We start from the raw sequence: 91,515 nt of genomic DNA, 5'->3' as shown, positions 1-91,515 counted from the left end.
GAGCCGGGCGCTGTGACCGGAGCGGGCGCGGCTGAGGGCGCAGTTTGCGGCGCGGTAACAGGGGCGGATACCGGTGCGGCAACCGGGGCCGGAGCCGGGGTGTCGCTTTCGATCACGCCGCTGTTCAGCGTCGTTGGCGCGCCTAAAAACCCGCTGCTGCGCACCGGCGCACCGGTGGTGTCTTCGCTTTGTAGGGTATCATTACTGATGGCGCGCACATCACCGGCAGGTTCAGCCTGCGGCACTGACGACGCGCTGCCCATCCCGGAATTCAGGTCGGGACGCGCCGGCAGGGCATAGGTCTGTTTCGCAACGGTGGTACACGCCATGCCCGGCCCGGACAGGGAGCCATCCGGGGCAACGATAATCGGGTCGACGCGGACTTTGGTGTTGTTCGAGGTGTTCAGGCGGTCGGCAGAGGCGCGGGACAGCGAGATTATCCGGTCATTGCCATACGGGCCACGATCGTTAATCCGCACCACAATCATCCGGCCGTTCGCCAGGTTGGTAACGCGCGCATAGCTCGGGATTGGCAGCGTCGGATGCGCGGCGGTCAGTTGATTCGGATCGAAGGCTTCGCCCGACACCGTCAGGTTGCTACCCGGCTCGGCGTCATAAATAGCGGCAAGCCCGGCCTGGCTGAAACGCGAAGCGTCCTGAACGATTTTGTAGCTTTTGCCGTCGCGCTCATAATCCTGGTTTACTGAAGGGTTCAGCGACTCATAACGCGGTTCCGCACCGCTGATTTCCACCACCGGACCATTACACACAGCAGGCTGTGGAGCCACTGTGGTTGGTGCCTGGCCGTCATCATTTGAACTACAGGCCGCCAGCAATCCTGCTGCGACACAGACTCCAAGCCACTGCTTACGCATTGCGTTCCCCTTATACGCTTTTAGACAGCATTTTTCGGTGGGTATGTATCGACATCACGATACCAAACCCGGCCATCAGTACGATCAACGCCGAGCCCCCATAACTTACCAGCGGCAGCGGCACCCCAACCACGGGCAAAATACCACTTACCATACCAATATTCACAAACACATAAACGAATAAAATCAACATCAAACCGCCCGCCATGACCCGGCCAAAGGTGGTTTGCGCCCGAGCCGCTATCCACAGCCCGCGCATGATCAGCAAAATATACAGCGCCAGCAGGATCAGCACGCCCACCAGCCCCAGCTCTTCCGCCAGCACGGCGAAGATAAAGTCGGTATGGCGCTCGGGCAAAAACTCCAGCTGCGACTGGGTGCCGTGCAGCCAGCCTTTGCCGCGTAAACCGCCTGACCCAATAGCAATTTTAGACTGAATAATATGATAGCCCGCGCCGAGAGGATCGGATTCCGGGTCGAGCAGCATCATGACGCGCTGACGCTGGTAATCATGCATCAGGAAAAACCACAAAATCGGGATAAATGCCGCCACCAGCAGGACGGCGATCAAAATCAGCCGCCAGCTCAGGCCGGATAAAAACAGCACGAACAGGCCGGAAAGCGCCACCAGAATCGACGTGCCGAGGTCCGGCTGCGCCGCCACCAGCAGCGTCGGCATAAAGATCAGCACCAGCGCAATGCCGGTATTCTTCAGGCTGGGCGGGCAGACGTCGCGGTTGATAAAGCGCGCCACCATCAGCGGCACCGCGATTTTAGCGATTTCCGACGGCTGGAAACGCACCACGCCTAAATCCAGCCAGCGCTGCGCCCCTTTGGAGATGGCGCCGAAGGCATCCACCGCCACCAGCAAAATGATACACACAATGTACAGATAGGGCGCCCAGCCCTCGTACACACGTGGGGGGATTTGTGCCATCACCACCATCACCACCAGGCCCATCAGGATCTGGCCGATTTTACGTTCGGTCATGTCCAGGTCCTGGCCGCTGGCGCTCCAGATAACCAGGGCGCTGTAAGTCAACAGCGCCAGAATGATCAGCATAAAAGTGGGATCGAGATGGATTTTATCCCAGATGGTTTTTTTATTCGGATTATCGGTCATTAGTCCTCCGCCGCGGCCACGGCCGGATTTTCAGCGGGCAGTTCGGTGTTGTTATCCCCAAGCATGATATGGTCGAGGATCTGGCGCATGATGGTCCCTACCGCCGGGCCAGCGCCGCCGTTCTCAAGGATCATGGCGACCGCGACCTGCGGCTTATCGTAAGGGGCGAACGCGGTCATCAATTTGTGATCGCGCAGGCGCTCAGCGATGCGGTGGGCGTTATAGGTTTCGTTGGCTTTCAGGCCGAAAACCTGTGCAGTACCCGATTTCGCGGCGATTTTATACGGCGCGCTGGCAAAGTATTTATGGCCCGTGCCGTTGGCCCGGTTCGCCACGCCGTACATCCCGTCTTTGGCGATTTCCCAGTAACCCGAGTGGATATCGCCCACCGGCGGCTGCTCCGGTTGCACCCAGGGCTGCTGTTTACCGTCGATGGTGGTGCTCATCAACAGATGAGGCACTTTGACGATGCCGTCGTTAATCAGGATCATCATTGCTTTGTTCATTTGCAGCGGCGTAGAAGTCCAGTAGCCCTGGCCGATGCCTACCGGGATCGTGTCGCCCTGATACCAGGGCTTCTTAAAGCGCTTCAGCTTCCATTCACGGGTTGGCATGTTCCCGGAGCGCTCTTCAGACAGGTCGATGCCGGTGTAATGGCCGTAGCCGAATTTGCTCATCCATTCGGAGAGCCGGTCGATGCCCATATCATAGGCGACCTGATAGAAGAAAGTATCCGCCGATTCTTCCAGCGACTTGGTGATGTTCAGGCGGCCGTGGCCCCATTTTTTCCAGTCGCGGTAGCGTTTTTCCGAGCCGGGCAGTTGCCACCAGCCGGGGTCGAACAGCGTGGTATTGCGGGTGATAACGCCGGAACTCAGCGCCGATACGGCGACATAAGGTTTTACCGTGGACGCCGGCGGGTAAATCCCCTGGGTCGCGCGGTTAACCAGCGGGGTATTCGGGTCGTTGAGCAGCGCCGAATAATCCTTGCTGGAGATGCCGTCGACGAACAGGTTAGGGTTATAGCTGGGGGTGGATACCATCGCCAGCACGCCGCCGGTGCGCGGATCGGTCACCACTACCGCCGCGCGGCTGCCCTGCAACAGGGTTTCGATATAGGCCTGCAACTGTAAATCGATAGTCAGATGGATGTCATGCCCGGCCTGCGGCGGCACTTCTTTCAACTGGCGGATCACCCGGCCACGGTTGTTAACTTCAACCTCTTCATAACCGGTCTGCCCGTGCAGCACATCTTCGTAAAAACGTTCAATGCCGAGCTTGCCGATATCATGGGTCGCGGCGTAGTTTGCCAGCTTACTGTCTTTATCGAGCCGTTCTACGTCTTTGTCGTTGATTTTTGACACATAGCCAATGACGTGGGTCAGGGCGGAGCCATAAGGGTAATAGCGGCGTTTATAGCCCTTCACTTCTACGCCGGGAAAACGGTACTGGTTCACGGCGAAACGCGCCACCTGCACTTCTGTCAGGTTGGTTTTCACCGGGATGGAGGTAAAGCGATGGGAGCGGGAGCGCTCTTTTTTAAACGCCGCGATATCGTCGTCCGTCAGGTCGACCACGCCACGCAGCGCGTCCAGCGTCTGCTGCACGTTATCGACTTTTTCCGGCATCATCTCGATTTGATAGATGGTGCGGTTAAGAGCCAGCGGGATGCCGTTGCGATCGTAAATAATGCCGCGACTCGGCGGGATCGGGACCAGCTTGATACGGTTTTCGTTGGAGCGCGTCTGGTAATCGGTGAAGCGCAGGATCTGCAAATTATAGAGATTCGCGATCAGTATGCCGGTAAGCAGTAAAATCCCTAAAAAGGCGACCAGAGCCCGACGCACAAAAAGCGCGGACTCAGCCGAATAGTCGCGAAAAGAATTCTGTAATTTCATCCGCTGCTTAATCTACCTGGTAGCGTTTACTCACGATGGTAAGGGTGGTTGGTAGTAATACTCCACGCCCGATAAAGGCTTTCTGCGACCAGAACACGCACCAGCGGGTGCGGCAGCGTCAGCGCAGAGAGCGACCAGCTCTGTTCGGCAGCGGCTTTACAGGCTGGGGATAACCCTTCCGGGCCACCAATAAGCAGACTCACGTCTCGACCATCCAGCTTCCAGCGTTCCAGTTCATTGGCAAGCTGCGGGGTATCCCACGGACGGCCTGGAATATCGAGCGTGACAATGCGATTTTTGCCTGCTGCGGCCAACATCAGTTCGCCCTCTTTATCGAGGATGCGTTTGATGTCGGCGTTTTTGCCCCGCTTTCCGGCCGGAATTTCGATGAGTTCGAACGGCATATCTTTAGGAAAGCGGCGCAGGTATTCAATAAACCCGGTTTGCACCCAGTCGGGCATTTTGGTGCCAACGGCGACCAGTTGCAGCTTCACGCCCTAGCTCCAGAGCTTTTCGAGTTCGTACAGACGACGGCTCTCTTCCTGCATGACATGCACAATCACATCACCCAGGTCGACAACGATCCAGTCTGCCGCGCTCTGGCCTTCAACGCCGAGCGGCATTAAGCCTGCATGGCGGGACTCGCTCAACACGTGGTCGGCGATGGACATCACGTGACGCGTAGAGGTACCGGTACAGATGATCATGCAATCCGTGATGCTGGATTTACCCTGAACGTCGATAGCAACGATATCCTGACCTTTCAGGTCGTCGATTTTATCAATAACAAAATCCTGGAGTGCTTTACCCTGCAAGTGTTCCCCCTGGGAATATGAACGCTGATGATGCCGCCGGGAGCGCATCAAACTCAATGAGATAACAGCGGCGAAGCGCCTGCTGTATGAAGTGGGCTATCATCCCACCGCTGACATGAGTTTGCATCGCCATTTTTGTAAAACAATTTAGAAAATGGCCATCGGCGGGAGAAAGTCTGGCAGCGGAGGATATCAGCCTTATATATCGTGTCAATATGCAACGGCTCGCCAAAAGAAATTCAACCGCCGTCAGCCCGTTAGATAACCGCCGCCGCCCGGTTGTTCAGGGTGCGCAACGTGACAAAATCCTGCTGGATTTCCACCATGCTCCAGCTACCTTGCTCGATCATGAAGTGCCACAGCGATGGCGGCGGCATGCTCATCAGCGTGGCGATAAGCAGGCTTAGTACGCCCTGATGGCTGACCACCAGAATGTTTTCCTGCGGCATAGCGCGTAAGTCGCGGGAAAGCGCCATTATCCGCTGTGAAAAATTATGAAATCCTTCGCCATTGGTGGGAACGGTGTTTTGCCAGTCCCGGCACCAGGCGGCATAAGTGACAGAATCTTCGCGCTGTAAATCGAGGTGATGACGCATTTCCCAATCACCAAAATGCATTTCGTTGAGCAGCGGATTGGTTTCAATAGCGCGGTCGCGGCCTTCCAGCACCAGATGGGCGGTATGCTGCGCCCGGCCCAGCGCGCTGCTCACAACCCGATCAAAGGGCACGGCCTGAAGCATTTGCCCGACTTCTGTCGCCTGACGAATGCCCTGCTCAGTGAGTGCGGTTTCACTACGTCCGCTGTACAACCCGGCGACGTTCGCCTCGGTTTGTCCATGTCTTACCAGCCACAGTTTCATGCATTGCTCCTTGAGTCACCGTTATTGAGTCTACCATCAGTCGCAGCCAGACGCCGGCTTTGGGGTAAGATGGCGTTTTACGTTGACGGAGGCGACATGTTTACCAGCAATCACGGCGGCAATATTCGCGAAGCGGCAGCGCTGGCGGGGGTGAATCCCGAGACGTTGATTGATTTCAGCGCCAATATCAATCCGCTTGGGATGCCTGCCACCCTTAAGCGCGCTCTTAGGGAAAATCTTGAATTAGCGCAGCGCTATCCAGACCCGGACTATGTGGCGCTGCACCAGGCGCTGGCGAAACATCATCAGGTCCCGCAGCGCTGGCTAATGGCAGGCAATGGCGAAACGGAGTTGATATTCCAGCTGCTGGCCCATCTCGCGCCTCGCCACGCACTGCTGCTGACGCCGGGTTTCGCCGAGTATCGCCGGGCGTTAAGCCGGGTAGGGTGCCGGATCAGCGATTATCCGTTAACCGAAGCCGATGGCTGGCAGCCGGATGACCGCCTGGTGGCGGCGCTCACAGCCGATCTTGATTGCCTGATCCTCTGCACGCCGAACAATCCCACCGGATTAATGCCGGATCGCCGCTTAATGCAGGCGATCGTTTCCCGCTGTGCAGAACTCGGCATAACGCTGGTGGTCGATGAGGCGTTTATCGACTTTATGCCAAACGCCGCTGGCTGCACCGGCTGGCTTGCTGAGAATCCGCATCTGTGGGTTTTGCGCTCCCTGACGAAGTTTTATGCTATTCCCGGCCTGCGGCTTGGCTACGTAATTAACAGCGACGAACAACGTGTTGCGGCGTTACGCGCCGGTCGCGAGCCCTGGACCATTAACGCCTTCGCGGCGCTGGCGGGAGAAATCGTGCTTAATGACGAAGCGTACCAGCAGGCGACGTTCCAGTGGCTGGAAACGGAGCGGCCCTTTTTATTGCAGGCGCTAAATGCGCTGCCGGAGATAACCGTGTGGCAAGGGGAGGCGAACTATCTGTTTTTCAGGTACGACGGCGATAAGGATTTACAACGTGGTTTGCTGGCGCAGCGAATTTTGATCCGCAGTTGCGCCAACTATCCGGGGTTGGATAAGCGTTATTTTCGGGTGGCAGTGAAAAGCCGTGCAGACAACGAGGCGCTGATTACTGCATTCACCGATATCAGTCGCGATACAAACCGTGGCGCGTAATGTAATCCATCACCGGAGCGGGGACCAGATCGTCACAGGGCTGACCGTTTTCCAGACGCTGGCGGATTTCGGTGGCCGAAATCGCTAACAGCGGCGTGTCGGCGAAGAAAATTTTCCCGGCCGGTTGAGCGTGAAGTTCGGCGGGATCGGTGGCCAGATGCTGTTCCAGCCAGCGCTGTTGTTCGGCATCGGGCATGGCGAGGGGATAACCTGGTCGGCGGCACACCAGCAGATGGCAGCAGGCGAGGATATCGGCATAGCGATGCCAGGTTTGAAACGCCAGCAATGAGTCCTGGCCGATGATAAACCCCAGCGGCTGCGCGGCGCCCTGTTCAGCACGTAAGGCTTCCATGGTATCAGCCGTCCAGGAAGGCATAGCGCGTTGCAATTCCCGGTCATCCAGTTCAAACAGCGCGTTGCCCTGGATCGCTGCATCAATCATCGCTTTGCGTTGGGCGCTGCTGGCCTCGGGCTGAGGCCGATGGGGCGGCACGTTGTTTGGAATGATCACCACGTTTTGCAAACCCACCTGTCGGGCGAGCGCCTCCACCGGTTTGATATGCCCAAAGTGAATGGGATCGAACGTCCCGCCGTAATACGCCAGCAGCGGCTTAGCCATGGATAAACACATCCGGCAAGGCTTTATGGCACACCAGCAGCGACAAACCTTCCAACTCCTGCCATACCGACTGGCCATAATCCTGTTTCAGCGTTAACTCAATCTGCGCTAACAGGCTGACCGCCTGGCGCAGTTGATCTTCACTCAGCCGGTTTAGCGCATCGGTCAACAGCGTGCGGCGGTTTTGCCAGACCCGGTGTTGATCGAACAAATTGCGCAGCGGCGTACTGTGAGACTGGCGTTTAAGGGTGACCATCAGCAGCAGTTCGCGCTGGACGGTACGCAGCAGGATCACCGGCTCACTGCCTTCCAGCCGCAACTGTTGCAGGATGTGCAGCGCGCGTTTGCTTTTCCCGGCCAGCAGGGCATCGACCCAGTGGAACGGGGTGAAATGCGCCGCGTCGTTAACCGCCTGTTCTACGCGGGGCAGGGTGAGCTTGCCGTCGGGCCACAGCAGTGCCAGCCGATCCAGCGCCTGGGCCAGCGCCAGCAGGTTCCCTTCGTAGCAGTAACACAGTAACTGGCTGGCCGCGTCATCAAGCGATAACTGACGGCTTTTTGCCCGGTTAGCCACCCAGCGGGGCAATTGTGCCTGTTCCGGGGTCTGGCAGTTAACCATTACGCCCCGGCTGGACAACGCGGTACACCAGGCAGCGTTTTCCTGGGCTTTAGTAAGTTTCACCGCCCGCACCACCAGCAGCAGATCGTCGTGCAGCAGGTTGACCAGCTCGGCTAACTTATCGTTAATCGCCGCGTTGGGGCCGTTTTCGGGAAGGATCAGCAGTAGCGTCTGGCGGCTGGCGAACAGGCTTAACGCGCGGGTGATCGAGAAAATTTCATCCCAGTCGGTTTGCGCGTCAATCTGGCGGGTGTGGTGCTCGTCGAACCCGTGCTCCTGCGCTGTCTGACGGATCGCGTCCTGGCTTTCCTGGAGCAACAGCGGATCGTTTCCGGTCAGCAGATACGCCGCGCGCAGCCCTTCTTTGAGCTGCGCGCGGAGTTGTTCAGGCCAAACTCTGACCATTACTGAGCGGAAAGCGTGGTGGAAACGCGGCCTGACGAGGTCGTCGGGCTACTTTGCTGGGTAGTCGGCGGTTCAGATTGGGTGGCTTCCAGATCTTTCACCTGCACCGACATCAGCTTACGGATTAACTGTTCCGCCGCGCGGTCGTACATTTCCTGGATAATGATGTCCTGTTCGGCATCTTTCGCCAGCGCGGTCAGCGGGTTGTCGAAGAACGAGCGGAACACTTTGGTGCTGATAGGGTAAATATCGTGGCCTGGGATCAGCACGGTAGCATTGACCGTCATCACCATCTGATACTCCGCCGTACGGCCATCCTGGAATACCGACGCGGTATCCTGAGATATCAACGCACCGCCAAGACGCAGAGACGGAATGTCTTTACGCACTTTACTTGGCTCAACGATTTCAACGCCGTTCAGACGCAATTGCTTACGCACCGCGCGGCTTAATGGGCCATACGGGTCACCTGAATCCAGGATCAGCGTATGCATTTGCTTGGGTACCTGGGTGGTACTGCGCAAGTGCCAGCCACATCCGGCGGTCACCAGCACCGCCAGGCTCACTATCAGAGTGATGAGATATCGCACGCTTCCTCCTGTGCTTAGCCAACAACCAGGTTAAGCAGTTTACCCGGTACATAAATCACTTTACGTACAGTTACGCCTTCAAGGTACTTAGCGACCAGATGTTCCTGACCCGCGCGCTCACGCACCAGCTCTTCAGTCGCGTCCGCCGGAACGGTAATTTTACCGCGTACTTTACCGTTCACCTGCACCACCACCAGACGAGAATCTTCCACCATGGCGCTTTCATCCGCCTGCGGCCACGGGGCATTATCGATGTCGCCTTCGCCGTTCAGTTCCTGCCACAGCGTAAAGCAGACGTGCGGCGTGAACGGATACAGCATACGCACCACGGCCAGCAGGGCTTCACGCATTAATGCGCGGTCCTGCTCGGTTTCCTGCGCCGCTTTCACCAGCTTGTTCATCAGTTCCATGATAGCGGCAATTGCGGTGTTGAAGGTCTGGCGACGGCCGATATCATCGGTGACTTTCGCGATGGTTTTGTGAATATCGCGACGCAGCGCTTTTTGATCTTCAGTCAGCGCAGCAACGTCCAGCGCGGCGACAGCGCCCTGCGCGGTATGCTCAAAGACCAGTCTCCAGACGCGCTTCAGGAAGCGGTTTGCCCCTTCAACGCCGGATTCCTGCCACTCCAGCGTCATGTCAGCCGGTGAGGCGAACATCATAAACAGACGCACGGTATCCGCACCGTAACGCTCTACCATCACCTGCGGGTCGATGCCGTTGTTTTTCGACTTCGACATTTTGCTCATGCCAGCATAGACCAGTTCGTGGCCCGCTGCGTCGGTGGCTTTAACAATACGGCCTTTATCGTCACGCTCAACGATGGCGTCTACCGGAGATACCCAGTTGCGCTCGCCGCTGGTGCCCACGTAATAGAACGCGTCCGCCAGCACCATGCCCTGGCAAAGCAGCTGTTTAGCCGGTTCGTTGGAGTTCACCATGCCCGCATCGCGCATCAGTTTGTGGAAGAAGCGGAAGTACAGCAGGTGCATGATGGCGTGTTCGATACCGCCGATATAAATATCCACCGGCAGCCAGTAGTTGGCGGCGTCAGAATCGAGCATGCCTTTGTCGTACTGCGGGCAGGTGTAGCGCGCGTAGTACCAGGAAGATTCCATAAAGGTGTCGAAAGTGTCGGTTTCACGCAGCGCAGGCTGACCGTTAACCGTGGTTTTCGCCCACTCAGGGTCGGCTTTGATCGGGCTGGTGATGCCGTCCATTACCACATCTTCCGGCAGAATAACCGGCAGTTGATCTTCCGGGGTGGGCATCACGGTGCCGTCTTCCAGGGTCACCATCGGGATGGGCGCGCCCCAGTAACGCTGACGGGAAACGCCCCAGTCGCGCAGACGGTAGTTGATTTTACGCTCGCCGACGCCTGTGGTGGCCAGCTTGTCGGCAATGGCGTTAAAGGCGGCTTCAAACGGCAGGCCGTCGAACTCGCCGGAGTTAAACAGCACGCCTTTTTCAGTTAATGCCTGCTGTGACAGATCCGGCTCGGAGCCGTCCTGCGCCAGGATAACCGGTTTGATCGCCAGGCCGTATTTGGTGGCGAATTCCCAGTCGCGCTGGTCATGGCCCGGAACAGCCATCACGGCGCCGGTGCCGTATTCCATCAGCACGAAGTTTGCGACCCATACCGGCACGGCTTCGCCAGTCAGCGGATGAACGGCGTTAAAGCCGGTCGCCATGCCTTTTTTCTCCATCGTCGCCATGTCGGCTTCAGCAACTTTGGTGTTACGGCATTCTGCGATGAAATCGCCCAGCGCCGGGTTGGTGGCTGCGGCAGCCTGCGCCAGCGGATGGCCTGCGGCGACGGCCAGATAGGTGACGCCCATAAAGGTGTCCGGGCGGGTAGTGTATACCGTCAGTTTGTCGGCGCGGTTTTCCACGTCGAAGGTGATTTCCACGCCTTCGGAGCGGCCAATCCAGTTGCGCTGCATGGTCTTAACGGTATCCGGCCACTGGTCCAGTTTATCCAGATCGCTCAGCAGCTCGTCAGCGTAGGCGGTGATTTTGATAAACCACTGCGGGATTTCTTTACGCTCAACTTTGGTGTCGCAGCGCCAGCAGCAGCCGTCGATAACCTGCTCATTCGCCAGTACGGTCTGGTCGTTCGGGCACCAGTTCACCGCAGAGGTTTTCTTGTACACCAGGCCTTTTTTATACAGCTCGGTAAAGAACTTCTGCTCCCAGCGGTAGTATTCCGGGGTGCAGGTCGCCAGCTCGCGGCTCCAGTCGTAACCAAAGCCCAGCATTTTGAGCTGGTTCTTCATGTAATTGATGTTGTCGTAGGTCCACGGCGCAGGTGCGGTGTTGTTTTTTACCGCCGCCCCTTCAGCAGGCAGACCGAACGCATCCCAGCCGATCGGCTGAAGCACGTTTTTGCCCAGCATGCGCTGGTAGCGGGCAATCACATCGCCGATGGTGTAGTTACGGACGTGACCCATGTGTAGTCGACCAGAAGGATAGGGAAGCATCGACAGGCAGTAATACTTCTCTTTGCTCTCGTCTTCAGTCACTTCGAATGTGCGCTTCTCTTCCCAGTGATGCTGTACGTGGGATTCAATCTCTTCCGGGCGATATTGCTCTTGCATGGCAGCCAGTGGTCCTGTTTTCATTGCCGCTACGTCTGTAGCATGTATGAGTGTGATTAAGATCGGCATAGCATAGCCGATTCGACTGCGGCAAAACAGCCTTTGATTGGTTTCCCTGTCGCCCCCAACCTTTGCATTCCTTTACCCGCGATGTGCGTCGGCTAACATAGCCAGCCGGGATTAACGTCTATTATTAGAAGACGTTACCCGACCAGGAGAAGTGCTGAGATGAACAAGGTTGCTCAATTTTATCGTGAACTGGTGGCGACATTAACCGAACGTTTACGCAACGGTGAGCGGGATATCGATGCGCTGGTCGCCAGCGCGCGCCAGCAAATGGCGCAAACCGGCGAGCTCACCCGCACAGAAGCTGAAGAGGTAACGCGCGCGGTACGGCGCGATCTGGAGGAGTTTGCCCGCAGTTACGGCGAAAGCCAGGAAGAGTTCACCGACAGCGTGTTTATGCGGGTGATTAAAGAGAGTATCTGGCAGGAGCTGGCGGACATTACCGACAAGACCCAGTTGGAATGGCGCGAAGTGTTCCAGGATTTAAACCATCACGGCGTTTATCACAGCGGGGAAGTGGTGGGGCTTGGCAATCTGGTCTGCGAGAAATGCCATCACCATCTGGCGTTTTACACCCCGGAAGCGCTGCCGCTGTGCCCGAAGTGCGGTCACGATCAGTTCCAGCGCAGGCCGTTTGAGCCGTAATCAAGAATAAAAAGGAGCAGCCGGGCTGCTCCTTTATCGTTTTCTGAACGCTTAGTGCAGGATTTTCGCCAGGAAGTCTTTGGCGCGTTCCGACTGTGGATTGGCGAAGAAATCTTCCTTCGGCGAATCCTCAACGATTTTCCCTTCATCCATAAAGATCACCCGGTTAGCCACTTTACGGGCAAAGCCCATTTCGTGGGTCACCACCATCATGGTCATGCCTTCGTTGGCGAGTTCCACCATTACGTCGAGCACTTCGTTGATCATTTCCGGGTCAAGCGCGGAGGTCGGTTCGTCAAACAGCATTGCCACCGGGTCCATGCACAGTGCACGGGCAATCGCCACACGCTGCTGCTGGCCGCCGGAAAGCTGCGCCGGGTATTTCTCGGCATGGGCAGAAAGCCCTACGCGCTCCAGCAGTTTTACCGCTTTCTGGCGCGCCGCCGCTTTGTCGCGCTTCAGCACTTTCACCTGCGCCAGGGTCAGGTTTTCGATAATTGACAGATGCGGGAACAGCTCAAAGTGCTGGAACACCATCCCGACATGGGAGCGCAACTCCGCCAGGTTGGTCTTCCTGTCGTTGACTTTTGTGCCGTTAACAACGATTTCGCCTTTTTGCACCGGCTCCAGGCCGTTCACCGTTTTAATCAGCGTGGATTTCCCGGAACCGGACGGTCCGCAAACCACCACCACTTCGCCTTTGGTCACTTCCGTTGAGCAGTCGGTCAACACCTGAAACTGACCATACCATTTAGAAACATTTTTCAGGGAAATCATTATACCGTCCTTTTCTTCAGCCAACTGACCAGCAGCGACGCACTTAAACTAATGATGAAATATACGCCACCGGCAAACAGGATCATTTCGACCTGAGTCCCGTCGCGCTCGCCAATGGTGGAGGCGGTACGGAAGAAGTCTGCGAGGCTTAATACGTAAACCAGCGAGGTGTCCTGGAACAGCACGATGCCCTGGGTCAACAGCAGCGGCACCATGGCGCGGAACGCCTGCGGCAGAATAATCAGCTTCATGGATTGCCATTGGGTCATACCCAGCGCCAGCGCGGCGTTGGATTGCCCACGGGAGATGCTCTGAATACCGGCGCGGATGATTTCCGAATAGTAGGCGGCTTCAAACATCGAAAACGCCACCATGGCGGAGATCAGCCGGATATCGGTTTTCGGTGACAGTCCCAGCACGTTTTGCAGAAAGCCCGGCACGATCAGGTAAAACCACAGCAACACCATCACCAGCGGAATCGAACGGAACACATTCACATAGCTGGTGGCGAACCAGGCAACGGGCTTAAAGGAGGACAGGCGCATCACTGCCAGCAGGGTGCCCCAGACAATACCGATAATCACCGCCGTGATGGTGATTTTCAGGGTGATGACCAGGCCATCCAGCAAATAGGGGAAGGAGGGAACAATCGAGCTCCAGTCAAATTCGTACATTATTTGCTCCCCAGATTACCGGGCAGGCGGATTTTGCGCTCTACCACATTCATCACCAGCATAATCAGGGTGTTGATAAACACATATGCTAACGTAATCGCCGTGAAGGATTCCCAGGCATGGGCCGAGTAATCCAGCAGCTTGCCGGCCTGTGCCGCCATATCCACCAGCCCGATGGTCGAAGCGATGGCGGAGTTTTTCACCAGGTTCATCATTTCTGAGGTCATTGGCGGGACGATAACGCGGTAGGCGTTGGGCAGCAGGACATAGCGGTAGGCCTGCGGCAGCGTCAGGCCCATCGCCAGGGCGGCGTTTTTCTGGCCGCGCGGCAGAGACTGGATTGCGGCGCGCACCTGCTCGCATACGCGTGCGGCGGTGAACAGGCCGAGGCAGATCATCGACGACAGGAAAAACTGTATGTTGGGATCGAGCTCGGCTTTGAACCACATCCCCAGATCTTCAGGCAGCAGCTCCGGTACCACCAGATACCAGGTAAAGAACTGAACGATCAGCGGGACGTTACGGAAAAGCTCTACGTAGCAGGTCCCGATCCCGGAGAGGAAACGGTTAGGAACGGTACGCAGGATGCCAAACAGGGAGCCGACGAGGAAGGCGATAATCCAGGCCGTGATCGACAGCGCGACGGTAACCTGAAAACCACTCCACAGCCAGCCCAGATAGGTGGTGTTGCCGAACGGGGCGGGCTGTAAAAAAATACCCCAGTTCCAGTCTATAGACATACGTTACTCCAAAAAAATAAGGGTAGCCTGGCTACCCTCGAAGATTGCTACGAAGCCTTCTCCGCTGTTTCCTTATTTGACTCGCTGGAAACGAGGGGAGTATTCACGACGGATGGGGAACGGCCATCCAACGCAGAGTCTGTCCGGGCAGTCGAAACAATCGAGAGGGCAGGATGTCCCGCCCCTTAATGGTTGTAATTAGTTCAGTGCTTTATCGTTAGGTTCTTTGAACAGCGCTTTCATCTCATCGGAGAGTTCAAAGTTCAGGTTCAGATTTTTTGGTGGGATCGGGTTCTTAAACCACTTGTCGAACCATTTTTCCGCGTCGCCAGAAGTCTGGGCCTGGGCGATGGTGTCATCCAGCAGTTTTTTGAATTCCGGATCGTCTTTACGCAGCATACAGCCGTACGCTTCCTGAGACTGCGGAGTGCCGACGATTTCCCACTGATCCGGTTTCTTCGCTTTTGCGCGCTCGCCAGCCAGCAGGGCGTCATCCATCATAAACGCCACCGCGCGGCCGCTTTCCAGGGTGCGGAACGAATCACCGTGGTCTTTGGCGCTGATGATGCGCATATCCATTTTCTTCTCGTCATTCAGCTTGTGCAGCAGAACTTCAGAGGTGGTACCGGAGGTGACGACAACCGCTTTGCCTTTCAGATCCGGGAAGTCTTTAATATCGCCGCCTTTCTTAGCCAGCAGACGGGTGCCTACTACGAAGATAGTGTCGGTGAAAGCCGCTTGTTTCTGGCGCTCCAGGTTGTTGGTGGTGGAGCCGCATTCAAAGTCGAAGGTGCCGTTTTGCAGCAGCGGGATACGGTTCTGGGAAGTAATTGGAATCAACTTAACTTGCAGATCCGGCTTGTTCAGTTTCTTCTTCACTGCTTCAACGATGGCGTTGGAGTAATCCTGAGAATAACCGACAACTTTTTGCTGATTATCGTAATAAGAAAACGGTACGGAAGATTCGCGATGACCCACGACGATAACGCCATTCTTCGCGACTTTTGCCAGCGTACCTTGCTGTGCGGCAGCGTCAGCGGGTTTTGCCTCTTCGGCGTGGGCTAAACTTGCGCCCAACCCCATGACTAACATTGCTGCGGCCAGTTTACGTAATTGCATATCCAACTCCTTATCGTAGCGCCATTAGCGCCAGTGATAACCCATTGTGAGTGTTTGTGTTGTTTTTATTGTTGCGCTACTGCGCAACATTGTGTCTGCTTGTTAACATTTAGCCTGGCTTAATGTAAAGGTTTTGCTATTTATTTGTTTATTTTTGCGAAGTGCGCCGCACCATTTAAAGGCAAATCTCGCGGCTTGCACCGATATGGTGCTCTGGTTGATCCGTCATGGTGCAACCCGATTTTATGCGCTTCGTCCGAAAGGGAAATTCGCAAAGTACCTGATTACATTAAGCAATCACCGTGCCAGAAATAAAAAAGGCCAGCGAAGCTGGCCTTAAAAACGTGTAGGGTAAATCAGAGGTTTCTGCGGCGTAGCGCCACGATCAGCGCCATAAAACTCATCACGCCCGTCAGCAGCCACAGCGGCCAGTGGCCGAAGCGGGCATACGGCGTGATACCGCGGGTTGGCGTTACCTCAGCGGTTAACACGTCGCGGGTGAACTGCGGGATCATCTTCTGCACGTCGCCGGTCGGGCTAATCACGGCGGTCACACCGTTATTGGTGCTACGCAGCAGCGGGCGCGCCAGCTCCAGCGCGCGCATCCGCGCCATCTGGAAGTGCTGCCACGGACCGATAGAGCGACCAAACCAGGCGTCGTTGGAGATGGTCAGTAGGAAATCGGTATCCGGACGGAAGTTATCACGCACCTGCTCGCCGAGGATTATCTCGTAGCAAATCGCCGCCGTCATTTTAAAGCCGTGGGCCAGAAGCTGCGGTTGCTGGTAAGGGCCACGGCTGAATGAGGACATCGGCAGATCGAAGAACGGTGCCAGCGGGCGCAAAATCGATTCCAGCGGCACAAACTCACCGAACGGTACCAGGTGGTTCTTGTTGTAGCGGTTGGTGGAGTTGTAGCTGTACGGATTATCCGCGCCCAGCGTGATAATAGTGTTGTAGGTGTTGTAGCGGTTCTGCTTGTTGAGGCGGGCGTCCACCAGGCCGGTAATCAGGCTGGTGTTATGCTCACGCAGCATGCCGTCGAGTTCAGTCAAAAAGCGCTGCTGGTTGATTTCCAGATCGGGGATTGCCGATTCCGGCCAGATAATCAGCTGCGACTGGCCCATTTTCGGTTCTGAGGCGTTGAGATAGATGCGCAGCGTGTTCAGCAGTTCGCCTTCATCCCACTTCAGCGACTGGGGAATATTCCCCTGTACCAGCGAGACATTGAGCTGGCGTTCCGGCAGCAGTTGATACCACTGGATATAACGCAGCGGGAAGGGCAGCGCGAACAGCACCACGGCGACAACCGCTGGCATAACATGCCGACGCGCCAGCGCCAGCACAATCAAACCGCTGACTATCATCAGCAGGAAGTTAATGCCTTCAACGCCGGTTACCGGTGCCAGGCCTTTGAGCGGGCCATCCACCTGGCTGTAGCCGAACTGTAGCCACGGGAAACCGGTCAGTACCCAACCGCGTAGAAACTCGGTGACCTGCCAAACCGCCGGTGCGGCAATCGCCACGCGCCAGACGTTGGCTTTAGGCCACAGCTTGCCGAGTACGCCAGCGAACAGACCGGTGTACAGCGATAAATACGCAGCGAGCAGCACCACGAGGAAAACGTTAATCGGTCCAGGCATACCGCCGAACTGCGCGATACTGACGTAAACCCAGTTAATGCCGGTGCCAAACAGGCCCAGCCCCCAGAAGAAACCAATCCAGGCGCTTTGCAGCGGGCGGCGGTTGAGCGTCAAACCCTGCAAGCCGATCAGCGAGATCAGCGCGGCGGGCCAGAAGTCATAAGGAGAAAAAGCCAGCGTTCCGCTGGCTCCTGTTAATAGCGCCAGCAGCAAGCGCACGCGCTGGCGTTCAAACAATGCAGAAAAGTGCATTCCATTACTCTTCAGATTTTGGTGTTGGCGAGTCGTCCGGGATTTTTACGTGAACCTGGATAATGCGTCGGCTGTCCGACATGGCGACTTTGAATTGATAGCCGTCAATTTCAACGGTTTCGCCGCGCGCCGGTAAATGACCGAACGCCTGCATCACCAGGCCGCCAATAGTATCGACCTCTTCATCGCTGAACTGGGTACCAAAGGTTTCGTTGAAATCTTCGATAGGTGCCAGTGCGCGAACGGTCCAGGTGTGGCGACTCAATTGACGAAAATCGAGATCCTCTTCTTCGTCATATTCGTCTTCAATTTCACCCACAATGAGTTCCAGAATGTCTTCGATGGTGACCAGGCCCGAGACCCCGCCAAATTCATCAATGACAATCGCCATGTGGTAACGCTGAGAACGGAACTCTTTAAGCATGCGATCAACTCGCTTGCTTTCCGGCACAACCACCGCCGGGCGTAACACTTTTTCCATACTGAACGGCTCGGCATCGCTGCGCATAAACGGCAGCAGATCTTTCGCCATCAGAATCCCTTCAATGTGATCTTTGTCTTCGCTGATGACCGGGAAACGCGAGTGGGCGGATTCGATGATCACATCGAGACATTCGTCCAGGCTCTGGTTGCGTTTAACGGTGACCATCTGTGAACGCGGGATCATGATGTCGCGGACCCGTTGGTCGGCGATATCCATTACCCCTTCAAGCATATCGCGGGTATCCAGGTCGATAAGCTCGTTCTGTTCAGAATCACGGATCAGTGCCAGTAACTCTTCACGGTTTTTCGGTTCGCCGTGGAAAAGCTGGCTCAGTAAAAGGGAGAAGAATCCCTTCTTGCTGTTAAGCGTGTCACTACTGTGTGAATTATCGTCGCTCATGGCGTCTGGTACAGGACCTCATGTTGGTTAAATTGCGCCGTCACCGGAAAACTCACGGCGGCGGCCTGGTGGCAGGGGCAATATTGCCCCACTGCTTACTCTTTCTCGGAAATGTACGGATCGCTAAAGCCCAGAGCAAGCATTATCTCTGTTTCCAGCCCTTCCATTTCTTCGGCTTCGTCGTCTTCAATATGGTCATAGCCCAGCAGATGCAGGCTGCCGTGGATAACCATATGCGCCCAGTGCGCGTCCAGCGGCTTTACTTGCTCAATCGCTTCGCGCTCTACGACCTGGCGGCAAATGATCAAATCGCCTAACAGCGGCAGCTCGATTCCCGGCGGGGCTTCAAAGGGAAACGAGAGCACATTGGTGGGCTTGTCTTTGCCGCGATAAGTCAGATTCAGGTTATGGCTTTCCGCTTCGTCCACCAGACGAATGGTCACTTCTGCTTCTTCCTGAAACTGGGGAAGCACCGCTTCAAGCCACGCCTGAAACTGTGCTTCATCCGGTAAACCGGTGGTGTCTTCACAGGCCAGCTGTAAATCCAGAATCACCTGGCTCATGGTTGCTCCTGCTGACCGGCAGCCTGCGCCAGCGCTTCGCGCTTGCGTTCGGCGGCCTGTTCCGCTTTACGCTTCTGATCCGCTTCTTCCCAGGCTTCATAGGCATTAACGATGCGCGCGACCACCGGATGGCGCACCACGTCTTCGCTGTGGAAGAAGTTAAAGCTGATCTCTTCCACTTCGTTCAGCACTTCGATGGCATGGCGCAAGCCGGATTTCATATTGCGCGGCAAGTCGATTTGCGTCACGTCGCCGGTAATCACCGCTTTCGAGTTGAAGCCAATACGCGTCAGAAACATCTTCATCTGTTCGATGGTGGTGTTCTGGCTCTCATCAAGGATGATAAACGCGTCGTTCAGGGTGCGGCCGCGCATATAGGCCAGCGGCGCGACTTCAATCACGTTGCGTTCCATCAGTTTCTCGACGCGCTCGAAGCCAAGCATTTCGAACAGCGCATCGTAGAGCGGGCGCAGGTACGGGTCGACTTTCTGGCTAAGATCGCCTGGCAGGAAGCCGAGTTTTTCACCCGCTTCAACCGCCGGACGCGTCAGCAGAATGCGGCGAATTTCCTGGCGCTCCAGCGCATCCACTGCCGCCGCAACCGCCAGGTAGGTTTTACCGGTCCCCGCCGGGCCGACGCCGAAGGTGATGTCGTGGTCGAGAATATTAGCGATGTACTGCGCCTGGTTAGGTGTGCGCGGTTTAATTACGCCGCGCTTGGTCTGTATGTTGACCGCCTTGCCATAGTCCGGCACGCTTTCCGCGTTCTGCTCCAGGACGCGGAACTCTTTAATCGCCAGGTGGATTTGTTCCGGTTCAATATCTTTGATCTTGCCGCGCATCGGCGCCGTATCCACATACAAATGGCGAAGAATATCCGCCGCAGCGCTGACGCTCAGGCTACGTCCGGTGAGTTTGAAGTGGTTGTCACGACGATTAATTTCGATGCCGAGGCGCCGTTCGAGCTGTTTGATGTTGTCGTCAAACGGGCCGCAAAGGCTAAGCAGACGTTCGTTATCTGCGGGTTCCAGGGTGAATTCACGTGTTTCGATATTCAAACTTATCCTCTTGGTCACACAGGGCCAGTTAGGTGAACAATAATGCGTGCTGATTTTCTCAGGCTTAAGGAAATTATTCACGGCGTGGGAAAAAGGCGCAAGCTTCAGGCCTGATATTTGGGTAACGGCGAGTAATTACAAGGGCAGGAGAGTGCAAAAGCAACGATATGCTGCGATAGCCGCAGCATATCGTAGAGGAATATTACGGCTGGTAGATACCGACGCCGATCTCGTTTTCTTTACGGGTACGGGCAATGACCGATTCCGGGGATTCGACGATGCGTAAGCCCATCTCTTCTTCGGTACGTACCACGGTGCCGCGCAGCGAGTTCGGGAACACATCGGTGATTTCCACATCAACGAATTTACCCACCATCTCCGGCGTGCCTTCAAAGTTCACCACGCGGTTATTTTCGGTACGCCCGGAGAGTTCCATAATGCTTTTACGGGATGTGCCTTCCACCAGGATGCGCTGAACGGTGCCCAGCATCCGGCGGCTCCAGGCCATCGCCTGCTGGTTAATGCGCTCCTGAAGGATATACAGGCGCTGCTTTTTCTCCTCTTCCGGTACATCGTCCACCATATCGGCGGCAGGCGTACCTGGACGGGCAGAGAAAATAAAGCTGTAGCTCATGTCGAAGTTCACATCGGCAATCAGCTTCATGGTCTGCTCAAAATCTTGTTGGCTTTCACCCGGGAAGCCGACGATAAAGTCAGAGCTAATCTGGATATCCGGGCGCGCAGCGCGCAGCTTACGGATAATCGCTTTGTATTCCAGCGCGGTGTGGGTGCGGCCCATCAGGTTCAGTACGCGGTCTGAACCGCTCTGCACGGGCAGGTGCAGGAAGCTCACCAGTTCCGGCGTATCGCGGTAAACTTCTACGATATCATCGGTAAACTCAATCGGATGGCTGGTGGTGAAACGAATACGGTCGATGCCGTCAATGGCCGCCACCAGACGCAACAGATCGGCAAAGCTGCCCTGAGTGCCGTCGTAGTTTTCCCCGCGCCAGGCGTTAACGTTCTGGCCCAGCAGGTTAACTTCACGCACGCCCTGCGCCGCCAGTTGGGCGATTTCAAACAGAATATCGTCGCACGGACGGCTGACTTCTTCGCCACGGGTATAAGGCACTACGCAATAGGTGCAGTACTTGTTGCAGCCTTCCATGATCGACACAAACGCCGTTGGGCCATCGGCGCGCGGTTCAGGAAGACGGTCGAATTTTTCGATTTCCGGGAAGCTGATATCCACGACCGGGCTGCGATCGCCACGCACGCGGTTGATCATCTCCGGTAAACGGTGCAGGGTCTGCGGCCCAAAAATAATGTCTACGTAGTGGGCGCGCTGGCGAATGTGATCGCCTTCCTGAGACGCCACGCAGCCGCCGACGCCGATAATCAGATCCGGGTTCTTTTCCTTAAGCGCTCTCCAGCGGCCCAACTGATGGAAGACTTTTTCCTGAGCCTTTTCACGGATTGAGCAGGTGTTGAGCAACAACACATCCGCTTCTTCCGCCACCTCGGTCAGTTGATAGCCGTGAGTGGCATCCAGCAGATCGGCCATCTTCGATGAATCGTATTCGTTCATCTGACAGCCCCAGGTTTTGATATGGAGTTTTTTTGTCATCGACATGCTCATTGCTTAAGTTAACCGCCGTAATGCAGGGCGCGTATTGTAATGCTTTGACGCTGCCGTGACCAGTGGCGAGGATTGCGACGCCAGGAAGTGAAAAATCCGGTAAACTTATATCACTGCGTTTAAGGATAAATGACCATGGCAAATCAACCAACTGAAGTCGCCGTTATCGGCGCGGGCATGGTGGGCGCCGCGATTGCACTGGGGCTCGCGCAAAACGGTTTTCAGGTCAGCGTGATCGAACATGCGCCGCCAACAGAATTCGACCCGGCATCGCCGCCTGACGTGCGTATTTCGGCGATAAGCGCCGCCTCCGTGGCGCTGTTGAAGCAGCTCGGCGTGTGGGATGCGATCCTGGGCATGCGCGCCCACGCCTGGCGGCGGCTGGAAACCTGGGAATGGGAAGCCTCCCACGTGGCGTTTGATGCCTCGGAGCTTAAGCTGCCTGAACTGGGTTTTATGGTGGAAAACCAGGTGCTGCAACGCGCGCTGTGGCAGGCGCTGGAGCAGCATCCTTCGATTACGCTACACTGCCCGGCGGCGCTTGCTCAGATGCACCGGCGTAATGATATCCATGAGCTGACCTTTGAAGACGGCAGCGTACTGGAGGCGAAGCTGGTAATCGGTGCCGATGGGGCGAATTCCCGGGTTCGCGAGTGGGCCGGTATCGGCATTCATGCCTGGAACTACCAGCAGTCCTGCCTGTTAATTTCGGTGCGCTGCGCCAACGATCCTGGCGACAGCACCTGGCAACAGTTTACCCCGGACGGTCCGCGCGCCTTCCTGCCGCTGTTCGATAACTGGGCATCGCTGGTGTGGTACGACAAACCGGCGCGCATCCGCCAGTTGCAAAGCATGTCGATGGAACAACTGGGGCGGGAGATCGGTTTGCATTTCCCACGGCGCGTCGGCAACGTCATCCCACAAGGCTGCGGCGCGTTTCAATTGACCCGTCGCCACGCGCTGCGTTATGCCCAGCCGGGCCTGGCGCTGGTGGGCGATGCGGCGCATACCATCCATCCGCTGGCAGGGCAGGGCGTCAACCTGGGTTATCGTGATGTAGACGCGTTGCTCGACGTGCTGGTACGCGCCCGCAGTCACGGCGAACCCTGGGCGAGCTATGAGGTATTGCGCCGTTACCAGATGCGCCGCCAGGGGGATAACTTCCTGATGCAAAGCGGTATGGATCTGTTTTACGCCGGGTTCAGCAATGATCTGCCGCCGGTGAAGCTGCTGCGCAACCTGGGCCTGATGGCGGCTGAACGCGCGGGCGTACTGAAACGCCAGGCGCTGAAATATGCGTTAGGTTTATAACGGCGATAGATTTACAGCAGCTTGCTCAACGCGGGCGTATGCCCGTCGTTGAGCGGTAAGAAGCTTTGAAACCACAGAGTGCCTGTTTGCGTTTCCAGGGGTTCGCAGCGCATTTCACCCTGCCAAATTTGATATAAGGCCACTGCGGTTTTCACGCATCCATATCCCAGACCCGTCAAGACCAACAGCGAAATGATGAGAATTCCATCGTTTTGAGACGATATTGCCTCACTCACTAAAATAACGACACAGGCAATTTGAAGACACAGTTTGGCTAAGAAGCTGCGATAAAAAAACTGCCGGGTGCGTTCGGATGAAAAGAAGCAAGGGTTCTTAAGCGCGGCGCGTTTTTCTATGGCAGGTAAGCCATGAATATAGGTTATCCATTGTGACTCCTCAGTTAGCGTCAGGGCCAGACCCTGTTCCTGAAGACGATGAATTCTCATTGAAATAGCGATCGGGAAAAAGAATTTGATAAACAGGAAATAGACCAAAAAAGCGGAGATGCCTATAAAGTTTAACATGACGCTGACCACGATAAGCAGGAGAGTCAGTGGCATAGCGAAGGCGGAAGTGCTGAACTGATAATTCACGGTAAGTTCCTTTTGCATGAATACGGCAAGGAAGTTAACAGCAGATGCAGCGAGATAGAAAGCGTCTGAAAGGAATTTAAGAAAACAAAAAGCTCGCCGAAGCGAGCTTTTTGTAAGAGTGGCTGGGGTACGAGGATTCGAACCTCGGGATGGTGGAATCAGAATCCACTGCCTTACCGCTTGGCGATACCCCAACAGGATGCGGCTGCTGATGCAATCCGTCTTTTTTAAATTGGCTGGGGTACGAGGATTCGAACCTCGGAATGGTGGAATCAGAATCCACTGCCTTACCGCTTGGCGATACCCCAAAAGGTGGTGGCTACGACGGGAATCGAACCTGTGACCCCAGCATTATGAGTGCTGTGCTCTAACCAGCTGAGCTACGTAGCCAAATTGTATTTCTACCAGCCAAAACTGACTGGCTGGGGTACCTGGATTCGAACCAGGGAATGCCGGTATCAAAAACCGGTGCCTTACCGCTTGGCGATACCCCAATGACACTGTGTGTAAACACAATCGTCAGAAAAGGTGGCTGGGGTACCTGGATTCGAACCAGGGAATGCCGGTATCAAAAACCGGTGCCTTACCGCTTGGCGATACCCCATCCGTGCAACGTGAAGATAATGGTGCGGGAGGCGAGACTTGAACTCGCACACCTTGCGGCGCCAGAACCTAAATCTGGTGCGTCTACCAATTTCGCCACTCCCGCAAAAAGATGGTGGCTACGACGGGAATCGAACCTGTGACCCCATCATTATGAGTGATGTGCTCTAACCAGCTGAGCTACGTAGCCATCTTTTTTTTGCGTTACCTTATCGGCGTTGCGGGGCGCATTATGCGTATTGGGCCTTGCAGCGTCAACACATTTTTTCCCGAAAAGCGCCTGATAATCGCCGTTTGACTAGCTTGCGAACAGCTTGACGAAATATTCAACAGTTATTGGTTAATTCTCGCTTTGATTGCTGAAAATTAACGTTTTCAACGCCGATAAAATGCAATAAAAAAGGAGCTCGCTGGCTCCTTTTTACGTCATGCTACCGGTTATTTGTAGGCAGACTGGTGCACGCCCACTGCGCGGCCAGACGGATCGTTCATGGTTTTGAACGCTTCGTCCCATTCAATCGCTTTGGCGGAAGAGCAGGCGACAGATGGGCCGCCGGGCACGCATTCCGCCGCGCTTGGCACCGGGAACAGCTCTTCAAAGATTTCACGGTAAAGATACGCTTCTTTAGAAGACGGCGTGTTGTACGGGAAACGGAAGCTCGCGGTTTCAAGCTGCTGGTCACTGACCTGCTGAGCCGCCACCTCTTTTAAGGTGTCGATCCAGCTGTAGCCGACGCCGTCGGAGAATTGCTCTTTCTGACGCCATGCCACGCTTGCCGGCAGGTAAGATTCAAAACATTCGCGCAGCACGTGTTTTTCCATCTTGCCGTTGCCGCACATTTTATCCTGCGGGTTGATGCGCATCGCTACGTCGAGAAATTTCTTATCCAGGAACGGGACGCGGGCTTCCACGCCCCAGGCGGACATCGCTTTGTTGGCGCGGGCGCAGTCAAACATATGCAGCGCCTGTAGCTTACGCACGGTTTCTTCGTGCAGCTCTTTGGCATCCGGCGCTTTATGGAAGTAGAGATAGCCACCGAACACTTCGTCGGAGCCTTCGCCAGACAACACCATTTTAATGCCCATGGCTTTGATTTTACGCGACATCAAATACATCGGCGTAGAGGCGCGAATGGTGGTCACGTCATAGGTTTCAATGTGATAAATCACATCGCGGATGGCATCCAGGCCTTCCTGCACGGTGAAGTGAATTTCATGGTGTACGGTGCCCAGGTGGTTTGCCACTTCCTGCGCGGCCTTCAGATCCGGCGCGCCTTTCAGGCCCACGGCAAAGGAATGCAGTTGCGGCCACCAGGCTTCGCTACGCTCTTCATCTTCCACGCGGCGGGCGGCGAATTTTTTGGTGATTGCCGAGATCACGGAAGAATCCAGGCCGCCGGAAAGCAGCACGCCATACGGCACGTCAGACATCAGATGGCTTTTAACGGCATCTTCCAGCGCCTGGCGCAGGGCGTTTTTGTCGGTCACGTTGTCTTTAACCGCATCGTACTCAAACCAGTCGCGCTGATAGTAAGAACGAATTTCGCCGTCCTGGCTCCACAGGTAGCTGCCCGCCGGGAACTCTTTAATGGTGCGGCACACCGGCACCAGCGCTTTCATTTCAGACGCTACATACAGGTTGCCGTGTTCGTCGTGGCCCATGTACAGCGGGATAATACCGATATGGTCGCGGCCAATCAGGTAGGCGTCTTTTTCGCTATCATACAGCACGAAGGCAAACATGCCTTGCAGATCGTCGAGGAATTCCGGACCTTTTTCCTGATACAGCGCCAGGATCACTTCACAGTCGGAACCGGTCTGGAACGGGTAGCGGTCGCCGTATTCGGCGCGCAGTGCCTGATGGTTGTAGATCTCACCGTTTACCGCCAGCGCATGGGTTTTGGCTTCGTTGTACAGCGGCTGTGCTCCGGCGTTGACATCAACAATCGACAGACGCTCATGGGCGAGGATGGCTTTATCGCTGGCGTAAACACCAGACCAGTCCGGGCCGCGGTGGCGCATCAGGCGAGACAGTTCCAGCGCTTTTTTACGCAGCTCGCCTGCGTCAGTTTTAATATCCAGTACACCAAAAATCGAACACATAGACTTCTCCATTAACCTGGCGGTGATGTTATTTGTCGGCACACGGCGCGCTTTACGGGGCCGAGTGCCTTGCTATGTCTAAGAAAATGCCGCAAACCAGACCGTTGTGGCAAGGCTTTTCCACCCGCGTAAGTGAAAAGTTCAATGGTCATTGCGGATTGATAAAAAAAGGGCAGGTTTTAATCTCATTTATTGACGAATATTCAATAAAACGGCTTTCTTATTAGATGTGTGCTTTTGAACAGAGGATGAAAATAACGAAGCCACGACAAACGTGGCTTCAAATCAAATAACGTCGATTTCCGCGACGGAGGGGTAAATCCACGAAGGCCGGAACGGCATCGCGTCGATATCGTTTAAGGTCGAAACGCCGGAAAGTACCAGAATGGTTTCCAGACCTGCCTGGAAGCCTGCCAGAATATCGGTACGCAGGTTATCGCCAACAATCACGGTCTGTTCGGAATGGGCCTGCATCTTGTTGAGCGCGGCGCGGATGATCCACGGGCTCGGTTTGCCGACGTAAAACGGCTTGCGTCCGGAGATTTTCTCAATACCGGCGCACAGCGCACCGCAGGCTGGATAGAAGCCGCGACCGTGGGTATCCGGGTTGGTGGCGATAAAACGCGCACCGTTGGCAACAAAAAACGCGGCTTTGTGCATCATTTCCCAGTTATAGGAGCGGGTTTCGCCCACGATCACAAAGTCCGGGTTGATATCGGTAATGGTGAAGCCCGCTTTATACAGTTCGTGAATTAACGCGCCTTCGCCTACCACATAGGCTTTCTTGCCTTCCTGACGGCGCAGAAAATCTGCGGTCGCCATCGCGGAGGTGTAAAACACGCTGTCCGGCACGTTAATGCCCGCAGAGGCGAAACGGTTGGCGAGATCCTGCCCGGTTTGTGAGGGGTAGTTGGTCAGCAACACCAGCGGCAAACCTTTTTCCAGGATGCGGGTCAGAAATTCGCTCGCACCGGGTACGGCTACGTTGTCGTGCATCAGCACGCCGTCAATATCACAAATTACGTTCTGAATGGTCATGGACTACTCTGGTCTGCCTGAAAGATAAGAATTAACTATAACGGAAATGCACTGACGATTTTAACTTTCCAGCAATCGTTGCAGTAGCATCCCGTTCAGCATCGCGCGCTTAACCAGGGCGAAGGCGCCAATGGCAGAACGATCGTTCAGGGAAGAGCGCACTACCGGCAAGTTTTTGCGAAACGCCTTCAGCACCTGCGTGTTGATGCAGCCTTCAATGGCGGGCAGCAGCACTTTTTCGGCACTGATAATTTCACCAGCGATGACCACTTTTTGCGGGTTGAACAGGTTAATAGCGATAGCGATGGCTTTACCCAGATGGCGCCCGACATGCTCTATCACCTCGCTGGCCAGCGGATCGCCTTTGTTGGCGGCTTTGCAAATCGCGTCGATATTGCAATCGTCAACGGTCAAGCGGCTCTGATAACCCCGTTCCAACAGATGGCGCACGCGCGCTTCAATGGCGGCATTCGCGGCGATGGTTTCCAGGCAGCCAAAATTACCGCAGTGGCAGCGTTCGCCCAGCGGGTCAACCTGAATATGACCGATCTCCCCCACGTTGCCGTTACGGCCAATAAAAATCCGGCCATTGGAAATGATGCCCGCACCGGTGCCGCGGTGTACGCGCACCAGAATAGAATCATCGCAATCGCGAGTTGCACCGAAATAGTGCTCGGCCAGCGCCAGGCTGCGAATGTCGTGACCCACAAAGCAGGGTAAGTTAAAGCGTTTTTCGAGTTTCTCAACCAGCGGCCAGTTTTCCACGTCGATATGCGGCATATAGCGCACCACGCCGGTGTCGGGATCGACCAGGCCAGGCAGAATAACGGAGATAGCGATCAGCTCGCGGATTTTACGCAGGTTGTTTTCGCTGAACTGCGCAATAGCATTGAGCAGCGCGTCTTCCAGCGTCTCCTGGGTACGCTCCGGCAGGGCGAAATGCTCTTCCGCCAGGGCTTTGCTGCTAAGATCGAACAGCGTCAGCGTGGCATCGTGGCGGCCCAGCCGCACGCCGATAGCCTGAAAACCGCGGGTTTCGGTAATAATGGAGATAGCGCGGCGGCCCCCGGTAGAGGCCTGTTGATCGACTTCTTTAATCAACCCGCGTTCAATCAGCTGGCGAGTAATTTTGGTGACGCTGGCGGGGGCGAGCTGGCTCTGTTCGGCAATTTGAATGCGCGAAATTGGTCCATGTTGATCGATGAGGCGATAAACCGCCGCGCTGTTCAGTTGTTTTACCAGATCAACATTACCAATTTGAGCCTGTCCGCCAGTTGTCATGCCTTTTCTTACTCAGTGACGACCTCGTTGCCATTAACGATGGTCTTGATAATTTTGTAATCGCGGGTAAAGGCGGTCAGATTGGCCACTTTCCCGGCTTCGATTGTGCCGAGATCTTTATCCACGCCCATTGCGCGAGCCGGGTAGAGCGATGCCATGCGCAGCGCTTCGTCCAGCGCGATACCGACATGCTCGACGAGATTATGTACGCCTTCAATCATGGTCAATGCAGAACCACTGAGGGTACCGTTCTCATCCACACACAGCCCGTTGCGGAAGTATATTGTTTTACCGGCAAAAATGAACTGATCGATATCAGCGCCGGCCGGTGCTGTCGCATCGGTAACAAGGCAAAGTTTATCGCCCTTGATCTGCTTGGCAATACGGACATTGGCGTAGTCGACATGCAGCCCGTCACCAATAATGCCGCAATAGAGCTCCGGTTCATCAAAAATCGCGCCCACCAGGCCTGGTTCTCGGCCTGTAATATACGGCATCGCATTAAACAAGTGGGTAGCAAAACCAATGCCCGCGCGAAAGCCGATTTTTGCTTCTTTATAGGTGGCGTTGGAGTGCCCGGCAGAAACGATAATGCCTGCCTCTACCAACTGGCGTATATATTGTGGATCGACCTGCTCAGGCGCCAGCGTCACTTTGGTGATGACGTCGGCGTTTTCACACAGGAAATCAACCAGTTCAGCATCCGGCTTGCGGACATAATCCGGATTGTGGGTGCCTTTTTTCACCAGATTCAGCCACGGGCCTTCAAGGTGGAGACCCAGCGCCTGATTTGGGTGCTTCGCCAGGTATTCGCGCATTACGCGAATACCCTGCTTCATTAATTCATCGCTGCTGGTGATAAGCGTGGGAAGATAACTGGTGCAGCCGGATTTTTCATTGGCGGCCTGCATAATTTCCAGCGTCTTCACCGTAACGGCGTCGGCGGTGTCGTTAAACTGCACGCCGCCGCAGCCGTTGAGCTGCACATCAATAAAACCGGGGGCAATAATGGCGCCGCCGACGTCGCGCTGTTCAATGCCGGATGGTAAATCGGCAATCGGACAAACGCGTTCAATCAGGCCATTCGCGATAACAATCGCGTGGTCGTCCAGAACTTCATGGCCGGTATAAATCCGGCCGTGGATTAGTGCGTACATAGTGACCCCCGGTAAATACTGACTTAAAGACCTTTAATATTTTCTGCTTCGAGTTCGGTGAAGTATCTCAGCGTCTTCACTTTGAGCTCCATGGTAGACGGCTCATCGCAAACAATCACAGCTTTCGGATGCAACTGTAGGCAGCTAATGGTCCACATATGGTTCACGTTGCCTTCAACTGCCGCCTGTAGCGCCTGCGCTTTCACATGGCCGAGCACCAGAATCATTACTTCTTCAGCATCCAGCAGGGTGCCAACGCCCACGGTCAGGGCATATTTCGGCACCTGGTTCACGTCGCCGTCAAAGAAACGGGAGTTCGCCACGCGGGTGTCATGGGTCAGGGTTTTAATACGGGTGCGGGAAGCCAGCGACGATGCGGGTTCGTTAAACGCGATGTGTCCGTCATTGCCTACGCCGCCCATAAACAGGTGAATTTTACCGTAGGCGCGAATTTTCTCTTCATACTGGCGGCATTCTGCGTCAATATCCGGCGCGTTGCCATCCAGTAAATTGATGTTTTCTGCTGGGATATCAACGTGATCGAAGAAATTGCGGTGCATGAAGCTGTGATAGCTTTCTGGATGTTCTTTCGGCAGGCCGACGTATTCATCCATGTTAAAGGTGACTACGTGTTTGAAGCTAACCTGGCCCGCTTTATGCATCTCAACCAGCGCTTTGTACGCTTCCAGCGGGGTACCACCGGTCGGCAGACCCAGCACGAAAGGGCGATCCGCAGTCGGTTTGAACGCATTAATGCGGTTCACAATATGGCGTGCTGCCCATTTACCGACCTGCTGAGCCGTTGCCAGGGGAATCAGTCTCATCATTCACCTCAGTTAGTTAATTTAAAACAGACGGGCGGAACATACATTTAGTTTAAAACGGATCCATTTATACTGCTCGCTGGAAGCATTCCGCCTTGATTTTTTGAATCATAAAATAAGTTTTGGGAGTTAGCCAGTGAAATGGGGAGGGTATAGCGATATTTGGTGATAAAACTCACAAAAAATGCGCGTTTAATTTGCGATACGAATTAATTTTTCACACACTTCCGGTGTGATGCGCAACGTCACCGCATTTTTCAAGGTTGGTTACACAATAAAAAAACGGCTTTGAAAGAGCCTTATCAGGTCTCATAGGGGGATAAAGTGAGTATTCTAGGTTATTTGCAACGAGTAGGCCGGGCGCTGATGGTGCCGGTTGCTACCCTGCCTGCAGCAGCAATTCTGATGGGGGTAGGTTACTGGATTGACCCGGTTGGCTGGGGTGGAGATAACGCGCTTGCGGCATTCTTCATAAAGTCCGGTGCTGCCATTATTGATAACATGTCCGTCCTGTTCGCTATCGGTGTGGCGTACGGGATGTCTAAAGACAAAGACGGTGCGGCGGCGCTCACTGGTTTTGTCGGCTTCTTAGTGTTAACGACCCTCTGCTCGCCGGCAGCGGTGTCGATGATTCAAAAAATCCCTGCCGACCAGGTTCCGGCGGCGTTCGGTAAAATCAACAACCAGTTCGTCGGTATTCTGGTCGGTATTATCTCTGCGGAATTGTACAACCGCTTCAGCGGCGTTGAGTTGCCGAAAGCGCTGTCGTTCTTCAGCGGTCGTCGTCTGGTACCGATCCTCACCTCTTTCGTGATGATTGTAGTGGCGTTCATCCTGATGTACATCTGGCCAATGATTTTCGACGGTCTGGTGACTTTCGGCGAACACATCCAGAAACTGGGCTCCGTAGGCGCGGGCGTTTACGCCTTCTTCAACCGTCTGCTGATTCCGGTCGGCCTGCACCACGCGCTGAACTCCGTGTTCTGGTTCGACGTGGCGGGCATCAACGATATTCCTAACTTCCTGGGCGGCGCACAGTCTATCGAATCCGGTAAAGGCATTGTGGGCATCACGGGTCGTTATCAGGCGGGCTTCTTCCCCATCATGATGTTTGGTCTGCCTGGCGCGGCGCTGGCGATTTACCACTGCGCACGTCCGGAAAACAAAGCCAAAGTACTGGGTATCATGATGGCAGGCGCGTTTGCCGCCTTCTTCACCGGTATCACCGAACCGCTGGAATTCTCCTTCATGTTCGTTGCGCCGGTGCTGTATGTGATCCACGCCATTTTGACCGGTATTTCTGTCTTCATCGCGGCCAGCATGCACTGGATTGCCGGTTTCGGCTTCAGCGCCGGTCTGGTGGATATGGTGTTGTCTACCCGTAACCCGCTGGCGACGCAATGGTACATGCTGATCGCTCAGGGCCTGGTCTTCTTCGTTATCTACTATGTGGTGTTCCGTCTGGTTATCACCAAATTCAATCTGATGACCCCGGGTCGTGAACTGGCTGTTGCCGGTAGCGAAGCGGATGGTCAGGATATGAACGTAAGCGGTACCAAAGAGCAGGATGTTACCGGCCTGGCGCGTCAGTACGTGGCGGCAGTCGGCGGTTCAGACAACCTGACCGGGATTGACGCCTGTATCACCCGTCTGCGTCTGTCGGTGAAAGATTCCTCCCGCGTTAACGAAGCCCTGGCGAAACGCCTTGGCGCAACGGGCGTTATCCGTCTCAATAAAACCGGTGTGCAGATTATCGTTGGCTTTATGGCGGAAAAAATCGCCGATGCGATGAAAACTGTTGGCAACGTACCTGCCGCCACACCGGCTACGGGCGAAACCGCGCCGGTTGCCGCACCGGTTCAAACGGCGAAGCCGCAGGCCACCCCGAATACCACCTCCACTATCGCAACGCTGGTTGCGCCGGTGACCGGTGATGTGGTTGCGCTCGACGATGTGCCGGACGAAGCCTTCGCCAGCAAAGCGGTGGGTGATGGCGTGGCGATTAAACCGACGGCAAAAACCGTGGTTGCGCCAGCTGCGGGCACCATCGTTAAGATCTTCAACACCAACCACGCGTTCTGCCTGGAAACCGAAAACGGCGCTGAAATCGTTGTCCATATGGGTATCGATACGGTGGCGTTGAACGGCCAGGGCTTTAGCCGCCTGGTGGAAGAGGGTGCTGAAGTGACGGCGGGCCAACCGGTGCTGGAAATGGATCTGGATTTCCTGAACGCCAATGCGCGCTCCATGATTAGCCCGGTGGTTTGCAGCAACATCGACGACTTCAGCGGCCTGGTCATTAAGGCGCAAGGTCAGGTCATTGCCGGTCAAACCCCACTGTATGAGATTAAAGGCAAATAATCGCTCCTGAGTAAGAGGTTGCCTTAAGCGGCGGAAGAGAATTCCGCCGCTTTTTTTATGGAAAATCGCCAGAACGCAGCGGTTATTGTGTTTTTGTGCAACTAATGGTTGTGTCCCGTCTTAGGTTATAAGATCATTCACCGTTATCTATTTTGCGAAGCTTTGAGGAATGCGCGATGAGTGAGGCTGAAGCCCGCCCGACTAATTTTATTCGCCAAATCATTGATGAAGATTTGGCCAGTGGAAAACACTCGACTGTTTATACCCGTTTCCCGCCTGAGCCGAACGGTTATTTGCATATCGGCCATGCAAAATCGATCTGCCTGAACTTTGGCATCGCCAAAGATTATCAGGGCCAGTGCAATCTGCGTTTCGATGACACTAACCCGGTAAAAGAAGATATCGAATACGTTGATTCCATCAAAAACGACGTCCAGTGGTTAGGTTTCCAGTGGTCAGGAGACGTGCGTTATTCTTCTGACTACTTCGATGCGCTGCATCAATATGCCGTTGAGCTGATCAACAAAGGCCTGGCCTATGTTGACGAACTTTCGCCGGAGCAAATTCGCGAATACCGTGGCACCCTGACTCAACCGGGTAAAAACAGCCCATACCGCGATCGCAGTGTAGAAGAAAACCTCGCGCTGTTCGAAAAAATGCGTACCGGCGGTTTCGAAGAAGGCAAAGCCTGCCTGCGTGCGAAAATCGACATGGCGTCGCCGTTTATCGTGATGCGCGACCCGGTGATTTACCGCATTAAATTCGCCGATCATCACCAGACCGGCAGCAAGTGGTGCATCTATCCGATGTACGACTTTACCCATTGCATCTCCGATGCGCTGGAAGGCATTACCCATTCACTCTGTACCCTGGAATTCCAGGATAACCGCCGTCTGTATGACTGGGTGCTGGATAACATCACCATTCCGGTTCATCCACGTCAGTATGAATTCTCTCGTCTGAATCTTGAGTATGCGATTATGTCAAAACGCAAACTCAACCTGCTGGTGACGGAAAAGATCGTTGAAGGCTGGGACGACCCGCGTATGCCGACCATTTCAGGTCTGCGTCGTCGCGGTTATACCGCTGCCTCTATCCGTGAGTTCTGCAAACGCATCGGCGTGACTAAGCAAGACAACACGGTAGAAATGGCTGCGCTGGAAGCCTGCATCCGTGAAGATCTCAACGAGAACGCGCCGCGTGCCATGGCGGTTATCGACCCGGTGAAACTGGTGATCGAGAACTATCCGCAGGGCCAGAGCGAAAGGGTCACGATGCCAAACCACCCGAACAAACCGGAGATGGGGAGCCGTGAAGTGCCGTTCAGCGGCGAAGTGTGGATCGACCGCGCCGACTTCCGCGAAGAGGCTAACAAGCAATACAAGCGCCTGGTGCTGGGTAAAGAAGTCCGCCTGCGTAATGCCTATGTGATTAAAGCTGAGCGTGTAGAAAAAGACGCGGAAGGCAACATCACCACTATCTTCTGTAGCTACGACGCAGAAACCCTGAGCAAAGACCCGGCGGACGGCCGCAAAGTGAAAGGCGTGATCCACTGGGTGAGTGCCAGCCATGCGTTACCGATTGAAATCCGCCTGTACGATCGTCTGTTTAGCGTGGCAAATCCCGGCGCGGCAGAAGATTTCCTGTCGACTATCAATCCAGAGTCGCTGGTGATCAAGCAGGGTTTTGGCGAGCCGAGCCTCCAGGATGCGGAAATGGGCAACGCGCTGCAATTCGAGCGTGAAGGTTATTTCTGCCTCGACAGCAAATATTCCAAACCTGGACATCTGGTGTTCAACCGTACGGTAGGGTTACGCGATACCTGGGCGAAAATCGGGGAATAAGATTTCATTGCTAAAACGCCGCGTAATGCGGCGTTTTTTTGCGCGAAGCTTCTTAAATGAAAAGAGAAAGGCCCGGAGAACGTCTTAGGTTGCGATGAATGGCCTCTCGCATCAACTGAGTTTTTCAGGCAGTTGATTGATCGTCAGCAATTTGCCTCTTTTAACATCAATATGATTTTTAGCGCGCATCGCGGACAAAACTTTCATGACGATGCTGCGGGATAAATTGGTTCGTTTGACGATGAAATCCGCAACATTGATTTTTGACCGCATAAACTCATCTAATTGATTAAGATGGAGGAGATTCCCCTTTATCATTTGATAACTATTTCGCCCCATCATCATCTCATCCCGATAAAGTAAGCTTTCTATATACCACGATAAAATTGCCGGTATTAAGTGCAGCGAATGATTATCGTCAAGCCGCTGCATGAAAATGTCCAGAGGCACTAATTGGAAATGGCATTGCGTATCAGCATAAATGCGCAGATAGGCCAGATTTCGGGCATTACCGGTTAGCCCATACAGCGCTGGTGCAGTTTGTTTTTCGAATAATAATCTATCGCTGCTGCGAATGATAGAAAACTGCCCACCATGAATCAGCGTAACGGTATGGGGTCTTACGGGTATTAAGGTATATCTTTCAACACGCGTAAGTTTGTTATAGTCAGTGAATAAATCCGTTAAGCGATATAATTCAGAGAGGGGTTTCTGCGGTAATGTCATTGCGATTAACCAGATTTATTTTATCGGATGCGATGTTACTCACTATTTTAAGTGATGGCATTTTTAAACCGCAACGCAACAAACAGGCCCGACGGGTAATAAGACGTCACAATATATCATAACCTACTGATTCGTATGGTTATTGATATATTCTTAAAACATCATTCATATTATTTAATTCATTACAGGATTTACTTAAAGGTTTCATTATTAAGCAAGCCATGCCTGTTATTTTTTAAATCATCAGAAATAAAAAAGCCGACATTAGTCGGCTTTTACTGGAATTCATGATTCTAGAAAAAATTACTTTTCTGCAATCTCATGCGCATTTTCGTCTTCGCGGCAATCGCCTTCTGCGCAATGGCCATACAGGTACAGGCTGTGGTTAGTTAAGCGAATACCGTGACGGGAGGCAATTTCACGCTGGCGCGCTTCGATTGAATCATCGCTAAACTCGATCACTTTACCGCAGTCCAGGCAAATGAGGTGATCGTGATGATGCTGCTGAGTCAACTCGAAAACGGATTTGCCGCCTTCAAAATTATGGCGTGTGACGATTCCGGCATCATCAAACTGGTTAAGAACGCGGTAAACGGTCGCTAACCCAATCTCTTCACCCATATCGATCAGGCGTTTGTATAAGTCTTCCGCACTGACATGGTGGTTGTCCGGCCCCTGCAACACTTCGAGGATTTTTAACCTCGGAAGCGTGACTTTCAGGCCAGCCTTTTTCAATGCGGTATTGTTGTCAGTCATGCGGAATTTGTCCTGTTACGTAACGATTCGCTCCTCAGGGAGCAAGAGATCGATGCAAGGCATTATGCGTTTCATTATAGAACTGCCATGGCTAAATGAAAACTGCAACTGCCTTGCTTAAAAATACCCAAAATCGTGGCGCTGCCTGCATTTGTTGCAAAATCACCCGATGCGTAAGGCGTGTATTGTACAGGTCTGGAGGCAAAAGTTAAAAATTTGTAGCAATTATTTTTATCGCTTTTGCCTATCAATTAAGATAAAAAGACGCTAATTGACTTAGCGCCTTTAATAATCAGGCGTTGATGATGTCCTGCAGGTGCAGCTCTTCAGAAACCTGTTTCACCCATTTTTCAACGCGTTCTGCGGTGAGTTCCGGTTGGCGATCTTCGTCGATGGCAAGACCGAGGAAGTGATCGTCATCCGCCAGGCCTTTGGAAGCTTCAAAGTGATAGCCTTCAGTCGGCCAGTGGCCAACGATAGTTGCGCCACGCGGTTCAATAATGTCACGCATGGTGCCCAGGGCATCGCAGAAGTATTCGGCATAGTCTTCCTGGTCGCCACAACCAAACAGGGCAACCAGTTTATTGTTGAAATCAATCTCTTCGAGGGTCGGGAAGAAGTCATCCCAGTCGCACTGCGCTTCGCCGTAATACCATGTAGGGATGCCCAGCAGCAAAATATCAAAACTTTCGAGGTCTTCTTTGCTGCTTTTAGCAATATCACGCACTTCAGCAACATCTTTACCAAGCTGTTTTTGAATCATTTTTGCGATATTTTCAGTGTTGCCGGTATCGCTGCCGAAGAAAATGCCTACGATTGCCATGAGTAAAATAACCTCTTGAAACTTAATGAGATGGTTGAGGCAAAAAGCCTACAGATAGGGCAATCATAGCAGAACAGACAAGCTGGCGGAAATCTCTATCACGGCCATGTGCACAGTCTGCTACATCGCGCCGTGTTTTTAGATAACTCTCAGTCCTTAAGGGCGGCGAGCTGTGACAGCAGAATATCTTCGATCAATTCGCTGCGGCTGATATTGCGGGCCTCTGCCAGCATGTTGAGCGCGTCAACCGCTTCAACGTTCAGTTTGAGCTCAACGCGCTTGAGCCCGCGCACTTTGTCGCGCTTTAACTGGTTGCGCTTGTTAATGCGCAACTGTTCATCGCGTGACAGCGGGTTAGTTTTGGGTCTGCCCGGGCGGCGTTCGTCCGAGAACAGATCTAATGTCGTACGGTCCGTTTGTTCTTTGGCCATGATGCGCGTTTTGACAGGGAAAACAGGGTGCAGGAGCGGGGCTCGGATGCAGTTAAGCGCGCCATCATACATGAGGGAATCCAGCGCGCCAACGCGTTAACGGCACTCTGAGTTATCAGCCGCTTTATTTTTAACCATTTTTTACCCGGCATCGAGGTAGCGGCGGATTGCCCGTACCACCGCCTGCGGTTTTTCGGCATGAACCCAGTGGCCCGCGCCCGCTACGACGTGCGCGCGCGCCTGAGGGAATTGCGCAAGCAGCGCCTCGCGATGGCTTTCATCCACGTACGGCGAATTGCCGCCGCGAATAAATAGCGCCGGATGATCCCAGGCGGGCACCGTTTCCCAACCGACGATATGTGAATACTGATCCCACAGCGCTGGCACATTGAAACGCCACTCGCCGGATGCGAAAGATTTGAGCAGAAACTGAATCACCCCTTCTTCAGGGATTTGTTCACGCATCAGCGCCGCCGCATCCTGGCGAGAGGTGATCCCGGCTTCGCTGACGGCATTAATCGCGGCGAAAATTTCATCGTGCCGCCGCACCCGGTAATTCACCGGCGCGATATCAATCGCCACCAGTTTATCGATGCGTTGCGGCGCGATTTTGGTTGCCGCCATCACAGCTTTACCGCCCATGGAGTGACCGATAAAAGTGGCTTTGTCGATACTCAGTTCGTCGAGCGTATCAATCAGATCCTGTGCCATGGCCGGATACGTCATGATATCGCTGCGCGGTGACAATCCGTGGTTGCGCATATCCACCTGGATAACGTCGAAATCGGTAATCAGTTCGCGCGCCAGCACGCCCAGGTTATCCAGGCTGCCGAACAGGCCGTGAACCAGCACGACCGGTGAGGCGTTATGCGATTGTTGTGCAGTTTGCGCTCGGGTATGTAATTTCATGGCAAAGTTCTTTTTTTGCAGGTGTCAGGTTAGGGTATTATGTTGAACATTCTGCCGCCCGGTCGCAAGATCCAGTTAAATCTGACTTTTGCCGCCTTCCTGGCTTGACGCTATCCGCTGTTGGGGTTTGATCCTATACTCCCAACGATTTGTATTCAGAAAGATATCGCACTGGATTAAAATGAAAACGATTGAAGTTGATGACGACCTTTATCGCTATATCGCGAGCCACACCCAGCACATTGGTGAAAGCGCGTCCGACATTTTGCGTCGCATGCTGAAATTCAACCCCGCGCAACCGCAAGTCGAAAAACCGGCGAAAGAGGGCAGCGCGGCCGTCGCCGTGATGGAAGAAAAACCCGCCAACAACCCCAAAGATCGTGTACGCGCTGTTCGCGAGCTGCTGCTTTCTGACGAATACGCTGAACAAAAGCGTGCCGTCAACCGTTTCATGCTGGTGCTGTCTACACTCTATACACTGGATCCAAAAGCGTTCGCCGATGCCACCGAGTCGTTGCATGGCCGCACCCGCGTCTATTTTGCGGGCGATCAGCAAACGCTTTTGCAGAGCGGTAATCAAACCAAACCCAAACATGTGCCAGGTACGCCATACTGGGTGATTACCAACACCAATACCGGTCGTAAATGCAGCATGATTGAACACATCATGCAGTCAATGCAGTTCCCGGCGGAATTGATTGAAAAGGTTTGCGGCACCATTTAACTAATGCGTCAAAAGGACCAGGCCATGGCAATTCATAACCGTGCAGGGCAGCCTGCACAACAGCGTGATTTGATTAATGTTGCCCAACTCACCGCACAATATTACGTGCTGAAACCGCAGCCGGGGAATAGCGAGCATGCGGTGAAATTCGGGACGTCCGGCCATCGCGGCAGCTCGGCGCGCCACAGTTTTAATGAACCGCATATTCTGGCGATTGCCCAGGCCATCGCGGAAGAACGCGCAAAAAACGGTGTTACCGGCCCCTGCTTTGTGGGTAAAGACACGCACGCGCTTTCCGAACCGGCGTTTATCTCGGTACTGGAAGTGCTTGCCGCCAACGGCGTGGATGTGATCGTTCAGGAAGACAACGGCTATACGCCGACCCCGGCGGTCTCTAACGCTATTCTGGTCCATAACCGCCAGGGCGGAAAACAGGCGGATGGTATTGTCATTACCCCGTCCCATAACCCGCCTGACGATGGCGGCATCAAATACAATCCGCCCAACGGCGGCCCAGCTGACACCAACGTTACTAAAGTGGTGGAAGACCGCGCTAACGCGCTGTTAGCGGAAGGCCTGGCGTCAGTGAAACGCGTTTCACTGGATGAAGCCTGGGCGAGCGGGCACATTACTGCGAAAGATCTGGTGCAGCCCTTTGTCGAAGGGTTGGCGGATATCGTCGATATGGCGGCTATCCAGAAAGCGGGCCTGACGCTGGGCGTCGATCCGCTGGGCGGCTCGGGTATCGAATACTGGAAGCGCATTGCCGAGCACTACAAATTAAACCTGACCATCGTTAACGATCACGTCGACCAGACTTTCCGCTTTATGCATCTGGACAAAGACGGCGCAATCCGTATGGACTGTTCCTCTGAATGTGCGATGGCGGGCCTGCTGGCGCTGCGTGACAAGTTTGACCTGGCGTTTGCCAACGACCCGGATTACGACCGCCACGGTATCGTCACGCCGGCGGGGTTGATGAACCCGAACCATTATCTTGCTGTGGCGATTAACTACCTGTTCCAACATCGTCCGCAGTGGGGCAACGATGTGGCGGTGGGCAAAACCCTGGTTTCTTCCGCGATGATCGACCGCGTGGTTAACGACCTGGGCCGCAAACTGGTTGAAGTGCCTGTGGGCTTTAAGTGGTTCGTTGACGGCCTGTTCGACGGCAGTTTCGGCTTCGGCGGCGAAGAGAGCGCGGGCGCATCGTTCCTGCGCTTCGACGGCACCCCGTGGTCGACCGACAAAGACGGCATCATCATGTGCCTGCTGGCGGCGGAAATTACCGCAGTAACCGGTAAAAACCCGCAGCAGCACTATGACGAACTGGCTGAACGCTTTGGCGCGCCGAGCTACAACCGTCTGCAGGCGTCTGCAACATCCGCACAAAAAGCGGCGCTCTCCAAACTCTCTCCGGAGATGGTCAGTGCCAGCACCCTGGCGGGTGACCCGATCACCGCGCGCTTAACCGCCGCACCGGGCAATGGCGCATCGATTGGTGGCCTGAAAGTAATGACCGACAACGGTTGGTTCGCGGCGCGTCCTTCGGGTACGGAAGACGCCTATAAGATCTATTGCGAAAGCTTCCTCGGCGCAGAGCACCGTGCCCAGATCGAGAAAGAAGCGGTAGAAATTGTCAGTGAAGTTCTGAAAAACGCCTGAGACCAGGAACAATAGCGCCAGCGCTTAATGCCGTTCGCTTCAGGGTCCCCAGACTGATTCAGCTATAAATGTCTAAAGGGTTCATGCACGTGCATGAACCCTTTTTAAATGGCGCTTATCTCTCCACCGGTTTTACTCTTCTTCCGCAACAATAACGTTGGCCTGCACAAATTTCCTGTAACTTCGATACTACGGTTAATTATCGGTCTGTCTTGGTTCATGTCTGGTATAAAAATTTGGGAGGGTGGGGCAGTACATATCATTTCGTCTGCCGTTTTGATGCTGTAGGCATGATGGCAGCGGTAGTGTTGTGTGCAATCAGGCACCTGTATACACTGCGCAGCGTTATTGACACTGGGGTGTCTGTACCCGAAACGGGCTCTCTGCAAAACGCGCTCTGTACCCGGTGGCTATTGCCGCTGATGTTGCGATGTCACCAGTGTATCTGATAGGTGCCGTAGCCGGGTTAGCAGTTTTGGGCATAATAGTGATGCACTAAGGCGTCAGTTAAAAATAATGCCGGTCCCCTTAAGGAACCGGCATTGGATTGATGTTTTCTGGTGCTTAGCAATTAGCCATGTTTATTGGTCAATTCAAAGCGCGGCGATACCAGCCCGTACAGCGTCCAGCCCATAAAGGTCACCATTGCGCCATACAGCATCGCTTCGGAACCTGAGGAGTAGAGCGCATAGAAGCTGTAAATCGCCCCGATCAATGCCACGAAGTTTGCCGCTTTCGCTTTACCCGGATCGACCTTCGCCACTTTCTGAATAATCACCAGCGCCGCCATCGACAGAATGTACGGAATGATGTTGGTGACAACCGCCAGGTTAACCAGCACGTTAAACTGATTATTCAGCGACGGGCTGATGGTCATCAGCGCCAGCACGCTCTGGAAAATCACAATCGTCAGCATGCCTTTAACCGGTGCTTCAGTTTTAGACACTTTCGAGAAGATTTTCGGGAAGTACCCTTCATCCGCTGAGGATTTAAACACCTGGGCAATCGTAAACTGCCAGCCGAGCAGCGAACCGCAGCAGGACATCACCATCAGGCCCATGATCACTTTGCCCACGGTCGGCGTGAACATTTGCGCGAAGGCCAGACCGAACGGCGCGGTGGAGTTAGCCAGGTCCATATTCGGCACAATCCCGGCGATTACGTTGGTAGAGACGATATAAATCACCGCCGCGCCCAGCGTCCCGCCCAGTACTGCGATCGGCACGTTGCGTTCCGGGTTTTCCACCACTTCGGTGTTGGCGCAGGCGGATTCCAGCCCTAAAAATGCCCACAGCGTCATGGCGATGGATGAGCCAACGGCGTCGAAGAACGGCACGTTGTGCGGGTTCCAGGATTCGGCATACATCGTCGGGCTGAACCAGAACCAGCCAATCACCGACAGACCGACCACCGGAATGATCACGCCCCATACCGTAATGCCGCTGATTTGCCCGGTGATGCGCGCGCCGCCAAAGTTGGCGACGGTGCAAATCCACAGTACGCAAATCGTGGCGATACCGATCTGTACCGGGCTGAGCGTCGCGCCGAACAGCTCGCTACCGTAACCCACGGCGGAAATCGCAATCGCCACGTTGGCGATCAGCAGCGATACCCCATAGGTATAGTTAGCCATGAAGTTGCCGGATTTACCGAATGCGTATTCAGCGTAACCGCCCATGCCGCCAGATTTGCGGCTGAACATGCCGCATTTTGCGAAGGCCCAGGCCAGCGCCGTCGATCCTAATGCCGTGACCAGCCAGGAGATAATCGAAATCGTCCCCACTTCCGCCAGTTTGGTGGGCAGCATGATGATGCCGGAGCCCATCATGTTCACCATGGTCAATATTGTGAGCGGCACCACGCCCATCTTATTGGATTTACTCATAATCTGATTTCCTTTTGTGCTGACGCTTTCACCACGGGCTGCTTGATAACGTGGCACCACACCTGTTTACGACCGTCATGCTCCTCGACATACACTCCCTGGAGTTCCGGTGCGAAGCCCGGCAGCAGGTTGATGCCTTCCTCCAGCGCCTGAAAGTAGCGCAACACCGCGCCGCCCCAGATTTCGCCCGGGACTACGCACAGCACGCCCGGCGGGTAAGGCAGCGCGCCTTCAGCCGCCACGCGGCCTTCTGCATCGCTGAGTTTCACCAGCTCGGTTTGCCCACGGATAAAGGCGTAGTTGGCGTCTTGCGGGTTCATCACCACGCGCGGGAAGTACTCTTTACGGAACATCTCTTTCTGAAGCTGTTTCACGTTGTGGCTGGCATAGAAGTCATGCATTTCCTGGCAAAGCTGGCGCAGGGTGTATTCGCCGTAACGTTCCTGATGTTGTTTCCAGAGCGACGGCAGCACTTCACTCAGTGGTGCGTCGTGTTCCAGTAACTGCTCGAAACGGACCAACAGCGCCACCAGTTGCTGCATTTTGCCCATCTCTTCAGCAGGCGTGAGCAGGAACAGGATCGAGTTGAGGTCGCATTTCTCCGGTACCACGCCGTTCTCACGCAGGAAGTTGGCAAGAATGGTGGCCGGCACGCCAAAGGTGTCGTATTCGCCGGTAGCGGCATTGATGCCCGGCGTGGTCAGCAGCAGTTTGCAGGGGTCGACGAAATACTGATGCTCCGCATAGCCCTCGAACGCATGCCATTTGTCGCCTGGTACAAAGTGGAAGAAGCGCAGATCGCGGGCGATCTGTTGGGTATCCCAGCTTTCCCATGCTTTGCCGTCAACAGTAGCAGGCACGAACGGACGAATATGGTGACAGTTGTTGAGGATCAGCTTACGGGTATCGATACCGACTTCCACGCAGTTCATCCACATCTGTTTGCCGCCTTCGCCTTCATGCATACGGGCATTAACGTCCAGCGCCGCGAACAACGGATAGAAAGGGCTGGTGGAGGCATGCATCATAAACGCGTTATTCATACGCTTATGGGAAACATAGCGATCCTGCCCCTTGATATGGCTGTCCTTTTTATGGATCTGCGAAGTCTGGGAGAACCCGGCCTGTTGCTTATGTACAGACTGGGTCACCAGAATGCCCGGATCATTTTCGGTCAGCTCCAGCAGCAGCGGCGAGCAGTCCGCCATCATCGGAATAAACTGCTCATAACCCACCCACGCGGAGTCGAACAGGATGTAGTCACACAGATGACCAATCTTATCCACCACCTGACGCGCGTTATAAATGGTGCCGTCATAGGTGCCTAACTGGATCACCGCCAGGCGGAACGGACGGGCGTCCTGGGCGCGGTCGGCAGCCACTTCACGGATGCTGTCACGCAGATAGCGCTCTTCGAAGCAGTGCGCGTCGATCCCGCCGATAAAGCCGTACGGGTTACGGGCTGTTTCCAGGTAAACCGGTGTTGCGCCCGCCTGTAATAGCGCGCCATGATGGTTCGACTTATGGTTGTTGCGGTCAAACAATACCAGGTCGCCCGGTGCCAGCAGCGCATTCAGCACCACTTTGTTAGAGGAAGAGGTGCCGTTGAGCACAAAATAGGTTTTATCGGCATTAAACACTTTGGCAGCGTGTTTTTGAGCCGTGCACGGCGCGCCTTCGTGGATCAGCAAATCGCCCATCGCTACGTCCGCATTACACAAATCGGAGCGGAACAGGGTTTCGCCGAAGAAATTCACGAACTGATTGCCCGTCGGGTGACGGCGGAAGAACTGACCCCCCTGGTGGCCGGGGCAATCAAACGCGCTGTTGCCTTGTTTGACGTAATCAACCAGGGCGCGGAAGAACGGCGGTTTCAGGCTGGTTTCGTATTTCGCTGCGGCGGCCTCAAGCTGGCGGCCATAGAATTCCGAACGAGACTCGCTGATTTCAAACACGCCGTTGATACGCGCTAACCAGTGTTCGGGAACACGTTCATTATTATGGGTCGCGATAAAAATCGGCAGACCAAAACCGGTACGCTCGATTTTATCAATAATACCGTTATCAATATCGGCTAGCGCCACGACGGCGGCAGCGATATCAATAAAATCGGTATCCATAATTGAAACGACTTCCCGTTGAGTATTAACGCAGTCCGGACAGATGCGGCTAACCGCAATTTTTAACTTTTGCATGGTAATCCTGAATTTTAAGCAATACTTTCCCGCAATTTCTTTTATTAAGAAATTGAATGACACCGGAAATTAAGCAAAGGAGTATTGTGCAGCCAAAAGGCAGCAAAATAATCGACGCTATTTTTTAGGATGAATAAAGCCTTCAATCCGGCGATTGATTTTAAAAATTGGCTTTATCAGAGATCAGACGCGATCACGCGCAGGCATTGAAACCCAAAAAAGACATAGGGTGTGAAGAGGCCTGTGCTATGGCGCACCTGCCAGGACGTGGCTATCGGGCGTTAAAGAAGTGGAAATCGAAGCTGTTACGATGGGCAAACATCATTATATGTGTGGTTCGCCTTATATGCGGCATTAACCGGTTGTTGTTTTCCATAATTAAATCCTTTTCTAAATAAAGGCGAGGCTATTTTATCTCCGGCAAAAGGATAAACCGTGACGAGTATCAATAAAATGATTTAGTTTCACTACATATACGCACGAGAACAAATTAATGCAGAGTAATCCACTATAGTTCACCCGCGTTATCAGTGGATATGTTTGTGTAACAATGTCTGGTTAGATTGTGTAACATTTGTATTTTTAATTGCGGTTAAATAACGCGTTAATGTATTGGTTATTTATTCGAATTAATTTCAGGGTTATTCAATGGCAGCCAAAAAAAGAATGCGCTAATAAAAAGGCTCATTCAAATAAAAACATCATTTCATTTTCTTAACCCCAGGAGCAAAAGCTTTCCACATTCACCTGGGTTTTATCTGGACAAGACCGGAATGCGGTTGTTTGTCAATTTATGAAATCCGATTGTTCGGAAAAGTGCATAAAAATGCACACATATGAATAGCCACAAATGTTAACAATCCCGATGACAGACAGGCCAAAAAAGGGCGGGTCACTCGCTTTTGTTAACAAATTTACCTCTCGATTGCCAACCCCGCCCTTGACCTGGGTTTACCTGGGGATCAAATCAATCACCAGCCCTTGTTGCAGACGGTCTACCATAGCAGCCGGTGGCGCGGGGACGCGATAGAGCTGTGTTGCGGCTGCCATCACCCGATCGCACCAGCGCGGGTCGCCTTCCAGACGCATAACATCCGTGACGGTGCCTTCGGCATCCGTTGCGATGCGAATAGTGCAGAGTTTGCCCGCATATTGGCCAGTATCGCTAATCCTGGCGTAAATCTCACGGGTGAGGGTTTGAGCATAGGATTCGTCGTCTGGCCTGGTATTCTGACCAACAGGGAATGACAGGCCAGCGCCGACACCCACACTCGGAAAGCCGGTTCCCACTCCAACGCCTAATTGTGTGCCAGAGCAGGCGGTGAGGGTCAGAATCATGACAGAAGCTGCAACACTATTTTTCATATCAAATACCCTCAACGTTAACAGGTGCGCTTACAGCATAAACCGGTAGCCTATCCCGGTTTCAGTGAGCAAATGCCGCGGCCGCGCCGGGTCGGCTTCCAGCTTCTGGCGTAAATGTCCCATATAGATACGCAGGTAGTGGCTGTGCTCAACCGCATTAGGTCCCCATACCTGATTTAGCAGTTGTCTCTGGGTTAGCACTTTTCCATGGTGGTTCAACAGTACGGCCAGTAACCGAAATTCGATGGGTGTAAGATGAATTTCCTGTTCATCACGGGTAATGCGCCGCGCGGGGATATCCACGCTAATCCCGGAAAACTGATACACCGCATCGCCCTCTGGCCGCGTTTGCTGGCGGCGCAGCGCCACGCGCAGCCGCGCCTGCAACTCGCCAATCCCAAACGGTTTGCTCAGGTAATCGTCAGCACCCGCATCCAGTGCGGTAATCTTATCGGTCTCTTCACTGCGCGCCGACAGCACAATAATTGGCGCCTGGCTCCACTGGCGAAATTCGCTAATAAAACCGATGCCATCGCCGTCCGGCAGGCCCAGGTCGAGGATCACCAGGTCGGGCTTGCGGGTGGCAGCTTCAATCAGCCCGCGCTGCAACGTTTCTGCGTCATACACCCGCAGGGAATCCGCTTCCAGCGCGATGCGCAGAAAACGGCGGATCTCTTTTTCATCTTCGATAATCAGAACGGTAGTCACAGGGCCTCGTGCATTTCCGCCATATCCGGCGGCGTAGGTAACGGCAGCTGAATATGGAAACTGGCGCCGCCTTCAGGACGATTACCGGCGTATATTATCCCGCCATGGACATCAACAATAGCCTGGCATATTGCCAGCCCAAGCCCAACTCCCGGGATCGCCGATTCCTTATTTCCCCGTGAAAATTTCTCGAAAATAGCCTGCTCCTGCCCGGACGGGATACCCGGCCCGGTATCCCACACTTCGATATCCAGCCAGCCGGGCTGCGCTTTGCTGCGAATGCCGATTTGCGCCGCGCTGCCCGCATATTTGACGGCGTTTTCCAGCAGATTGATCAGCACCCGCTCAAACAGCGGGCCATCGACATAAATCAGCTGTAACGGGTCGGGAAGCTCCAGCGCAATCTGCCGTCCGGCCAGGCCGGGTTCCAGCATATTCAGCGCGCTGCCGACTACTTCCTCCAGCGTGAGCCATTCGCGTTGCAGACTAAACCCGCCGGACTGAATACGCGCCATATCCAGCAGATTATTTACCAGCCGGGTCGTGTTCAGCACATGCTGGCGGATATCGCTGGCCTGCCGGGCATGGCGCGAGCCTTCACTCGCCAGATCGAGGGTCAGAATCTCCGCCTGGCCGAACAGCACCGTCAGCGGGGTGCGTAAATCGTGTGACAGCGCCGCCAGCAGAGAGTTACGCAGTTTTTCGCGTTCGCTGGTCAGCCGCGCCTGTTCTTCGCTGCGGGTCAGGGCCAGCCGCTCCAGCGCGTTTGCCGCCAGCAGAGTAAAGGTTTCCAGCAAACGCTGCTGTTCAGGGATCATCAAAAGCCGTAGATTCGCGGGCTCAACAATCACCAGCCCAACGGTTTTGCCCGCCGCGCGCAGCGGAACAATCTGGTAGGGCACGCCGGGGAGCGTATCGGTGCCTGCGCCCGCAGGCTGACCGTTATCAAAACTCCAGCGGGCGATGGCTTCATCCCAGAAGGGCGTCACGCTGGCATCGGGCTGCGGCTTCAACGCGCCGTGCTCATTGGGCAACAATAGCTGGCTGCGGGCAAAAAACGTCGCATCGATAAACTGGCTGCTGGTGGCGGCGATGTCCTGCGTCGTGCGGCCTACGGACAGGGATTTGGATAATTCATACAGCGAGCGGGTACGCTGCTCGCGATAGCGGGCGACCCGCGCCTGATAGCGTACCCCGGCGGTAAGATTACCGATAACCAGCCCCACCGTGAGCATCACGCCGAAGGTGAGGAGATATTGCACATCCGATACCGCCAGCGTGCCGCGCGGATTCACGAAGAACAAATCAAAGCTCAGCACGTTGATAAACGTCGCCAGCACCGACGGCCAGCGCCCGTAGAACAGCGCCACGATCACCACGCCGAGTAAATAAAGCATGACTAAATTCGCCGCTTCAAAAGCGATCAGCCAGCGGCTCGCCAGCAGGGTAATCAGCGCGCAGAGCGCCACCGCAACCGCGCAGCCTTTTAGCTGTATGCGCCAGCGCTCGCTGAAATTGCGGATATCCTCGGGTTTTGCAGCCAGCGGGGCAGGGGCGTCTTCCAGCGCCACGACCAGCACATCCAGATCGGGCGCGTAGCGGTTCAGGCGATCGGCAAAAGTATCGCGCCAGAACAGGCGGCGCGGACGTTTGCCGATAACCACTTTGCCCAGATTATGTTCCCGGGCGTAGCGTGCCACGGCTTTCTCTTCCGCCGATTCTGCAAGCGTGGCGGTTTGTGCGCCCAGCTCCTGCGCCAGGCTCAACGCCTGTAATATGGCGCGGCGCTCAGTTTCTGGCAGGCGGTGCAGGCGTGGCGTTTCAACATAGATGGCGTGCCAGACGCTGCCGAGTTTAGCGGCAAGCCGGGCGGCGGCGCGCACCAACTTTTCATGGCCGCTGCCGCGCCCGATGCACAGCAAAATCGCATCCCGGGTATGCCAGACTTTTTCCTGGCCGGGGTTGTCGCGCCAGGCGCGCATTTGATCGTCTACCCGATCGGCGGTGCGGCGCAGCGCCAGTTCGCGTAGTGCAATCAGGTTGCCTTTGCGAAAGAAATGCTCAATAGCGCGCTCCGCCTGGCCCGCGATATAGACTTTACCTTCGTTTAGCCGCTGGCGCAGATCGTCCGCCGGGAGATCCACCAGCACCACGTCGTCGGCGGCATCGAAAATGGGATCGGGCACGGTTTCGCGCACCTGGATCCCGGTCACGCCGCCCACCACATCATTCAGGCTTTCCAGATGCTGAACGTTAACGGTGGTAAAAACATCAATGCCTGCCGCCAGCAGCTCTTCCACATCCTGCCAGCGTTTAGGGTGACGGGAGCCGGGCGCGTTGCTGTGAGCCAGTTCATCCATCAGGATCAGCGCGGGATGGCGCGCCAGCGCGCCATCAAGGTCAAATTCCGGCACAATCCGCCCACGATGTTCCAGCCGCTTTAACGGCAGAACCGGCAAGCCTTCAACCAGCGCGGCGGTTTCCTGGCGTCCGTGGGTTTCCACCACGCCCACCAGCACATCCAGGCCCTGGGCGTGCAGACGCCGCGCCTCGGTCAGCATGGCGTAGGTTTTACCCACGCCCGCGCACGCCCCGAAGAAAATTTTCAGCTTACCCCGGTGCTGCCCGCTGGTGCGCGCGAGCAGGCGATCCGGGTTGGGGCGCGATGGCTCCTCAGTCATCTTTAGTCCTTATTAGCATCCAGCGCCAGGTTCAGCTCCAGCACGTTGACGACCGGTTTGCCGAGAAACCCGATTAACGGCGTTGAGGTATGGGCCTTCACCAGCCGGGCGACGGTTTCCGCGCTCAGCTCGCGGGCAGCGGCGACGCGGGGGATCTGCCACTCAGCCGCCTCGGGCGATATCCCGTAATCCAGGCCGCTCGACGAGGCCGTCAGCAGGTCTACCGGCACCGCCGGGCTGGCGTTCGGGTTCGCGGCCCGTAATGCCGCGACGCGCGCGGCAATCAGTTTATCCAGTTCAGGGTTGCTGGCGGCAAGGTTGCTGCCCCCCGATGCCTGAGGATTATAGGGCGTTTCTGCGGTGGCAGAAGGGCGGCCCTGAAAATATCCCGGCTGGGTAAAATCCTGGCCGATTAACCGCGAACCCCGCAATTGATCGTGCTGATAAATCAGCGAGCCAGCCGCCTTATCGGCGAACCACCATTGTCCCAGCAGGGTGGTTAACAGTGGATAAACGCCGCCGGTGATCAGCGTCAGTAACAGCAATAAAACGATACCCGGACGTAACATTGACATCTTTTTCTCCTTACACCAGGCCAAAAGCCGTCAGCAATAAATCGATGAGCTTGATGCCGATAAACGGCACCAGCAACCCACCCAGACCGTAGATCCACAGGTTGCGGCGCAGCATCGCGGCGGCGCTGAGCGGTTTGTAGCTCACCCCTTTCAGCGCCAGCGGGATCAGGAAAATAATGATTAGGGCGTTGAAAATCACCGCACTCAGAATGGCCGATGCGGGGGAGTGCAAATGCATCACGTTAAGCGCGTTAAGCTGCGGATAGGTCACGGCAAAGGCCGCAGGAATAATCGCGAAGTATTTGGCGACGTCGTTGGCGATGCTAAAAGTGGTGAGCGAGCCACGGGTCATCAGCATCTGTTTGCCGATATGCACCACTTCAATCAGCTTGGTGGGGTTGGAATCCAGGTCCACCATGTTGCCCGCTTCCTTCGCCGCCTGGGTGCCGGAGTTCATGGCGACCGCCACATCGGCCTGCGCCAGCGCTGGAGCGTCGTTGGTGCCGTCGCCGGTCATTGCCACTAAACGGCCCTGGCTCTGGTACTGGCGGATCAGCGACAGCTTGGCTTCCGGCGTCGCTTCCGCCAGGAAATCATCGACCCCCGCTTCGGCGGCAATCGCGGCGGCGGTCAGCCGGTTATCCCCGGTGATCATCACGGTTTTGATGCCCATTTTGCGCAGTTCGGCAAAACGCTCTTTGATCCCGCCTTTAACGATATCTTTCAGGGCGATGACGCCTAACACGTTGGCGTTTTCAGCGACCACCAGCGGCGTCCCGCCGGTACGCGCTACGTTTTCCACCAGGCCTTCCACTGCCGCCGGGAAGTGCCCGCCGTTGGCTTCAACATGGCGGCGCACCGCATCCACCGAGCCTTTACGGATCATCCGCTGTTGGAGGTTAATTCCGCTCATCCGGGTCTGGGCGGTAAAGGGCACAAAGGTGGCTTGCAGGGTTTGTACGTCGCGCTCGCGCAGATTAAAACGCTGTTTGGCGAGGATCACGATGCTGCGGCCTTCCGGGGTTTCATCCGCCAGCGACGCCAGTTGCGCCGCGTCGGCAAGGGTGTGCTCGCCCACGCCCGGCGCAGGAAGAAACTCTGATGCCTGGCGGTTGCCCAGCGTGATGGTGCCGGTTTTGTCCAACAGCAGCACATCCACGTCGCCTGCGGCTTCAACCGCGCGCCCGCTGGTGGCGATCACGTTCGCGCCCAGCATCCGGCTCATCCCGGCGACGCCAATCGCTGACAGCAGCCCGCCGATGGTGGTCGGGATCAGGCACACCAGCAGCGCCACCAGAACCGTTACGCTTACGGCGTTCCCCGCCCAGGCGGAGAATGGCCACAGGGTTGCGGTCGCCAGCAAAAACACCAGCGTTAGCGCCACCAGTAAGATGGTCAGCGCAATTTCGTTGGGCGTTTTACGGCGCTGCGCGCCCTCCACCATGGCGATCATCCGGTCGAGGAACGTTTCCCCCGGATTAACGCTGCATTCGATCACCAGCCAGTCGGACAGAATGCGCGTGCCGCCGGTAACCGAGGCGAAATCGCCGCCGGATTCGCGGATAACCGGCGCGGATTCACCGGTAATGGCGCTCTCATCCACCGACGCGCCGCCTTCCACTACCTCGCCGTCGCAGGGGATAATATCGCCCGCTTCCACGTATACCAGGTCGCCTTTGCGCAGTTCGGCGGCGGGGATTTTATCCCGCTGCGCGTCATGGTGCGGCGCACGCAGTTTGCGGGCCCATGCGGTTTTCTGCACCCCTTTCAGGCTGTTGGCCTGGGCTTTGCTGCGGCCTTCCGCCAGTGCTTCCGCCACGTTGGCGAACAGCACGGTAAACCACAGCCACAGGCTGATGATCCCAGTAAATCCGGCACTGCCGTTCAGCGCGCCCACCGCCATCGCCACCGCCAGCACGGTAGTTAACAGGCTGCCGAGCCAGACGATAAACATCACCGGATTGCGCCACTGGGCGCGCGGGTTAAGCTTGATAACGGCGTCAATCATGGCATGGCGAAGCAACGCGCTATCGAACAGGGCCAGCGTCTTACGACTCATGAATCGCTCTCCGCAAGATTATTGAATAAAGTGATCCGCCACCGGGCCGAGGGCCAGGGCAGGGATAAAGGTCAACGCGCCCACCAGCAGCACGGTGCCGGTCAGCAGACCGATAAACAGCGCGCCGTGTGTGGGCAGGGTGCCAACGGTGGCGGGTTGGGATTTTTTCTCCACCAGCGAACCGGCAATCGCCATCACCGGGATAATCACCAGGAAGCGGCCCAGCCACATGCAGGCGGCGAGCAGCACGTTCCAGAACGGGGTGTTGGCGCTCAGCCCGGCAAAGGCGCTGCCGTTGTTGTTGGCGGCGGAGGAGACGGCATACAGCACCTCGCTAAACCCGTGCGGGCCGGGGTTGAGCATGGCGCTACGTCCGGCGTCGGTCATCATCGCCAGTGCGCTGCCGAGTAACACCAGGGCGGGCGTGACCAGAATCGCCAGCGCGGTAAGCTTCATCTCCGGGACGTCAATTTTTTTGCCCAGATATTCCGGCGTGCGGCCAATCATCAGCCCGGCGATAAACACCGCCAGCAACACAAACAGCAGCATGCCGTACAGCCCGGAGCCGACGCCGCCGAACACCACTTCACCAATTTGCATCAGCCATAGCGGCACCATGCCGCCCAGCGCGGTAAGCGAATCGTGCATCGCGTTCACCGCCCCGCAGGACGCCGCCGTGGTCACCACCGCATACAGGCTGCTGGCAAGGATGCCGAAACGGCTCTCTTTGCCTTCCATATTGATGGCGCTATCGGCCCCGAACGCCACCAGGTGTGGGTTGCCCTGGGTTTCCGCCCACATCACCGCCGCCGCGCACACCACAAAGATCAGCGTCATGGTGCAGAGGATCGCCCGGCCCTGGCGGCGATCGCCTACTGCTTCGCCAAACGCCATGCACAGCGCCGCCGGGATCAGGAAAATCGCCAGCATCTGGGCAAAATTGGTGATCGCGGTGGGGTTTTCAAACGGATGCGAGGAGTTGGCGTTAAAGAAGCCGCCGCCGTTAGTGCCCAGTAGTTTGATCGCTTCCTGTGAAGCCACCGGCCCCATCGGCAAAACGTGCTGTACGCCTTCCAGTGAGGTCATCGGCAAGTAGTCTGAGAAGTTCTGGAGTACCCCCTGCTGGATAAACAGCAGCGCCAGCACCAGTGACAGCGGGAACAGCACCCACAGCGTGATGCGGGTAAGATCCTGCCAGGCGTTACCCAGCAGTGTGGTGGAATGGCGCGAGAATGCGCGGATCAGGGCAAACACCACGGCGATCCCACTGGCGGCAGAGAGGAAATTCTGCACCGCCAGCCCGGCCATCTGGCTTAAGTAGCTGAGCGTACTTTCCCCGGCATACGCCTGCCAGTTGGTATTCGCCACGAAACTGACGGCGGTATTCAGCGCCAGATCCCACGACATCCCCGGAAAGCCTTGCGGATTTAACGGCAAATGCCCCTGCGTCATTAACAACGCAATCAATACCGCCAGACCCAACAGGTTAAACGTCAGGATCGCCAGCAGATATTGCCGCCAGTTCATCTCCTCGTTACGAATACCGCACAGCGGCCAAAGTATCGCGTCAACTCGGCCAACTACTGGCAACGGCCGCCCCTCGATCAGCCTGGCAAGCAGGGTGGATAACGGCTTCGCCAGTGCCATCAGCACGACGATAAAACCGCCAATCAGTAAAAACGCGCTGGAAGCCATCAGAATGCCTCCGCGTTAATCAGGGCATAAATCAGATAGCCGATTAACAGAAATACCAGCACCACGCCGGCCATTACACCTGCACTCACGATCCACCTCCATTGGGAAACAGGAATGCATCAAGGGTAAAAATTGGCGTGCAAAGATGTCGTAAAAAAACGGCCCGGCAGGTGTAAAAAAAGTATAAAAATCGAAAAGACCATTATTTAACTAATGGTTAGTAAAAATTTAACCATCCCGTAACTTAATTACAGAGAGAAATGTAAAGATCGGTGTTTCTGGTGATTTAAGTGGTCGGAGGAGTAGTAAAATTACAGCCAAAACGGTACTATTTTCATCAGATACAGATTCCCGGTGAATATTACCGGTCAGCTAAAAGGGGAGAAACTTATGTCTTTATACAAAAAATATCCTGCGCATCAGGTCTTCCTGCGTCGCGCTCTGGTCATCGTGGCAGGCATCGTTGCGCTGCCGGTGATGCTGCTGTGGAAAGACCGCGCGCGCTTCTACAGCTACCTGCACCGCGTCTGGTCGAAAACCAGTGAAAAACCGGTATGGATGGCCCAGTCTGAAGCCGCCGCCAGCGATTTTTATTGATCGCCATGTTACTGAGAAAACCGCCGATTGTTCGGCGGTTTTTTTATGTCTGCAACCTGGAGATAACCAGTAAACAAAATTGCTACACTTACTTCACGCATCAGTAAGGAGTAGCTATGGACGAGAAAATCCCGGTTGGTATCAGCGCCTGTTTGTCCGGGGAAAAAGTGCGTTTCGACGGCGGCCACAAACGGCTCGCTTTCGCGGTGGAAGATTTATCTCCGTGGGTTCGTTATGAGCCGGTCTGCCCGGAGATGGCGATTGGTCTACCGGTGCCGCGACCTGCGCTGCGCTTAGTCAAAGACGACACGGGTGATATTTCGCTGCGCTTTAGCGATAAGCGAGAAGGGGATTTAACGGCCGATATGGCGGAATTCTCCCATCAGCGCATCGCGCGCCTTTCCCACCTTTGCGGCTATATTGTCTGCGCCAAATCGCCCAGCTGCGGGATGGAGCGGGTACGGGTGTATGACAAAGACGGCAAAAACAACCGCAAAGCCGGGCGCGGAATTTTTACCGAAATCCTGATGCAGACCTTTCCCTGGCTACCGGTGGAAGAAGACGGAAGGCTGCACGATCCGGCGATCCGTGAAAATTTTGTCGAGCGGATTTACGCGCTCCATGAATTGAACCAACTGCGTGCCCAGGGGCTAACCCGGGGCGCGCTGATTGGCTTTCACAGCCGCTATAAATTGTTGCTGCTGGCTCATTCGCAGCAGCAGTATCGCGAGCTGGGGCGCTTCGTCGCCGCTATCGATCAATGGGACGATCTGGAGCAGTACTTCAATGCGTACCGTCAGCGCCTGATGACGCTGATGTCCTACCACGCCACCCGGCGTAATCACACCAACGTGCTGATGCACGTCCAGGGCTATTTCCGCCCGCATCTGAATGGCCGCCAGCGCCAGGAACTGGCAGAGCTGATTGACCGCTATCGCCAGGGCACCCAGCCGCTGTTAGCGCCCGTCACCCTGTTAAAACATTATCTGGCGGAATATCCTGACGGCTATCTGGAACAGCAGCGCTACTTCGATCCTTTCCCGGAGGCTTTGCGCCTGCGCTATGGCAATTAATTCAGGAGCTTTATGACCACCCATCTGGTCTGGTTTCGCGCCGATCTCCGCGTGAACGATAACCTTGCGCTCGCAGCGGCCTGCCGTCGCCACGAGGCCAGGGTGATGGGCCTGTTTATCGCTACCCCGCAGCAGTGGCGCGAACACAATCTCGCACCGCGCCAGGCGGCGTGGATACAGGCCCATCTCCATTCTCTGCAACAATCGCTGGCGGAAAAAGGTATACCCTTGACGGTGCTTGAGGTGGATGACTTTGCCGCCTCGGTAGATGCCCTGGAAAATTTTTGCGATGAGCACAATGTTGATGCGCTGTTCTACAACTACCAGTACGAACTGAACGAACGCCAGCGCGATGCCGCTGTGGAAAAGCGTCTCGGCGATACTCTGGTGTGCCAGGGCTTTGACGATTATGTATTGCTGGCACCCGGCAGCGTCACCACCGGCAATCATGAGATGTATAAAGTGTTTACTCCCTACAGCCGCGCCTTTATCAAACGGCTGCATGAGGGATTGCCGGAATGCGTTAAAGCGCCCGCCGTGCGGCAAAGCGGGCCGCTTGACACACCGGAACCGCTCATGCCGTTCGACTACCCGCAAACCGAGCTGGACGACGACGTATTCCCGGTGGGCGAGGCCGCTGCGCTCAACCGCCTGCGCCAGTTTTGCCGCCAGCCCGTAGCGGACTATGATCACAAACGGGACTATCCTGCCATTGACGGCACCAGCCGCGTGTCGCCGTGGCTGGCGATTGGCGTACTCTCGCCGCGCCAGTGCCTGCATCGCCTGCTGCACGAGCATCCTGAGGCGCTGTCGGGCGGGACCGGCGCGGTATGGCTTAACGAGCTGATCTGGCGTGAGTTTTATCTGCATGTTCTCGCGTACTGGCCCGGGTTATGCCGCTACCAGCCGTTTATCCGCTGGACTGACCGGGTGGCCTGGAATAATGACGACGCGCTGTTCACCGCCTGGTGCGAGGGCAAAACCGGCTACCCGATTGTTGATGCGGCTATGCGCCAGATGAATACCACGGGATGGATGCATAATCGTTTACGGATGATTACCGGCAGCTTTCTGGTCAAAGACTTACTTATCGACTGGCGGCGAGGGGAACGTTATTTTATGTCGCAGCTGGTAGACGGAATGCTGGCAGCCAATAACGGCGGCTGGCAATGGGTGGCCTCGACAGGGCATGATGCGGCACCGTGGTTTCGCATTTTCAACCCGACCACCCAGGGTGAACGCTTCGACCCGCAGGGGGATTTTGTGCGCCAGTGGCTGCCGGAATTACAAGACATTCCCGGTAAAGCGGTGCACCAACCCTGGCAGTGGGCGCAAAAGCAGGGGGTAACGATTGATTACCCGCAACCGATTGTTGAACATAAACAGGCGCGAGTCGCCACGCTCGCGGCATATGAAGCGGCGCGCAAACAGTAACAGGGAGCCATCATGAAAAATACCGAACTGGAAAAGCTGATTAATCAGCAGCTTAATAGCGCGGCCTTTAACGACTATGCCCCCAACGGCTTGCAGGTTGAAGGGCGCGAAAGCGTGCAAAAAATTATCACCGGCGTGACGGCAAGCCAGGCGCTGCTGGACGAAGCGGTTCGCCAGCAGGCGGATGCGGTGATTGTTCATCACGGCTATTTCTGGAAAGGCGAATCGCCGGTGATTAGCGGCATGAAGCGCCAGCGCCTGAAAACGCTGCTGGCCAACGATATCAACCTTTACGGCTGGCATCTGCCCTTAGACGCCCACCCGCAACTGGGGAATAACGCCCAGCTTGCCGCGCTGCTGGGCATTGAGGTCAAAGGCGAGATCGAACCGCTGGTGCCCTGGGGCGAACTGTCGATGCCGGTGCCGGGGCTGGAACTGGCGTCGTGGATTGAGGCGCGGCTTGGCCGCCGTCCGCTGTGGTCTGGCGATACCGGCCCTGCCGACGTGAAGCGCGTCGCCTGGTGCACCGGCGGTGGACAGAGCTTTATCGACAGCGCGGCGCGTTTTGGCGTTGACGCGTTTATCACCGGTGAAGTTTCCGAGCAAACCATTCATTCGGCGCGCGAGCAGGGGCTGCATTTCTATGCCGCAGGCCACCACGCCACCGAACGCGGCGGCATCCGCGCCCTGAGCGAGTGGTTGAACGAAACCACCGATCTTGATGTGACGTTTATCGACATCCCTAATCCAGCTTGAGTAAAGGTGAAACAGTGCAGCGAGCGCGGTGTTATTTGTTAGGAGAAAGCGCGGTGGTTCTGGAACTGGAGCCACCGGTCACCCTTGAAAGCCAACAGCGCATCTGGGGCCTGGTGCAGCGTCTGGCGGACGTACCAGCGGCGGTGGAAGTCATCCCGGGGATGAATAACCTCACCGTGACCTTACGCGATCCGGCCGCCTCGGCGTTGAATGCCATCGAGCGTTTGCAGCGCTGGTGGGAAGAGAGCGAGGCGGTGACGCTGGAATCACGGCTGATTGAGATCCCGGTGATTTACGGCGGCGAACACGGCCCGGACCTGGCGGAAGTGGCGCGTCATACCGGGCTCAGCGATCGCCAGGTCGTGGAGCGCCACGCAGAGGCCGATTACATCGTGTACTTTATCGGCTTCCAGCCGGGGTTCCCGTATCTGGGCGGGCTGCCCGCCAGCCTCGCCACGCCGCGCCGTGCCGAGCCGCGTCTTGAGGTGCCTGCCGGATCGGTGGGGATCGGCGGCGGCCAGACCGGGATCTATCCGTTACCGACGCCCGGTGGCTGGCAAATTATTGGCCGTACCGATCTGCGGTTGTTCGATCCGCAGCGACAGCCTGCCACGTTATTACAGCCCGGCGACCAGGTGCGTTTTGTGCCGTCTAAGGAGGGCGTGTGTTAGAGATTATTCGCGCAGGGATGAGCACCACGGTGCAGGATGGCGGGCGGCATGGCTTGCGTCAGGCGGGCATCAGCCGCTGCGGTGCGATGGATACCCCCGCGCTGCGCATCGCCAATTTGCTGGTGGGTAATGAGCCCGATATGGCGGCGTTGGAAATCACCCTCGGGCAATGCACCATCGCTTTTCATCAGGACGGCTGGTTCGCGTTAACCGGCGCGGCCTGCGGGGCAACCCTTGACGGTCACTCGGTCTGGACCGGCTGGCGCTTGCCGGTACGCGCGGGCCAGCAGCTCAAGCTGTTGTTGCCGAAGCGCGGGATGCGCAGCTATCTGGCGGTGGCGGGCGGCATCGATGTACCGAAAATCATGGGGTCGTACAGTACCGATTTAAAAGCCGGTTTTGGCGGGTTTGAAGGGCGCAGATTGCAGGACGGCGACCGTGTGCCGCTACGGCCGGCAACGCGCACATTCCTGCAAAGCCGTGGGGTACATCAACTGTTGTGGGGCAACCGCATCCGCGCGTTGCCAGGACCGGAGTACCATGAGTTTTCACCCGCCGCCCAGGAAGCGTTCTGGCGCGCGCCCTGGAAACTCAGCCCGCAGAGCAACCGCATGGGTTACCGGCTCAACGGGCACGTGCTGGAGCGCACCGATCCCCGTGAACTGGTTTCTCACGGCCTGTTGCCCGGCGTGGTGCAGGTGCCGCATAACGGCCAGCCCATCGTGCTGATGAATGACGCCCAGACCACCGGCGGCTACCCGCGCATCGCCTGCGTGATTGAGGCGGACATGTACAATCTCGCACAGTTGCGTCTTGGCGAGCCGCTGCATTTTGATCGTTGCACCCTTGAGGAAGCGCTGGAAGCGCGGACGCATCAGCAGCGTTACTTTGAGCAACTGGAATGGCGGCTGGCGAATGAAGATTGATTTAAACGCCGATCTCGGCGAAGGCTGCGGAAACGATAGCGCGCTGATGCCGCTGATTAGCTCGGCGAACATTGCCTGCGGTTTTCACGCGGGCGATGCCCGGACTATGCAGGAAAGCGTGCGGCTGGCGCTGGCCCACGGTGTCGCGATCGGCGCGCACCCGAGTTTTCCCGATCGGGAAAACTTTGGCCGCACCGCCATGCAGCTTCCTCCTGAAACCGTTTATGCGCAGATGCTTTACCAGATCGGCGCGCTGGCGGCTATCGTGCGCGCTGAAGGTGGCGGCCTGACGCACGTGAAGCCGCACGGCATGCTGTATAACCAGGCGGCGAAACAGCCGCCGTTGGCAGAGGCTATCGCCCGCGCGGTGAAAAGCCTCGATCCGGGCCTGATGCTGGTGGGGCTGGCGGGCAGTGAACTGATCCGCGCCGGGGAGCGCTACGGGTTAGCGACGCGGGAAGAGGTTTTTGCCGACAGGGGCTATCTGGCGGACGGCTCACTGGTGCCGCGCAGCGAGCCGGGGGCGCTGATTGAAGACGATGACGAGGCGGTTTCCCGCACGCTGGAGATGGTGCTGAATAGCCGGGTACAGAGCCGGGACGGCGTCTGGGCGACGGTGAATGCCCAGACGGTGTGCCTGCACGGCGACGGCGCGCACGCGCTGGCGTTTGCCCGTCGGCTGCGCGACGCGTTCGAACAGCGCCAGATCCACATCGGCGCTGACTAAACACCCGGCGCCCGCCACCCCTGGCGGGTGTTATAGCGACGCGGCGGCCCGTGCGGCGGTGTCGTAGAGCGACGAAATCGTGCGCAGCAGCTGCGCGGTGTCGCCAATTGACGGGCCTGGAATTCCGCTTTCTACCTGAATGGCAATCAGGCAGGCTTCACGCACGTCGCGGTATTTCATACACAGCGCTTTACCTTCCTCCGTGGTGTAGAAATAGAGTTCCTTTCCTACTTTCTCGCTGGTCACATAACCCGCTTTCACCAGCTTTTTCAGGGCATAGGTGACCACGTGGGTGTCCTCCACGTTCAGCACAAAGCAGATATCCGCCAATTTTTTCTTGCGATTCCGATGGTTAACATGATGGAGCAGCGAAACATCAAACGCCCCCATATCCGGTTCTCCGGCGGCGGTCATACAGCGCACCATCCACTTGTTAAAGGCGTTGCTGGTCATGATCAGCGCGTATTCCAGCTCTGATAATTCCGCGCAGCGTTCGGAAACCAGATGGCGCGAGGAGACGATACGACCCTCGGTAATATCGTCGTTTTGAATTGATGTGGCAGCGGTTTTCGAGGTCATAACTGTCCTTACACAATTGTGACTATTAGCAAAAAATATAACGGCGAACCGATAAAATAAAAACATTTTATTGATAAATTGTTTACATATTATGATCGTTCAGATATAGCTTTTTAACACAGATCTGCGCCGATGTTGCGCACTCACAGGGCCTGGCGCAAAACACAACATCGTTCGCCGCAATGCCCCACGCTTCGCCCCGTAGCGAAGTATTAAAAAAAGAGCCTTCGGCGTGCAACGCTCACTTTGGATAGGGTAAATGGTTATGGACAGTTCTACACTGTTACCGCTAATCGGGATACCGGTAGTGGTCATTGGTTTTGCTCTGCGTTTCAACCCGCTGCTGGTGGTGGTGGTCGCAGGGCTTGCCACAGGTCTGTTGGTCGGCATGGATTTCGGTATGCTGCTGGAAACCTTTGGCGAAAAATTTGTTAACAGCCGCTCGCTGGCAACGTTTATTTTGATCCTCCCGGTTATCGGCCTGCTGGAATATTACGGGCTGAAAGAGCGCGCCCAGGCCTGGGTAGCGAAAATCGCCAGCGCCACCTCGGCGCGTATTCTGATGCTCTACTTTGTGGCGCGTGAGGGGACCGCCGCGCTGGGGCTGATGTCGCTCGGCGGCCACGCGCAAACGGTGCGCCCGCTGCTGGCACCAATGGCGGAAGGCGCGGCGCTCAATGAATACGGCGAACTGCCGCAGCACATCCGCGACAAAATCAAAGCCCACGCCGCTGCGTGTGACAACATCGCCGTCTTCTTCGGCGAAGATATTTTCATCGCTTTCGGCGCGGTGCTGCTCATTGACGCCTTCCTGAAAGAGAACGGCATTCAGGGCATTGAACCGCTGCATATCGGCCTGTGGGCCATTCCTACCGCGATTGCTGCCCTGATTATTCATATGACGCGCCTGCTGCGCCTCGACGCCAGCATTCGTCGCGATGTGATGGCCTGGAAAGCCGGGCAGGGCACACAGGAGGTTGCGCAATGAGCACGCTGATTTCCATTAACCGCGTTTACTACCTGATCGGCTTTGTGGTGATGCTGCTGGTGATCATGACGCTGCGCGATCGCGGCAATCCTAAGCGTTTCACCACCGCGCTGTTCTGGTTCCTGTTCGGCGGGATTTTCCTGTTTGGCGATTTAATGGTGCAGGAGTTGGGTAAGTCTCTGGCTTACCGGATTATTGGCGGCTGCGTGATTGCCATCGCGTTACTGGCGGGCTTTGGGCTGGTGGGCAAAGGGCACTATAAAATGTCTACCGAGCCAGAGCGCGTCGCCTCGTCGAACCGGCTGAAAAACTGGCTGTTCTTACCGGCGCTGATGATCCCGGTGGTGACGGTGATTGGCACCCTGTTTTTAAAAGGCGTGTCGATTGGCGGCGTTTTCCTGCTCGACCAGAAACAGCTTACGCTGGCGGCGCTGTGCGTGGCCTGCGTCGCGGCAATCCTTATCGGATGGTGGCTGACGGGCGGGACGCCGCTGCACGCCATCCGCCAGTCCCGCCGCCTGGTGGATACCATTGGCTGGGCGGTGATCCTGCCGCAAATGCTCGCCATGCTGGGCGGGGTGTTTGTGGTGGCCAATACCGGCGACTCGGTGCAAAAAGTGGTCAGCCTGTTCGTTAACCCGGATAGCCGCTTTATGCTGGTGGTGATTTATTGCATCGGCATGGCGCTGTTTACCATGATTATGGGCAACGCCTTTGCCGCGTTCCCGGTGCTGAGCGCCGGTATCGCACTGCCGTTTTTGATTAATTACCACCACGGCGACCCGGCACCGCTACTGGCGATTGGCATGTATGCCGGTTACTGCGGCACGTTGATGACGCCGATGGCGGCGAATTTCAATATCGTCCCCGCCGCGCTGCTGGAGCTGAAAGATAAATACCAGGTGATTAAGATCCAGATCCCCACCGCTCTCACGCTGCTGGTGGTGAATGTCTTTTTAATGTATTTCCTCGTGTTTCGCTAAGCGCTGCGCGGTGATGACCTAAGGAGCTGTTATGGAATTAACCCAACATCAGGCTGAAGCTTTTGCCCGGATGCCGTTAACCTATTTGCGTCAGGAATACCCGAACCACATCATGCATCTGTTGAATGATGATGGCGATGTCCTGCCGCCGCGCAAGCTGCACCCTATTTTTTATGGCTGCTTTGACTGGCACTCGGCGGTGCACGGTTACTGGCTGCTGCTGCGCTGCGTGCGGCGCTATCCGGCGCTGTCGTGCCGCGAAGAAGTTATCGCGCTGTTTGATGAACACCTGACTGACGCCAATGTGGCGCAGGAACTGGCCTATTTTACCGCGCCGTTCCGGGCCTCGTTTGAGCGTCCGTATGGCTACGGCTGGCTGCTGGCGCTGGCCCAGGAACTCAGGCAATCCGCGCTTCCGCAGGCCGGGCGCTGGCATCAGACGCTGGAGCCGTTAACCCTGGATATTCGCGCCCGGCTTATCGATTATCTCAGCAAGCTAACCTATCCGATTCGCGTCGGCACCCATTACAATACCGCTTTCGCGCTGGCGCTGGGCCTGGATTACGCCCGCGCACTGGACGATAACGCCCTTGAACATGCCATTCTTGACGCGGCTAACCGTTTTTATCGCGCCGATAAGCAGTACCCGGCGCACTATGAACCGGGCGGTGATGAGTATATTTCCGGCGCGTTGACCGAAGCCCTGTTGATGAGCAACGTCGCGGATAACTTCCCGGCGTGGTTTGATGATTTCCTGCCGGATGTGGCGTCGGTTGCCGCGCTAATGAACCCGGCAGAAGTGAGCGATCGTACCGACCCAAAAATCGCCCACCTCGACGGGCTGAATCTCAGCCGCGCCTGGTGCATGAAGCGTATTGCTAACGCCTTGCCGGAAAGCCATGCGGCGCAGCAGCCGCTTAAGGATGCGGTGGCGCGCCATCTGGCGGCAAGCGTAGAACACGTGGTGGGTAGCCACTACAGCGGCGGCCACTGGCTGGCCAGTTTCGCGCTGCTGGCGCTGGAGTAAGGATATCCCATGCCAGAAGGCCCGGAAATTCGCCGCGCGGCAGACAAACTGGAACAAGCCGTGGCAGGCAAGCCGCTGACTCACGTCTGGTTTGCCTTTCCCGAATTGAAAAGCTACGAAACGGCGCTGGTGGGCCAGCGGGTGGAGCGGCTGGAAACGCGCGGCAAAGCGCTGCTCACGCACTTCTCTAACGGCCTGACGCTTTACAGCCACAACCAGCTTTACGGGGTGTGGCGCGTAGTGAAGGCGGGGGAGCACCCGCAAACCACCCGCAGCCTGCGTGTCCGGCTGGAAACCGAAGACGCCGCCGTGCTGCTTTACAGCGCGTCCGATATTGAGATGCTGGACGCAGATGGCGTTGCGGCGCATGCGTTTTTGCAGCGGGTCGGGCCCGACGTACTGGATATGACGCTAACGGTAGAAGAGGTTAAAGCGCGGCTGTTGAGCCCGCGTTTTTGCCGCCGCCAGTTAAGCGGCCTGCTGCTGGACCAGGCGTTTCTGGCGGGGTTGGGCAACTATCTGCGGGTAGAAATACTCTGGCAGGCCCAGCTTGCGCCGCGCCATAAGGCGGTGGAATTAACCGAGCCTCAACTGGACGCGCTCGCCGCCGCTTGTCTTTCGATACCCCGCCTCTCATACCAAACGCGCGGGCAGGGGGATGAAAACACGCACCACGGGGCGTTGTTCCGCTTTGAAGTGTTTCATCGCGCCGGGAAAAAATGCCGGCGCTGCGGGGAAATCATTGAAAAGACGACGCTCTCTTCGCGCCCCTTTTACGGGTGCCCCGGATGCCAGCAATAAAAAAACGCGCCCTGAGGCGCGTTTTTCACATCGGCAAAAATTAACGTTTTTCCAAATCGGATTTGAAATCGCGTTGTTCGTAGCCGGTGTAAAGCTGACGCGGACGGGCGATTTTGATGCCGTCGTCGTGCATTTCGTTCCAGTGCGCAATCCAGCCCACAGTACGCGCCATCGCGAAGATAACGGTAAACATGGAAGACGGAATGCCCATGGCTTTCAGGATAATGCCGGAGTAGAAATCGACGTTCGGGTACAGCTTACGTTCGATGAAGTACGGGTCGTTGAGCGCGATGTGCTCAAGTTCCATCGCCACTTCCAGCAGATCGTCCTTGGTGCCCAGCTCTTTCAGCACTTCGTGGCAGGTTTCACGCATCACGGTCGCGCGCGGGTCATAGTTCTTGTAGACACGGTGACCGAAGCCCATCAGACGGAACGAATCGTTTTTGTCTTTGGCGCGGCGGATAAATTCCGGGATGTGCTTAACGGAGCTGATCTCTTCCAGCATTTTCAGCGCGGCTTCGTTCGCACCGCCGTGCGCGGGTCCCCACAGGGACGCGATGCCCGCAGCGATACAGGCGAACGGGTTAGCGCCTGAAGAGCCCGCGGTACGCACGGTAGAGGTCGACGCGTTCTGCTCATGGTCGGCGTGCAGGATCAGAATACGGTCCATAGCGCGCTCAAGCACCGGGTTCACCTCGTAAGGCTCGCACGGCGTAGAGAACATCATGTTAAGGAAATTGCCGGAGTAGGAAAGGTCGTTGCGTGGGTAAACGAAAGGTTGGCCGATCGAATACTTGTAACACATCGCCGCCATAGTCGGCATTTTTGACAGCAGACGGAACGCGGCGATTTCACGGTGACGCGGGTTATTCACGTCCAGGGAATCGTGGTAGAACGCCGCCAGCGCACCGGTGATACCACACATCACCGCCATCGGATGGGAATCACGACGGAACGCATGGAACAGACGGGTGATCTGCTCATGGATCATGGTGTGGCGGGTAACGGTGGTTTTGAATTCCTGGTACTCAGCCTGGGTCGGTTTTTCGCCGTACAGCAGGATGTAGCACACTTCAAGATAGGTGGATTCGGTGGCTAACTGGTCAATCGGGAAACCGCGATGCAGCAGGATGCCTTCGTCACCATCGATAAAAGTGATTTTGGATTCGCAAGATGCGGTGGAGGTAAAACCGGGGTCGTACGTGAAAACACCTTTAGAACCAAGACTACGGATATCAATTACATCCTGACCGAGTGTGCCATGTAGCACATCCAGTTCAATAGCAGTGTCACCGTTGTAGGTGATGTTCGCTTTTTTGTCAGCCATTTACGGTCTCCTTAGCGCCTTATTGCTTAAGACCGCTACTCAACCCCATTACTTTCATTCCTAACCGTCATGTTGTCAGTTTGTTGTATGGCGCACATCTCTGTTTCAGAGGGAGAAACCAGGGTACAGAGCGCTCAGTGGCTTGCAGACAACGGTTCGAATTAGGGCGAAATTACAGTAAATCAGGAAGTTAGCAGTCAGTATTCATAAAATCTATATATCACTAATACCGGGCTAAATTACTCTGGTCAATACCGATCACTGTTACATAACTTATTGTCAGGTGAAAGTGTGACCTCATAACTTTTGCGAATTATATGACTTCTTCGGTGATGGTTGTAACAATTTTGTTTAATATTTGTCAAATCAGATGATTAAATTTTAAAATAATGTTTGTATCGTGATCCTGGTCACTGTTTCGACTAAAACCCGACAAACTGTATGTAGGTTAATTGTAATGATTTTGTGAACAACCTATACTGCCGCCAGGTCTCCGGAATACCCTGCACCGAGAGCCACCCAGCGTAGTAACCCGTCGTTTTAAAACAGGAAGTTGATGTTTTTGCATGACGCAGAGTTATAGAAAGTCACGCTGTCTGACCCGCCTGCAGACCCGGAGGAAGGAATAATAAGAACAGCATGTGGGCGCTATTCATGATAAAAAACGCGAAAAAACAAAGACCTGTTAACTTGGATCTGCGAACGATCCGGTTTCCTGTTACCGCAATTGCTTCCATCCTCCATCGCGTATCCGGCGTGATCACATTTGTGGCTGTCGGCATTCTGCTCTGGTTGCTGGGGGTCTCGCTCTCCTCTCCTGAAGGTTTCCAGACGGCATCAGCCATCATGGATAGCTTTTTTGTTAAATTCATTATGTGGGGCATTCTCACCGCGCTGGCGTATCACGTCGTCGGCGGCGTTCGCCACATGCTGATGGATGTCGGCTACCTGGAAGAGACTTTCGAGACCGGGAAGCGTACCGCAAACCTTTCTTTCATCATTACTGTCGTGCTTTCACTTCTCGCAGGAGTTCTCGTATGGTAAGCAACGCCTCCGCATTAGGACGCAATGGCGTACATGACTTCATTCTGGTTCGTGCGACTGCCATCGTCCTGACGCTGTACATCATCTACATGGTTGGCTTCTTCGCTGTGACCGGCGACCTGACCTGGGCGATCTGGACCGGCTTCTTCTCTTCCGCTTTCACCAAAGTGTTCACCCTGCTGGCGCTGTTTTCCGTATTGATCCATGCCTGGATTGGCATGTGGCAGGTGTTGACCGACTACGTTAAACCTCTGGCGCTGCGTATGCTGCTGCAATTAGCGATTGTGATCGCACTGTTGGTTTACGTCATTTATGGATTCGTTGTGGTGTGGGGTGTCTAATGAATTTGCCAGTCAGAGAGTTTGATGCGGTTGTGATTGGTGCCGGTGGCGCAGGTATGCGCGCGGCGCTGCAAATTTCCCAGAGCGGCCAGACCTGTGCGCTGCTCTCTAAAGTATTCCCGACCCGTTCCCACACAGTATCCGCTCAGGGCGGCATTACCGTTGCACTCGGTAATACCCATGAAGATAACTGGGAATGGCACATGTACGATACCGTCAAGGGTTCCGACTATATCGGCGACCAGGACGCGATCGAATATATGTGTAAGACCGGCCCGGAAGCGATTCTCGAGCTGGAGCATATGGGCCTACCGTTCTCCCGTCTGGACGATGGCCGTATCTATCAACGTCCGTTTGGCGGCCAGTCGAAAAACTTCGGCGGCGAGCAGGCGGCACGTACCGCAGCGGCGGCTGACCGTACCGGCCATGCGCTGTTGCACACCCTGTATCAACAGAACCTGAAAAACCACACCACTATTTTCTCCGAATGGTATGCGCTGGATCTGGTGAAAAACCAGGATGGCGCGGTGGTGGGTTGCACCGCACTGTGCATCGAAACCGGTGAAGTGGTTTACTTCAAAGCCCGCGCGACCGTGCTGGCGACCGGCGGAGCAGGCCGCATTTACCAGTCCACCACTAACGCCCATATCAACACCGGCGACGGCGTCGGCATGGCGCTGCGCGCAGGCGTGCCGGTGCAGGACATGGAAATGTGGCAATTCCACCCGACCGGTATCGCGGGCGCGGGGGTTCTGGTGACGGAAGGCTGCCGTGGTGAAGGCGGCTACCTGTTGAACAAACACGGCGAACGCTTTATGGAGCGTTATGCGCCGAACGCCAAAGACCTGGCGGGCCGTGACGTGGTGGCGCGTTCCATCATGATCGAAATCCGTGAAGGTCGCGGCTGTGACGGTCCGTGGGGCCCGCACGCCAAACTGAAACTCGACCACCTGGGTAAAGAGGTTCTGGAATCCCGCCTGCCGGGCATCCTCGAACTGTCGCGCACCTTCGCGCACGTTGACCCGGTCAAAGAGCCGATCCCGGTTATCCCGACCTGCCATTACATGATGGGCGGTATTCCGACCAAAGTAACCGGCCAGGCGCTGACCGTGAACGCGCAGGGCGAAGACGTGGTGATTCCGGGCCTGTTTGCGGTAGGCGAAATCGCCTGCGTATCGGTGCACGGCGCCAACCGTCTGGGCGGCAACTCGCTGCTTGACCTGGTGGTATTTGGCCGCGCGGCGGGCCTGCATTTGCAGGAATCCATCGCCGAACAGGGCGCACTGCGTGATGCCAGCGACTCTGACATCGACGCGTCCCTGGCCCGTCTCAACCGCTGGAACAACAACCGCAGCGGCGAAGACCCGGTGGTTATCCGTAAAGCGCTTCAGGAATGCATGCAGCATAACTTCTCGGTATTCCGCGAAGGCGATGCCATGGCGAAAGGCCTGGAGCAACTGAAAGCGATCCGCGAACGTCTGCAAAACGCCCGTCTGGACGACACCTCCAGCGAATTCAATACCCAGCGCGTTGAGTGCCTGGAGCTGGATAACCTGATGGAAACCGCGTATGCGACGGCGGTATCTGCGAATTTCCGCACCGAGAGCCGTGGCGCACACAGCCGTTTCGACTATCCGGAACGTGATGATGCGAACTGGTTGTGCCACAGCTTGTACTTGCCAGAGACGGAATCCATGACGCGCCGTAGCGTTAATATGGAGCCGAAACTGCGTCCGGCGTTCCCGCCGAAAGTGCGTTCCTACTAATCGCGGAGACAGGCAGATGAAACTTGAATTTTCTATTTATCGCTACAACCCGGATGTAGACGACGCGCCGCATATGCAGGATTACACCCTGGAAGGGGAAGAAGGGCGCGACATGATGCTGCTGGATGCGCTTATCCAGCTGAAAGAAAAAGATCCGACTCTCGCGTTCCGCCGCTCCTGCCGTGAAGGGGTGTGTGGTTCCGATGGCCTGAACATGAACGGCAAAAATGGTCTGGCGTGCATCACGCCGATCTCCGCCCTGGGCAACGGAAAACAGAAGATTGTGATCCGTCCCCTGCCGGGCTTGCCGGTGGTGCGTGATTTGGTGGTAGACATGGGGCAATTCTATACTCAATATGAGAAGATTAAGCCTTACTTGTTGAATAATGGACAAAATCCACCCGCTCGCGAACATTTGCAGATGCCGGATCAGCGCGAAAAACTGGATGGACTCTATGAGTGTATTCTGTGCGCCTGCTGCTCGACATCCTGCCCATCGTTCTGGTGGAACCCGGATAAGTTTATCGGCCCGGCAGGTCTGCTTGCTGCGTATCGCTTCCTGATTGACAGCCGTGATACTGAAACCGATAACCGTCTGGATAATTTGAGCGATGCTTTCAGCGTATTCCGCTGCCACAGCATTATGAATTGCGTCAGTGTCTGCCCTAAAGGGCTGAACCCGACCAAGGCGATTGGTCATATCAAGACCATGCTGTTGCAACGCAGCGCATAACAAAACGCGCCCGGTAAGCGGTGTTTACCGGGCAAAATGGGCGGTTAGCGCTATGCTTTCCGCCAGTGCAGGAAACCTTTAAAAACTGCCGCGTTGACAGTTTTTAAAGGTTCCTTACCGGGCCACTAAGAGCCCAAAAAGTGAACCCTGGTACTACGTACAAACCCAGTACGTTGTAGTTATCCATGGCGAAATAAGCATAAGATGCTTAAGGGATCACGATGCAGAACGGCGCAATGAAAGCCTGGCTGGACTCTTCTTATCTCTCTGGTGCGAACCAGAGCTGGATAGAACAGCTCTATGAAGACTTCTTAACCGATCCTGATTCAGTGGACGCCCACTGGCGCTCCATGTTCCAGCAGTTGCCTGGCACCGGGGCTAAACCGGATCAATTCCATTCCAAAACACGTGATTATTTCCGCCGCCTGGCGAAGGATGCCTCACGTTACACCTCCTCAGCCGTCGACCCTGACGCCGGCGTGAAACAGGTCAAAGTCCTGCAACTGATTAACGCCTGGCGTTTCAGAGGCCACCAGCACGCCAACCTCGATCCGCTGGGATTGTGGCAGCAAGAGCGTGTTGCGGACCTGGATCTTGCCTTCCACAATCTGAGCGAAGCGGATTTGCAGGAAACCTTTAACGTCGGCTCGTTTGCTGGCGGCAAAGACACCATGAAACTCGCCGATTTGATCGACGCCCTGAAACAGACTTACGGCGGCTCGATCGGTGCAGAGTACATGCATATTACCTCCACCGAAGAGAAGCGTTGGATCCAGCAGCGCATCGAATCTGTGATCGGCCACGCCAGCTTTAAAGCGGAAGAGAAGAAACGCTTCCTGAATGAGCTGACCGCAGCCGAAGGCCTTGAGCGTTATCTGGGCGCGAAATTCCCTGGCGCGAAACGCTTCTCGCTGGAAGGCGGCGACGCGCTGATCCCGATGCTTAAAGAGATGATTCGCCACGCGGGCAACAGCGGCACGCGTGAAGTGGTGCTGGGTATGGCGCACCGCGGTCGTCTTAACGTGCTGGTTAACGTGCTGGGTAAAAAACCGCAGGATCTGTTTGACGAGTTCGCGGGCAAACATAAAGAACACCTCGGCACCGGCGACGTGAAATACCACATGGGCTTCTCGTCAGATATCGAAACCGAAGGCGGCCTGGTTCACCTGGCGCTGGCGTTTAACCCGTCGCACCTGGAAATCGTCAGCCCGGTGGTGATCGGATCGGTGCGCGCCCGTCTGGATCGCCTTGACGAGCCGAGCAGCAATAAAGTCCTGCCGATCACCATTCACGGCGACGCCGCAGTAACCGGCCAGGGCGTGGTGCAGGAAACCCTGAACATGTCCAAAGCGCGGGGTTACGAAGTGGGCGGTACCGTTCGCATCGTGATCAACAACCAGGTGGGCTTTACCACCTCTAACCCGCTGGACGCGCGTTCCACCCCGTATTGCACCGACATCGGCAAGATGGTTCAGGCACCGATTTTCCACGTTAACGCGGATGACCCGGAAGCGGTGGCTTTCGTGACCCGTCTGGCGCTGGATTTCCGTAACACCTTCAAGCGCGATGTGTTCATCGACCTGGTGTGCTACCGCCGTCACGGCCATAACGAAGCCGACGAGCCGAGCGCAACCCAGCCGCTGATGTACCAGAAAATCAAAAAACACCCGACGCCGCGTAAAATCTACGCTGACAAGCTGGAGCAGGAAAACGTTGCGACGCTGGAAGACGCGACCGAGATGGTTAACCTTTACCGCGATGCGCTGGATGCCGGCGAGTGCGTGGTGAAAGAGTGGCGTCCGATGAACATGCATTCATTCACCTGGTCGCCGTACCTCAACCACGACTGGGACGAAGCGTACCCGAACAAAGTCGACATGAAGCGCCTGCAAGAGCTGGCAAAACGCATCAGCACCGTGCCCGACACGATTGAAATGCAATCCCGCGTCGCCAAAATCTACGGCGACCGCCAACTGATGGCTAACGGCGAAAAACCGTTCGACTGGGGCGGGGCGGAAACGCTGGCGTATGCGACTCTGGTTGATGAAGGCATTCCGATTCGTCTGTCAGGCGAAGACTCAGGTCGCGGCACCTTCTTCCACCGTCACGCGGTGATCCACAACCAGACCAACGGCTCGACCTGGACGCCGCTGTCGCACGTGCATAACGGCCAGGGTCCGTTCCGCGTCTGGGACTCCGTGCTCTCTGAAGAAGCGGTGCTGGCGTTTGAATACGGTTACGCCACCGCAGAACCGCGCACCCTGACCATCTGGGAAGCGCAGTTCGGTGACTTCGCCAACGGCGCGCAAGTGGTTATTGACCAGTTCATTTCGTCTGGCGAGCAGAAATGGGGCCGTATGTGCGGTCTGGTGATGCTGCTGCCGCACGGTTACGAAGGCCAGGGCCCAGAGCACTCCTCCGCGCGTCTGGAACGTTATCTGCAACTGTGCGCTGAGCAGAACATGCAGGTGTGCGTACCGTCCACCCCGGCGCAGGTTTACCACATGCTGCGCCGCCAGGCGTTGCGCGGTATGCGCCGTCCGCTGGTGGTGATGTCGCCGAAATCCCTGCTGCGCCACCCGCTGGCCGTCTCGACGCTTGACGAACTGGCGAACGGCGCGTTCCTGCCGGCAATGGGTGAAATTGACGAGCTGGACCCGAAAGCAGTGAAACGCGTGGTGCTCTGTTCAGGTAAAGTCTATTACGACTTACTGGAACAGCGCCGTAAGAACGATCAGAAAGATGTCGCCATTGTGCGTATCGAACAGCTTTATCCTTTCCCGGTCCAGGCCGTACAGGAAGTCTTAAAGCCATACGCGCATGTACATGATTTTGTCTGGTGTCAGGAAGAGCCATTAAACCAGGGCGCCTGGTATTGCAGCCAGCACCATTTCCGCGAAGTGATTCCGTTTGGTTCTGCACTGCGTTACGCAGGCCGCCCGGCCTCCGCCTCTCCGGCGGTAGGATATATGTCCGTTCACCAGAAGCAGCAGCAAGATCTGGTCAATGACGCGCTGAACGTCGATTAATTAAAGGATAAATAATGAGTAGCGTAGATATTCTTGTCCCTGACCTGCCTGAATCCGTTGCCGATGCAACTGTCGCCACCTGGCATAAAAAACCGGGTGATGCGGTAACCCGCGACGAGGTTCTGGTAGAAATCGAAACTGACAAAGTGGTTCTGGAAGTTCCGGCATCGGCGGACGGCATTCTGGACGCAGTACTGGAAGAAGAGGGCACCACCGTGACCTCTCGCCAGATCCTGGGTCGCCTGCGTGAAGGTAACAGCGCAGGTAAAGAAAGCGGCGCGAAAGCAGAAGCGAAGGAATCGACTCCGGCCCAGCGTCAGCAGGCCTCACTCGAAGAACAAAACAACGATGCCCTCAGCCCGGCGATCCGTCGCCTGCTGGCGGAGCACTCGCTGGAAGCCAGCGACATCAAAGGCACCGGCGTCGGCGGCCGTCTGACCCGTGAAGACGTAGAAAAACACCTGGCGAAAGCCGGTAAAGCCGATGCGCAGAAAGCGCCAGAGCCCACTGCCAGCGCACAGCCGCAGCCGCAGTTGGCTGGCCGCTCTGAAAAACGCGTGCCGATGACCCGTCTGCGTAAGCGTGTGGCCGAGCGTCTGCTGGAAGCGAAAAACTCCACCGCCATGCTCACCACGTTTAACGAAGTGAACATGAAGCCGATTATGGATCTGCGTAAGCAGTACGGCGACGCGTTCGAAAAACGTCACGGCATCCGTCTGGGCTTTATGTCCTTCTACGTGAAAGCTGTGGTTGAAGCGCTGAAACGCTACCCGGAAGTGAACGCCTCTATCGATGGCGAAGACGTGGTGTATCACAACTACTTCGATGTCAGCATGGCGGTTTCCACGCCGCGCGGCCTGGTGGCCCCGGTGCTGCGTGACGTTGACGCGCTGGGCATGGCAGACATCGAAAAACGCATCAAAGAACTGGCTGTGAAAGGGCGCGACGGCAAACTGACCGTGGAAGACCTGACCGGCGGTAACTTCACCATCACCAACGGTGGTGTGTTCGGCTCCCTGATGTCTACGCCGATCATCAACCCGCCGCAGAGCGCGATCCTCGGTATGCACGCCATTAAAGATCGCCCGATGGCAGTAGACGGCAAAGTTGAGATCCTGCCGATGATGTACCTGGCGCTCTCTTACGATCACCGCCTGATCGATGGCCGCGAATCCGTAGGCTTCCTGGTGGCGATTAAAGAGTTGCTGGAAGATCCGACCCGTCTGCTGTTGGACGTGTAGAGCCAATGCATAAGGCCCGCTGGCGTTGCTGGCGGGCTGATAAACATCACCTGCCCTGTGGTTGAGCGTAGATTCAACGACAGGTTTACCTGAAGGATGGATAGAACACATGAACTTACACGAATATCAGGCGAAACAACTGTTTGCCAGATCTGGCTTGCCGGCACCGGTGGGTTACGCCTGTAATACCCCGCGTGAAGCAGAAGAGGCAGCGTCCAAAATCGGCGCAGGCCCGTGGGTCGTCAAATGCCAGGTTCACGCTGGCGGCCGCGGTAAAGCGGGCGGTGTGAAAGTGGTTAACAGCAAAGAAGAAATTCGCGCATTTGCTGAGCAGTGGCTGGGCAAACGCCTGGTGACCTACCAAACAGACGCTAACGGCCAGCCGGTTAACCAGATCCTGGTTGAAGCCGCGACCGATATCGATAAAGAGCTGTACCTGGGCGCGGTTGTTGACCGCAGCACCCGTCGCGTGGTGTTTATGGCCTCCACCGAAGGCGGCGTAGAAATCGAAACCGTGGCGGAGAAAACCCCTCACCTGATCCACAAAATGCCTCTCGATCCGCTGACCGGCCCGATGCCGTATCAGGGACGCGAACTGGCGTTCAAACTGGGTCTGGAAGGGAAACAAATTCAGCAGTTCACCAAGATCTTTATGGGTCTGGCGAATATTTTCCTTGAGCGCGACCTGGCGCTGATTGAAATCAACCCGCTGGTGATCACGAAGCAGGGCGATCTGGTGTGCCTCGATGGCAAACTGGGCGCTGACGGCAACGCGTTGTTCCGCCAGCCGGATCTGCGTGAAATGCGCGACCACAGTCAGGAAGATGCCCGCGAAGCGCACGCTGCGCAGTGGGAACTGAACTACGTGGCGCTGGACGGCAACATCGGCTGCATGGTTAACGGCGCAGGCCTGGCGATGGGCACCATGGACATCGTTAAGCTGCACGGCGGCGAACCGGCTAACTTCCTCGACGTGGGCGGCGGTGCGACCAAAGAGCGCGTTACCGAAGCGTTCAAAATCATTCTGTCCGATGAGAAAGTGAAAGCCGTTCTGGTGAACATTTTCGGCGGTATCGTGCGTTGCGATCTGATTGCCGACGGTATTATCGGCGCAGTAGAAGAAGTGGGCGTTAACGTGCCGGTAGTGGTTCGTCTGGAAGGGAACAACGCGGAGTTGGGCGCACAGCGTCTGGCTGACAGCGGCCTGAATATTATTGCAGCGAAAAGTCTGACGGATGCAGCTCAGCAGGTTGTTGCCGCAGTGGAGGGGAAATAATGTCTGTTTTAATCGATAAAAACACCAAGGTAATCTGCCAGGGCTTTACCGGCAGCCAGGGGACCTTCCACTCCGAGCAGGCGATTGCTTACGGCACCCAGATGGTTGGCGGCGTGACGCCAGGCAAAGGCGGCACCACCCACCTCGGCCTGCCGGTGTTTAACACCGTGCGTGAAGCGGTAGAAGCCACTGGCGCGACCGCCTCTGTTATCTACGTTCCGGCACCGTTCTGCAAAGACTCCATCCTGGAAGCTATCGATGCGGGCATTAAGCTTATCATCACTATCACCGAAGGCATCCCGACCCTGGATATGCTGACCGTGAAAGTGAAGCTGGACGAAGCAGGTGTGCGTATGATCGGGCCGAACTGCCCGGGCGTAATCACCCCAGGAGAATGCAAAATCGGCATCATGCCGGGCCACATTCATAAGCCGGGCAAAGTGGGCATTGTGTCCCGCTCTGGCACCCTGACCTATGAAGCGGTTAAACAGACCACCGATTACGGCTTCGGCCAGTCCACCTGCGTGGGCATCGGCGGCGACCCGATCCCGGGCTCTAACTTCATCGACATCCTGAAACTGTTCCAGGAAGATCCGCAGACCGAAGCGATCGTGATGATCGGCGAAATCGGCGGCAGCGCTGAAGAAGAAGCGGCGGCGTACATCAAAGATCACGTGACCAAACCGGTTGTCGGCTATATCGCTGGCGTGACCGCGCCGAAAGGCAAACGTATGGGCCACGCGGGCGCGATTATCGCGGGCGGTAAAGGTACGGCGGATGAGAAATTCGCTGCGCTGGAAGCGGCAGGCGTGAAAACCGTTCGCAGCCTGGCTGATATCGGTGAAGCGCTGAAATCAGTTCTGTAAAATACCGTGCCCCTCGTTACGGCGGGGGCCGGAATAATAAATAAAATATTCGACATGGTTGGCCACCCTGGGGTGGCCTTTTTTAATGCTGGCGCCGGGCGACCAGGGTGAATTTATAATCGTCGCTCTTAAAGATATTCCGGCTGTATTCAAACACTCTGCCGTCTTTCAAAAAGCCGCGTGACACTTTCTCAAGCGTCGGGCGCGCCGGGTCAATACTCAACGCTTTTGCCACGTCCTGAGTCGGTATCACCGCCAGAATTTCCTGCTCGCTGCGGTCGATCACCATCTTCTTTACCGCTTCAATATAATGATATTTGGATTTTTCCATCACTTCCCAGGTGAGATCCGGGAACAGCGCCAGCGGCATCCAGGTCTCCTCCAGCGTTACCGGCTTTTGCTTAATAAAACGCAGCCGCTTAACGTGCCAAACCTTATCGGTTTCGGTGAGATTCAACTGCCCGGCGAGGTGCGGCTCTGGATTAATCACTTCGAACGTTAATACTTCGCTGTGGGTTTCCACGTTCCGGTCGGCCAGTTTCTCGTAAAAGCTGGTGAGCTGGTAAATGTCGTAATGGACACGTTCCTCTTTTACATAGGTGCCGCTGCCCTGGATACTCTCAATCACATTCTGTTCGGTAAGCTGTTTCAGCGCCTGGCGCACCGTAACGCGGCTGACGCCAAACTGCGCCTGCAATGCCGATTCGGTGGGCAGCGCATCGCCGGGGTTTAACTGCCCTTGTTCAATCTGTTGCCCAATCGCATCCGCAATCTGGCGATACATCGGCTTCTGCGCCATCTCCAACTCCCGATTAATACCATTCCCACACGATTTAACGATTCTGGCAGATCGCGAGCAATAGTAAACAATACAAATATAATACAAATTATCCTTAAATTGAAATTGATCACATAAAGGTATTATCCGATCTGTCAGGATAGTTACCCGCGGCACCTGACGCCGCGAGTCACTCTGAGCGAGGCACGTATGGACCTGACCGCGTTAACCCATCCTGGCTGCATTTTTCTGCGCCAAACTTTTTCCGATCGCGATCAGGCGTTACGGAAGCTGGCAGAGAGCCTGATGCAGCAGGGAAAATTGCAGGATGTGGATCTGTTTTTGACTGATGTGATGGCGCGTGAGGCGCAGGGCCCAACGGCATTAGGCGAAGGGCTGGCGGTACCGCACGGCAAATCGTCGGCAGTCACGGCTGCCAGTTTTGCGCTGGCGACCCTCGCAGAGCCGCTTGCCTGGCAAGGCGTGGATGGCGATGAGCAGGTGAACCTGATTATTCTGCTGGCGATCCCGCCCCAGGAAGCGGGCACCACGCATATGCAACTGCTGACCGGGCTTACCTCCCGGCTGGTGGATGACGATGTCCGCGAGCAACTGCTAGCGGCAACGCGCCCGGAACAGGTATTCGCACTGCTGAATGCGCAGCCGGAAGATGAACCTGTCGCACCGCAACCGGATCAGCAGAAGCCAACCCTCGTCTGCGTTACTGCCTGCCCGGCGGGCATCGCCCATACCTTTATGGCGGCGGAATACCTGGAAAAAGCCGGACGCCAGTTGGGCATCAACGTACATGTCGAAACCCAGGGGGCAAACGGCATCGAAGGGCGGCTGACGGCGCAACAGCTGCGTGATGCCCACGCGTGTATCTTTGCCGCAGAAGTGGCGGTGAAAGAAGCCGAACGCTTTGCGCATCTGCCGTGTTTATCCGTGCCGGTTGCTGAGCCGATCCGCCGCGCGCCGGAACTGCTCCAGCAGGCGCTGGCCCTTGAGCCGCTGGCAGTGAAGCAACGCCCCGTATCTTCACAGTCTGCCGCGCGCGGCGTTAAAGCAGAGCTTAAGCAGGCGCTGCTGAGCGGCATTTCCTACGCCGTGCCGTTGATTGTGGCAGGGGGAACGGTGCTGGCGGTGGCCGTGCTGCTGGCGCAGATCCTCGGTCTTCAGCACCTGTTTGATTTAGAGAACTCGTGGCTGTGGATGTACCGCAAGCTGGGCGGCGGCATGCTCGGCACGCTGATGGTCCCGGTGCTGGCAGCCTATACCGCGTATTCCCTGGCGGATAAGCCGGCGTTAGCGCCCGGCTTTGCGGCCGGGCTCGCCGCCAACATGATCGGCGCAGGTTTCCTCGGCGGCGTGGCGGGCGGCCTGATCGCCGGTTATCTGATGCGCTGGGTCAAACGCCATATCCGTCTGTCCAGCCAGTTCAACGGCTTCCTGACTTTTTATCTCTACCCGGTGATCGGCACGTTAGTGGCGGGCAGCCTGATGCTGTTTGTGATTGGCGGGCCGGTAGCCTGGCTTAATAACGGATTGACCCAGTGGCTGAACGGCCTTTCTGGCACCAACGCGCTGCTGCTCGGGGCGATTATCGGTTTTATGTGCTCATTCGATTTGGGCGGCCCGGTGAACAAAGCCTCTTACGCGTTCTGCCTGGGGGCAATGGCTAACGGTGTGTTTGGCCCGTACGCCATTTTCGCGTCGGTAAAAATGGTATCGGCGTTCACAGTCACCGCCTCGACGCTGATTGCGCCGCGTCTGTTTAAACAGTTTGAAATCGAAACCGGGAAATCCACCTGGCTGCTGGGGCTGGCGGGCATCACTGAGGGGGCGATCCCGATGGCGATTGAAGATCCGCTGCGGGTTATTGGTTCCTTCGTGCTGGGGTCGATGGCGACCGGTGCCATTGTGGGGGCAATGCATGTCGGCCTGTCGACCCCTGGCGCGGGGATCTTCTCCCTGTTTTTACTGCACGACGGTGGATTTGGCGGCGTGATTGCGGCGGCGGGCTGGTTCGGCGCGGCGCTGGTCGGCACGGCGATTTCCACCACGATTTTACTGCTCTGGCGTCGTCATGCGGTAAAGCATGGCAAGTATGACGTCTGCGCTGAGACTGAATAAAAGGAAACCACGATGAAAGCGGTATCGCGCGTTCACATTACGCCTCATATGCATTGGGATCGGGAGTGGTATTTCACCACCGAAGAGTCCCGGATATTGCTGGTCAACAATATGGAGGAGATCCTCGCCCGGCTGGAGCAGGACCCGGACTATCCGTTCTACGTGCTCGACGGCCAGACGGCAATCCTCGAAGATTATTTCGCAGTTAAACCGGAGAACCGCCAGCGGGTTAAAGCGCTGGTCGAGGCGGGAAAACTGATTATCGGCCCGTGGTATACCCAGACCGACACCACTATCGTGGCGGGTGAATCGATTGTCCGTAACCTGATGTACGGCCTGCGCGACTGCCGGGAATTCGGCGAGCCAATGATGATTGGTTACCTGCCGGACTCTTTTGGCATGTCGGGCCAGCTTCCGCACATTTTCAATGGGTTTGGTATTACCCGCGCTATGTTCTGGCGCGGCTGTTCGGAGCGCCACGGCAGCGATAAAACCGAGTTTTTGTGGCAGAGCGAAGAGGGTAGCGAAGTGGTGGCCCAGGTGCTGCCGCTCGGTTACGCGATTGGCAAATATCTGCCTGATGACGAAGCGGGGCTGCGCAAACGGCTCGACAGCTATTTTGACGTGCTGGAAAAGGCGTCATTCACTAAAGAAATCCTGTTGCCTAACGGCCACGATCAAATGCCATTGCAGCAAAATATTTTCAGCGTAATGGCGAAACTGCGCGAGATTTACCCGCAACGCGAGTTTGTGATGAGCCGTTTTGAAACGGTGTTTGAGCGGATTGAGCAGCATCGCGACAATCTCGATACGCTCAGGGGCGAGTTTATCGACGGCAAATATATGCGCGTCCACCGCACCATCGGCTCAACCCGTATGGACATCAAAATTGCCCATGCGCGTATCGAGAACAAAATCGTCAACCTGCTGGAACCGCTGAAAGCTATCGCCTGGAGTCTGGGATTTGATTATCACCACGGCCTGCTGGAAAAAATGTGGAAAGAGATTTTAAAAAATCACGCCCACGACAGCATCGGCTGCTGCTGTAGCGACAAAGTGCACCGGGAAATCATGGCGCGTTTTGAACTGGCTGAAGACATGGCGGACAACCTGCTGCGCTTTACCCAGCGCAAAATCGTCGATGCCATGCCGCAAGGGGAGGGCGATAAGCTGGCGTTGTTTAACCTGATGCCCTGGCCGCGCCAGGAAGTGATTAATACCACGCTGCGGATCCGCGCTGCTCAGTTCTCCTTACGAGACAGCGCGGGCAACCCCGTGGACTATTTTATTCGCGCGGCGCGGGAAATCGACCCGGGGCTGGTGGACCGGCAAATCGTCCATTACGGCAACTATGAGCCGTTTATGGAGTACGACATCCAGCTATGCCAGGTATTGCCCGCGATGGGCTTTTTGACGCTGGAGATCATTGCAGAAAAAGGACAACAGAAATTGTTGCCGGCACGTACAGATGCCTTACTGGAAAACGGCTTCTGGCGCATTGATATCAATCCTGACGGTTCCCTGAAGATGCTCGACAAGCAAACCGGGCTGATTTACGACCGGGTGTTAACGCTGGAGGACGGTTCCGACGACGGCGATGAATATGATTATTCACCGGCGCGTGAGGAGTGGGTGATTAACTCAACCGAAGGGGAACATCAGGTCGAGGTCATTCATGAAGCCTGGCAAAGCACAGCGGTGTTACGGTTAGCCATGGCGGTGCCGCAAAATCTGGCACAGCGGGCGCGCCGTGAAGCGTCCGGGCGCGTGGAGGCGGAATGCCGCATCACCCTGGCGCACCATCAGCGTCGAGTGGATGTGGAAATAGTCATTGATAATCAGGCCGACGACCATCGCCTGCGGGTGCTGATCCCGACGCCGTTTCACTGCGACAGTGTGCTATGCGACACCCAGTTTGGCGCTATCCAACGACCGGTTAAGGATAGCGCGATGGAAACCTGGCAGCAGGAAGGCTGGAAGGAAGCGCCGGTGCCGGTATGGAATTTCCTGAACTACTGCGCCCTGGCGTCGCAACGGCAGGGCATGGCGCTGTTTAGCGAAGGGCTGCGGGAAGTGGAGATCATCGGCGAGCGGCAAAAGACCTTCGCGCTGACGCTGTTCCGCGCCGTCGGGCTGCTGGGCAAAGAGGATTTACTGCTGCGTCCAGGCCGCCCGTCTGGCATCAAGCTGCCGGTGCCTGACTCACAAATGCGCGGCAAGTTGCATTGCCGCTTTAGTCTGTTCAGCTATAGCGGAACGGCGGCAGGGGCGGGCGTCGCGCAGCAGGCCCGTGCCTGGCTAACCCCGGTGCAGTGTTACAACAAAATTCCGTGGAACGCGATGAAGCTTAACAGTGTGCCGTTCAACACGCCGTCGGATTACTCGCTAATGACGATGTCGCCGGTTGAATGTCAGTTGAGCGTGCTGAAAAAAGCGGAAGATGACGAGGCGCTGATCGTGCGTGTTTACAACCCGTCCCACGATGAGACCTGCGAAGGGCAACTCGCGTTTGCGTCCCCTGTTGTGCAATGGCAGGAAACGGCGATGAACGAGGTGGTATATTCGGGCGTGCACTCTCAACCCGCGACAACGGGCCTGTTAAAACCTGGCCAGTCCCGGACATTTAAAATAACGTTAAAATCACATTTCTAAAAAAAACGACGCCTGACGTTAAATTTATCGGGCGTCGCTTTTTATATATAAAAGAAATTTGTTAATTAAATGATAATAAGGTGAATTCATTGTTATAAACAATCCATAAAAACGGCGTTTAAATAAAATTTCGTGATGTATTTAACACTCTTTCCTTTTTTCGCTATTTATTTTTACCCGATCGCTCCAGCCAATAATCCAGTCCTGAAATTATCACCGCTGATTAACGCGTTCCGCCTCGATGGCACAAATAATTAACAATATGATCACCATGGTCTCTCAGGTGAAACATAATTAACATCAATGTCATAAATTGAGAGAGATCAATACTTAACGGCTAGTCATTCCGCGAGTTTTTTGTAAATTTGCGCCAAATCAATCTGGCGCTTCTACCTCATTTTCGCTATAAATTGATCACCGTCGAAAAATGCAAATAACACTATGCAAAAACCTGTTTATTGTAAGGGAATTGCGGCGTAATATATTTGCGGGATCAATTTGTATTTCTTATTAACGTATTTGCAACCTTACTCGCTTCTCTGTCACATTGTGACGGGGAAATGGTGATGTTATGGAAGCAATATTTGTATTGGGGCATGCGTTTGGGGACCGATAACGGCATCCGCGTTCAACGTCTTCATGCAAAGAGCAAGGAGTCAAGATGTTAGATATAGTCGAACTGTCGCGCTTACAGTTTGCCTTGACCGCTATGTATCACTTTCTGTTTGTGCCGCTGACGCTGGGTATGGCGTTCCTGCTGGCTATCATGGAAACGGTCTATGTGCTTTCCGGCAAACAAATTTATAAAGATATGACCAAATTCTGGGGCAAGTTGTTTGCAATCAACTTCGCTCTGGGTGTCGCTACCGGTTTGACCATGGAGTTCCAGTTCGGGACTAACTGGTCTTATTATTCTCATTACGTGGGCGACATTTTTGGCGCGCCGCTGGCTATCGAAGGCCTGATGGCGTTCTTCCTCGAATCTACGTTTGTTGGTTTGTTCTTCTTCGGCTGGGATCGTTTAAGCAAAGTGCAGCACATGGCGGTGACCTGGCTGGTGGCGCTTGGCTCTAACCTCTCTGCGCTGTGGATTCTGGTCGCGAACGGTTGGATGCAAAACCCCATCGCTTCCGATTTCAACTTCGAAACCATGCGTATGGAGATGGTCAGCTTCTCCGAACTGGTGCTGAACCCGGTTGCCCAGGTGAAATTTGTTCACACCGTGGCTTCGGGTTATGTTGCCGGCGCGATGTTCGTGCTGGGCATCAGCGCCTGGTATCTGCTTAAAGGCCGCGATACCGCTTTCGCTAAACGCTCCTTTGCGATTGCCGCCAGCTTCGGTATGGCTGCGGTGCTGTCTGTTATCGTACTGGGTGACGAATCCGGTTATGAAATGGGCGACGTGCAGAAAACCAAACTGGCTGCCATTGAAGCAGAGTGGGAAACCCAACCTGCACCGGCTTCCTTTACCCTGTTCGGTATTCCGGATCAGGATAAACAGGAAAACCACTTCGCCATCCAGATCCCGTATGCGCTGGGCATCATCGCTACGCGCTCTGTGGATACCCCGGTTATCGGCCTGAAAGATCTGCTGGTTCAGCATGAAGAACGTATCCGTAACGGGATGAAAGCGTATCAACTGCTGGAAGAGCTGCGTGCCGGTTCTGCCGATCAGGGCGTTCGCGACCAGTTCAACGCAGTGAAGAAAGATCTTGGCTACGGCTTACTGCTGAAGCGCTATACCGCGAACGTAACCGATGCGACCGAAGAGCAAATCCAGCTGGCGACCCAGGATTCTATCCCGCGCGTTGCACCGCTGTATTTCGCGTTCCGTATCATGGTGGCGTGCGGCATTCTGCTGCTGGGCATCATCGCGGCGGCGTTCTGGACCGTTATTCGCAACCGTATCGGCGAGAAAAAATGGGTGCTTAAGGCGGCGCTGTATGGCCTGCCGCTGCCGTGGATCGCGATCGAATCCGGTTGGTTTGTGGCGGAGTATGGCCGTCAACCCTGGGCGGTAGGTGAAGTGCTGCCGACAGCGGTCGCCAACTCTACCCTGACCGCGGGCGATATCATCTTCTCAATGGTGCTGATTTGCGGCCTGTATACCCTGTTCCTGGTGGCGGAACTGTATCTGATGTTCAAATATGCGCGCCTTGGCCCAAGCAGCCTGAAAACTGGTCGCTATCACTTTGAGCAATCAACTGTGGGTTCTCAACGCCAATACGAAGAGTCTGTTGTTGACTCTCAACCGGCACGCTAAGACAGGAGACGTCAAATGATCGATTATGAAGTATTGCGTTTTGTCTGGTGGCTGCTGGTTGGCGTCCTGCTGATTGGCTTCGCCGTGACAGACGGTTTTGATATGGGGGTTGGCATGCTGACCCGCTTCCTGGGTCGTAACGACACCGAACGTCGTATTATGATCAACTCCATCGCTCCGCACTGGGACGGTAACCAGGTATGGCTCATCACCGCAGGTGGCGCGCTGTTCGCCGCGTGGCCGATGGTGTACGCTGCCGCGTTCTCCGGCTTTTATGTGGCGATGATTCTGGTACTGGCGTCTTTGTTCTTCCGTCCGGTCGGTTTTGACTACCGCTCCAAGATTGAAGACACCCGCTGGCGCAACATGTGGGACTGGGGCATCTTCATTGGTAGCTTCGTTCCGCCGCTGGTGATTGGCGTGGCCTTCGGTAACCTGCTGCAGGGTGTGCCGTTCACCGTGGATGAGTACCTGCGTTTGACCTACCACGGCAACTTCTTCCAACTGCTGAACCCGTTTGGCCTGCTGGCAGGCGTGGTGAGCGTGTCGATGATCATCGCTCAGGGCGCAACCTATCTGCAAATGCGTACCGTGGGTGAAATCCATCTGCGTAGCCGCGCAACGGCGCAGGTTGCTGCGCTGGTGATGATGGTGTGCTTCGCGTTGGCTGGCGTATGGGTTGTGTTCGGTATCGACGGTTACGTTGTGACGTCGACCCTGGATCATCATGCCTATTCCAACCCGCTGACCAAAGAAGTTGTGCGTGAAGCCGGTGCCTGGCTGGTGAACTTCAACAACGCGCCGATTCTGTGGGTGATTCCGCTGCTGGGTGTGCTGCTGCCGCTGCTGACCGTACTGATGTCCCGTGCGGAGAAGGGCGCGCTGGCGTTTGTGTTCTCTTCTTTGACGCTGGCCTGTGTGATCCTGACTGCGGGTATCGCGATGTTCCCGTTCGTGATGCCGTCCAGCGAAATGCTGAACGCCAGCCTGACCATGTGGGATGCGACCTCCAGCCAGTTGACGCTGACCGTGATGACCTATGTGGCTATCGTGTTTGTACCGATTATTCTTCTCTACACCAGCTGGTGTTACTGGAAGATGTTTGGCCGCATCACGAAAGAGCACATCGAATCCAACTCAACCTCTCTGTACTAGTAAGGAGCTGATTATGTGGTACTTTGCATGGATTCTCGGCACGCTTCTTGCCTGTGCGTTTGGTGTGATTACCGCACTGGCGCTGGAGCATGTCGAAGCCGCTAAGCTCGGTAAAGAAGAACACTGATGAGTAAAATTATCGCGCAGCTGTATGCGGTAATGGATAAGGGCCCGCTACGGGCCCTTTCCTTAGTGATGGCATTAGTGCTGGCGGGATGTATGTTTTGGGACCCGTCACGTTTCGCGGCTAAAACCAGTGACTTGACCGTCTGGCACGGGCTGCTGCTGATGTGGGCAGTGTGCGCCGGGATGATCCACGGCGTCGGTTTCCGTCCGCGTGCCGTCCACTGGCAAGCGCTGTTTTGCCCGCTGCTCGCTGATATTGTGCTCATTGCCGGTCTGGCGTTTTTCTTCCTCTGAACACGATTTCACCGTTATGAATTATGGGCTTTCACAAGCCCATAAATTTTTACTTACCCTTTACCTCTACCCATTCCAAACCCCCTTCCTCTTGCGTATAGTAGCAACGTTTATTTGCATTACCGGGATGTAGAGTGAGCACAACGCTGTTTCGATGGCCGGTTCGTGTCTATTACGAAGACACCGACGCCGGTGGTGTGGTTTATCACGCCAGTTACGTCGCTTTTTATGAAAGAGCACGCACAGAGATGCTGCGCCACCACCACTTTAGTCAGCAAGAACTAATGGCGGAGCGTGTGGCCTTCGTGGTACGCAAGATGACGCTGGAGTATTTTGCGCCTGCCCGACTCGACGATATGCTCGAAATTCACACTGAAATTACGTCGATGCGTGGAACATCCCTGGTTTTCACGCAACGGATCGTCAATGCAGAACAACAAACCCTCAATGAAGCTGAGGTGCTGATCGTCTGTGTTGATCCACTCTTAATGAAGCCTCGTGCGCTTCCCAAGTCTATTGTCGCGGAGTTCAAGCAGTGACTGACATGAATATCCTTGATTTGTTCCTGAAGGCGAGCCTTCTGGTCAAATTTATCATGTTGATTTTGATTGGTTTTTCCATTGCATCCTGGGCCATCATTATTCAGCGAACGCGTATCCTCAATGCCGCAACGCGTGAAGCGGAAGCGTTTGAAGATAAATTCTGGTCTGGCATCGAGCTGTCCCGTCTCTATCAGGAAAGCCAGGGACGCCGCGAAAATCTGGCGGGTTCCGAGCAGATTTTCTATGCCGGGTTTAAAGAGTTCGCCCGTTTGCATCGCGCTAACAGCCATGCGCCGGAAGCCATTGTCGAAGGGGCATCACGCGCGATGCGTATTTCGATGAACCGCGAACTGGAAACCCTGGAAACCCATATTCCTTTCCTCGGCACGGTCGGTTCTATCAGCCCGTATATCGGTCTGTTCGGCACCGTATGGGGGATTATGCATGCCTTCATCGCGCTGGGCGCGGTGAAACAGGCCACGTTGCAGATGGTTGCGCCAGGTATCGCGGAAGCGTTGATCGCCACCGCGATTGGTCTGTTTGCCGCGATCCCAGCCGTTATGGCATACAACCGCCTTAATCAGCGTGTTAACAAACTGGAACTGAACTACGACAACTTTATGGAAGAGTTCACGGCGATCCTGCACCGTCAGGCATTCGCAAACCCAGAGAGCACCAAGGGGTAAGCCATGGCCAGAACTCGTGGACGGGGTCGTCGCGAACTGAAGTCCGAGATCAATATCGTTCCGCTACTGGACGTGCTGTTAGTGCTGTTGCTGATTTTTATGGCCACAGCGCCAATCATCACTCAGAGCGTGGAAGTCGATTTGCCGGATGCGATGGATTCACAAACCGTCAGCACCAATGACGATCCGCCGGTCATTATCGAAGTGTCCGGGGTAGGGCAGTACAGCGTGGTGGTTGAAAAAGATCGTTTAGATCAGTTGCCTTCCGAGCAGGTGATTGCCGAAGCGCAACGCCGTCTGCAGGCGAATCCGAAAACGGTCTTCCTTATCGGGGGGGCGAAAGAGGTCCCTTATGATGAAATCATCAAAGCGCTGAACCTGTTGCATCAGGCGGGTGTTAAGTCTGTGGGCTTAATGACGCAGCCTATCTGAAAATCCGCTTAACAGGCGAAAAGTTTTTGGGAACCGAGAGTGTCAAAGGCAACCGAACAGAACGACAAGCTGAGACGGGCGATAATCATTTCAGTGGTGCTGCATATCATCCTGATTGCGATACTGATTTGGAGCTCGTTTGACGAAAATATTGACGCCAGCGCAGGCGGTGGCGGCGGCTCGGCAATTGATGCCGTTATGGTCGATCCGGGTGCCGTGGTAAATCAGTACAATCGCGAGCAGGAGCAGCGCGCCAGCGCGAAGCAGGCCGCCGAACAGCGTGAAAAGCAAGCCCAACAGCAGGCTGAAGAATTACGTGAAAAGCAGGCGGCTGAACAGCAGCGGTTGAAGGAACTGGAAAAAGAGCGTTTGCAGGCGCAGGAAAACGCCCGCGAGCAGGCTGAACAGCAGAAACAGGCTGAAGAAGCGGCGAAACGCGCCCAGGAACAGCAGAAGCAGGCCGAAGCCGCCGCAGCGAAAGCGGCAGCCGATGCCAAAGCGCAGGCGGACGCCCAGGCTAAAGCCGCCGCAGATGCTGCGAAGAAAGCGCAGGAGGATGCAGCGAAAGCTGCCGCCGCCGCGAAGAAACAAGCGGAAGCCGAAGCAGCGAAAGCCGCAGCTGATGCGAAGAAGAAAGCGGAGGCCGAAGCCGCAAAAGCCGCCGCCGACGCGGAGAAAAAAGCGCAAGCGGCAGCCGCGAAAGCCGCCGCTGACGCCGAGAAGAAAGCGCAAGCCGAAGCCGCGAAACAAGCTGCCGCAGAGAAAGCGGCGGCTGAAAAGGCTGCCGCTGAAAAAGCCGCAGCGGCCAAAGCGGCGGCGGACAAGAAAGCAGCGTCTGAAAAAGCCTCTGCCGAGAAAAAAGCGGCAGCAGCCAAGGCCGCAGCAGAAAAAGCCGCTGCGGCGAAAGCGGCAGCGTCTGACGTTGACGACCTGTTCGGCGATTTAAGCTCGGGTAAGAATGCGCCGAAAACCGGGGGCGGAGCCAAAGGAAATACCGCATCTGCCGCCGGTAAAGGAAATAATAAAGCTAATGGCGCGTCTGGCGCTGATATCAGCAATTATGCAGGGCAAATAAAGTCTGCGATCGAAAGTAAGTTTTATAACGATCCTTCTTTCGCCGGTAAAGTCTGTACTTTACGGATAAAACTGGCTCCTGATGGCTTACTGCTTGATATCAAATCAGAAGGTGGGGATGCGGCGCTATGTCAGGCTGCTGTTGCAGCGGCAAGGCTGGCGAAAATTCCGAAACCACCGAGCCAGGATGTTTATGAAGTGTTTAAAAATGCTCCGCTGGACTTTAAACCTTAGTACTATTATCCCCGTGAAAACGGGGATATGTTCACTAAGCTAAGTATCAGTGTTTGAGCCGTCTTGTGTTTTTGGGTTTGTTAACATTCTGCTAAATTATCGTGGACGTTGCGTCCAGGTAAGGGAGAAATGATGAAGCAGGCATTACGAGTAGCATTTGGTTTTCTGATGCTGTGGGCAGCGGTGCTGCATGCAGAAGTGCGCATTGAAATTACCCAGGGGGTAGATTCCGCGCGTCCGATTGGTGTTGCTCCTTTTAAATGGGCAGGCCCAGGCGCAGCGCCAGAAGACATCGGCGGCATTGTCGCGGCCGACCTTCGCAACAGCGGTAAATTTAACCCGTTAGATCGTTCACGTCTGCCGCAGCAGCCGGGTTCCGCACAGGAAGTTCAACCTGCTGCATGGACTGCGCTGGGTATTGATGCCGTCGTGGTAGGGCAGGTCACTCCGAACGGTGACGGCAGCTACACAGTGGCTTATCAACTGGTAGATACCTCGGGTGCGCCAGGTACCGTTCTGGCTCAGAACTCTTACAAAGTGAACAAGCAGTGGCTGCGCTATGCAGGCCACACGGCGAGTGACGAAGTGTTCGAAAAGCTGACCGGCATTAAGGGCGCGTTCCGTACCCGTATCGCCTACGTTGTACAGACTAACGGCGGTCAGTTCCCGTATGAACTGCGCGTGTCTGACTACGACGGTTACAACCAGTTCGTAGTTCACCGTTCACCGCAGCCGCTGATGTCGCCAGCATGGTCGCCGGACGGCTCTAAAGTGGCTTACGTAACTTTCGAAAGCGGTCGTTCCGCGCTGGTTATCCAGACGCTGGCCAACGGCGCTGTGCGTCAGGTTGCGTCGTTCCCACGCCACAACGGTGCGCCAGCTTTCTCGCCGGACGGTTCTAAACTGGCGTTCGCGCTGTCTAAAACGGGTAGCCTGAACCTGTATGTGATGGACATCGGTTCCGGCCAGATCCGTCAGGTCACCGACGGCCGCAGCAACAACACTGAACCGACCTGGTTCCCGGATAGCCAAACTCTGGCCTATACCTCTGACCAGGCAGGCCGTCCGCAAGTGTATAAAGTTAACGTTAACGGCGGCGCGCCGCAGCGCGTAACCTGGGAAGGTTCTCAGAACCAGGACGCTGACGTGAGCGCAGACGGTAAATTTATGGTGATGGTGAGCTCCAACGGTGGCGCTCAGCACATTGCTAAACAGGATCTGGTAACGGGTGGCGTACAAACACTGTCGTCAACGTTCCTGGATGAAACGCCAAGTCTGGCACCTAACGGCACGATGGTAATCTACAGCTCTTCTCAGGGGATGGGATCTGTGCTGAATTTGGTTTCAACAGATGGGCGTTTCAAAGCGCGTCTTCCGGCTACTGATGGACAGGTCAAATTCCCTGCCTGGTCGCCGTATCTGTAATAATAATTAATTGATTACTAAAGGAATCATTGAAATGCAACTGAACAAAGTGCTGAAAGGGCTGATGATCGCTCTGCCTGTAATGGCAATCGCAGCGTGTTCTTCTAACAAGAACGCAAGCAACGATGGCAGCGAAGGCGGCATGCTGAACGGCGCCGGCACTGGTATGGACGCTAACGGCAGCGGCAATATGTCTTCTGAAGAGCAAGCGCGCCTGCAAATGCAGCAGCTGCAGCAGAACAACATCGTTTACTTCGATCTGGATAAGTACGACATCCGTTCTGACTTCGCTGCAATGCTGGATGCTCACGCTAACTTCCTGCGTAGCAACCCGTCTTACAAAGTCACCGTAGAAGGTCATGCGGACGAACGTGGTACTCCTGAGTACAACATCTCCCTGGGTGAACGTCGTGCTAACGCCGTTAAGATGTACCTGCAGGGTAAAGGCGTTTCTGCTGATCAGATCTCCATCGTTTCTTACGGTAAAGAAAAACCTGCAGTACTGGGTCACGACGAAGCGGCTTACGCTAAAAACCGTCGTGCCGTACTGGTTTACTAAGAGAATCGCATGAGCAGTAACTTCAGACGTCATCTGATGAGTCTGTCGTTACTGGTTGGCATAGCGGCCCCCTGGGCCGCTTTTGCTCAGGCGCCAATCAGTAGTGTCGGCTCAGGCTCGGTTGAAGACCGGGTCACGCAACTTGAGCGTATTTCTAACGCTCACAGTCAGCTTTTAACGCAACTGCAGCAGCAACTCTCCGATAACCAGAATGATATTGACTCCCTGCGCGGTCAGATTCAGGAAAGCCAGTATCAGTTGAATCAGGTTGTGGAGCGCCAGAAGCAGCTGTTATTGCAAATCGATAGCCTCAGTAACGGCGGCGCTGCTGCGCAGTCCGGCGATACCAGCGCGCAGAACAATACTGCCGCGCCTTCAGGCGATGGCGCAGCAAACGCGCCAGCCGCCAGCACAGGCGCGCCAGTACAGAGCGGTGACGCGAATACCGACTACAATGCGGCCATCGCACTGGTGCAGGATAAATCGCGCCAGGATGACGCGATTGCGGCATTCCAGAACTTTGTGAAGAAGTACCCGGATTCAACCTACCAGCCGAACGCGAACTATTGGCTGGGGCAGTTGAATTACAATAAGGGTAAGAAAGACGACGCGGCGTATTATTTTGCCTCGGTTGTGAAAAATTACCCGAAATCGCCGAAAGCCTCTGACGCCATGTTCAAAGTGGGTCTGATCATGCAGGACAAAGGCGACAGCGCGAAAGCCAAAGCGGTGTATCAGCAGGTCGTCAGTAAGTATCCCAACACTGATGGCGCGAAACAGGCGCAGAAACGCTTAAGTGCAATGCAATAGTTCAGGGTTCGACCAGAATGCGGTTTTTCTGGTCTCACCGTGTGAAACTTAAGCAGTTAAGTGATCTATATCGAAATTTTTGTTGCGCCTGATTCTGAAATCAGTAATATATGCCGCCGTTGCCGAGGGATATGAAACAAACCCGAGGTGGCAAAAAGTGGGTCGTTAGCTCAGTTGGTAGAGCAGTTGACTTTTAATCAATTGGTCGCAGGT

82 protein-coding genes and 7 tRNA genes are annotated in these 91,515 nt (G+C 55.5%); 39 read left to right on the top strand and 50 right to left on the bottom strand.

The genetic code is table 11. The annotated features are described in order from the left end of the window. The 6 genes from rlpA to RT120_RS16690 form a co-directional block, all read right to left on the bottom strand. Window positions 1-875, bottom strand: an 875-nt coding sequence (gene rlpA / locus RT120_RS16715; RefSeq protein WP_312984329.1) for an endolytic peptidoglycan transglycosylase RlpA, incomplete at its 3' end; no start/stop codon positions are given. Between the two features lie 10 nt (window positions 876-885). Continuing rightward, a complete protein-coding gene (gene mrdB, locus RT120_RS16710) occupies window positions 886-1,998 on the bottom strand; it encodes a peptidoglycan glycosyltransferase MrdB (RefSeq protein WP_183170957.1) in 1,113 nt (370 codons plus the stop codon). Next, window positions 1,998-3,896, bottom strand: a complete 1,899-nt coding sequence (gene mrdA / locus RT120_RS16705) for a peptidoglycan DD-transpeptidase MrdA (protein WP_312984328.1) — start codon at window positions 3,894-3,896, stop codon at window positions 1,998-2,000. Before mrdA ends, mrdB begins: the two co-directional genes overlap by 1 nt. A 26-nt stretch (window positions 3,897-3,922) precedes the next feature. After that, entirely contained in the window at window positions 3,923-4,390 is a 468-nt protein-coding gene (gene rlmH, locus RT120_RS16700; RefSeq protein ID WP_312984327.1) for a 23S rRNA (pseudouridine(1915)-N(3))-methyltransferase RlmH, read from the bottom strand. Between the two features lie 3 nt (window positions 4,391-4,393). Next, a complete protein-coding gene (gene rsfS / locus RT120_RS16695; RefSeq protein WP_161659723.1) occupies window positions 4,394-4,711 on the bottom strand; it encodes a ribosome silencing factor in 318 nt (105 codons plus the stop codon). A 257-nt stretch (window positions 4,712-4,968) separates the two neighbouring features. Further along, window positions 4,969-5,571, bottom strand: coding sequence for an adenosylcobalamin/alpha-ribazole phosphatase (locus tag RT120_RS16690; RefSeq protein WP_312984326.1), 603 nt, complete (start codon window positions 5,569-5,571; stop codon window positions 4,969-4,971). 96 nt (window positions 5,572-5,667) lie between these two features. Here RT120_RS16690 and cobD point away from each other — a divergent pair, with 96 nt between their 5' ends. Beyond that, window positions 5,668-6,753 carry a threonine-phosphate decarboxylase CobD gene (gene cobD / locus RT120_RS16685; RefSeq protein ID WP_312984324.1) on the top strand — a complete coding sequence of 362 codons (1,086 nt, stop codon included), beginning with the start codon at window positions 5,668-5,670 and terminating at the stop codon, window positions 6,751-6,753. Here the strand turns inward: cobD and nadD are convergent. From nadD to leuS, 4 genes are read right to left on the bottom strand one after another with little or no spacing between them, the layout of a single operon-like run. Next, window positions 6,725-7,372, bottom strand: coding sequence for a nicotinate-nucleotide adenylyltransferase (gene nadD / locus RT120_RS16680; RefSeq protein WP_312984322.1), 648 nt, complete (start codon window positions 7,370-7,372; stop codon window positions 6,725-6,727). The genes cobD and nadD overlap by 29 nt on opposite strands. Then, on the bottom strand, window positions 7,365-8,396 hold the full coding sequence (holA, locus tag RT120_RS16675; RefSeq protein WP_312984320.1) for a DNA polymerase III subunit delta: 1,032 nt from the start codon (window positions 8,394-8,396) through the stop codon (window positions 7,365-7,367). Before holA ends, nadD begins: the two co-directional genes overlap by 8 nt. Further along, entirely contained in the window at window positions 8,396-8,986 is a 591-nt protein-coding gene (gene lptE / locus RT120_RS16670) for an LPS assembly lipoprotein LptE (RefSeq protein ID WP_312984318.1), read from the bottom strand. The genes holA and lptE overlap by 1 nt, the downstream gene beginning before the upstream one ends. A gap of 14 nt (window positions 8,987-9,000) precedes the next feature. Then, window positions 9,001-11,583 carry a leucine--tRNA ligase gene (leuS, locus tag RT120_RS16665; RefSeq protein ID WP_312984333.1) on the bottom strand — a complete coding sequence of 861 codons (2,583 nt, stop codon included), beginning with the start codon at window positions 11,581-11,583 and terminating at the stop codon, window positions 9,001-9,003. Window positions 11,584-11,811: 228 nt separating this feature from the next. On the opposite strand from leuS, the gene RT120_RS16660 reads away from it, so the two are divergent. Next, on the top strand, window positions 11,812-12,294 hold the full coding sequence (locus RT120_RS16660; RefSeq protein WP_165461882.1) for a zinc ribbon-containing protein: 483 nt from the start codon (window positions 11,812-11,814) through the stop codon (window positions 12,292-12,294). A 51-nt stretch (window positions 12,295-12,345) separates the two neighbouring features. Here RT120_RS16660 and RT120_RS16655 read toward each other — a convergent pair whose 3' ends face one another. The 9 genes from RT120_RS16655 to miaB form a co-directional block, all read right to left on the bottom strand. Beyond that, a complete protein-coding gene (locus RT120_RS16655) occupies window positions 12,346-13,071 on the bottom strand; it encodes an amino acid ABC transporter ATP-binding protein (protein WP_312984315.1) in 726 nt (241 codons plus the stop codon). Beyond that, window positions 13,071-13,745, bottom strand: a complete 675-nt coding sequence (gene gltK, locus RT120_RS16650; RefSeq protein ID WP_312984313.1) for a glutamate/aspartate ABC transporter permease GltK — start codon at window positions 13,743-13,745, stop codon at window positions 13,071-13,073. The genes RT120_RS16655 and gltK overlap by 1 nt, the downstream gene beginning before the upstream one ends. Further along, window positions 13,745-14,485, bottom strand: a complete 741-nt coding sequence (locus tag RT120_RS16645; protein WP_312984311.1) for an amino acid ABC transporter permease — start codon at window positions 14,483-14,485, stop codon at window positions 13,745-13,747. The genes gltK and RT120_RS16645 overlap by 1 nt, the downstream gene beginning before the upstream one ends. Window positions 14,486-14,683: 198 nt before the next feature. Then, window positions 14,684-15,604, bottom strand: coding sequence for an amino acid ABC transporter substrate-binding protein (locus tag RT120_RS16640; protein WP_312984310.1), 921 nt, complete (start codon window positions 15,602-15,604; stop codon window positions 14,684-14,686). Between the two features lie 356 nt (window positions 15,605-15,960). Then, window positions 15,961-17,499, bottom strand: a complete 1,539-nt coding sequence (gene lnt / locus RT120_RS16635) for an apolipoprotein N-acyltransferase (protein WP_312984309.1) — start codon at window positions 17,497-17,499, stop codon at window positions 15,961-15,963. 4 nt (window positions 17,500-17,503) lie between these two features. Then, complete coding sequence (corC, locus tag RT120_RS16630; protein ID WP_312984308.1) at window positions 17,504-18,382, bottom strand: CNNM family magnesium/cobalt transport protein CorC; 879 nt, start codon at window positions 18,380-18,382, stop codon at window positions 17,504-17,506. A 95-nt stretch (window positions 18,383-18,477) separates the two neighbouring features. Continuing rightward, on the bottom strand, window positions 18,478-18,945 hold the full coding sequence (ybeY, locus tag RT120_RS16625; protein ID WP_125294550.1) for an rRNA maturation RNase YbeY: 468 nt from the start codon (window positions 18,943-18,945) through the stop codon (window positions 18,478-18,480). After that, window positions 18,942-20,003: a PhoH family protein gene (locus RT120_RS16620; protein ID WP_183170943.1), complete on the bottom strand. Its 1,062-nt coding sequence runs from the start codon at window positions 20,001-20,003 to the stop codon at window positions 18,942-18,944. The genes ybeY and RT120_RS16620 overlap by 4 nt, the downstream gene beginning before the upstream one ends. 202 nt (window positions 20,004-20,205) lie before the next feature. Then, window positions 20,206-21,630 (bottom strand): tRNA (N6-isopentenyl adenosine(37)-C2)-methylthiotransferase MiaB, encoded by a 1,425-nt coding sequence (gene miaB / locus RT120_RS16615; protein WP_312984305.1) that lies wholly within the window; start codon window positions 21,628-21,630, stop codon window positions 20,206-20,208. A gap of 147 nt (window positions 21,631-21,777) precedes the next feature. On the opposite strand from miaB, the gene ubiF reads away from it, so the two are divergent. After that, window positions 21,778-22,953 (top strand): 3-demethoxyubiquinol 3-hydroxylase, encoded by a 1,176-nt coding sequence (gene ubiF, locus RT120_RS16610; RefSeq protein WP_312984303.1) that lies wholly within the window; start codon window positions 21,778-21,780, stop codon window positions 22,951-22,953. 11 nt (window positions 22,954-22,964) lie between these two features. On the opposite strand, the gene RT120_RS16605 is transcribed toward ubiF, so the two are convergent. From RT120_RS16605 to nagB, 13 genes are all read right to left on the bottom strand, one after another. Next, window positions 22,965-23,546, bottom strand: coding sequence for a hypothetical protein (locus RT120_RS16605; RefSeq protein ID WP_312984302.1), 582 nt, complete (start codon window positions 23,544-23,546; stop codon window positions 22,965-22,967). A 119-nt stretch (window positions 23,547-23,665) separates the two neighbouring features. Continuing rightward, a tRNA-Gln gene (locus tag RT120_RS16600) sits at window positions 23,666-23,740 on the bottom strand. 39 nt (window positions 23,741-23,779) lie between these two features. Beyond that, a tRNA-Gln gene (locus tag RT120_RS16595) sits at window positions 23,780-23,854 on the bottom strand. A 5-nt stretch (window positions 23,855-23,859) separates the two neighbouring features. Beyond that, window positions 23,860-23,936: transfer RNA gene (locus RT120_RS16590), tRNA-Met, on the bottom strand. Window positions 23,937-23,965: 29 nt separating this feature from the next. Next, window positions 23,966-24,040, bottom strand: a tRNA-Gln gene (locus tag RT120_RS16585). A gap of 35 nt (window positions 24,041-24,075) precedes the next feature. Further along, window positions 24,076-24,150 (bottom strand) — tRNA-Gln (locus RT120_RS16580). Between the two features lie 20 nt (window positions 24,151-24,170). After that, a tRNA-Leu gene (locus RT120_RS16575) sits at window positions 24,171-24,255 on the bottom strand. A gap of 7 nt (window positions 24,256-24,262) precedes the next feature. Then, window positions 24,263-24,339 (bottom strand) — tRNA-Met (locus tag RT120_RS16570). Between the two features lie 248 nt (window positions 24,340-24,587). After that, a complete protein-coding gene (gene asnB, locus RT120_RS16565) occupies window positions 24,588-26,252 on the bottom strand; it encodes an asparagine synthase B (RefSeq protein ID WP_312984300.1) in 1,665 nt (554 codons plus the stop codon). Window positions 26,253-26,537: 285 nt separating this feature from the next. After that, the gene (locus RT120_RS16560) at window positions 26,538-27,290 is read right to left on the bottom strand and encodes an HAD-IIA family hydrolase (protein ID WP_125294545.1); all 753 of its coding nucleotides are present in this window, start codon (window positions 27,288-27,290) and stop codon (window positions 26,538-26,540) included. Window positions 27,291-27,350: 60 nt separating this feature from the next. Further along, window positions 27,351-28,571, bottom strand: a complete 1,221-nt coding sequence (locus tag RT120_RS16555; RefSeq protein WP_312984298.1) for an N-acetylglucosamine repressor — start codon at window positions 28,569-28,571, stop codon at window positions 27,351-27,353. 8 nt (window positions 28,572-28,579) lie between these two features. Then, on the bottom strand, window positions 28,580-29,728 hold the full coding sequence (gene nagA / locus RT120_RS16550) for an N-acetylglucosamine-6-phosphate deacetylase (protein ID WP_312984297.1): 1,149 nt from the start codon (window positions 29,726-29,728) through the stop codon (window positions 28,580-28,582). A gap of 23 nt (window positions 29,729-29,751) precedes the next feature. Next, on the bottom strand, window positions 29,752-30,552 hold the full coding sequence (gene nagB / locus RT120_RS16545; protein ID WP_312984296.1) for a glucosamine-6-phosphate deaminase: 801 nt from the start codon (window positions 30,550-30,552) through the stop codon (window positions 29,752-29,754). Between the two features lie 324 nt (window positions 30,553-30,876). On the opposite strand from nagB, the gene nagE reads away from it, so the two are divergent. Both nagE and glnS read left to right on the top strand, forming a co-directional pair. Next, window positions 30,877-32,913, top strand: coding sequence for an N-acetylglucosamine-specific PTS transporter subunit IIBC (nagE, locus tag RT120_RS16540; RefSeq protein ID WP_312984295.1), 2,037 nt, complete (start codon window positions 30,877-30,879; stop codon window positions 32,911-32,913). A gap of 176 nt (window positions 32,914-33,089) precedes the next feature. Next, window positions 33,090-34,757, top strand: coding sequence for a glutamine--tRNA ligase (gene glnS, locus RT120_RS16535; RefSeq protein ID WP_312984294.1), 1,668 nt, complete (start codon window positions 33,090-33,092; stop codon window positions 34,755-34,757). 111 nt (window positions 34,758-34,868) lie between these two features. Here the strand turns inward: glnS and RT120_RS16530 are convergent, their stop codons facing one another. The 5 genes from RT120_RS16530 to ybfF form a co-directional block, all read right to left on the bottom strand. Continuing rightward, a complete protein-coding gene (locus RT120_RS16530; protein WP_312984293.1) occupies window positions 34,869-35,483 on the bottom strand; it encodes a helix-turn-helix domain-containing protein in 615 nt (204 codons plus the stop codon). Between the two features lie 303 nt (window positions 35,484-35,786). After that, window positions 35,787-36,239, bottom strand: a complete 453-nt coding sequence (gene fur, locus RT120_RS16525; protein WP_125294538.1) for a ferric iron uptake transcriptional regulator — start codon at window positions 36,237-36,239, stop codon at window positions 35,787-35,789. A 292-nt stretch (window positions 36,240-36,531) separates the two neighbouring features. Continuing rightward, the gene (gene fldA / locus RT120_RS16520) at window positions 36,532-37,062 is read right to left on the bottom strand and encodes a flavodoxin FldA (protein ID WP_167509311.1); all 531 of its coding nucleotides are present in this window, start codon (window positions 37,060-37,062) and stop codon (window positions 36,532-36,534) included. A 149-nt stretch (window positions 37,063-37,211) separates the two neighbouring features. Next, window positions 37,212-37,493: a LexA regulated protein gene (ybfE, locus tag RT120_RS16515; protein ID WP_312984331.1), complete on the bottom strand. Its 282-nt coding sequence runs from the start codon at window positions 37,491-37,493 to the stop codon at window positions 37,212-37,214. A gap of 141 nt (window positions 37,494-37,634) precedes the next feature. After that, window positions 37,635-38,402, bottom strand: coding sequence for an esterase (gene ybfF, locus RT120_RS16510; RefSeq protein ID WP_312984292.1), 768 nt, complete (start codon window positions 38,400-38,402; stop codon window positions 37,635-37,637). A gap of 181 nt (window positions 38,403-38,583) precedes the next feature. On the opposite strand from ybfF, the gene seqA reads away from it, so the two are divergent. Together seqA and pgm are read left to right on the top strand one after the other, a co-directional pair. Next, a complete protein-coding gene (seqA, locus tag RT120_RS16505; RefSeq protein ID WP_312984289.1) occupies window positions 38,584-39,126 on the top strand; it encodes a replication initiation negative regulator SeqA in 543 nt (180 codons plus the stop codon). Window positions 39,127-39,150: 24 nt separating this feature from the next. Then, window positions 39,151-40,791 carry a phosphoglucomutase (alpha-D-glucose-1,6-bisphosphate-dependent) gene (gene pgm, locus RT120_RS16500; RefSeq protein WP_312984287.1) on the top strand — a complete coding sequence of 547 codons (1,641 nt, stop codon included), beginning with the start codon at window positions 39,151-39,153 and terminating at the stop codon, window positions 40,789-40,791. Window positions 40,792-41,362: 571 nt separating this feature from the next. Here pgm and potE read toward each other — a convergent pair. The 10 genes from potE to kdpF form a co-directional block, all read right to left on the bottom strand. Beyond that, complete coding sequence (gene potE / locus RT120_RS16495) at window positions 41,363-42,676, bottom strand: putrescine-ornithine antiporter (RefSeq protein ID WP_312984285.1); 1,314 nt, start codon at window positions 42,674-42,676, stop codon at window positions 41,363-41,365. Further along, window positions 42,673-44,871, bottom strand: a complete 2,199-nt coding sequence (gene speF, locus RT120_RS16490; RefSeq protein WP_312984283.1) for an ornithine decarboxylase SpeF — start codon at window positions 44,869-44,871, stop codon at window positions 42,673-42,675. The genes potE and speF overlap by 4 nt, the downstream gene beginning before the upstream one ends. 271 nt (window positions 44,872-45,142) lie before the next feature. Beyond that, window positions 45,143-45,247 (bottom strand): leader peptide SpeFL, encoded by a 105-nt coding sequence (gene speFL, locus RT120_RS16485; protein ID WP_106875989.1) that lies wholly within the window; start codon window positions 45,245-45,247, stop codon window positions 45,143-45,145. 575 nt (window positions 45,248-45,822) lie between these two features. Then, the gene (locus RT120_RS16480) at window positions 45,823-46,236 is read right to left on the bottom strand and encodes a cell envelope integrity TolA C-terminal domain-containing protein (RefSeq protein WP_312984281.1); all 414 of its coding nucleotides are present in this window, start codon (window positions 46,234-46,236) and stop codon (window positions 45,823-45,825) included. A 30-nt stretch (window positions 46,237-46,266) separates the two neighbouring features. Next, a complete protein-coding gene (gene kdpE, locus RT120_RS16475; RefSeq protein ID WP_312984279.1) occupies window positions 46,267-46,944 on the bottom strand; it encodes a two-component system response regulator KdpE in 678 nt (225 codons plus the stop codon). Then, window positions 46,941-49,625 (bottom strand): two-component system sensor histidine kinase KdpD, encoded by a 2,685-nt coding sequence (kdpD, locus tag RT120_RS16470; RefSeq protein WP_312984276.1) that lies wholly within the window; start codon window positions 49,623-49,625, stop codon window positions 46,941-46,943. The genes kdpE and kdpD overlap by 4 nt, the downstream gene beginning before the upstream one ends. A gap of 2 nt (window positions 49,626-49,627) precedes the next feature. Continuing rightward, on the bottom strand, window positions 49,628-50,200 hold the full coding sequence (gene kdpC / locus RT120_RS16465) for a potassium-transporting ATPase subunit KdpC (protein ID WP_312984274.1): 573 nt from the start codon (window positions 50,198-50,200) through the stop codon (window positions 49,628-49,630). A gap of 10 nt (window positions 50,201-50,210) precedes the next feature. Next, window positions 50,211-52,259, bottom strand: coding sequence for a potassium-transporting ATPase subunit KdpB (gene kdpB / locus RT120_RS16460; RefSeq protein ID WP_312984272.1), 2,049 nt, complete (start codon window positions 52,257-52,259; stop codon window positions 50,211-50,213). A gap of 18 nt (window positions 52,260-52,277) precedes the next feature. Beyond that, complete coding sequence (gene kdpA, locus RT120_RS16455; protein ID WP_312984270.1) at window positions 52,278-53,954, bottom strand: potassium-transporting ATPase subunit KdpA; 1,677 nt, start codon at window positions 53,952-53,954, stop codon at window positions 52,278-52,280. Continuing rightward, window positions 53,954-54,043: a K(+)-transporting ATPase subunit F gene (gene kdpF / locus RT120_RS16450; RefSeq protein ID WP_312984268.1), complete on the bottom strand. Its 90-nt coding sequence runs from the start codon at window positions 54,041-54,043 to the stop codon at window positions 53,954-53,956. The genes kdpA and kdpF overlap by 1 nt, the downstream gene beginning before the upstream one ends. 301 nt (window positions 54,044-54,344) lie before the next feature. On the opposite strand from kdpF, the gene RT120_RS16445 reads away from it, so the two are divergent. From RT120_RS16445 to pxpA, 7 genes are all read left to right on the top strand, one after another. After that, on the top strand, window positions 54,345-54,551 hold the full coding sequence (locus RT120_RS16445; protein WP_125294523.1) for a YbfA family protein: 207 nt from the start codon (window positions 54,345-54,347) through the stop codon (window positions 54,549-54,551). Window positions 54,552-54,667: 116 nt separating this feature from the next. Then, window positions 54,668-55,624: a 2-thiouracil desulfurase family protein gene (locus RT120_RS16440; protein ID WP_312984267.1), complete on the top strand. Its 957-nt coding sequence runs from the start codon at window positions 54,668-54,670 to the stop codon at window positions 55,622-55,624. Between the two features lie 12 nt (window positions 55,625-55,636). Beyond that, complete coding sequence (gene phrB, locus RT120_RS16435) at window positions 55,637-57,058, top strand: deoxyribodipyrimidine photo-lyase (protein ID WP_312984266.1); 1,422 nt, start codon at window positions 55,637-55,639, stop codon at window positions 57,056-57,058. A 12-nt stretch (window positions 57,059-57,070) separates the two neighbouring features. Further along, window positions 57,071-57,814: a type 2 GTP cyclohydrolase I gene (locus RT120_RS16430; RefSeq protein ID WP_312984265.1), complete on the top strand. Its 744-nt coding sequence runs from the start codon at window positions 57,071-57,073 to the stop codon at window positions 57,812-57,814. Between the two features lie 14 nt (window positions 57,815-57,828). Then, window positions 57,829-58,485, top strand: coding sequence for a 5-oxoprolinase subunit PxpB (pxpB, locus tag RT120_RS16425; RefSeq protein ID WP_312984263.1), 657 nt, complete (start codon window positions 57,829-57,831; stop codon window positions 58,483-58,485). Beyond that, a complete protein-coding gene (pxpC, locus tag RT120_RS16420; protein WP_312984261.1) occupies window positions 58,479-59,411 on the top strand; it encodes a 5-oxoprolinase subunit PxpC in 933 nt (310 codons plus the stop codon). Before pxpB ends, pxpC begins: the two co-directional genes overlap by 7 nt. Beyond that, window positions 59,401-60,138, top strand: coding sequence for a 5-oxoprolinase subunit PxpA (gene pxpA / locus RT120_RS16415; RefSeq protein ID WP_312984259.1), 738 nt, complete (start codon window positions 59,401-59,403; stop codon window positions 60,136-60,138). Before pxpC ends, pxpA begins: the two co-directional genes overlap by 11 nt. Window positions 60,139-60,168: 30 nt before the next feature. On the opposite strand, the gene RT120_RS16410 is transcribed toward pxpA, so the two are convergent. Beyond that, on the bottom strand, window positions 60,169-60,717 hold the full coding sequence (locus RT120_RS16410; RefSeq protein WP_312984257.1) for a winged helix DNA-binding protein: 549 nt from the start codon (window positions 60,715-60,717) through the stop codon (window positions 60,169-60,171). Between the two features lie 265 nt (window positions 60,718-60,982). Here RT120_RS16410 and RT120_RS16405 point away from each other — a divergent pair, with 265 nt between their 5' ends. The 4 genes from RT120_RS16405 to nei are packed head-to-tail and all read left to right on the top strand — an operon-like array spanning window position 60,983 to window position 64,516. Further along, window positions 60,983-61,705, top strand: coding sequence for a DUF969 domain-containing protein (locus tag RT120_RS16405; protein ID WP_312984256.1), 723 nt, complete (start codon window positions 60,983-60,985; stop codon window positions 61,703-61,705). Then, a complete protein-coding gene (locus RT120_RS16400) occupies window positions 61,702-62,688 on the top strand; it encodes a DUF979 domain-containing protein (protein ID WP_312984255.1) in 987 nt (328 codons plus the stop codon). Before RT120_RS16405 ends, RT120_RS16400 begins: the two co-directional genes overlap by 4 nt. A gap of 31 nt (window positions 62,689-62,719) precedes the next feature. Further along, window positions 62,720-63,715 carry a DUF2891 domain-containing protein gene (locus RT120_RS16395; RefSeq protein ID WP_312984253.1) on the top strand — a complete coding sequence of 332 codons (996 nt, stop codon included), beginning with the start codon at window positions 62,720-62,722 and terminating at the stop codon, window positions 63,713-63,715. A gap of 9 nt (window positions 63,716-63,724) precedes the next feature. Next, a complete protein-coding gene (nei, locus tag RT120_RS16390) occupies window positions 63,725-64,516 on the top strand; it encodes an endonuclease VIII (RefSeq protein WP_312984251.1) in 792 nt (263 codons plus the stop codon). A 40-nt stretch (window positions 64,517-64,556) separates the two neighbouring features. Here nei and RT120_RS16385 read toward each other — a convergent pair whose 3' ends face one another. Then, window positions 64,557-65,843 carry a citrate synthase gene (locus RT120_RS16385; protein ID WP_312984249.1) on the bottom strand — a complete coding sequence of 429 codons (1,287 nt, stop codon included), beginning with the start codon at window positions 65,841-65,843 and terminating at the stop codon, window positions 64,557-64,559. Window positions 65,844-66,482: 639 nt separating this feature from the next. Here RT120_RS16385 and sdhC point away from each other — a divergent pair. From sdhC to sucD, 8 genes are all read left to right on the top strand, one after another. After that, window positions 66,483-66,887: a succinate dehydrogenase cytochrome b556 subunit gene (gene sdhC / locus RT120_RS16380; protein WP_312984247.1), complete on the top strand. Its 405-nt coding sequence runs from the start codon at window positions 66,483-66,485 to the stop codon at window positions 66,885-66,887. After that, complete coding sequence (sdhD, locus tag RT120_RS16375; protein WP_312984245.1) at window positions 66,881-67,228, top strand: succinate dehydrogenase membrane anchor subunit; 348 nt, start codon at window positions 66,881-66,883, stop codon at window positions 67,226-67,228. Before sdhC ends, sdhD begins: the two co-directional genes overlap by 7 nt. Next, the gene (gene sdhA / locus RT120_RS16370; RefSeq protein WP_312984243.1) at window positions 67,228-68,994 is read left to right on the top strand and encodes a succinate dehydrogenase flavoprotein subunit; all 1,767 of its coding nucleotides are present in this window, start codon (window positions 67,228-67,230) and stop codon (window positions 68,992-68,994) included. The genes sdhD and sdhA overlap by 1 nt, the downstream gene beginning before the upstream one ends. A 16-nt stretch (window positions 68,995-69,010) precedes the next feature. Further along, a complete protein-coding gene (locus tag RT120_RS16365; RefSeq protein ID WP_312984242.1) occupies window positions 69,011-69,727 on the top strand; it encodes a succinate dehydrogenase iron-sulfur subunit in 717 nt (238 codons plus the stop codon). Between the two features lie 221 nt (window positions 69,728-69,948). After that, a complete protein-coding gene (sucA, locus tag RT120_RS16360; protein WP_312984241.1) occupies window positions 69,949-72,756 on the top strand; it encodes a 2-oxoglutarate dehydrogenase E1 component in 2,808 nt (935 codons plus the stop codon). A 14-nt stretch (window positions 72,757-72,770) separates the two neighbouring features. Next, window positions 72,771-73,997 (top strand): 2-oxoglutarate dehydrogenase complex dihydrolipoyllysine-residue succinyltransferase, encoded by a 1,227-nt coding sequence (gene odhB, locus RT120_RS16355; protein ID WP_312984239.1) that lies wholly within the window; start codon window positions 72,771-72,773, stop codon window positions 73,995-73,997. Between the two features lie 109 nt (window positions 73,998-74,106). Next, window positions 74,107-75,273 (top strand): ADP-forming succinate--CoA ligase subunit beta, encoded by a 1,167-nt coding sequence (gene sucC, locus RT120_RS16350; RefSeq protein ID WP_125294508.1) that lies wholly within the window; start codon window positions 74,107-74,109, stop codon window positions 75,271-75,273. After that, window positions 75,273-76,139 (top strand): succinate--CoA ligase subunit alpha, encoded by an 867-nt coding sequence (gene sucD / locus RT120_RS16345; protein WP_312984237.1) that lies wholly within the window; start codon window positions 75,273-75,275, stop codon window positions 76,137-76,139. Before sucC ends, sucD begins: the two co-directional genes overlap by 1 nt. Window positions 76,140-76,221: 82 nt before the next feature. Here sucD and RT120_RS16340 read toward each other — a convergent pair whose 3' ends face one another. Continuing rightward, entirely contained in the window at window positions 76,222-76,938 is a 717-nt protein-coding gene (locus RT120_RS16340; protein WP_312984236.1) for a GntR family transcriptional regulator, read from the bottom strand. Between the two features lie 189 nt (window positions 76,939-77,127). On the opposite strand from RT120_RS16340, the gene mngA reads away from it, so the two are divergent. From mngA to cpoB, 13 genes are all read left to right on the top strand, one after another. After that, on the top strand, window positions 77,128-79,050 hold the full coding sequence (gene mngA / locus RT120_RS16335) for a PTS 2-O-a-mannosyl-D-glycerate transporter subunit IIABC (RefSeq protein ID WP_312984235.1): 1,923 nt from the start codon (window positions 77,128-77,130) through the stop codon (window positions 79,048-79,050). Between the two features lie 12 nt (window positions 79,051-79,062). Continuing rightward, window positions 79,063-81,702, top strand: coding sequence for a mannosylglycerate hydrolase (mngB, locus tag RT120_RS16330; protein WP_312984234.1), 2,640 nt, complete (start codon window positions 79,063-79,065; stop codon window positions 81,700-81,702). A 661-nt stretch (window positions 81,703-82,363) separates the two neighbouring features. Then, entirely contained in the window at window positions 82,364-83,965 is a 1,602-nt protein-coding gene (gene cydA, locus RT120_RS16325) for a cytochrome ubiquinol oxidase subunit I (protein ID WP_312984232.1), read from the top strand. Between the two features lie 15 nt (window positions 83,966-83,980). Continuing rightward, window positions 83,981-85,120, top strand: coding sequence for a cytochrome d ubiquinol oxidase subunit II (gene cydB, locus RT120_RS16320; protein ID WP_312984230.1), 1,140 nt, complete (start codon window positions 83,981-83,983; stop codon window positions 85,118-85,120). Between the two features lie 13 nt (window positions 85,121-85,133). Beyond that, window positions 85,134-85,247 (top strand): cytochrome bd-I oxidase subunit CydX, encoded by a 114-nt coding sequence (cydX, locus tag RT120_RS16315; RefSeq protein ID WP_064718024.1) that lies wholly within the window; start codon window positions 85,134-85,136, stop codon window positions 85,245-85,247. Next, window positions 85,247-85,540 carry a cyd operon protein YbgE gene (gene ybgE, locus RT120_RS16310; protein WP_312984229.1) on the top strand — a complete coding sequence of 98 codons (294 nt, stop codon included), beginning with the start codon at window positions 85,247-85,249 and terminating at the stop codon, window positions 85,538-85,540. The genes cydX and ybgE overlap by 1 nt, the downstream gene beginning before the upstream one ends. 134 nt (window positions 85,541-85,674) lie before the next feature. Next, a complete protein-coding gene (gene ybgC / locus RT120_RS16305) occupies window positions 85,675-86,079 on the top strand; it encodes a tol-pal system-associated acyl-CoA thioesterase (protein ID WP_312984227.1) in 405 nt (134 codons plus the stop codon). Then, window positions 86,076-86,768 (top strand): Tol-Pal system protein TolQ, encoded by a 693-nt coding sequence (gene tolQ, locus RT120_RS16300; RefSeq protein WP_144129014.1) that lies wholly within the window; start codon window positions 86,076-86,078, stop codon window positions 86,766-86,768. Before ybgC ends, tolQ begins: the two co-directional genes overlap by 4 nt. 3 nt (window positions 86,769-86,771) lie before the next feature. Beyond that, a complete protein-coding gene (gene tolR / locus RT120_RS16295; protein WP_312984226.1) occupies window positions 86,772-87,200 on the top strand; it encodes a colicin uptake protein TolR in 429 nt (142 codons plus the stop codon). A gap of 39 nt (window positions 87,201-87,239) precedes the next feature. Further along, window positions 87,240-88,508, top strand: a complete 1,269-nt coding sequence (tolA, locus tag RT120_RS16290; protein ID WP_312984224.1) for a cell envelope integrity protein TolA — start codon at window positions 87,240-87,242, stop codon at window positions 88,506-88,508. Window positions 88,509-88,640: 132 nt separating this feature from the next. Then, window positions 88,641-89,933, top strand: a complete 1,293-nt coding sequence (tolB, locus tag RT120_RS16285; protein ID WP_312984223.1) for a Tol-Pal system beta propeller repeat protein TolB — start codon at window positions 88,641-88,643, stop codon at window positions 89,931-89,933. A gap of 34 nt (window positions 89,934-89,967) precedes the next feature. Beyond that, window positions 89,968-90,492 (top strand): peptidoglycan-associated lipoprotein Pal, encoded by a 525-nt coding sequence (pal, locus tag RT120_RS16280; protein WP_161659777.1) that lies wholly within the window; start codon window positions 89,968-89,970, stop codon window positions 90,490-90,492. 9 nt (window positions 90,493-90,501) lie between these two features. Then, window positions 90,502-91,302 (top strand): cell division protein CpoB, encoded by an 801-nt coding sequence (gene cpoB, locus RT120_RS16275; protein WP_312984221.1) that lies wholly within the window; start codon window positions 90,502-90,504, stop codon window positions 91,300-91,302. The last annotated feature ends 213 nt before the right edge of the window (window positions 91,303-91,515 follow it).

Origin of the sequence: Atlantibacter sp. (genome assembly GCF_032062175.1) — a bacterium.
Lineage (GTDB): Bacteria > Pseudomonadota > Gammaproteobacteria > Enterobacterales > Enterobacteriaceae > Atlantibacter.
This window is presented reverse-complemented; position numbering and strand designations above follow the sequence as displayed.

What these genes read in the sequence shown, in the direction of transcription:
- mrdB (WP_183170957.1), bottom strand. Translation starts at nt 1,998, where the DNA reads ATGACCGATAATCCGAATAAAAAAACCATCTGGGATAAAATCCATCTC.
- mrdA (WP_312984328.1), bottom strand. Translation starts at nt 3,896, where the DNA reads ATGAAATTACAGAATTCTTTTCGCGACTATTCGGCTGAGTCCGCGCTT.
- RT120_RS16690 (WP_312984326.1), bottom strand. Translation starts at nt 5,571, where the DNA reads ATGAAACTGTGGCTGGTAAGACATGGACAAACCGAGGCGAACGTCGCC.
- cobD (WP_312984324.1), top strand. Translation starts at nt 5,668, where the DNA reads ATGTTTACCAGCAATCACGGCGGCAATATTCGCGAAGCGGCAGCGCTG.
- nadD (WP_312984322.1), bottom strand. Translation starts at nt 7,372, where the DNA reads ATGGCTAAGCCGCTGCTGGCGTATTACGGCGGGACGTTCGATCCCATT.
- holA (WP_312984320.1), bottom strand. Translation starts at nt 8,396, where the DNA reads ATGGTCAGAGTTTGGCCTGAACAACTCCGCGCGCAGCTCAAAGAAGGG.
- leuS (WP_312984333.1), bottom strand. Translation starts at nt 11,583, where the DNA reads ATGCAAGAGCAATATCGCCCGGAAGAGATTGAATCCCACGTACAGCAT.
- RT120_RS16660 (WP_165461882.1), top strand. Translation starts at nt 11,812, where the DNA reads ATGAACAAGGTTGCTCAATTTTATCGTGAACTGGTGGCGACATTAACC.
- RT120_RS16655 (WP_312984315.1), bottom strand. Translation starts at nt 13,071, where the DNA reads ATGATTTCCCTGAAAAATGTTTCTAAATGGTATGGTCAGTTTCAGGTG.
- gltK (WP_312984313.1), bottom strand. Translation starts at nt 13,745, where the DNA reads ATGTACGAATTTGACTGGAGCTCGATTGTTCCCTCCTTCCCCTATTTG.
- RT120_RS16645 (WP_312984311.1), bottom strand. Translation starts at nt 14,485, where the DNA reads ATGTCTATAGACTGGAACTGGGGTATTTTTTTACAGCCCGCCCCGTTC.
- RT120_RS16640 (WP_312984310.1), bottom strand. Translation starts at nt 15,604, where the DNA reads ATGCAATTACGTAAACTGGCCGCAGCAATGTTAGTCATGGGGTTGGGC.
- lnt (WP_312984309.1), bottom strand. Translation starts at nt 17,499, where the DNA reads ATGCACTTTTCTGCATTGTTTGAACGCCAGCGCGTGCGCTTGCTGCTG.
- corC (WP_312984308.1), bottom strand. Translation starts at nt 18,382, where the DNA reads ATGAGCGACGATAATTCACACAGTAGTGACACGCTTAACAGCAAGAAG.
- ybeY (WP_125294550.1), bottom strand. Translation starts at nt 18,945, where the DNA reads ATGAGCCAGGTGATTCTGGATTTACAGCTGGCCTGTGAAGACACCACC.
- miaB (WP_312984305.1), bottom strand. Translation starts at nt 21,630, where the DNA reads ATGACAAAAAAACTCCATATCAAAACCTGGGGCTGTCAGATGAACGAA.
- ubiF (WP_312984303.1), top strand. Translation starts at nt 21,778, where the DNA reads ATGGCAAATCAACCAACTGAAGTCGCCGTTATCGGCGCGGGCATGGTG.
- asnB (WP_312984300.1), bottom strand. Translation starts at nt 26,252, where the DNA reads ATGTGTTCGATTTTTGGTGTACTGGATATTAAAACTGACGCAGGCGAG.
- RT120_RS16560 (WP_125294545.1), bottom strand. Translation starts at nt 27,290, where the DNA reads ATGACCATTCAGAACGTAATTTGTGATATTGACGGCGTGCTGATGCAC.
- RT120_RS16555 (WP_312984298.1), bottom strand. Translation starts at nt 28,571, where the DNA reads ATGACAACTGGCGGACAGGCTCAAATTGGTAATGTTGATCTGGTAAAA.
- nagA (WP_312984297.1), bottom strand. Translation starts at nt 29,728, where the DNA reads ATGTACGCACTAATCCACGGCCGGATTTATACCGGCCATGAAGTTCTG.
- nagB (WP_312984296.1), bottom strand. Translation starts at nt 30,552, where the DNA reads ATGAGACTGATTCCCCTGGCAACGGCTCAGCAGGTCGGTAAATGGGCA.
- glnS (WP_312984294.1), top strand. Translation starts at nt 33,090, where the DNA reads ATGAGTGAGGCTGAAGCCCGCCCGACTAATTTTATTCGCCAAATCATT.
- RT120_RS16530 (WP_312984293.1), bottom strand. Translation starts at nt 35,483, where the DNA reads ATGACATTACCGCAGAAACCCCTCTCTGAATTATATCGCTTAACGGAT.
- fur (WP_125294538.1), bottom strand. Translation starts at nt 36,239, where the DNA reads ATGACTGACAACAATACCGCATTGAAAAAGGCTGGCCTGAAAGTCACG.
- fldA (WP_167509311.1), bottom strand. Translation starts at nt 37,062, where the DNA reads ATGGCAATCGTAGGCATTTTCTTCGGCAGCGATACCGGCAACACTGAA.
- ybfE (WP_312984331.1), bottom strand. Translation starts at nt 37,493, where the DNA reads ATGGCCAAAGAACAAACGGACCGTACGACATTAGATCTGTTCTCGGAC.
- ybfF (WP_312984292.1), bottom strand. Translation starts at nt 38,402, where the DNA reads ATGAAATTACATACCCGAGCGCAAACTGCACAACAATCGCATAACGCC.
- seqA (WP_312984289.1), top strand. Translation starts at nt 38,584, where the DNA reads ATGAAAACGATTGAAGTTGATGACGACCTTTATCGCTATATCGCGAGC.
- pgm (WP_312984287.1), top strand. Translation starts at nt 39,151, where the DNA reads ATGGCAATTCATAACCGTGCAGGGCAGCCTGCACAACAGCGTGATTTG.
- potE (WP_312984285.1), bottom strand. Translation starts at nt 42,676, where the DNA reads ATGAGTAAATCCAATAAGATGGGCGTGGTGCCGCTCACAATATTGACC.
- speF (WP_312984283.1), bottom strand. Translation starts at nt 44,871, where the DNA reads ATGCAAAAGTTAAAAATTGCGGTTAGCCGCATCTGTCCGGACTGCGTT.
- speFL (WP_106875989.1), bottom strand. Translation starts at nt 45,247, where the DNA reads ATGGAAAACAACAACCGGTTAATGCCGCATATAAGGCGAACCACACAT.
- RT120_RS16480 (WP_312984281.1), bottom strand. Translation starts at nt 46,236, where the DNA reads ATGAAAAATAGTGTTGCAGCTTCTGTCATGATTCTGACCCTCACCGCC.
- kdpD (WP_312984276.1), bottom strand. Translation starts at nt 49,625, where the DNA reads ATGACTGAGGAGCCATCGCGCCCCAACCCGGATCGCCTGCTCGCGCGC.
- kdpC (WP_312984274.1), bottom strand. Translation starts at nt 50,200, where the DNA reads ATGTCAATGTTACGTCCGGGTATCGTTTTATTGCTGTTACTGACGCTG.
- kdpB (WP_312984272.1), bottom strand. Translation starts at nt 52,259, where the DNA reads ATGAGTCGTAAGACGCTGGCCCTGTTCGATAGCGCGTTGCTTCGCCAT.
- kdpA (WP_312984270.1), bottom strand. Translation starts at nt 53,954, where the DNA reads ATGGCTTCCAGCGCGTTTTTACTGATTGGCGGTTTTATCGTCGTGCTG.
- RT120_RS16445 (WP_125294523.1), top strand. Translation starts at nt 54,345, where the DNA reads ATGTCTTTATACAAAAAATATCCTGCGCATCAGGTCTTCCTGCGTCGC.
- RT120_RS16440 (WP_312984267.1), top strand. Translation starts at nt 54,668, where the DNA reads ATGGACGAGAAAATCCCGGTTGGTATCAGCGCCTGTTTGTCCGGGGAA.
- phrB (WP_312984266.1), top strand. Translation starts at nt 55,637, where the DNA reads ATGACCACCCATCTGGTCTGGTTTCGCGCCGATCTCCGCGTGAACGAT.
- RT120_RS16430 (WP_312984265.1), top strand. Translation starts at nt 57,071, where the DNA reads ATGAAAAATACCGAACTGGAAAAGCTGATTAATCAGCAGCTTAATAGC.
- pxpA (WP_312984259.1), top strand. Translation starts at nt 59,401, where the DNA reads ATGAAGATTGATTTAAACGCCGATCTCGGCGAAGGCTGCGGAAACGAT.
- RT120_RS16410 (WP_312984257.1), bottom strand. Translation starts at nt 60,717, where the DNA reads ATGACCTCGAAAACCGCTGCCACATCAATTCAAAACGACGATATTACC.
- RT120_RS16405 (WP_312984256.1), top strand. Translation starts at nt 60,983, where the DNA reads ATGGACAGTTCTACACTGTTACCGCTAATCGGGATACCGGTAGTGGTC.
- RT120_RS16400 (WP_312984255.1), top strand. Translation starts at nt 61,702, where the DNA reads ATGAGCACGCTGATTTCCATTAACCGCGTTTACTACCTGATCGGCTTT.
- RT120_RS16395 (WP_312984253.1), top strand. Translation starts at nt 62,720, where the DNA reads ATGGAATTAACCCAACATCAGGCTGAAGCTTTTGCCCGGATGCCGTTA.
- nei (WP_312984251.1), top strand. Translation starts at nt 63,725, where the DNA reads ATGCCAGAAGGCCCGGAAATTCGCCGCGCGGCAGACAAACTGGAACAA.
- RT120_RS16385 (WP_312984249.1), bottom strand. Translation starts at nt 65,843, where the DNA reads ATGGCTGACAAAAAAGCGAACATCACCTACAACGGTGACACTGCTATT.
- sdhC (WP_312984247.1), top strand. Translation starts at nt 66,483, where the DNA reads ATGTGGGCGCTATTCATGATAAAAAACGCGAAAAAACAAAGACCTGTT.
- sdhD (WP_312984245.1), top strand. Translation starts at nt 66,881, where the DNA reads ATGGTAAGCAACGCCTCCGCATTAGGACGCAATGGCGTACATGACTTC.
- sdhA (WP_312984243.1), top strand. Translation starts at nt 67,228, where the DNA reads ATGAATTTGCCAGTCAGAGAGTTTGATGCGGTTGTGATTGGTGCCGGT.
- RT120_RS16365 (WP_312984242.1), top strand. Translation starts at nt 69,011, where the DNA reads ATGAAACTTGAATTTTCTATTTATCGCTACAACCCGGATGTAGACGAC.
- sucA (WP_312984241.1), top strand. Translation starts at nt 69,949, where the DNA reads ATGCAGAACGGCGCAATGAAAGCCTGGCTGGACTCTTCTTATCTCTCT.
- odhB (WP_312984239.1), top strand. Translation starts at nt 72,771, where the DNA reads ATGAGTAGCGTAGATATTCTTGTCCCTGACCTGCCTGAATCCGTTGCC.
- sucC (WP_125294508.1), top strand. Translation starts at nt 74,107, where the DNA reads ATGAACTTACACGAATATCAGGCGAAACAACTGTTTGCCAGATCTGGC.
- sucD (WP_312984237.1), top strand. Translation starts at nt 75,273, where the DNA reads ATGTCTGTTTTAATCGATAAAAACACCAAGGTAATCTGCCAGGGCTTT.
- RT120_RS16340 (WP_312984236.1), bottom strand. Translation starts at nt 76,938, where the DNA reads ATGGCGCAGAAGCCGATGTATCGCCAGATTGCGGATGCGATTGGGCAA.
- mngA (WP_312984235.1), top strand. Translation starts at nt 77,128, where the DNA reads ATGGACCTGACCGCGTTAACCCATCCTGGCTGCATTTTTCTGCGCCAA.
- mngB (WP_312984234.1), top strand. Translation starts at nt 79,063, where the DNA reads ATGAAAGCGGTATCGCGCGTTCACATTACGCCTCATATGCATTGGGAT.
- cydA (WP_312984232.1), top strand. Translation starts at nt 82,364, where the DNA reads ATGTTAGATATAGTCGAACTGTCGCGCTTACAGTTTGCCTTGACCGCT.
- cydB (WP_312984230.1), top strand. Translation starts at nt 83,981, where the DNA reads ATGATCGATTATGAAGTATTGCGTTTTGTCTGGTGGCTGCTGGTTGGC.
- cydX (WP_064718024.1), top strand. Translation starts at nt 85,134, where the DNA reads ATGTGGTACTTTGCATGGATTCTCGGCACGCTTCTTGCCTGTGCGTTT.
- ybgE (WP_312984229.1), top strand. Translation starts at nt 85,247, where the DNA reads ATGAGTAAAATTATCGCGCAGCTGTATGCGGTAATGGATAAGGGCCCG.
- tolR (WP_312984226.1), top strand. Translation starts at nt 86,772, where the DNA reads ATGGCCAGAACTCGTGGACGGGGTCGTCGCGAACTGAAGTCCGAGATC.
- tolB (WP_312984223.1), top strand. Translation starts at nt 88,641, where the DNA reads ATGAAGCAGGCATTACGAGTAGCATTTGGTTTTCTGATGCTGTGGGCA.
- pal (WP_161659777.1), top strand. Translation starts at nt 89,968, where the DNA reads ATGCAACTGAACAAAGTGCTGAAAGGGCTGATGATCGCTCTGCCTGTA.
- cpoB (WP_312984221.1), top strand. Translation starts at nt 90,502, where the DNA reads ATGAGCAGTAACTTCAGACGTCATCTGATGAGTCTGTCGTTACTGGTT.